The organism is Chryseobacterium sp. GTID13 (assembly GCF_056172655.1).
This window is the reverse complement of the sequence record NZ_JAOCMB010000005.1, coordinates 692058-807400: the sequence shown is the minus strand read 5'-3', so window position 1 is coordinate 807400 and position 115343 is coordinate 692058. Positions and strand designations below refer to the sequence as shown.

The following is a 115343-nucleotide window of genomic DNA, read 5'->3' as shown; positions in this document are numbered from 1 at the left end:
CCGGATTTGTACAGACCAATATTTCCATTAATGCAGTCACCGGTAATGGCTCCCTGCAGGGAACTATGGATGATGCTACCAAGAAAGGAATGCCTGCTGATGTTTTCGCCCGGAAAATGCTTTCTGCAATAGAGAAAAAGAAAAACCAGGTTTCCATAGGCGGACAGGAAGTACTGGGAACCTATCTTAAAAGATTTTTTCCCAATCTCCTGACCAAAATTGTACGTAAAGCAAAAGTAGTTTAGCCAAAATGATAAAACCTCCCGTAATGAGAGGTTTTTATATGAAAATAACTGACAGTAAATCAATTATGACTTACATCTTATGAGCCGGGAACCTGTGCCTTTTCATAAATCAGTCCTTCGGACTTTAATTCTTTCCAGAAGTCTGCAGGGATGCTGGCATTAAGCCCTTCCAGGTTATCTTTAACCTGTTCCGGTTTACTGGCTCCCGGAATAATTGAAGCAAACTCATCTGAAGCCAAAACAAAGTGAAGGGCGGCATGTACAATATCTGTATTGTATTTTTTGGCTATATCAGTTATTGCAGCTCGCTTTTCAGCCATTCCTTTTGGAATTACGTCTTTATAATTGTAGCGCTCTCTTCCGGCAATATATCCTGAATTGTATCCGGCACCGGAAACCAGTTTAACTCCGGCTTTTTTAACGGCAGGAAGAAGCCTGTCTACCGCATCTTCATGCTCCAGAATCGAATATTGGGTTGCAGAAAGGCAGATGTCTGGATCTGCAGAATCTATGCAGTCAAGGATAGGTTCAATTTTATTAACGCCCATTCCCCAGGCTTTGATCACCCGCTGGTCACGCAGTTCGGAAAGAACTTTAAATGCTCCTTTTCTTGCCTGTTCCAGGAAATAAGGATACCGGTCTCCTACCTGATCTTCGGACAGGTCATGAACATAAACAATATCGATATGACTCAGTCCTGTTCGCTCTAAACTGCTTTCAATTGATTTTTTGATGGCGTCTGCAGTATAATCGTGTTTAAAATCATAATTCAATGGTTTTTTCCACATCGTAGGGGGAACTTCAGATTCCGGCACTTCATGAAACAGTCTTCCTACCTTAGTAGAAAATACAAATTCATTTTTGTCCTTATCCTTTAGAAAATTCCCGAATCTTCTTTCGCTTTTGGTAAGACCGTACCATGGTGAGGTATCATAATAACGGATCCCGAGATCCCAGGCAGTTTGAAGTATTTCATAAGACTCTTCATCACTTATGTTTTCAAAGGCAGTTCCTATCGCTACTCCGCCAATTCCTAACCTGTGCTTTTCTTTTAAAATGTCTGTTTTCATATGGTGAATATTTAAGTGTTGGGTATAAGCAGATACAAACATCGTGCAGACTACCCCTTAAAAAACTGTGAAACATCTTTATATTATGTTAAATGTTTGTGATAGAGTTCATTTGGTCTTGTTATTGAATGAAAAAAGTAGAATTGATTGGTGTTTAAATGACAGGAAACACTTTGATGAATAAGATTGACCTGAAATCTTTTAAAATCCTTTCGGAAGAAATGGAACCATGCATCTTACCACATTTAAAAATATTAATATGAAAAATTCTAAAAAACCTTATTTCTTTGGAAAGACGGTGGTGATCACCGGAGCATCCAGCGGTATTGGAAAAGCTGCAGCAGAAGCTTTTGCTAAAGAAGGGGCAGATCTTGTCCTGGCTGCACGGGGCGAAGAAGCTTTGAATGAAACGGCAGAACTATGCAGAAAATCAGGGGTTGAAGTAATCGCAGTGCCCACCGACATGTCTGTCCCTGAAGAAGTATACCGTCTTGCAGAAGAAGCTGCTAAAATAAATGGCAGGATTGATTGCTGGGTAAATAACGCAGGAGTGCTCGCTTTCGGGAAATTCGAAGAAATACCTATTGAAGTGACCGACCAGATTATAAAAACAAACCTTTTAGGATATCTGCATGCTGCTCATGCAGTACTGCCGGTATTTAAAAGACAGAAAAAGGGAATTCTCATCAATAATATTTCAATCGGGGGATGGATGCCTGCTCCGTACGGAACAGCCTATACCGCTTCAAAATTTGGAATCCGGGGTATGGTGGAAACATTACAGGGCGAGGTGTCGGATTTTCCGGATATCCATATCTGCGCCATGTATCCCGGCTTCCAGAAATCTTCAGGGATAGAACACGCTGCCAATTATTCAGGAATCAAACTGAGCACTCCTCCTCCATCGTTTGATCCGCGTGAACTTGCTGCCTCCATGGTAAAAACAGCAAAAAATCCTGAACAGGCCGTTTATCCTGACTGGTCATCGGTTGTCTTTAAAAATCTGTATGAAATATTCCCCGGAGTCATCCGTTCCGTTTCATCTGCTGCATTGAGAATGTTGATGAAGAAAGCCGGCAATGAAGAAAACACTACAGGAAACATACTTGATCCTTCACAGGGTAATATGAAAATTAATGGGAAAACACTACTTCCTGCTCCTTCCAAGGCACTCAAGGTAGCCGGAGCCGGAGCGCTGGGCATACTTGCGGTTGGACTCCTGTCTTTCTCTTTAATAAAAGCGAGAAAATAATCTTTTACAAAACCTCAATAAAATAACCTCTCATCCGGAGGTTATTTTTGATTTCTAAATGAATTTCTTTTTCCATTTTGCGATGGTATTCCTGCTCAGCTTAAAATGCCGGGCGAGCTGGGCATTGCTGTAACCATGTTCCTTCTGGTAGTCCAGTATTAGAAGAATAGTCTGGCGGTCGAAACAACGGTGCTTTTGATTAAAGGCAAATGCATTCTTATCTTCTCCGTCTGTAAGGATAGTACTGCATTTCATAACATCAAACAGGGATAAATCCTTTTGGGATAGCATGGCTTTGAACGCTTCTTTTTTTCGGGATACCTTTCATTGATCAGGTCTGTATATATTCTTTTGTAATCAGGAATATTTCTCATTGTATTTTTATTTTTACATCATATTGTATTTATGCAGCCATTTGTAGAGGGTGCTTTTGGGAATTTTATATTCAGAAATAACACCTGATTTCGTCATTTCCCCTTTTCTGATTTTGTCCAGAACAAATTCTATAATTTCTTTGGTATAAAGGTTTTTACGGAAATCCGGCAATGAATCCGGTATATTTTTCTTCTGGATATAGTTCATGGAAGACTGAGGCGCATACAAGATCTGATGCTGTGAATAGAGCCTGAAGAAATCATACTGAAGGAGCTTGCACCAGCGTAATAGCACTTCTGTGTCAGAAGAAGGAGAATCGTACATTTTCATTACCTCTTCTTCCCTGCAGTTTAGGAATTTGCATATCCGGGGCATTCCTATACCGCTTTGAGCTACTTTTTCTTGAATTATTGATCCAATATTCAGGTTTTTTAGGTTCATATATTTCTGTTTGTGTTTTTATGGTTAATGGAATTTCATCACTGCTTGGATGAGTTCAATGGCTTTATTTTTTTGATTAAAATGAAGATTCCGTCTTTAAGATAACGTAATATTAAGGTTTTGGCTAGCCAAAGAAAAGGGTCAAATGAAATGATTTCTGAAAAAAGAACAGCTATTTTGAAATGTTTTATCGAACTTAAAAATCTTCAGGATTAAAGGCTGTTGATTGAATTTAAACAATTCAAATTCAGAGAGTTTAAAAAATTAACAAATCTTATAAATTCTGAAAAACTAACGCTATTATTAGACTGTAATTGTTAATATTATACTTAATTTGCCATTCAAAATTACACCTGATGAAAAATACCGTTTTACTCCTGTTCTGTTTTATTTTCGGATTTTCTTATGCTCAACTAGGTTCCGGGTCTCTAACAAACGCACAAATCGACGCCGGAATTATCCGCGCTGAAGAATTAGCTAAAAATAATATAGAAAAGTCCATCACCCTTTCCAATGAGATCTATCGTGCATCTAAAAAAACGGGTACAAAAAGGAATTCTTGAAAGCAGTTCTATCCTGATGGCCAAATATTATGATACAGGAAATTACAAAAAAGTAATTGAGCTCAGTACAGAAGCAGAAAAACTGGCTCTCGAAACAAAATCTGATGCGAAGCTGGCCAATACTTACAGGCTGAGAGCTTCCTCCTATACGGAATTGGGCTTTAACAATGAAAGTATTGCAGAGTTTAGAAAAGCTTTAAAAATAGCTGAAAAGGTATCATCTGATGATACTAAGAATTATCTGAAATCATTAATATATACAGGAATAGGAAGTTATTTGGCTCATGTGGAAGCACCTTTGGATTCGGTTATACACTATCAGGAAAAGTCTTTGGAAAGTGCGGTTCATATGGGAAATAACGAAAATTTCAAGTCGAAAAAATACTTTCTTTTGGTTTTGTGTTATATGAATCTGGGAATGACAAGCGTTGCTTCCAAACGGATCAACGATGCCGAAAATTATTTTGAAAAAGCATTAAAAATTGCCCGGAATAAGGAATATAAAGTCCCCAAAAACCTGGAATGTACAATTCTGAATGAATATGCATGGCTGTACTATGATCAGAAAAAATATGATCTGGCAGTACAGTACGGTAAAAAGGCTGAACAACTGGAAAAATCAATACATATTCCTTATATCAGGAGAGATATTTATGAAGTTAATTTCAAGTCATACGTAGAACTTGGAAATAATGAGGCTTCAAAAAAATACATGAACTTGTATACAAAACTCAATGACAGCCTGGTGAATGAAGAGAAGAAAACCATCAACACTCCCGTAAAAAATATAATGGACGAACAGGGAAAGGCTCATACAGGGAATATTCAGAAGATTCTGATCATCAGTCTTGCCATTATTATCCTTCTTGTGGCAGGCGGGATACTGTTTTGGAAGAGAAACCAGAAAAAACTCCATGAAAATTATGAGACAGTTATTAATAATCTAAAAAAAGCTAATGATTCTCCAGTACTCACCATACAGCAGGAAATACCTTCTGAGAAAGGGATTACCATTACAGACGAAACCGTAAAAATGATTCTGGCCAAGCTGGAAAAATTTGAAAAGTCACAAAAATTCATTAAAAAAGACCTCAGTCTCACTTCTCTTGCCACCGATCTGAATACCAATACGCGATACCTTTCTGAAATTATCAAGCAGTATAAAGAAAACAATTACAATAATTATATCAACGGACTCAGGATCAATTATATCATCAATAAACTTTATGAGAACCCTATCTACAGAGAATATAAGATCAGTTATCTGGCAGAAGCCTGCGGATTTTCGTCAAGGGAAGTTTTTGCGGTCATCTTCAAAAAAGAAACCGGCGTGAGTCCCTCCTATTTTATCAATAACCTGAAAAAAGACAGCCTGGATTCAGCATCTTAGTATCTATTTTGAAAACAAAATTTTTATTGAAAAATATTTACACCATTTCAAAGTGTTTAATTTCAGTACATTATAATAGAATTGAGCCCGTTTATTGCTGCAAAATACTAAATCCTTATAAAGATATTTCATAAATTTACGGAACCATCACAGTTTTAAAATTGGTTCTCAGGTGAAAATTCACAACAAAAAAAAGTATTTAAGCTTTCTAAAATTTAAAAGAGACTTTCAGGAATACGGGCTGGAAAAGGCGCGGAGCTACGAGCTGATCCTTCACTGGCTGAATAACAGGCTCAGCAGGAACCAGTTTCTGGTGCTCTCCGGGATTCTCGTAGGCTGTACTGCCGGGCTTGCCGGAGTGGTCCTGAAAACCCTTGTCCATACCATTCACAATTTTATTACCCATAAGGTTCATTTTGAATATCAGATTCTGTTTTATATAGTTTTTCCTTTTCTGGGGATTGTACTCACCACATCCATTGTGCTTACTTTATTCAAAGGACAGGACAGGAAAGGAATCGGTGCTATTTTATACGAAATTGCCCAGAATTCAAGCATTGTAGCTTCTGTAAAAATGTATTCCCAGATTATCCAGAGTGCTGTGACGGTTGGATTGGGTGGTTCTGCCGGATTGGAAAGTCCTATTGCCGTTACCGGAGCTGCCATCGGTTCCAATTATGCACAAACCTACAGGCTAAGTTACAAAGAACGGACACTCCTGCTGGCGGCAGGTGCTACGGCGGGGATTGCTTCGGCCTTTAACGCTCCGATTGCCGGGATTATGTTTGCTTTTGAAATCCTTTTGACGGGAGTGGTTTTTACAGATTTTATACCTTTGGTAGTAGCTGCAGTATGCGGAAGCCTTTTATCCAGAATTCTGCTTCAGGAAGATGTGCTTTTCAGATTTTATACCAGAGATCCTTTTAACTATAAGAATGTTCCCTATTATCTTATTCTGGGGATTGTAACGGGATTGTATGCCCGATATTTTGTGGTCATTTCCCAAAAGGTGGAGCATTTCATTAAAGAACTCAAGCTTTCAAGGATGCGTAAAGCGATGTTCGGCGGATTGGTATTGTCGCTGCTTTGTGTGCTCTTCCCTCCGTTATTCGGGGAAGGATATGAAACGGTGAAAGCTTTTACCAACGGGAGCACTCATGCTATTATCAGAAACAGCTTTTTCAGATACTTTGAGATTGGAGACTGGACCATCATTATATTCCTGGTTCTGGTATGTCTTTTAAAGGCTTTTGCTACGTCTTTTACCATATTCAGCGGGGGGAACGGCGGTAATTTTGCCCCTTCCCTTTTTGCCGGTGGTACGGTCGGGTATTTATTTGCCCTGGTTTGCCAGCATATCGGGTTTACTGACGTTCCGGTAACGAATCTTGTGCTTGTAGGTATGGCCGGAGCAATGAGCGGCGTACTGTACGCCCCTCTTACAGCTATATTTCTGATTGCGGAGTCCAGTTTTGGATATGATCTTTTTATTCCGCTGATGATTGTATCTATTATCTCGTACCTTATTGCGAAATGGTTCTCCCCGATCTCTCCCGAGCTTAAATCTTTGGCCGAACAGGGAAAAATACTGACCAAACAGCACGATACCAACCTGCTTTTTGCTTTAAAAACAGAAGATTTCATAGATAAATATTCAGAAACCATCAATGAGCATGCTTCAGTTACCGAATTATTTGAACAGGTAAAAAACGGGAATAAAAATATTTTTGCTGTCACAGATGAAGCAGGAAAACTGAAAGGTATCCTGACTTTGGATGATATCCGTCCTTACCTTTTCAATAAAGAAACGGACAGCTCTATGACGGTTTCCCAGATTATGAAAGCCCCGCCGGCAGTCATTTACCGGGAAAATAAGCCATTGGAAATCCTTCAGGTTTTTGATGATACCGGAGTATGGAACCTTCCGGTAACAACCGAAGGGAATGATTTTATCGGGTTTATCTCAAAATCATCTATCCTGATGAGCTACAGACAGCTTTTAAAGGAATATTCCGATTAAATTTTCTTTCAATCAAAGAGATTTTTTTGCCACGAATTTCACAGATTACACGAATGTTTAATATCCTATTCGAATCTTATAGAAATTATGGGCAATTATCCGTGTAATCTGTGAAATCCGTGGATAAATAAAAAATCAAAAAAATATCCGTTCAGCAAAACCGAACGGATATTTTTATTCTATAGCAAGAAATTATTTACTTGCCTCATTAAGCAGTTCAATATCTTCCTGATCCAAAGCCAGCTTCGGAGCCTTGAATATAGTATCAAGCTGAGAAGCGCTCGTCGCACTTACAATAGGTGCCGTAATCAGAGGATTGGCCAGAAGCCATGCCAGGGCAACTGTTCCCTGTGTGGTCTGATGCTTTTCACTCACCTGGTCCAGAGCTTTCAGTACCTCAAGACCTTTTGGGTTCAGATACTTTCTTACGCCTTCTCCTCTCTGGCTTTTACCCAAATCTTCCTCAGTCCGGTATTTTCCGGTAAGAAAACCTGCAGCTAATGACCAGTACGGAAATACACTGAGGTCAAATTCTTCCACAAGTGGAGCATAATTTTTTTCGAAACCTTCTCTTTCCATCAAATTATAATGGGGCTGCAAAGCAACATATTTTGGAAAACCATATTTTTCAGAGGCTTCGAATGAGGCTTTCAAACGTACGGGAGATAGATTGGAAGCAGCAATATACTTCACTTTTCCAGCTTTAATGATTTCATCATATGCAGAAAGTGTTTCTTCTACCGGCGTCGTGTCGTCGTCAAAATGAGTATAATAGAGATCAATATGATCGGTTTGGAGTCTTTGCAAAGATTCATCTACAGATTTCAGAATGTGTTTTTTGCTGATATCAAAACCGTGCTCTTTGGTCTGGGATCCTACTTTGGTGGCCAGCACAATATTCTCACGGTTGGAACGGCTTTTCATCCATTTTCCGATAATTTCCTCGGACTGACCTCCTTTCCCGTTAACCCACCATGAATAGGTATCCGCAGTATCTATAAAATTGAATCCAGCTTCCGTAAATTGATCCAATATATCAAAAGATTGTTTCTCGTCAAGCGTCCACCCAAAAACATTTCCTCCAAAATTGACAGGTGCTACCGCCAAATCGGTATTTTTTATCTTTCTTTTTTCCATAAAATAAATTGAATTAAAAATTTAAGAAGTCTCTAAGGTAGGAAATATCATGGAAGATTCCGGATTCAAAATAAGCATATCTTTTATAGGTATTATAAATAAAAACAGCCTTCATAACGAAAGCTGTTTATCTATCAATCTAAAAAATACCGTTACTTTTCAGCCTGAGGAATCTCAATGGCTGTAAGCATCAGTTTATATTCCTGCAGCTGCAGTTCTATGGTTTTCAATCCGCTTTTAAAGAAATCGGATGTTTGAAACAGGTTTTTATAATAATCAATTCCCTCAAGAACATTATTTTTGAAGGCATTCCATTTTTTGGTCTGGGCATTGGTAATCTGTACCGAAGAATTACCGATTTCTTTTTTAAGATAATCAACATACATTTTCAACTCGTTGATGAACATGTTCGGGCGTTGGTTATCAGGAAGAATGTTGGTATTTCCGTAGATATGCCTTACCATATCTGAAAGTGAAACTTCTTTGTCAAAGAAGGCCAGATTAGGTCCCGGACATATCACCACGCCTTGTTTTTCACCTTTTATCTCCAGGTTCTGCTCCATGTAGGCAGCGTTAACCAAACCTACGCACAGACAGGCTTTATCTGTAATCTCAGTTTTTCTTTTACTCAGTTCTTCAGGAGTAAGTCCATGATAAGTTTCCAGTTCTTTTAGCTTGATGTCCTGATACTTTTTAGAAGCTGTACACGTTCCCTGCGGTGAAAATTCTTTGCTCAGGGCCAGTAATTTTTTCGGGCAAGAGCTTCCGTATTTTCCGGCAGCTTCTTTCTGGTGTTTCAGGATTTCATTGGAAGTTCCCTTTACTGTATTGAAAGGAACTCCCAGGGGTGAGATATTACTCAGGTAAAAATCCTGTTCTTTCGATTTCAAAAGCAGGTTTCTGGTTTCGGTATCTACAGAGGTAGCTTCCGGAACCAAAAGGAACGGAGATCCCCATCCCACACTGTCTACATTATAGTTTTCGAGTAAAAATTCATGTTCCTCGGAAGTTCCTACGCCTCCCTGAACGGTAATTTTCATTTCAAGAGGCTTAGAAATCACATGTTTTCCTTTCTGTTCCAGTGCAGTCACCATTAAAGCATGGGCAGACTGGATAAGATCATTCTTTTTCTGCTTGAATTCTTCCATAATGGGACCCAGCAGCATTCCTTCCGTGGCAAATGCATGCCCTCCGCAGTTCAGTCCGGATTCAATTCTGTATTCTGAGATCCACAGCCCTTTTTTAGCTAAAAAGTTCCCCTGTATCATGGCTGAACGGAAATCGCTCACCTTAAGAATGATTTTCTTTTTCAGAATTCCGTTTTGGTCTGGAAAAAAATCATCAAATTCTTCGATATAGCTGTAAAGGCGCGGATTCATTCCCGCGGAAAGGACCATTGAAGAAGATAACTTGCTCTGTGCAAAACCACGCAACGAGGCATGCGCATCATTAAATATGACAGGAAGCTGCTCATCTTTTTTATAGTTGTCCTTATCAACTTTCGTCATGATATTGACATCGATGCTTCCGGGTTTGAGATTGTTTTCAATAAAGTTTTTGATGCCGGAACCTAAATTCTCCTTCTGATTCATCAGATGCTGCAATCCGTGTTTCAGGTCTGAAGTATTGGGCAGAATGGCCATGAAATTCTTTAATGCCTCCTTGTTTCTGATGATTTCCTGTTTGAAAGATTCAAATTTTTCATTCACGATATCATCTACCATATCCAGGTAAGCTGTAACTCTTTTCGCCCTATAATCCTCGGTTTTTGTTGAAATCCCTAAATAATCAAGATTGAATTTCCTGTTATAGAAATTTTTCATTTTTTCCAGGATTTCATCGTCAATGATGGAAATAACGGAAGAAATTCCATACTGGGCAACACGGATCGGGCTGTCTATGGTATAAGCCAGTCCCATTACCGGAATATGGAAATTGTGTAATGGTTTATGTGTCATTTTATTTTGATAAAAATTCTTTCGCAACGAATGAATTAAAACCCCGAATACCATCTATTTTATATAATAAGCAGTCGGTTTAAAATTTTAATTGACCTAAATTTATCATTTTAATATTAGCTATGTATCAAATAACACTTATAATATTGGAAATATGTTAAATGTCATTATTTTGACATTTTAAGTACTTAATTAAATTTATTCGAAATCAAGAAAACCGTCTGAAAGTTTTTTCCACTGTATTTTCGATAAGCCCATTATTCCTCCGACGGCTACCATAAGATTTCTGATGATGTCAATAAATCCGGCATTAAAATTAGGCCTCTCATTTCTTCCGTAAACTGCTGCTTTCAAATGAGTAGGTGTTCTGGAAATCATAAAGGAAGAGGATGCTTTGGAACTGTAAAAATGGGCAATATGCCTGCTCTTTTTATCTTGTGGATTTCTGGAAGGGTTACAGGTGATGATGATGCTTTCAGAAAAGTTATCTTCTTGAAAACAGATATCGGTGACTTCTACCCAATCATATCCTTTTGCTTCAGTATCTCCGGGTCCGGGAATATCAATTCTCATGAAATCTCCTTTTTGAGGGGCTCTTTCTGTCTTTGTTCCCTGGGAATCATAGAGTTTAAATGATGCAAATCCTTCACCACAATAGCTTTGCCATTTGCTGACAGAGAAAAATCTTTGTTTCAGTATATCAAATTTAAGAGGAAGAAGAGCCGGCTCAAACTCCTTCTGGCTTTCTGTGTCATGAAATCCGCCCGATTGCTGCTGTGGAACTCTGTTGATCTTCTTTGGTTTCATTGTAGATGATTTTAGACTAAGTTATAAAAACCGTGAAGATCTCTTTATGAGCGGGGTCATAAGATCAATAAAAACCTCTCGGTTGAGAGGCTAATGTTAAAACGTAATGTATTGATGGGGAATTATTTTCCTGCACCAAATGTAGGATGAACAGGTGATCTATTTTATGATTGGAGTCATGTTGATCAATATTTTATTGTGAATTTGTTCGAATTTTAATGTTTTATAGCTTTTTTTGAAGTAATAATTATTTTTGAATAAAAAATTAAAAATTGTAGAGATAAAACTAATTTAAATTTATTTTTGCACTTAAGAACAGTTGTAGATATGCTTATGGTAATAGATGAAGAACTTTTATTTTCCTCAGGTGCGGAACTGATGAATTATGCAGCCAATGATATTATTTTTAAAGAAAATGAATATCCCAAATATTATTTTCAGATCAGATCCGGAACTGTAAAGCTCAATAACTATCATGAAAATGGGCGTGAAATCATCCACAGTGTACCTTTTGACGGCCACTGTATCGTAGAAAGCTCTCTTTTTACAGATAAGCCATATGCCGTTAATGCAGTAGCAATGGGCAATTGCGAGATGATCAGATTAGATAAAATTAAATTCCTTGAACTTGTCGGAAATTCCCCTGACCTGCTTCTTAAGCTCTACAGCTATACTGCAGAAAGGATGTATTACAGGCATGTGATGCTGAACAATCTTGCTTCGCCCGATCCCGGAACCAAAGTAAAACGGGTAATGGAATGCCTGAAATCCTATAACCAGTTTACAGATAAATATTCTTACCAGTTTCCTTTTACCAGGCAGCACCTGGCTTCTCTTACCGGTTTATGCGTAGAAACTGTTATCAGGGTTGTAAAGAAAATGGAAAAAGAAAAAACGGTAAGAATCCAGAATGGTAAGATATTCTACTGATCCGGATTTTTTGAAGCAGTATTTCAAAACTAACGGAAGCTCTTCTCAGTAATATTTATACTTTTTAAATATATACACTTTTTTATCATTTTTTGATAATGTAGTGTCACAGGCAAATGTTAAAAATGAGAAGAAAAATACTATTGTCCGAAGTCTTATTTATAACTGGAATTAATAAATTTTTTAAAATTTGTACTTATAGAATGTTTTACATAATATAAATTTTGTTTATATTTGTGGATCGAAATAATTTTTTTCATCATTTGTGTTTTTTTAAGGTCTCCTCTAGGAGGCCTTTTTTGTGCTTCCATATGACCAGACCGTGTGGTAGGTAAAAATACGGAAAGCTGAATTTGGTACTTTCTACTCTAGCGTATATCTCTTTAAAGTGACAACTTTGTAATGTTAAACAACTTAAAAACATTACACCATGTCAACATTCAAAATCAACATCATTGCAGGACCACTTTGGAGCAATGACGAAGCACAAAAAATCGGAGGCCGTATTGCTGCGGCACATTTAGGAAAATTCACCGGACAATGGAGCACTATTGTCGAAGGTCAGATGAGCGTTATCGAAGTTGAGTACGATACACAGCCATCAGGAAGCACAGAGTATACACTGGACGTTTTGGCGGGACCTATCTGGAGCAACGAAGATGCTAAAGAAATATGTCCTTCTATCTGTGCTTCTTACGGAGGTACCTGGAACGGACAGTGGACAACAGTCGTAGAAGGCAAAATGAGCGTTTGCGGGTGCACATTCAAGTTCTAGGACTTATTTTAGATGAATACAGATCTCCGGGGAAACCTGGAGATTTTTTTGCCTTGATAATAATTCTTACTGAGTAGTTTTTATAAAATCCGTAGGCCTGGACTGCATCACAGACTGGAAACTTCTTGTAAAGGCCTGAACACTTTTATACCCTACTTCATACGCTGTTTCAGAAATAGTAAGATCTCCGGAACTCAGAAGTTCAAGGCTTTTTATAATTCTCAGAATCTGCTGATATTTACTTAAAGTCATGCCGGTTTCTTTTTTAAAGATCCGTTCCATAGTTCGTAAGGAAAGGTTTGACATTTCACTCAGATCTTCTATTTTCACTTCTTCATGATAGTGATTGTGCAGATAACCAATGGACTGGGACAAGCGTTTATCCGCAGGAAGGCTGATGTGAAGCTTCAGGGAATGTTCTACAAATTGAGGCAGCTCATTGAAAAGTGCTTTTAAAAACAACATTTCATCAGGATTATTCTCCATATTTTTTGACCATTTTTCCGAATACCTGATCATTTCCTTTAAAACAGGAGGCACTGAAAAAACATTGGTCTCAAGATGAAAAGAACTTTTTCCATCCACTTCTGCAAACATGATCATCAGCTTGATCTTCTCCGAATGTGAATTGGTTTTGTGCAGGGCACCGGGAGGAATCCATGCAGCATGATTCTGCGGAAGCAAATACATTTTCCCATCTACCGTAATGTACTGAAAACCGCTTTCCACATACACCAGCTGACCTTTTTCATGGGAATGAAGGATGTCGTCATGCCGCCAGTTTTCTTCAAACCATACAAAATAAGGCTTATCGAGGCTGTCCAGATCTATTGTATTGTGCGGATTCATGTCGTTTTAAGTTAAAACTTTGGCAAAATTAAACAAAACAGCTGAATTAATTTTGCCATAAATAAATTATATAATGAAGAATCAAACAAGAAAAAATGCTTCTTACGTTCTAATGCTGATTAATGTATTGGTAGTGATCCTGGTCTCCAGCAATCTGAGGTCCCCAATTATTGCTGTTTCTCCCGTCTTAGGTGATATACGCGAAGCTTTGAAACTGAGTAGTTTTCAGGTAAGCATGCTCACTTCTATTCCCCTGTTTATGTTTGCAACCTGCTCTGTTCTGGTCAGCAGGTTTTCGCATCGGTTCAGCATCAGCAGGTTTCTGATGTATTCCTTAATTATTCTGAGCTTTGGGTTGTTCCTGAGGATCACAGGATCTCTTTGGATGCTGTTTGCAGGTTCGGTTTTTATCGGTCTGGGAATCTGTATCGGAAATGTGGTAACTCCGGGATACATCAAAAATAATTTTCCCAAACAGATAGGGTTGATGACAGGAATTTTCGCTGTCTCCATGAATCTCACTGCCGCTCTGGCTTCAGGTTTCAGCGTAAGAATCGGGGAATGGACAGGTTTCGGATGGCGCGGTTCGCTGGGAATATGGCTGGTGATTGCCGGACTTGGATTATTTGTGCTTGTCCTTGAGCTGCTGTTTAATAAGAAGAATAAAAATCAGTCAAAAACAGCATTGAGCGTTTCTGATTTTAATATGTTCAGATCTGCACAGGCATGGAATATTAGCCTGTTTATGGGACTGCAGTCGTTGTTTTATTATTGTATGATGGCCTGGCTGCCCTCTTTTTTAACTGATTCTGATATGCAGGCCGAAAGCGCAGGCTGGGTTCTGTTTGCCATTCAGATCACGATGATTCCTATCGCTTTCTGTGCGCCGATTATCGCCAGTAAAATGAAGGATCAGCGGATACTTATCGTTTTCATCTGTACATTAATGTTTGGAAGTACCATGATGTTTATTACGCTGCAGACTCAATGGATCTACGTTAATGCTGTGATTATCGGCATCTCTAATGGCCTGTCTTTCAGTTTATCCATTCTTTTCTTTTCTACCAGGACCAAAAACAGCGCCAATGCTGTAAAAATATCCGGAATGGCGCAGTCTGTAGGTTATCTGATTGCCGCATTCGGTCCGCCGGTTTTTGGTAAACTGCATGATTGGGACATTTCGTGGAAAAGTTCTTTTGGCTTTTTAAGTGTTGCTGTAGTTTTTATGTTCTATTTTGGAATGAAAGCAGCCAGAAATAAATGTGTGGAGGATTAAATGATAAAGGCCGTATTTCAGCACAGCCTTTATGTTACTCTTTTTCTCTTGCTGGCTTCCACCCATTCATCTTTTTTACATTTCGGGCAGTTTCCGGCACTTCCTTCTGTCTTTGATTCTGTATGGCCACAGAAAGTACAGGAATAAAAACCTTCTTTCTGTATATTTTTCAAAGGATTTTTCAGTGAATCAGGCATGATAGGAAGCCCCGGCTTTACCTTTTCATCTTCATAATAAAATACGCTGATCTCGCCGGAAATCTCTTCAATAGCCATTTCTATCTGCCCCAGCTGTGAAACTCCCTTCAACCTGAGTTCTGCGAAAAATTCATCGCTGCCAAGATTTTCCTTTTTAAAATTATCAATGGAAAATTCCCCATCCTGTATAAGGCAGATGGAACTTCCTTCCACCAGCTTCTCAAATTTTTTACTTCTGCCGATGAAATAAGTAACGATGCTGTATAGAAGGATGATGATTATAAAAACAAGGATGGAGGAAATGATTCCCACATCTTTATTAAACATCGGATCGCCAGCAGCGGAACCCAGCCCTATGATCACCACCAGCTCAAAAATAGAAAGCTGCTTCACTCCCCTTTTTCCCAAAACCCTGAGCCCTATGATGATGGCGAGAAACATAATGGCGGTACGGAGAATGATTTCTAAAAGAAAGGACCATTCTTCGTGGCCCAGGAATAATTCTTTCCAGTTAAGTTCTAAAAGAAACAGAGACATCATAGACATTAATTTTCAAAAAAACATCCAAAAAATGCGCCATTTGAGAAGAAATCTTCTTTTTAGTTAAGAGAGCGGATTTCTCCGTCCTGTAAAATAAAACATCTGTCCTGAAGGTTATTTTCATTGATTTTATCCTGAATAAATGAGCGGTTTTCTTTACAATGGCTCACTGCCTCAAGGTGAGTTACCCAAACAGAGGCGTCCGGCGCATGTTTGCAAACCCTGATAATATCCGAAGCGGTCATTATTATAGGATCTCCCACCACAAAAGTTGCGGCACCTCCTGCCACTATGATATGTTGAGGCTGATGTTTGTCGATTTCGGCAGCAATACCCTCATACCAGATACTGTCTCCGACAACATATATGCTTTTTTCTTCCGTTTTAAACACAAATCCATTAACTACTCCCATCTTGTCTCCTATTTCTCCGGTTCCATGACGCCCTTCCGTTATAGAAATGTTGATGTTCTCCATGTAACAGCATCTTTAACAGGAATAATATTTGTAAAACCTGATTGTGAAATCTGATCTGCAATACTTTCCGGGCATATAAGCGGAATATTTTTATTTAAAAGTTCAATGGCTTTTTCGTCCCAATGATCAGGATGAAGGTGAGTAACTGCCACAGCGTCTATTCCGGACAGCTTTTCTTTCAATATCTCTTCAGTAAACGGAAGATCTACCAGTGGATTCAACAGTTCATTGTCCGTCATCGGGAACAGTCCCAGGGAACCTTTCTTTCCAAGCATAGGATCAATTAAAATGTTTTTCCCTCCGATCCGGAGTACCAATGTGGCATTACGCCATAATTCTAGTTTCATTTTGCTTAATTTTGTTCTGTAAAACTAAGACCCAATCATGGCTAAATAATAGACGGTTACCAAAAGGTTAACCATAAATATTTTGTAACGGATGAATTTTGAAGAATTTAAAAACTGTGGGCTCAGAAGAAGCCTGGATATTCTCTCCGGAAAATGGAAACCATTGATTTTTCAGAATCTTTTTGAAAAAGACGAGGTCCGCTTTATAGAATTGTGGCGCAATATGCCAAGGGTGTCCAAGAAAGTGCTTTCGGAACAGCTGAAACAACTGGAGGAAAATCATATGATCCAACGGATTGAAGTCTACAATTTCCCTCCGGAAGTTTATTACAAGCTTACGGATAAGGCCCGTGAATTGGGACCTATCCTTGATCAGCTGCACCAATGGGGAAATGAACTGGCCCGCTGAACAGGTTCAGAACCTCAAGAATAGCCTGGTAAATAAAATCCAGCTCTTCTGAAGTAATGCAGTATGGCGGAACCAGATAGATGATATTTCCCAGCGGACGCATGATAATTTCTCTTTGTAGAAATTCATCATAGAGAATTTTTCCGGTTTCATTAAAATAAGAGGTAGTTTGCTCTGTTTTATATTCAAAAGCGAGAATAGTTCCGGTCTGGCGGACATTCCCAACATTCGGATGCTGTTCCAGGACCTTGATAAAATCTGTATGCTGTCTGCTGATACGATCAATAGAAGCTAATGTTTCTTTCTTTAACAAAAGTTCCATACTCGCCAGTGCTGCGGTACAGGCCAGAGGATTCGCGGTAAAAGAATGCCCGTGGAACAAGGTTTTATATTTATCATCGGACAGGAAAGCATTGAAAATCATCTGTGAACAGGTAGTGATCCCCATAGGCATCGTTCCTCCGGTCAGTCCTTTTGAAAAACACATGATATCCGGAACTTCGGTAAGATGATCGGCAGCAAAAAGTTTTCCTGTTCTTCCAAAACCTGTAAAAACTTCATCCTGAATCATCAGTATTTCTTTGTTCCGGCAGAATTTCATGAGTTCGTCAAGGTATTCAGCCTCATACATCAGCATTCCGGCCGCTCCCTGTACCAGCGGTTCATAAATAAAACAGGCCGTTTCCTCTGCTATATCTCCGATTTCAACTTTCAGACGGTCAATATTTTCAACATTGGGAGTGTCAATAAAAATCACTTCAAAAAGCATACTTCCGAAAGGTTTTGTCCATACACTTCTTCCGCTCACAGACATTGCCCCAAAGGTGTCGCCATGATATGCTTCTTTGAAAGCCAGAATTTTTCTTTTCTTTTTTCCGAGATTATAAGCATACTGAATACTCATTTTCAAAGCTACTTCCACTGCTGTGGAGCCATTATCCGAGAAAAAACTTTTCTTTGATTGTCCGGAAGCAGTTTTAAAAGGTTTTCTGAAAGCTGAACAGCCGGTTCATGGGTAAAACCTGCAAAAATAACCTGCTCCAGCGTATTCAGCTGCTGAGATACGCGATCTGCAATATAAGGATGTGCATGCCCATGTATGGTTACCCACCATGATGAAACGGCATCAATATATTTTTTTCCTTCATCGTCATACAGGTAAACACCCTTTCCTTTCACAATGGGAATGGGATTTCCTGCCGTTTTCATCTGCGTGTAAGGATGCCAGTTGACGGCTTTGTCTCTTTCTGTAAGGCTGGGTTGTATTGAGGTATTCATTGGGGAATGTATTTATGATTTTTAGTGATGGTTATGTTGATGGGTTTGCTTGTTTTTTTACTACCCCGTCTTTTTGCTTTGCAAAAATCCACCCCTTCAGGGAAGGGGAATTTGGGTCGAGATAAGTTGGTCAGGATATCGTTCTATTCCAGAAACCAGCACCCCGGAACCCGAACCTCTAAACTAGCAACAAGTATTTTCCTTCATCTTCATAGGCTTAAGTCCCAGTTTTTCCAGCATCTGCATGTCTTCGGAAACTCCCGGGTTAGGAGTGACCAGTAAGGTTTCCCTTTCTCCTGTAAAAATAGAATTGGCTCCGGCCATAAAACACCAGGCCTGTTCTGTTTCATTCATTTCGATGCGTCCCGCACTGAGTCTTACCATTGAGGAAGGCATTACAATTCTGGCGGTAGCGATCATTCTTACCATTTCCCAAGTATCTACCTTCTCATTATCTTCAAGCGGTGTTCCTGCTACCCTCGCCAGGGCATTGATAGGAACGGATTCCGGATGTTTTGGCATCGTTGCAAGTGTTAAAAGCATTGAAATTCTGTCTTTATGCGTTTCCCCAAGTCCGATGATTCCTCCTGAACATACTGTAATTCCGGCTTTTCTGACGTTATTGATCGTATTGATCCTGTTGTCAAATGTTCGGGTTGAAATAATTTCTTCGTAATACTGTTCGGAAGTATCAAGATTGTGATTGTAAGCATAGAGACCAGCTTCCTGAAGACGGACAGCCTGTTCTTCAGTAAGCATTCCGAGGGTACAGCATACTTCCAGTCCAAGTTCATTCACGCCTTTTACCATATCGATTACCCTGTCGAAATCACGGTTGTTTCTTACTTCACGCCATGCAGCAGCCATACAGAAACGGGATGATCCGCTGTCTTTGGCTTTTTGGGCATGGGCAATAACGGTTTCTGTGGGAAGCAATGCCTGAACCTTAATGTTTGTATGATAACGGGCTGCCTGGCCGCAGTATGAGCAGTCTTCAGGGCATCCTCCCGTTTTGATGGATAATAATGTTGAGATCTGTACTTCCGAAGGATCATGCCACTCACGGTGAACGGTTGATGCCTTATAAATAAGTTCAAGAAGAGGCTGATGATAAATTTCTTCTATTTCTTCTTTTGTCCAGTTGTTTCTGATGGTTGTTTTTTTGTCCATTATCGTAAATTTGTTTTTGTTAAATATTCTGCGGCAGCTTTAATGCGGTCTTTTGCAGGTTGATCCATTTCAGGGATTCGGATAATCCTGGTTTCTTTTTTTATAAATCCCGTTATCACTCTTTCTGTATCCGGAGGAAAATTCCCGTTCAGAATGAGAAAGTCGAGCTTAATTTCTTTTTGATATAATGCCATGACAGAGAGCAATGTGTGATTAATACACCCTAAGTAATTCCGGACTACTAATCCAACGGGAAGTGCCAGTTTTTTAATCAGATCGATCATGAAAATATGGTCAGAAAGAGGCACCATAAGCCCTCCTGCTCCTTCTACAATAAGACTGTTATCTGTTTGGGGAAGCTTAAAATTTTCAATCTTAATTTCAATATTTTCTTCCCTTGCCGACTGGTGTGGGGATGCAGCGAGCTTAAGGCGATAGGTTTCGGGATGGCAGATGGTATTTTCTGTCCAGGATTCTATTTTATGACTGTCCGTATAGTCAAGGTCTCCGGATTGTACGGGTTTCCAGTAGTCGGCTTTAAAATACTCTGCCAAGACAGCTGAGCAGATGGTTTTTCCTACTTCGGTTCCTATGCCGGTGATGAATAGTTTGTTCATTAGTGTTACGGGTTTCGGGATACGGGATACGGGTTATTTAACTAAGTGCTTTTGTTATGGGTTTTATTTGTTCATTATCAATGGCAAAATTGCAAATCAGCTTATTCGCCCTCTTGGCTTTCTTTGCCATTTTACCCTTTTGCCTTTTCGCCCTCAACAAATCCCTTTATAATCCCCGCCATTTCAACAATTTCCTGCTCAGTATTGAAACTATGCAGACATATCCTGAGTCTTTCAGTTCCTGTTTTTACGGTTGGGCTGTAGACCGCATAGGTTAGAAATTCTCTGTCAGACAATGTTTCCTGTAATGCTTTCAGCTGATGATTGTCGGGAATGATTATGGCTTGTATCGGGCTTATTTCTGATGAAGGTGTTTCTATGTTTTGATTTCTGAAGATTTTTATGTTTTGAGAAAGTTTTTCCTGTAATTCTGGTTTTTGGTTTATAAATTCGTACCCTGTCTTTATACTCAGCCACAGGAAGTCCTGGGCGGATGTTGTATAAATAAACGGTGAGGCAAAATTCACTAAATAGGATTTTACGGTTTCATCACAAAGAATAGCTGCTCCGTGGGCTCCCAAAGCCTTTCCATAAGTTATTACAGTGGCAAAAACATCTTTTTGCAGCTGATATTTTTCAATCAGGCCATATCCGAAAACCCCGAAAGCATGCGCTTCATCTACAATTAAAAGAGCATCGTATTTCCGGGCTAAAGCTGCCATTTGCTGAAGCGGAGCAAGATCGCCATCCATTGAATAAAGACTTTCTATGGCTATAAAGCATTGTCCGGACTGTTTTTTCAGGATATTTTCCAGATCATCAGGGTCATTATGCCTGAACTTTATTTTTTTTGCGTGAGACATTCTGCAGGCATCATGGACCGACCGGTGGATCTGTTCATCCACAATAATGGTATCGTGACGGTCCGGCAATGTAGAAAACAAAGCCAGATTGGCATTATATCCGGAATAGAAAAGTAAAGCTTCAGGATATTCGTGCTGTTGGGCAATATAACTCTCCACTTCGGTTACCATCCTGCTGTTTCCACTGATCAGTCTAGATCCGGAACTTCCTGAGAGTAGCGCAGGATTTTCCTGAACATAGCTCAGCAATTGCCTTTGTAATTCTTCATCTTTAGCCAAACCGAGATAATCGTTGGAATAAAAATCAACACCTTTTAATTCAGGCTTTAATGTTCTCAGTATTCCCGTTTCTTTTCTCCGGTCAAGAGCTTCCTGAAACTTTTTAAGCATAATCCAATTGTGATACTTCCTCCGCTATAGCACTGATCCACTGATCATGCAGTTCTTTTTCTATGGCCAGAATATTTCCGGCATGCTGTTGCCATTCCACAGAAAACTCATTAAGCTGGTTGATCATTTCTTCAAGATGTCCCTCTTCTTCCAGAATAATAGATTTCACCATAATTTTTGAAGATTGTTTAGTCAGAATATCCTGATACACCGGATACAACTCGTCTGCCCGCACTTCAATAGCGTAGGTCACGAAAAGATAAGCTGCATATTTTAGCTCTTCTTTATTTAAATTAAAGACAGTCTGAAGATACCTGCATGCTTTTACATCCAGGGAATGAAGATATTGTCTGGTGGCAGTAGGGGCCAGAAGCTCATCAGCTTCATAGGTTTTGCATAATTCCGGATCTAATTTCCCGATTTGTTTTTTAAGGTAGTAAGCATGGCGATGTTCTTCTGCAGCATGCTTCAGCTGTATCAGCGTAACGGAAACCGGATGTTCGCACTTAGAAATTTTTCTGGCGCCGGCATTTTCCATAAACGAGAGGGTATTGAGCCATTTGGCGTGGGTTCCGTTGTCCTGTACAATTTTTTCAAGCAGTTGATGAAATTCCATAGGGTTAATTTTGTTGCGAGTTTCGTGATTAGGGTTCTGAGATTCCGGTTTTAAGTTAATTTTCTATTATCATTTCATATGACGTAACCCGAAACTCGTATCCCGTACCCGTTAATTTATTTCACCAAAAGTAGTATATTGCCGGACCATTAAAAGGTGCCAGTTTTAATATTATGGATAGTCCGGTTAAAATTCCTTATCAAAGTTTTATAGAAATTGACAGAAATTCAGAGACTTCGATCTATATGCAGATTGCGAATCAGCTTATCAATGCTATTCAAAGGGGATTTTTGCCTTATGGTACAAAATTGCCGGGAACCAGAACATTCAGTGAAGTTCTGGATATTCACCGGAATACTGCTGTTGCCGTTTATGATGAATTGTCTGCACAGGGCTGGGTGGAAAGTCTTCCGAACAAAGGAACTTTTATCATCGGAGAACATCAGGAGAAACCTGTGAAAGTGAAGAATTTTGAAAAGAACAGTCTTCAGAATTATCCTCAGGCAACAGGATTTTCATTTAAAAGTTCAAATATCTTAGATAATCCCTTTGAGCATTCGGATTGTGAATATATTTTTAATGATGGAGTTCCGGATATCAGACTGACACAGATCGGCCAGCACTCGAGGTTTTACAGCTCGATTCTTAAGCGGAAATCCAACCAGAAAATGCTGGGCCATTACAACCATGACGGTAGTGAATTTTTTAAAGAACATCTTTCCAGATATCTTAATCTGTCCCGTGGACTGCCTATTTCAAAGAATAATCTTCTTATTACCCGAAGTACGGAAATGAGTATTTATATTGTTTCCGAAATCTTGCTTTCTGAAGGAGATACGGTATTGGTAGGAGCTCTCAGTTATTTCTCTGTCAATATGATCTTTCAGAAAAAAGGAGTGAATATCTTATCAATGCCTATTGATGGAGAAGGAATTATCGTAGAAAATGTCCGGGAAATATGTAAAAAACAAAAAATCCGGATGCTTTACCTTACCCCGCACCACCACTATCCCACTACCGTTGCATTGAGCGCGCAGCGAAGGCTTGAGCTGCTGGATCTTGCCCATGAGTACGGCTTTGTAATCCTTGAAGATGATTACGATTACGAATTTCATTATGATAAAAGTCCGATTCTTCCTTTGGCAAGTGCAGATACCAACGGAATGGTGATTTACATTGGCTCTTTCGGGAAATCTCTGGCTCCGGGATTCAGAACAGGTTTTATTGTAGCTCCTGAAAATCTGATGGCTGAAATGCGGAAATATCTAGGCATTATAGACCGCCAGGGCGATATTTTAATGGAGAGGACTTTGGGAGAAATGATTGAAGAGGGCGAAATCCACCGTTATCTGAAAAAATCGCTGAAGGTTTATCAGGAAAGACGGGATTATTTTGCCGAACTCCTTGATAAGCATTTAGAAGAGTTAATCCAGTTTCAAAAGCCTTCAGGAGGACTTGCTTTCTGGCTGGAATGGAATGTTCCGATTAATCTGATGCAGCTGAGCAGAAACTGTGCAAAGGATAATCTTTTTATTCCGAAAACACTGCTTTATCAAACCAAAAATCTGACTGCGATGCGCCTGGGTTTCGGTAATTTCAATGCTGACGAAATGGAGAGAAGTATCGGAATTTTCGCGGAAAATGCCAGGAGATTGCTTTAAATGTGGATGTTATTTCCCGTAGATTTTGCAGATGGAGCAGATTTTTGAGTATGACGCAACCTTATAGGTTTTTAAAACCTATAAGGTTTAAATTAAAAGTAAATAGTTTCCCGCGGATCACATGAGTCCCACTGATGTTTATTATTTAAATCTGTGAAATCAGCGTGATCTGTGGGAGAAAAAGATTTATTTTGTAATTGTAAATAATTAATTTAAAAATTCCCACAGAATATACAGATTTCCACGAATGTTTATGTTTTTGTATGTACAGATATTGGGTATAAAAAAGTGCAACTGTTACGTTACACTTTTTTGAATTTTTGTTTTTTAATTTGATAAAGGTTTTGCTTTGACCTTCTTTCTCTTCGGTTTTTTCTTTTTTCTGTTCAGATAGATAATGAATCCCGTGATGGGAAGTGATGCTGCAATCATGCCTGCAAAAAGATACAGGATCCTGCCGGTCAGTCCAAAAATGCTACCCATGTGAAGGTCATAATTCCTTGCTCTTAATGCAGTTCCATATCCGATATTCTTGTCATTATACAACTGATGCTTTAAAATTATTCCCGAATATTGATCAAAATTGAACTGCTCATTCTGGTATTGCTTATTGCCGAAGGTCACCTCAGCATAATAAGTTCCTTCTTCTGTTTTGGGAAAGCTGATAAGGGCTGATTTTTTACCTGCCAGGCTTTTTTCAACTCTTTTCCCAACGATATCCAGAATATTTTTCTGGTCTGAAAACTCTTCCAAAGGAATAGTACTCTTGGCTTTTTGTTCGGTCTTTGCTTTTCCGTTCAGCGTTTTTTTAACCCATTTATCAAAGCCTTCAAAGTTCCAGACCAATGCTGCATAAATGATGAGAAACAAAGGAATAACAGCATAAAAACCTAAAACATTGTGTATGTCATAATTGACTCTTTTCCATTTTGCAGATGTTTTGATGAGAAACATTCCCTTCAAAGCTTTCTTACTCATTTTGCGGGGAAACCAGATTACCAATCCTGAAACCAGCATAATTGCCAAGATCAATGTAGAATATCCTGTAATGGTTTTACCGATTTTTTCGCCCAGTAGAAGCCTGCGGTGAAGATCCATCACAATCTCAAAAAAATCATTTTTAGCATTTTCAACCTCAAGAATTTTTCCGGTATAGGGATCTACATAAACCCTGTAATAATAAATATAAGTGCCCCAATACGTCAAAGCTTCATCATTCATTTTCAATGACCGGAATACATAGCTCCCGGCTGGATCTGAGGATATTTCTACCCTGCTCACTTTCAGACTGTCCGGCAATGCCTGTTCCGCTTTTAATTTGAGGACAGAGAACGGTAATTTTTCTCTTCGGATGGTTTTAACGAAATATTTTTCAGGGTGTATGGCGTGTTTCAGTTCTTTTTCGAAAGCCAGAATACATCCTGTCACGGCCATTATTATAACTATAAGCCCGGACGCCAGCCCGAGCCATAGATGTAATTGATAGGCTATCTTCCTTAGTGTAGAATTCATATTAAAATTTAAGGGTCACCTCCGCAACAAAATTACGCGGCATTTGGGCAACTATTACCCCTTGTCCTGCAAAATACTGCACATTTCCTAAATTATTCATTTTAAATCCTAATCTGTATCGTTCTTTTTCAAGGGACACGGAAGCATTGACTAAAGTATAAGCCGGGAATGTAAACTGTCCGGTAGTAGTATTATCTACAGTAACCTGCTCGCCTACACGGTTGACTCCAAAGCCTAAACCAAGACCGGAAAGTCCTTTGATCGGTAAAACGTAGCTCACCCATGAATTGAATACATTGGCAGGACCTGAAGATGAGGGACGGCGGCCTTCCACATTGGCAGCAGCTCTTACAAATTTACTGTCGTTATAAGAATATCCCGCCATAATGTTCAGACCCTGGATTGGGTTCAGAATGGTTTCAATTTCTATTCCTTTGCTTCTCTGTTCTCCGTCCTGGATCGTTACATTATAGTTTTTTCCGTCACGAACAATTGGTTCGATTCTTAACATATTATCGACCAGAATATCATAATATCCAACGGTGAAATTCACCCTGTTTCTCCAAAGGTTTCCCTTGAATCCCACTTCCCACTGGTTGGACCTCTGCGGTTTGAAATCTCCGCTGTAGTCTGCAAGCGGCTGAGCCACCGGAACCACATTACTGAAGCCATTCATATAGTTCGCATAGGCTGATAACTGATCTTTAAGAATCTGATAGGATAAACCGAATTTCGGAGACAATGCATTCTGATTGAATGTTCCCGTATTGATATTGGTGTTCAGGTCAAGCTGTCCGTTACTTTCATAATGATCAAAACGTAAGCTCAGCAATGCAACCAAACGGTCTGTAATATAAACCGCATCAGAAACGTAAGCACCATAAATATTACTTGATGCAGTATTTCTCACTAAAGCTCCCGAAGAAGTCTGAATTTTCTGCAATGCCAGATCTTTGGAAATATTACCGTATGTTCCCGTTACCGGTGCTACCACTGGTGCTGTAAGATTCTTCCCATCAATATAATCAAATACAACAATCGGAGAAAGGTTATTATTCTGAGACTGATTTAAATAATCTAACCCTACAAGAAGTTTATTTTTAATGGTTCCAATCTTAAATTCCCCGTTAAAGTTCTGCTGGATGCTGGTAGATGCACCTTCACCATTCTGCCATTGTACATTACGCTCCAGAAGGTTATCTGTAGCTCCTCTCATAAACTGGTACTGATACAAACCTTCCGTTTTTCTGTAGTTTCTTGAGATCAAAGTCTGGGAACTCCACTGATCTGAAATTTTGTAATTCACCTCAGCTTTTACATTGATGGAAGGTGCCTTCAGGCTCATATCGTTATTGGAGTAAGACTTTTTCCAGTCAAATCCGAGCTCGTCCGGAGTTCTCGCGATGAATTGCCTGTTTCTCGGTAAAAAGATAATCGGGGTATTGGTTCCTTCATAGGTGTAAATCTGGGCGCCAAGGCTGAACTTCAGTCTGTCATCCACCTGATAGCTGAATGTAGGAGCCACAAACATAGATTTTCTGAACTCAGAATCCCTGAATCCGTTCTGATACTGATAGGCTGCATTCAAACGGAACAGTGTCTTTCTTGAATCCGTAATAGGTCCGTATACATCGGCCGTCACACGGTTCAGGTTATAACTTCCCAAAAGATAGGAGACTTCTCCGCCAAAATAATCTTTCGGTTTTTTTGTAGTCACATTGATTAATCCTCCGAAAGAGTTTACCGCACCGCCATACAAAGTTCCGGAAGGTCCTTTAATGACATCGATACGTTCAATATCTGCAGGATCAATTTCTGAATTGGTTGTAGCAGGAACTCCGTCTACCATAGAAACCCTGGTAGGAAATCCTCTTAAATTATAATAAAAACTTCCGTCTCCTGCTCTTCCCGCACTTCCCTGCATTTTTACAATACCGGGAGCATTTTTCAGAGCGTCCGAAACATCATAGATAAGCTGCTCCTTCAGGATCTGTTGATTAATACTTGTATAGAACTGCGGATTTTCTATATTTTTCAATGGCATTTTTGAGATGGAAGTACTGTCCCTGTCCAGAAATTTGTTTCTGCTGAAGGCATATACCGTGATCCCTTCTATAACATTATTTTCCTGTGAAGTATAAATGACCGGAATTTCAAAGACATCTTTTTCAATGCGGATCTGCTCACGCATCAGTTCGATATCATTCAAAACCACCTGAAGCGTATATTCTCCCGGTGGCACATTATCAAAGTGATATTCTCCTGAATTATTGGTTTTGGCCTGATACGGTGTATTCACTAACCTTAAAAGTGCATTCTTCACAGGTGCTTTTTCAGACAGCATGATCTTCCCGTTAACACGTTCGCTCTGCTGGGCAGAAACAAAAAGCGGGAAGCTGACAAGTAATAAAAGTAATATAGGGGTTTTAAATTTTTTCATGCTGTAAATTTTGAAGCAGTGGATAGTTGATTTTGCCGTTCTGTGATAATGGGAATGATTCTATGTGTTCGGTGCTTACATACTGCGGATTGATGCGCAGTTTATTCTTAATAATTTCCTTAATGACCTGGGGATCTATTTCTTTGTTGTCATACAGAACAATGATTTTCTTATCATTGCCGTTCAGACAGACTACGGTATTTCCTTCCAGTTCATTTTTAAGAATAAACTCTACCTCATCCAGGTTAAGACGGATCCCGAAAAGCTTCATAATCCTTTTGATTCTTCCTGTGATGTAGTACAAACCGTTCTGCCCTCTTCTGCCTGTATCTCCGGTATGAAGAATTCCCGGCTGTTCGTAGGTAGAGAGATCTTCAAGCTTGTTGGCATAACCTCCGCTGATGCTTGAATGCAGGAATAACAATTCATCCGTATCAGGATCGATCCGGAAGCTTCCGCCGGGTACAGGTGTACCGATAGAAGTTTCTTCTTCAAGAAGCCCGTCTGTGGTAAGATAGGCCATTCTTCCGCCGGCTTCGGTTTGTCCGTACTGGGCAAAGAACTGTTTTTCAAATTCATGACAGTAGTTGAAGATGGTTTTTCTCAATTCGGCATTGATCACACCTCCTGTGTGGGTCATGTATCTCAGGCTGATGCTGTCTTTTCTGAAAAATCCGATTCTGTTCAGATTTTCGTACAGATACGGAACACCGCCAAGCGTGCTGTATCCGTACTCTTCCATTTCGTCCCAGAAAGCTTTTTGCATAATGTCCTTGTCCGTACATACGATTCTTCCCGCCCGCATACAGTTGGTGGTGAAAATAGAGAAACCGTACACGAAATTAATCGGGACGTTAAGCGGAACGACATCTGTTTCCAGGATTGGCATGTACTGAAGGATGCTGATGGCATTCTGATACAGGTTTTCATCGGAAAGCTTGACCAGTTTCGGAACTCCCGTGGTTCCGGAAGTACTCAGCAGTATCTTGATTTCAGGATGAATAACCACTTCGGGGCGATAGTCTTTTTTAGCAAAGATCTTCACCGTTTCAGAGAAATCCTTCAGTTCATACCCTTGAACCTCATCTCTTGAAGGGTCAAAGATATATTTCGGACGGTATTCCGCTTCTAGGCGCTCTTTAAACTCCGGATGCAGTTTCTGTCCCAGAACGGCAATGGCATGGGCCGTTCCATAAAAATTGAGAAGAACCTCAATACCGGGTAACTGGTTGTCATTGTACAAAAAGATCAATCCTTTTTCTACAGGATTGAGGCCCAAAGACCGGTACAGCGTTCCAACGGGCGTGGTGGCACCGCTGGAAGCATCTGTAAACAAGAGGTTCTTGTTGGCAATTACATTTTCTAAAATTTTCATATACTTAGTTTTCTACGAGTACATCGTATTTTTTCATTTTTTCACGGATCTTGCCGACAGTACCCATTTCTAGGATGTCGTTGAAATCAAACTTTACCTGGTAAAACTGTTCCAAGGCTTCCACAATAAGGAGATGTGACATAGAATCCCATTCCGGGATTTCCTGATAGGTAAGGTTTTCGTCTACCAGTTCTTTTTTTACAGCAATTGCTGATGCTATAATTTCGTAAAATTCGTCTGTTGTGTGCATTTTAAATTTTTATAGTTTTCCATTTACCATTTTTGAAGATCATTAAGAATAAAACAGCCAGTACGATTTCCGAGGAAACGATGGCGGTAAATATTCCTTTAAGTTCCCACTGAAGTCTTATCCCAAGCAGATAAGCCAGAGGAAGCTGAATCACGTAGAACATGATCATGTAAAGCAGCGTTACCTGCATAATATTGCCGGCAGCATTAAGCGCACGGCTGATTACCATTGTAAAGCCCAATAAAAGATAAGCCACAGACACCACGTGGATGTACTGTACAGCGTATCTTGCTACCTCGGCTTCTTTGGTGAAGAAAGTCACTACGTATTCTGCCGCAAATTGCCAGAATATGGCAACAATTATCAGATAGGTCATATTGATTCCTCCCGCTCTCCAAACCGTTTTTTCTGCACGATCAGGATTTCCGGCGCCTAAATTCTGTCCCGTTAAAACACCAGCAGCATTTCCAATTCCCCAGGCAGGCATTGTAGCGACGGAAGCAATTCTCTGGGCAATAATGTAACCTGCCAATGCAGTAGTACCGAAAGTGGCGATGATTTTAACCATAATCAGCCAGCTCGAAGCGGGAACAATATACTGTACCAGGCCTCCCAGAGCTATTTTCATGATTTTTTTAGCAAAGGCAGATCCATGCGGAATTTCATCAGGATATTGATGCTTGTTTTGCGGGTAAGGAGAATAAAGAACTGGTACAAAACCGCCAGTAAACGGGATAAAACCGTCGCGTAAGCCAGTCCCATCAATCCGTAAGCGGGAATAAAGCCTAATCCGAAAACAAGAATCACGGCAAATACCATACTTGAGATATGACAGAGCCAAAGTGATTTCATCGCAAGATCGGCATCTCCGGCACCTCTGAACAGTCCGTTGATGGACAGACGCAGAATCACCAGACCGATGCTTAAAAAGACCAGTTTGGAAAAAAGAAGCCCGTTCTCAACAATACCTGTATTAAACCCAAGAAAGCTGATGATCTCTCCTGCAAAAAGAAATGACAAACCACCAATCAGTAAAGCAAATGCAAAGGCCAGCAATATGATGTAGTGGGCAGTTCTTCCCATCCCTTCCCGATCTTTTTCTCCGGCTCTTCTTGCCGTAAGCGTTGCAGCAGCTATACCCAATCCAATGGCAATGGCATTGGCAAAATTGATGTAGTTGTCTGTAATCCCGACAAGTCCAAGCACCTTATCGCCCAGTTTTGCAATAATCAGAAGGTTGATGCTGACAAATACTGATTCCATCACCAGCTCCATCACCATAGGAATGGCAAGGCTGAAAATAGAACGGTTGATGCTGCCTGAAGTAAGCTCTATTTTTTCCCCGCCATTGCCCTATACGCAAATACAGAGCCTTCTTTTACAATATGCAGAAGATTTCTCATACTTCTGCTACAGAGTTTTTATTTGCAATCTGATGCAGAGGATTCGGCAGTGCACCGTCTTTTTCGGAATTGCAAATGCTTTATTCTCGCTGTAGCCGCCATTCTTCAGGCGTACACTATTGATGTAAAACCTTTTGAATGCAGGAACGTACAGATCATATTTTTCGTAACGTTCGTTCAGATGGGGATTTTGATTTTTGTAATTCTCAATACACTCGTGAACAAGGGTCCAGAATGTTTCTTCCTGAAAATTGAAATAGGTATGCAGAACATTCGATAAATATCTGAAGAACGCATCAAAAACACCTAAAAGAATAGACAACGGGACATTTTCCTTGTTGGAAGACTGGATCAGTCCGTCTGCCAGATGATCAGGAAGTTTTTCCCTTGCTTCCGGAGTCAGTACGATATCATCCACGAAATCTTTGATCACAATTCTCTGTGGCAATCCGTTTTTCAGAACAACCATAATGTTTTCCCCGTGTGGGGTTACACAAAGTGAATGGGTATAATAAATGTGAAGAAGCGGTGTAAGATAAGCATTCAGGTACTCTGTGATCCATTGCCTGATGGTGATTCCAGCTTTTTCCGCAAAGGCCTGTACCAAAGGAACGCCGTTCTGATCTACAAATAAAAGGGAAGCCATGGTGAACATTTCTTCGCCTTCTTTTAAATATTTGCAGGCACTTTCACGCCATAAAGCTCCCAGGAATTCATTATACTGATAAGGAACACCGGCAATTGCACTGTATTGAGGATGCAGATAGGCAATAGAAGCTTCTTCTCCTAAAAATATCGTTCCTTTTGTTTCTAAATAAGCATCGTCTTTGATCAATCCTTTTACCCAGTCTGTAATGGCCGGGGCAATTTTCATCTGCTTGGGAGAAAGACCTCTGATGTTTCCTGTGCTTAAAATAGAAACTGCCGTCTTCAGATATCTTTTTTCAGGATGATTGATATTGAATAGTGTACGGATACTCTGCTGCGGACTGTAAATATCATTTCCTTCTCCCAGAAGAATTAAAAAACCGGCTGCAAGATCTCCCGCAAAATGAATTTTCAGCTTATTTTCCCATTGCCACGGATGTACCGGAATTAAATTGTAATCATAGGCAGATCTTCCTGAATCGATCAGTTTCTGTTGAAATTCCTGATACAATTTGTCTCCCATTTCAGAACGGTAAAATTCTTCCCGATTTATATGTTCCAGCGACTGGAAAGCTGATCTGTCTTTATGGGCAGCCAGCCATAAAACTTTTAAATTTTGTCCGGCTTCCGGAGCAAATGTTTCAAGGTCAGCAGGAGAAAAACCTAACCTGCTTTTGTTTACAATCACCCACGGATGGCCGGTCATCTGGTGTTCTACCGTCTGATAGTTGCTTGATGCAAGCTCTTTTGAAGATTTCACCCCTCTGGATAAGATGAGCGCATCGCAATATAAAGTATAAAGTAATTCTTCAGTATATCTGGCTAAGGTATTGGCATCCAGATCCAATACAGTCTGCATTTCAAGAAAGAACTGTGTGATATTCAGCGATGAGGTTTTTACGCCGTTTTCTGTTTTTATGATACTGTCTTTATCAATATGCCAGTAATCCATCATTCTTTCCTGTCCACGGAAACTGTATTCTATATTTTCGATTCCGGTTTCAAGTCTGAAAACTGTAAATCCAGACTCATCCTGAAGTATTGGAACGGGTTTCAGCCGTTCTTCATGCATCAGTTCTGCAATCGTTTTGGCCATAAGGTCCCTGTTAGCCTGCAGCCAGATTTCCTGGCTGAATGTATTATTATTTAAATTGGTGTTCATTTCTGTTATATTTTCGCAGTTGGCATTGCAGCATGTTTTTCCACATCAAAATCCTGGAAAGCAATTTTCTTTTCGATTTTATAATATTCCCTTCCCAGAATGTCGTTGATGATGTAGGAATTACGGTAAGCCGCCATTCCAAGGTCGGTTGAAATGTAACTGTGAGTATGTACTTCTGCGTGAAGAACATAAATTTCACCGCCGTTGTGGTCTATGGAGTAATTCCTGTTCACATCAAACAAACCGCTTGAATCTCTTTTAATTCTGGACTGGATGTTCTTCAGGAATGCTGGCTCATGATAACGGTAGCCTGTTCCTATTACCAGATAATCTGCTGACTGTTCGTATGGAACCTCTTGCTCCAATTGGGTGAATTCAAGAATTAAATTCTCCGGGCTGCTGTTGTCTACCCTGTCCAGCTGGCTGTTCGGGATGATAGTCAGCTTCGGATCAGCATTATCGATATTCAGGTCGTAGATGAAGTCATAGATTTGGTTGATCAGATCGTAGTTGATTCCTTTAAATTGAGCCTGCTGCTTGCTCAGAATGGTTTTTCTTGCGGCTTCACTTCTGCTGTAAAAATAATCTACATAATCAGGAGAAGTCAGTTCTAAAGTCAGCTTTGAATATTCCATCGGGAAGAAACGGTCCGGACGTGAATACCAGCCTAGCTGGGTATCTTCATCACGGCTCTGTAATAAATCATAGAAAACCTCTGCCGCACTTTGTCCTGAACCGATCACAGCAATTTTTTTACCTTTTGTTAAAAGTTCTTCCTTGCGGTACAGATAAGAGCTTGTATGAAGAATACGTGTATCCTCTTTAGGAATAAATGAAGGAATATGTGGCTGGGTTCCTGTTCCCAAGATCAGTCTTTCTGTTCTGAAAACTTCTGTTTCCTTAGTTTTGGTATGAATGGTGGTTATTAAATACAGTTCGTCTTCATACACAATATCAACGACTTGTGTGGAGAAACGGCACTGTGTTAGCTGGCTCACCACCCATTGGCAGTAACGGTTATACTCTTTCCGCGGAATAAAAAAATCTTCCCTGATAAAAAATTTGTACAGCCTGTTGGTTTGTTTCAGATAGTTCAGTAGGCTTAAAGGATTGGTAGGATCTGCCATAGATACACAATCGCACAGGAAAGGCGTTTGCAGCGTTACATGGTCGATCATCAATCCCGGATGCCAGTCGAAGCCGTCTCTCTGGTCAAGGAAAAGTGTTTTTAATTCAGAAATCGGTTTGGATAAAGCAGCAAGACCAAGATTGAAAGGGCCAATACCGATGCCGATTACATTATATATCGTTTCGTTATTCATTTTCAGTAATTTTTACGGTGAATTCTACATCTTTGTTCTGAGGGAATTTTTCCCAGTACCATTCCCTGTAGCAAAAGTTCAGGTTGGCTTTTTTATGAGGCATTTCAATCACTTTATCTACTTTGAAACCTACATGGGCTTTATTCATCATAGAAGCCAGAGAATCTACCGAGCCTTCCCCTACCATTTTTCCCACTTCAGGCTGGGCAAATACATAATCCACCATAGACTGTGTAGATGGGGAAACAAACTTCTTCTTCGGATCGGTAGGCGCAATGAACTGATGTGTTCCATAGTCGGTGGGCAGCACATCATAGTAATCGCCTACAATATCCCTGCACGGCCAGTACACCTCAATATTACAGGTAGGTTCACCATTGCTCATCACAATATAGCTGTGGGCTTCATCACCCGGAAGCATCAGGCGGTAATAGGTTTCCAGCTCATCAATAGTCCAGTTCATCTGCCAGATTTTTACCGCATGTTCACGGTTAAACCATTCATGAAGCATTTCAAGGTCTTCATCAAGATCTATCGGTCTCATGGTGACTGTGACATCTTCTTTCTGAAAATAACGGCTGAAAAACACCTCTTTTCCTTTCGGCTGAATCAGCTGATCCGAGAAATAATGATAATGAAGAAGATTCGGAACTTTAGCATAAGAGATTGCTCCTGCGCTTGTGATTCCGTCAATTTCATTAGCCACTGCTTTAAAATTGGTTTTTGTACCCCAATGACGGTTTTTAAGCGCATAACGGGTAAAATCTGAAGGCATTTCCTGGTGAATTTTCTCAAATTCATCATGTAAAATATTGATGAGATCCCTTTCACGAGCCCATCCTGTCTTTCCTAAAGAGGCAATCAATGCTGAAAGATTGCTTACCAGGACATGATAAGAGATAATGTCCAGAAGACGTTCATCCCTGATAAAAAGATCTTCGATTTTAGGATATTGTTTTGAGAGCTCAGCATACTGTTCTCTTGCACTTTCTCTCAGTAAATAACCCTGTGCATCCCTTACAAAAAGGGTCTGTGGCATCAGCTGATCATCCAGTTTAATCAAAAGATTCTGCTGATGCGCTTCCGGAGCCATCCCGTATTGACTGTATAAATGGTTCAGAGGAGTAATTAATAGCTGAATATATTTTTCAAACCAGATTTTTACCGATTCTTCCGGGCTTTTTTCCAGTCTTTCTGAAACTTCTGTAAAGAATTTCTGACTAAAATTTTGTCCTTCCGCAGGCTCGTCCTGACAAAGTCTGGCCAAAAGAAGTATTTTGTCTTCCGGTAAAAACGGATTCTCACGGATCAGAAGGTTCAGGCTTTCAACATTTTTATCTTTATGATAAACCCCTAAGGTTACAGGCTCCAGAAGCAGCTTAAACCGATTGAAATCCTTTTCGAATGACGCACCCGCATGCTTACGCCACAATGCTGATGCATAACCTCTTGCCAGGTCTTTTTCCGTATTGATTCTTATAGATCCTGTTAAAAGGACATTTAAAGAAAATTTAGGCATCCACGGAATATCCGGGCTGTACATGCTTCTGATGGAAGAAGTGGAATAAAATTCTTCCCCTAAAGTCCCGATATGAATTAAAGTACGGTTGCTGACCATTTCTGCGCCTTCCTTCGTAGACAAAAGATAACCGGCTTCCCATGGATGACAAGGAACCGCATAAAAATCTGATATCTGCTCTCCTTCATTCAGGTATTTCTCTTCAAGGTTTTCCGGTAATGAAACCAGGCTTTTCAGAAATTCGTTGTATGAGATATCCATTACTGAATTTTCTTTCACACAGCTTTTGTGGACCAGAAAATATTCAAGCTGAATACCTGCATTGAATTCCGGGCCGTAAAGAAGCTGCTCTTCTCTGGAGAATCCCATCCTTGCTTTTGTAAAAGGGTGAAGATTGTGACCTACAGGAAGCTGCTGCTCAGATTCAAGGAAAGAATACGTTAATGCATCTTTATCTTTTAATCCATCAGTCATGATCATTTGCAGGTTATGGAAACTGCTTTGAATTCTTTTCGTAAACAATTCCAGCCCTTGTTGGGCAGGTCGTTCAGAAAGCTCCTGATAAACCAGAGCTGTCAGCTGATTAAGATCTGCTTCATCAACTGTCTGATTTTTATGGTCGACGATCCATAAGGGCATGCCATAATTATGAAAAGTACTTTCGGAACGATAAGAAACGGGTGCAAATAAAAACACGTTGCTTTTCTTCAGTTCAAACCTGATATGGAGCGGATAAGTGCTGTTTTCAAGGGCCTGAGCTGTCAATGTATCATACTTCGGAACTCCCTGGTAGAATCTTCCGTTTCCAAGTTCGCGGAGCATTCCGTTCAGCAGGATGCGGACTGTAATTTCCTGTGCCTGTTCTGTATATTTAGTTCTCTGTACCAAAGTTTTCTCCATGAGTTTTTATTTTGTTTAAAATTTGGTGTACGTCTTCTGTGGTTGTAATCGGGTTAAGGAAAGTAAATTTCAGATAGAAATTTCCGTCTACTTTTGTACTGGCTACCAGCACTTCCCCGCTGTAGAACAGCTTCATTTTGATGTATTGGTTCAAGGCATTCAAGTCTTGAATATCGGTTCTGATGTAACGGAAAACCAGAACGCTCAGATCTGTATCGGAGAGCAGTTCAAAATCAGCATTTTCCTGAATCATAGCTGCCACCTCTTTCGTCAGTTCGATTACAGTATCTGTGTATTCGGAAAGTTGTTCCCTGCCCATCATTCTTAAAGTGAACCATAGTTTCAAAGCATCAAATCTTCTTGTGCTCTGGATAATGGATTTGTTGATCTGTGCAGGAATTTCTTCTTCATCCATCTCGGCAGGGTTCAGATAATCTGCATGGTGTTTCAGAATTCTTAATTCCCTTTTGTTCTTCACGATGAAAGCACTGCTGCTGATCGGCTGGAAGAAAGATTTATGATAATCTATCGTCACAGAATCTGCTCTTTCTATGCCATTCAGAAGATGACGGTATTTTTCGCTTAGTAATAAAGCACATCCGTAAGCTGCATCTACATGCATCCAAATATTGTAGTGTTCTGCAATATTGGCAATATCCTCCAGAGGATCTACGTTTCCGAAGTCTGTGGTTCCTGCAGTAGCTACAATCCCGATAGGAATGTTTCCCAGCTGCTCTTCTCTTTTAATGTACTTTTTAAGCAAAGAAATATCCATACAGAATCTCTCATCCGTAGGAACTTTCACGATACATTTTTCGCCTAATCCCATGATGGAAGCATTTTTCAAATTGCTGAAGTGAGATTTGTCGGATACAAAGATTCTGAAGCGACCGGCCTCCTGTGGAAGACCATCCAGCTTAATGTTGTGATGGTATTTTTTCTGGGAAAAGCAGTCGCGCATCATGACCAGCCCCATCAGGTTGCTCTGCGATCCTCCGGCTGTGAAAACGCCGTCGCTGGTTTCTGGATTGTAGCCTAACTGTTCAGCCGTCCAGTCAATCAGTTTTCTTTCCATGAAGGTTCCTCCAGCACTCTGGTCATAGGTATCCTGGGAAGAATTGATGGCGCTGACCAGGATTTCTCCTGCCAATGCCGGAATTACGATAGGACAGTTAAGGTGTGCCACATATTGTGGTAAGTGAAAAGCTGTAGCATGCTTTACATATATAGTATCCACTTCCTGAAGAAGTTCCTGGTAAGAAGACAGTTTTTGGTTTAAATCGATCTGCTGTACCATGCTTTTCATTTCTTTGGCTTCTATTCCGCTGAAGGGCTTGTCGTTTCTATGAAGAAATGTTCCCACAAGGTCTAAAGTATCCTCGACGGCGGAACGATAGTGATCATAATTATCAGAATGAAAAATATTTCCAAAATTCCCCGAAATGTGAGGTAAGGGAGCGCTCAGGATCTCTCCGGCGGACATTTGAGTGTTGTTCATATATTGTATTGTAAGGTGATTTAAGAATTAATAAGTTGTGTGAAGGTATTTGATATATAGATGTATATATCTGACAATCAATATTTTAATTTTGACATTTTTTTGATTTTTATTTGGTGATTTGTAAATTATTCATAAATTTGAACTCGCAATTGTTATTTAGAATAATTAAAAACAAATATAGAAATTTAATTCACACACCAAATATTTTTTTAATGAATTCGCCAGAAATTTTAGATAACGACAGTATTACTGAGGTAAAACTGCTCCCCACAATCGTTGAGATCACCTCTCAGGAAAGAAGAATGATACAAGATGCAGCGGTGCATCTTGAGAGAAAATACGGCAGCTATGAAAACAGGGAGTTTATTACCCATGTTCACCAGCTGGCTTCTTATTTCTTACCAGAAAGAATCTTACATATAGCCGCTGATTTCGCCAGCGACTTTTCAAAAGATCAGTACGGAGCCATCGCATTCAGAGGGCTGATGGATATAGATCAGGAAAGTATCGGGACTACCCCGGCCAACTGGCAGTCTGCGGATTATTCAAAATTCAATATCTACGGATTTGCCTGCGCGTTGATGCATGGTGCGCTTCCATCGAAGCCGGTACAGTACTATTCTCAACGTAAAGGCGGTGGATTAATGCATGCAATCATCCCTGATGAAAAAATGCGTGAAACCCAGACCGGATCAGGATCCTCAACGGATCTTTATGTCCATACGGAAGATGCCTTTCTGAAACATCAGGCTGATTTTCTGAGCTTTATGTACATCAGGAATGAAGAGCAGGTACCTTCTACCCTGTATTCTATCCGTTCCCATGAATCTATCGGGGAGAAATTCAGACCTCTCTTTGAAAGGATGTACAAGATCCCGAAAGATGCCAACCTTGAAACAGGAACCGATGAAGAAGAAGTGCTGGACGCCATTTTGTACGGGAATTATGAACTACCTTTCATGAGATTTGATGCAGCGGAACAGTTATTCAATCCAAGCATTAAACAAAGTGATGATGCGCACCACCATCTGAATGAATTCTGGGAAGAGGCAAGAGACCTGATCTATTCAGGATTTACACCCCAGGCCGGAGATGTTATATTGGTCAATAATCATTTATGTGCCCATGGAAGATCAGCTTTTCGTGCCGGAGTGAGGAATATTGACGGGATAGAATACCAATGCCAGAGAAGAATTATGCTCCGTATGATGAGTAAAGTAAGTTTAATGGACATGAGAGCCCACACGCTTACCGAAGACCCGTTCTTTGTGATTGAAGAACATTTGGGTAAAAACTTTGAAAATATTTAATTATTCATACGTTATTAACCAATCATAAAAAATCCTTTTAAGCACTGGTCTTAAAAGGATTTTTTATTAAACTGTTTTAAACCATTAAGGCTATTGAAGGTTTTAAGGTTATTAAGGTAAGCTTCGCTTATTGAGTAACAAATTTTTTCTTATTTTAAACTTCATTTTCTTAATCTCCTTATTATTCTTTATGTTTCAAAAAATGAGCAGAAAATTATTTTTTTAATTACTTCAGGATTTTCTTCATCATCAGGTCAGTCTGTTCATCATCTCCCAACCTGAAGGTATGGTTTCCGAATACTTCAAAGCCGTTTTTCTCATAAAATCTGATAGCCCTTGGGTTCTTTTCCCAGACCCCAAGCCAGAGGTATTTTTTGTGAAGACTTTTTGCTGTTTCCAAAGCCTGATCATACAGCAGCTGCCCTACTTTCTGACCGTGGTGGCTTTTTTTACATAAATCCTTTCTATTTCCAAAGCAGTTTCATCCTGAAGCTCCGTCTGGGCAGATCCAGAATTTAATTTAAGATAGCCTACAGGGATGTCTTCTTCCCATGCGATATAGAAATGGGAATCCGGATTATTCAATTCTGATTTTACTTTTTCCGTACTGAAGCTTTTTTCGAGATAATTTTTCATGGCTTCCTCCGAATTGCTTTCTGCAAAGGTTTCGTAAAAAGTCTGCCTGCCAGTGTTCTGAATGGTTTCAAGATCGTTCATTCCAGCCTTAGATATCGTTATTGATGACATAATGAGTATTTATTGTTCTAATTTATTAATAAGATTTTTTATCTGGGGTATGCTCAGTTCTGTTTTTGTTCCTGTTTTTAAAATATTTTTCAAAATTTTAAGATGGGCTGTCTTTAATGCATCTTCGGCTTTCACTTCCTGATCAGGGGTTACCCCGATATGCTCCCAGTTTTTATGGCTTCTGGCAGAAGTAATTTTCCCTGCCGGAACGAGCAGTAAATACTGATTTTGAATGATGAAATGATCTACAGGATTAGCGGCTCCTTCGGTTTTTTCGCCTATCACTTCGGCTAATTGATGTTCCTTTAAGAAGTAAGCGACTGCCTCCCCTGCGGAAAAAGTTCTTTTACTGGTAAGGATATAAATATTTTTATGAAGATATTTCTGTCCGGAAACTTTAGGTTGTGTTATATTTTGTATCGTCTGATCCGTATGTCTTAAGTAAGTAGTGTAAAGATTTGTTTTTTTGTCAAAAAAGTAACTGCAGAATAGCATAAGCATTCCATTATCTCCGCCTCCGTTTTCTCTAAGGTCAATGATCAGGGAATGGGTATTGGCTACAAAATCCATTGCAGAGGCCAGCGTTTTTGCGCTGGATTCAGGGGAAGCAAAACCTCTGAAATCTATATAACCAATATTGCCCTGCAGCCGTTGAACACTTTCAAAACCAAAATTTTCAAGACTGTTGTGAAAATTATCCTGTTTTTCTCTTTCTTTTTCATCGATTGGTTTTTCGGGACTGTAGTTTTCAAGGTATTTAACAAAGAAATGTTTATCTTTTATGTCAGTCCGCAGCTTTTGGGTGAGCAGTGCTGCAAAATCTTTTTTACTCAGATCATTAAAAGTTCCTTTTCCGGATTCACTCTGAAATAAAGAATCCACTTTTTTGTAGGCATCTTTATCGATGTAATATTGCTTTACTTTTTCTGTGATGTCAGAAAGTACCGCTGTATTTTCGTTTCTCTGTGCGTAAGAGAATAAGGAGTGTAAAAATAAAACTCCGGCTATTATTTTTTTCATTGAAACAGGCATTATATTTCAGCAAAAGTATCTCAATGAAAATCATATAAATTGTAAAAATGGAAACTCAGATAAATAACCAGATATTATTCTGCTGCGTATCTACATTTTCAAAGAATTTTCCCGGACTTATTTTTGTAAGTTCCTTAAAATCTTTAATAAGATGAGACTGGTCATAAAAAGGTTTTCATACGAAAGTTCCGTAAGATTTCTGGATTTTTTATTTGAAATCAAGGCTTTGCGGAATCTCTGGATTTTCCTGAATTCTGATGCGGGTTTACCCAGATACCGGTTTGAAATTTTATTCAGATATTGTCTTGTGATTCCGTTTTTTCCAGCAATTTCTTCGATACTAAGCTCAGTATCAAAATCAGCCAGAATGTTGTAAGCTAAGGTTAAATTCTTCTCTTGGAATTTTGAAAGCCAGTAATTTTCCAGCAATTCAATTTGCTGCTTCCTATCGCTTTCTTTTAAAACAGTAGTCATGATTTCAATAAAATTTGAAAGATGAAGATGTTCCTTTAAAGCTGAACTTTCATCTGCTTCAAAAAAATGATACATTCCCAAGGGTTTAAAGTATACAGTCACTTCGTTTACAGACTGCCGGTAACAAATTTCAGTAGGAACAGAGCATCTGGAAACAAAGTCGATCACCAGGTTCTCCGATAATGATCTGTGAATTTCCACCCAACCTTTATCCTGAGTAATGGATACATCCTGGCAAGCTGATACAATAAAATAATTGTCCGGAAAAGTAAGATATCTGACGGGCTGGTGATGGTCATCCTTGTCTACAAAATAGTATCCTTCAATATATTTTTGAAGAACAGGATGCAGGGGCTGATAAAAGGTAACCTTCATGGGAACTTCAATCTCAGATTTCAAACAGAAATTATCCTATGAAAATAATATCTTTTTAAACGCTTCAGATGCCAGATGTACCTGAACGGACCAATCGTCCGCAGCATCACTTCCCGCATCATCTGAAATATACTTCAGGCATAAAAACGGAATATTTTCCTTTTGGGCAATAAGAGCCAGCGGATAAGCCTCCATATCTACAATATTGTAATCCGTTTCGGAATGGTTCATTTCAAAGCTGTCGCCACTTCCACAGATTCCCTGTTCCAGGCCATTCATTTCAAGACCGTATTCCAAAACGGGAGGAATTCCGGACAACGGCGTTTCATAAAGGCTGAAGCCAAGTCCTCTTACATCCATATCGCGCTGGATAAACTTTGTGCAGCAGACTACTTTGCCTTTACTGAAGCTTTTACTTCCGGCAGACCCAAGGTTAATGATCAGTTTCGGCTTTCTGGTATGAATTTCTTTTGTCAGTTCTATGGCTGCATTCACTTTCCCGATTCCTGTTACCAGTTTATTTTTTCCCTCAAATGCTTTTCCTGCTTCTGAATCCAGAGCAAAGACAAACAGGGTTTCTGAAACAGGATATTCAGATTCGGCATTTATTTTTATCATGGAGCTTAATTATTTGAACAAAAATAAGCATTGAACGGATAAAATAAACCTCTTTCTAACTTTATTATCTGTTTTTAGAAAATTTATTCTGGCGTAAAGTGTTATGAAAAAGATTTATACTTTGCGTTAGGCAAAGAAGGTGCTGGGCCAGTGATTAAGCAGACTTATTATCCAGCAGCTTCATGAAAATCAATCTCTGATTGATTCTCTTTGCTTCTCTTAAATTATTTCATTCTAAAATAAAACTTTGCGTTAAATAAATATGATATTGATAATCAATATATTAATTCAATAAAAAGGTAACTTTTTTAATTTTTATTCACATATAGAATGAAAAAAACACCCCGGGTTGAGGTGTTTATTATACTGAATAATATTTTTATTTAAACACTAATGCCACTATTTTTTTTTCACAAATTACACGAATTTAACATCGTTCAATGATAATATTTATGAATCCTTGATAATATTTGCCATCAGCTCTTAACCTGTTTACTCTTTAACTCTCAGACTCCCAAACTAAATACTGCAGCCATCCGCATCACATGAAGCTCCTCCCTGGGAAAGATCCTTAAACGGACTTACTGTTTCTTTATAGGTCTGCTGTAAAGCATCTGCAAAAACTTCTGCCGGCTGTGCTCCGGATACTGCATACTTTCCGTTCAACACGAAGAAAGGAACGCTGGAAATACCATTATTTCTTGCTTCCTGGATATCCTGATTGATTTCATAATCAAACTGGTCTGAAACTAAGGCCTGCCTTGCTTCATCCTTATCAATTCCCAAATCATCAGCAAGCGAAATGAGTTCCTCAATGTCTCCAACGTTTTTCCCATCAGTAAAGTGCGCTTTAAAAAGAGCTTCTTCCATTTCATTCGCCTTACCATATTTCTTGGCTAGATGAAGTAATTTATGGGCATTAAAAGTATTGATAATCAAAGCTTTTTCAAAGTTGAAATCAATTCCCGCACCTTTTCCCATCTGGGCCACCTGACCGATCATCTGGGCAGCCTGCTCTGCCGGAAGCCCTTTTTCTCTTTAAAATATTCGATTGTATTCTGAGATTGAACCGGGTCCAGGGTTGGGTCTAGCTGGAAACTCTTCCACTCTACTTCCACTTCATTTTTAAACGGAAGCTTTTCAAGGGCCTGTTCAAAATTATTCTTTCCGATATAGCAAAACGGACACATAACATCAGACCATATTTCTATTTTCATTTTCTTATTTAAATTTTTGATGAAACTATTTAAAGATCAAAGGTACTGCATTTTATTAATGTAACAAAATTTGTTACATTATAATTTAAGAACTCTGAATAATGATTTTTTCTTTTGCTTCTTTTTTCTCCAGAAAACTTCTCAGGATTATCATAAGAAAAGCCAGAATACCGAAAACAAAACCTATCCACGGATTGTATGATGCTCCTTTGGAAACAATTATCCATCCTCCCAGTGTAGTTCCTAAAGTTACCCCTAAATTCCCGAAAGATGTTGCCAGACTGTTTGCAAACTCCAGTGAGCCCGGAGCTGAAGAAATCATATAGGTGGATGCATTCTGAAAGCTGGGAGAATACAGAAAACCCCAAATAGCAATGCTGATGATATTCATCGTCAGATTGTTTCCTGAAAAATATAGCAGGAAAGGCATGATGACGGTACCGGAAAGAAACAAGGCTGTTGTTTTCGAAACATTCCAGCTCAGCATTTTTCCGGCAATCCAGTTTGAAAATACCCCAATGATCCCGAACAGGAAAAGCATATAGCTTACCATGGTACTGTCCATTCCTTTTGCTTTATTCAGATAATCCGCAAAATAGCTATAGGTAGAGAACCATGCAGTAATCATGAAAAAATTCATGGCAGTACTGATGATAAAGTTAGGCTGGGTTAAGATTTTCAGCTGGCTTTTATAGGTTTTCTTTTCTGCTACAGGCATAGCCGGAAGCAAGAAATAAATAATGCTGAGAGCCACGGTACTTACTATCGCCTGAACAATGAAAGATGATTCCCAGATCCACACACTGGCCAGCCACGTGGCAAAAGGAACCGTGGTAACCATAGCCAGTGCAACCCCGATAAATACAATTCCCATTAATTGATTAGCCTGTTTCTTCTCTGAACCGGATATTGCAACAGATAAGGCCGTTGCAATATACACAGGCTGTAAAAATGCCGGAAGTATCCGGACCAGCATCAGAAGCCAGAACGGCGGCGACATGGCAGAAATAACAGCTGTAAACAGAAAAATAGAAATAGCGGCCAGCATTACCTTTCTTCTGTCAAACCCTGACATTAAAAGAGTCATAAAAGGCCCTGTTACAGCAATAATCAGTGCAAAAGCACTAAGGAGCCATCCTGCTTTGTCGATCCCTATCTGGTAATGTTCCGCTATCTGGGGTAGAATTCCTATGACTCCAAATTCAGTAGTAATGACAGCAATAAACCCCAGACAACCGATGTATGCATATTTTTTCATCTTTATTTTATAATGGTTTTGAAATGTTGATGGGCAAAATCTGCCATTTCATGCACAGCCTGGTCTACTTCATCCAGCACCTCTCCCATGTGCATGAAGCCATGAACCATATCTTTATAAAAAATTGTATGTGTAGGAATTCCTGCTTCTTTCATATGGGCGGCCAGTTTTTCTCCTTCATCTCTTAAGGGATCATGCTCTGCAATAAGAACAAGTGTAGGTGGTGTATTTCTGAAATCTTTTATCAGTATAGGAACAGCTAAGGGATCAGGATTGTCTCTGCCTTCGGGATAATACCATTTCCAGGCCTGGATTCCGCCTTCTTTGTTAAGAACAGGGCCTTTCTCGTAAGTTTCCCATGATTTTGTATTGAGCTGATGATCTGCGGCAGGGTAAATCAGTACCTGAAATTTCAGCAGCTCTCCTGTCTGGATAGAAACACCGGTTGCAAGCGCGCCTCCGGCACTGTCTCCGATAATACCAATCTGACGGGCATCAATTCCAAAAATTCTGCATGATCTGCTATCCATTTTACAGAGCCGATACAGTCATTTAAGCCTGCAGGAAAAGGGTGTTCGGGAGCCAGGCGATAATCTACAAAGATTACAACTGACCCGGTTTTATTGGCAAGTTTACGGGCTACAACATCGTGAGTTTCAAAACTACCGGCAATAAACCATCCTCCGTGGATATAGATGATTGCTGATGAATTTTGAACTTCCTTTCCTTTTGGACGGTAAATCCGGACCGGAACCTGATGACTTTCCAGAGGAATATTCAGCTCTTCGATCATAGCGACAGGTTCTTTTTTACCGCTAAGCTGAAATGACATAGTTTCAAGGTATTTCCGGGTATCTTCTAATGGATTTTGGGCATTGAACGAATGTATTTTTTCTAAATGATTTAAAATCTGATTGATAGGTTCTGTTAACTGCATTACTCTTTATTTTTGTTTGAATACTTTTTTAGGAATGTTGAGCGCTCTTATTCCGGAACTGATGTTTATTTTCAGTTTCTGAGTACAAAATTAATTTTCAAACCTTACATTTGCACCGTATACAGCTAATTGTATGGTACTAACAAATTTGTAAGCTATGGGAAAAATAAAGGAAAATTCAACGAATAACATCAATAAAAAGTACATACAGGAATGTGATCTGTCTTATGCTGTATGCAAGATCGGAGGAAGATGGAAACTTTTGATTTTAAACAGGTTAAAGGACGGAAAGTTGCGTTTCAGCGAAGTACGGGACAGGATTAGCGGAATTACCGAAAGAATGCTCACTCTTCAGCTTCGTGAACTGGAAAAAGAAGGGCTGGTAAAAAGGACAGTACATGCGGAAGTTCCGCCAAGAGTAGATTATGAGCTTACGGAAATTGCCAGAGAACTGATCCCGATCTGGGAAGACCTTGAAAAATGGGGAACCAAGCACAGGGACTTAGTTCAGGGCAAAAGCTGAAATTAAGGCTGGGATGTGTTTACTTTATTGCTGAATACAATATGAGCTACAATGGCAAGCAATCCGAAAGAGGTTCCTACAAAGCAAACTCCTCCCCACTGTGCATATTGCCAGGCAAGAGATGCCAGCCATGTTCCCAGCGATCCGCCAATGAAATAGGAAACCATGTAAACTGTATTCAAACGGTTTACAGCATTGGATTTAATCAGGAAATAATTAGTCTGGTTCATAATATGGCTGGACTGTACGCCAAGATCAACCAAAATAACTCCAATGATCAGTCCCCAGTAAGTTTCACCGGCAAAATAGGTAAAAGCCCAGCTTCCCACAACAATGCACAACGAGTACAATATAATCCTGTTGATATCCAGATATTTCTGAAGTTTCCCTACTTTGGCAGCCGCCAATGCCCCTACAGCCCCGGCCAGTCCAAAGCTTCCTACCACTGATGATCCTGCATTAAACGGCGGCTTCTCCATATGAAAAACCAATGTTGTAAACAAGGCACACATCGACCCAAAAGCCATAGCTCCACGGAAAGAGGCCAGCTGCAATATAGGCTGTGTTTTTGCTAAGTGGGCAACAGACTGCATTAATTCCTTATAGGTTCCTTTAAAATTGGGTTGCATTTCGGGAAGCATTTTGTACACCGCTATCCAAACAATGACCATCAGGCCTGCTGCAATACCGAACATCGCTCTCCAACCCCACACATCACCTACTATTCCACCTATAAATCTGGATAAAAGGATCCCTAATAATAATCCTGACATCACCGTTCCGATATTGGAAGACTTTTCTTTGTCAGAAGACAATTCAGCGGCAATGGGTATAAATAACTGAGGAATTACAGAAGTTACCCCGATCAGTAAACTCGCAGCATACAGCATCCATAACTGAGTAGCGAAAGTCATCCACAATAATGAGCCAAAAACCAAAAACAGATCGATCAGAATTAATTTCTTACGCAAAAATTTATCTCCCAAAGGAACAATCAGTAATAACCCTAAGGCATATCCTATTTGTGTAAGCACCGAAATTTTGCCTGCTGCGCTTTCAGAAATATGAAGATCGTCAGAAATAAGGGCGAGTAAAGGCTGGTTATAATAATTATTGGCTACCACCAGGCCCGAAATAACAGCCATAAGCCAGATCACTGTTCTTGAAATACCGTTCGTATTGCTCGTCTGCATAGTTGGAATAAAAATTTAACTTCAAATCTAAGATAGAATTAAATGATTAGGACGTATCCTGAATCGGTAATCAAGAATGATCCCATGGATATTCTATCACCTATCATTTTGAAGAATTGCAAAGATAAGGAATTTAAAAAGAGGCCGTCTATTGCAAACGGCCTCTTTCAATCAACTATGGCATTTAATCTAAAAAAATAAATTCATGAAACAAGGGGAAGGAAATTTTTTCGTCAGTAATAGGCTTACAGAAGGTTAGCCTTGTGTTTTATGCTTACTTTAACGGAAAATAGCCGTTAATATTTTGCAATTCTATTATTTTATTCAAATTGTTTAGATTCTTTTGTTCTAAATCCCTTTATCTGAACGGATTTTAAACAGGAAGTCATTTTTTTTAGCAAATTTGTATAAAGACACATTCACACTAATTCCATGGATTCTAAACAACAGCTTTTACAGCAGTCAATTGAGGCAAAAGAGACTTTTCTGCCCCATATTTCAGCGGACCCGGTTATTTTTGGATTTGAACATAATGAGCTTAAAGTTCTGCTTCTGAAAACCAATTACAGAAAAATATGGCTTCTTCCCGGGGGCTATGTAGGTAAAGATGAGGATCTGGACGATGCTGTGAAGAGAATACTTAAGGAAAGATCGGGGATTACAGATATTTACCTCGAAGAATTTGGAGTATTTGGCAAGAAAAACAGAAGTGAATTTTATTTTGAGGATTTCGATGAGACGCTTTTCCAGAAACAGCGCTTCATTACTGTAGGATATTACGCCTTATACAGACCGTCCCTGTTCCGCCTGATCCCGGATGAATTCAGTGAGACCTGCGAGTGGGTTTTTGTAAGCAAGCTGCCGGAGATAGAATTCGGGATGGATCATTATGAGATTATTCAAAAGGCTTTGCTTACACTTAGAGAGAAAATTTCTACAAAACCTATCGGGAAAAACCTTCTGCCTGAAAAGTTTACCCTTCCCGAACTGCAAAAATTATATGAAGCTGTTTTGGGAAAAGAGCTGAACCGTGGGAATTTTTACAGGAAAATTAAAAACCTGGGAATTCTGAAAAAGCTTGACGAACAGAGACGTGGCGGTGCCCACAAAGCTCCCGACCTCTACTCTTTTGACGAGGAAAATTATGCCAAAGCTATGGAAAACGGTCTGAACAGCTGGTAAATTATTGTTTTTTCCAATGTATTTTATTGAAAAAAGGTTTTTACATTTTAGAAATATTAGGGAAATTTGCAGGATGAAAATTATTCCGCTTAAAGAAGGCAATTTTTCTGCCAGCAAAACGAAAGATTTCACTTTACTTACTGATGAAAATTTTGATACTGTTAAAGGGATTAAAATGTCTGTACAGCCATTCCTGATCGTTACAGAACAAGATTATATTCTTATTGATGCCGGTATCGGATGGAAAAATACTGAGGGGAAAACTGTGATTCTGGAATTACTGGAAAAAGAAAATATCAAGCCTGAGCAGATCACCAAGCTTCTCCTTTCTCATCTTCATAAAGACCATATTGACGGAAGTATCCGGGAGACTTCCAATGGTTTTGCACCCACATTTCCCAATGCAGCAATTTATATTCAAGAACGGGAATTGGCTTTTGCTATGGAAAACAAAGGAAATCCTTCTTTTGATTTTAATACACTGGAAAAACTGATCACCCTGCCGAATATTGTATGGATGAATGATGATCGGGGAAACATCAGTGAAGAGATCTCTTTTGAAGTTGCAGGCGGACATACTCCTTTCATGCAGGTATTCTGGATCAGAGAAAACGGGGAAACTGTTTTTTACGGAGCAGATGATCTTCCTCAGGAATCTTATCTGAAATATCACCTTGCGTATAAAAGTGATTTTGACGGAAGAAAAGCAATGGAATTAAGACTGAAATGGCAAAAAGAAGCTGCCGAAGAAAAATGGAAAATACTGCTTTATCATGATCTGGATAAAGCAGTGATCCAAATATAAACTGATACAAAAATTTAAAGGTCATTAAACCATTTGTAAATATCCAGGTCGGAAGGAATATTAAGCTTCTTCCGGATTCTGTTTTTCCTATTCTGAATGGCTTTTGGAGTTACAAAAGTGTAAGTCGCGATTTCCTTGGTGGTAAAGTTGAGTTTCAGGTAAATGCAAAAAATCAGTTCAGAATTTTTGAGTCCGGGATATACCTTAGCTATTTTATCAAAAAAATCAGGGTAAACTAATCTGAATTTATTCAGCAGGCGTGGCGAATTTTCCTTAGCTAATGCTATAATTTCGTCCTGCATTACATTTTTTGGTTTAAATCTTCTAAATTAGATTGTGGTTTTTCGTTTTTCATAATATTTTCTCATCTCTACTTATTTCTGGTACATTACAAAGTTGGGCACCAGTACAAATTCTTCTTCAATAGCTAAATGAATAGCTGCTTTATATGAAGGTTTCAGGTCGCATACATCAATTTCATATTTATCTGTGAATATCTTAAAGGCTTCAATCCTTAAAAACTTTCACCGGCTGTGATTCTTTCAGTGATTTTTAAACAAAACAAAGAAAGAAAAAATGATTAAAATTTTACAGAATTAAAATACCACATATGTACCACGCCATCCTATACCAATGTATCTACGCTATTTATACTATGCTTTGAAATTAATTCTTCATTGAATCTATTCTTAAGCAAATGTAGCAGATGTTGATTTCGCTTTTTATGATCTCAATCAATGTTTTTGAAGATTTTGGGAAGTATTTCAGGATTTTAAAATTAGAGATATCCAGGTTTCCGATATAAAAAGAAATTGCAAATGGATGAAATTATTAAAATCAGGGATTAAAGACAGAGTAAGCATACCCGTCACATGAAGACGGAAGAGCTTTATTAAAATATATTGATGAAAAGTTAATGTCTATCGTGAGCTTTCAGACTTCCAGAGCCGAATTTTATTATTGATCAAGCTGCTTCTGAAACTCCTCCAGATATCTCGCAATATGAATTCCATCCGCCAGCCCGTGGTGGGCCTCCACAGAAACCGGAAGAAACTTTTTACCGTCACGGATACTGAATTTTCCGAATGTAATTTTCGGGACAGATTCGGAATTATTATAACTGGTAGGATGAAGCAGTGCACTGAAAGAATTCCATGGAATTGTTGAATGCCTGATGAGATCTTTACCAAGCTCGCCGTTATTCATCCTGATTCCTGATGTGCGCTGTACATCCTTTATTTCCTCCTGCATAATCTTGTTGAATGTCTTAAAATCGTTTGAAAAAGGGATAAATGCAAAACCGAAAGTCCCGTCTGCCCTTCCTATCGTAGTTCCTGCATGAACAGCATCGTATAAAACCACCTGATCATCTACAATACGCATTTTCAGCTCGTCTACGGCATTTACGGCCACCATTGACCTGTGAAGATAGGTCGCGAAAAAGGAATATCCGTTTTCCTTTGCATAGGCATAAGCCTTGGTACAGTCTACTTCAGTAGTAAAACCAAAGTAAGGGCTGTCCATTTTTGAGAAAAATTCAAAATGCTCTTTCCTGTTCCATTTCTCGACGTCTATGATCTTCATTGATTTTTATTTGCTGTAAATTTCCGTAAGTTTTCCGGGTTTTAAAAGTTAATCAACAAAAAATATTGTAAAAATACAGCCTGTCTTTGGTCGGTTTTTTGATGCCAATAGAGAAGGCTTACATTATGAAATCCGTATTTTATAGTGTCATGATTTATATTTTGATTGAAAAGCCAATTGTTTAACCACAGTAATAAAATTAGCATGGAGAAAGAAAAAATAGGATTTATCGGATTAGGAAATATGGGCCATCCCATGGCAAAAAATCTTGAAAAAGCAGGATTTCCGCTTTCAGTGTACAACAGATCACCTGAAAAAGCTGAAGATTTTAAAGCAGAATCAACTGTTTACACCCAGATTTCAGATCTGGTGAAGAACAGCAGCATCATTTTTACAATGCTTACTGATGACCGTGCTGCCAAAGCAGTTTATGAAGAAATCCTTACATCGGATATTGCCGGAAAACTTTTTATAGACATGAGCACGATCTCTCCACAGGCCACTGCGGAGCTCAGCGGAGCTGTTAAAATAAAAGAAGCAGCCTTCATCGATGCGCCGGTAGCCGGAAGTACCGTTCCTGCTGCAGAAGGAACACTGATCATTATGGCAGGTGGTGAAGAAAAAGACCTTTCCCGGGCCATGCCTTATTTTGAAAAACTTGGAAAAGCAGTGAAGCATTTAGGAGAAAACGGAAAAGGAATCGCAGGGAAGCTTTCCATCAATTATTTTCTGTCTGCGATCTACCAGGGATTGGCCGAAACCGTTCTGTTTGCAGATAAATTAGGAATAGAGCGAACGGCCATGCTGGAAATCATCAACGAAAGTGCCAGCGGAAGTGGCGCTACCAAAGTAAAAACACCTATGCTGATCAAAAACCAATATGAGCCCGCTTTTGCTCTCGATCTCATGCTGAAAGATATTCTATTAGCTCAGAATGCCGGTGCTGATTTTCCTTTATCCAAAATTTTGAGTGAAACCTATCAGTCTGCCCATGATGAAGGTTTCGGGAAGGATGATGTGATCGGGATTATTAATTATTTGAAGAATCAGCCTGAAAAATAATACAATGATACACTTTTTTTATGCAGAAGATTATTCTTTGCTTTGAACAATTTCATTCTGAACCGTCGTTTTACTGAAAACAGTTGTTCCTATACTGGCCACAATGACGCAACCGATTGAAATCCATTGTAAAAAACTCAGTTCTTCTGCCAGAAATACCCAACCCGAAAGAGCTGCGAATGCAGGTTCCAGGCTCATCAGAATACTGAAGGTCTTTGCGGGAAGTCTTTTCAATGCCATTATTTCCAGTGAAAACGGCAGCGCACTGGACAAAATAGCCACTCCTAAACCTTTTACAAAAATAGAAGGCGTAAGATTGAATACAGCTCCGTCCCATATAGTAAAAGGGATGATGACCAGACTTGCGAATACCATTCCGGTGGTAACCGCATCTTTTCCATCCATAATTTTAGCCACTTTTCCACCCATGACGATGTATACCGCCCAAAACATTCCTGCAAGAAAAGCCAATCCAAGTCCAACCAGATCAACATGATCGCTCTGCCACGGAACAATGAGTAATATTCCGATACAGGCCAGCAATGCCCATACTACGTCCAGCAATTTCCGGGATAAAGCAATGGCCAGAAATAAAGGCCCTGCAAATTCTACCGTAACTGCCAGCCCCAACGGGATCCTTTGAATAGCCATGTAGAAAACGAGATTCATCGCTGCCAGACCAATCCCATACATGGCACAGTACTTCCATTTTTGTGCGGTAAACTGCAAAAACTTCGGACGGTTAATCAAAATGAGCAACACAGCAGAAAGCCCGATCCTCAAACTGACAGTACCAATAGGACCTATCAGAGGAAAGAGCTGTTTGGCAATGGAGGCCCCTCCCTGTACACAGATAATCGCTAAAAGTGTTGCTGAAATTGCCAGGTTTGAATTTTTCATTTCTAAATTTAATATTCGTAAACAATCTATAAGATGAATTTCAGGGTTAAACGAATTTTATTCTATAAGTTATAATCCGGATTTATCATCTAAGATAGTCACCCCAAATATATTAAAACTTTGTTTTCCGGACACTTGCAATTACAGGTTATAGTTTTAAACAGTTAACAAATAAAAGGAACAGCTGTTCACTGTTCCTTTGTTATACTGCTTGTATTTTTTTAATTTAAACTTCTGTGGTGGTAAGGCCGAATTTCTGCTTAAATGAATAATAGAAATGGGACAGATTTTCAAATCCCAGTTCGAGATAAATATCGGATGGCTTTTTGTTTTTATGCCGGATCTGGTAATATGCTTCTTCCAGCCTTTTTTCTTTAAGCCACTGTTTAGGCGTCATGTTGAAAGCTTTGCTGAAATCACGTTTAAACCCTGAAAGACTGCGGCCTGTAAGCTTTGCAAATGTTTCCACCGGCACATTGAATTTGAAATTCTTATTCATAAACTCCTTAAGATCGATCTTATATGGTTCTGAAAAATCAAAAAGCAGGTTCTTAAAATCAGGATTACTTTGCAGAATCAGCTCTATCGCCTCTTTAACCTTTAAAACAGCCAGCCTTGAAGTTGCTGTTTTTGTCTTGTCAATATACGGAAGCAGCGAGACAAAATATCCGTTGAAAAATTCATCCGGTTCAAAAAAGAGCTTTTCAGTGTCTGGAAATCTTTCAGATAGGCTTATTTTATTTTCTGCCGCAAACTGTTGGAGTGTTTCCTGGTCAAGGGTTATAGACAGAAACTGGTATTTATTATTCTTTGAAGGATACTTTACCGTTCGGATCAGCTGATTTTTTCTGACGATCACTACTGTATTCTCCTTTATAACAGTTTTGCCTTTGTCATGGAAAGCATGTGTTTCACCAGACAGCTGATAGCCCAGGAAATGATCGGGAATAAATTCCTCGTGTCCCCTGTACATTTCAAACGAACAGGAATAGACCAGTCTGTCGAATATGATTTCCGAAGTTTTTTCCATACCACAAATATCTGAAATTTAACCGATAACAGCAGCACCTGCCCCTGCAATCTCCTTATCCTGTTCAGGAGTTCCCCCCGACGATGCTATTGCCCCTATGATCTTTCCTTCAGTATCTTTGATCACAAGTCCGCCCGCAATAGTAAGAAGCCCCTCGTTGGAATTCAGCATACCATAGCCGTGAATTTCTGCTCCGGCAATAATTGTTCCCATCACATCACTGTCGACCCCAAACATTACTGCTGTTTTTGCTTTCTTAACAGCAAAATCGATAACCCCGTAAACACTGTCAAGCCTTGCTAAGGCAACAAGATGCCCTCCCGAATCTACAACGGCAATACTAACAGGAATATTGATGGAACTTGCTTTTTCTGTGGCTGCTTGGAGCGCTTTTGCAGCCTGTTTATACGTTATACTCATGGTTTAACTTTTTGCAGTCCACGCATCCGCTTGTAATTGCTTGACAAAATCTTCTGTTTCTTTAGGGTGTACATTCCGGAAATTGGAATTATCATCCAGCGCCACATTCACAATTACTTCTGCCATAGACTTCGGATCCAGCTGGTGGACAAGAGAATCGGCTGCCCCATCAAAAGCAGATTCCGGAGTAAAGTTTACTTCAGGACTATACCAACGGAAAATAGAATCTACTCCCCTGTCATTAAACCCTGTTCCAAAAACGCCCGGATTACACGTTGCGATTTTAATATTGAACGGTGCCAGTTCAGTTTTTAAACCTTCTGCAATAGCTTCCATAGCATGTTTTGAGGCACAATACGCTGCTACATACGGAACCGTCCATAATCCTCCCATTGACGTCGTGAATACAATCTTGCCCGGCTTCTTCTGTTCAATGAATTTTTTAACAAAGCCCTGTGCCAGTTGCAATCCGCCAAAAACATTCACATCGAACATGGAACGGATAAGCTCCAGTGGCTGCTCGGCAATAGGACCGCCCTCCATAATACCGGCATTGCTGATCAGAATATCAATATCATATTTTTTAAGGATATAATTGATGTCCTGTGAATTCGTTACATCCAGTTTATCAACCGTAAGTTCAATTCCCTGTTCACCTGCTTCCCTGATCAAATCGCTCATCTGCGGATATACCTGTGCTGTTGCAATAACTTTGTGGCCTTTTTTAGCCAGATCAAATGCGGCTATTTTTCCAAAACCGCTTGCTGCGCCTGTAATTAAAATTGTTTTGCTCATTTTGTTTTCTTTATTGTTACAGGACAAAGTTCATAGATTTCAGAAGGATATTTATTGCTGAAAAGTTCAATGTTTTATTGCTGGAAAGTCCATAAAGATTACACAGTATTATTTAAATCATTAAAAAAAACATGAGCAAAAAATTGAGCTTAAAGCTTGTAGGGAGATGTTCAGTAACGCTTGTCACTGATTGTAAGGGAATGTAGGTTTTTGTGTCTTAATGTTTGTGTAGTCTATGAATGCAGGTTTACTATTCAGACCTCTGCTTTTTTAATTCCCGTTTTTGTTTGTAAAAATTTTTATCAGCAATATAGATGGTTTTCTTTATCTCGCAGTAAAGGGTTTCTTTATTTTTATCTGTAAGCTGTGTTGTTTTTACAATAACAATTTCATTTTCGGTTTTTATCCGTTCTTCTATTTCCTTCAATTCTTCTTTAGTGTAAATAAACTCTGCATGAAGATCAGTATTAGCAGGACGTTTAAAATAGATTTCTGCAGATTTATCCCAGATGACATATTGATGGTTGGTAAGATAGATCAACTGTACCATTGGAATGGGATCTGCTGAAGAAAACATACTGCCGCCAAAAATGGTTCCCATGTAATTTTTGTTCTTATAACTGATCGGAAGTTTGATGCAGATCTTCGATAAGTCTTCGGATACAGACTGTATTCTGGCCGTGCTTCTGCGGTACATAGGAGACATGTTGAATGCCCATTTAAAGAGCTTCGGCAGTCCGATAATCTTTGCTCCGTATTTGCTTAGATTTTGATAAAAAGACATTTTTAAAGTTTTATATTATTAATAATTTCATCCATTAAAAGCTGAATTTCCTCTTTCGTATATAATCTTCCTATTTGTGCTAACCCAACCAGCAGAGAAAGAAGTTCCAAAGCCTTTAACCGGCAGTTCTTAATCATACGGAATTCTTTTTTTCAATTCCTGATTCCAGAATTACTGTTGTATGGAAAAGAATAGTTTCGTTGAACTCTTTTAGTTTTTCTGTGATTTTTTCATCCAGTGAATGGTAATCAGAGGCTAAAGTTCCGGTAAGGCAGATTTGCTGTTTATCAATAAGAAAAAGGTAATAATTAAAAAGTTTTTGCAATTTTTCTGTTGCCGAGAATGTATTCTGGGAATCTTTCAAACTCAGAATCCGGTGACGGTGAAGCTCAATAATAGCCAGACAAAGGTCTGCTTTGGAGGGAAAATGGTAATGAATGGAAGATGTTTTTATATGAATGCTATTCGCTATATCCGCATAGCTAAAGGCATTATAGCCTCTTTCAGTCAGCAGCTTATTTCCGGTTTCAATAATTTTATCTTTCGTATTCATATATCTATCTATTAGTAGGTAGATAAAAGTACAAAATAAAATTGATTTTAAAATTTTAATTTCAAACTCTTTAATATTTTCATACAAAATTCAGGATTGGTTAGATTTTTGAAGGCTAAAACATAACCAAGCTTCTATAAATACAGAACGTTTTATAGAAAATCAAAATATTTTCCATTGAAACTGATAACATTTACAAAAAAAGGCATTTACTGTCCTCAGGGTAAATTTTATATTGACCCCTGGAGGCCTGTAGATCTGGCAGTCATCACACACGGCCATGCAGACCATGCCCGCTGGGGAATGAAGAAATACCTTTGCCATCATTATACAAAACCCATTCTTTACCAGAGAATTGGCCCGGATATCGAATGTCAGGGTGTTGAATACGGTGAAACCATAATCATGAACGGAGTAAAAGTTTCGCTGCACCCTGCCGGACATATTATTGGTTCAGCCCAGATCAGATTAGAATATAAAGGATATGTTACTGTTATTTCCGGCGATTATAAAGTGCAGGAAGACGGTTTGAGCACTCCTTTTGAACTGGTGAAATGCAATGAATTTGTTACAGAAAGCACTTTTGGGTTACCCATTTACAACTGGCTGGAAGTTCCCGATCTCAATAAAAAACTCCAGACCTGGGTTCTCAAAAATCAAGAAAATGAAAAAACATCTGTATTCATAGGATATTCTTTAGGAAAAGCACAGCGTATTATGAAGGCGGTGGAAGGTTTGGGCAAAATTTACGTTCACTATTCTATCGGAAAACTTAATGAAGCCTTTGAATCTGTAGGAATTGATCTTCCTGACTATAAAATTGCCGATTTCAGAGAGAATCCAAAAGAAGTCCGACATGAGATCGTCATTGTTCCGCCGGCACTTTTAGACAGCAATATCATCAGGAAAATTCCGGATGCCGCAACAGCAATCTGCTCCGGCTGGATGCAGGTGCGCGGGGCAAGAAGATGGCGGAGTGCCGATGCCGGATTTGCAATGAGTGATCATGCCGACTGGAAAGGTCTGTTGCAGGCTATAAAGGCTACAGAAGCAGAAATGGTACATGTTACCCATGGCCAGACCGAGATTTTTTCAAAATATTTAAATGAAATCGGCATTAAAGCAGATGTGGTACAGACCCAGTTTGGAGAAGATGAGGAAGAAGCTGAAAAAGAAATCATTGAAAACCCCGAACCATGAAACATTTTGCCGATTTGATCAACGCCTTGGAAACCACCAATAAAACCAATGCCAGGATAGATGCCATTATTGATTATCTGGAACGTGCTCCTGATGAAGATAAAGTATGGTTTATTGCTCTGTTTACCGGTAAAAGGCCTAAAAGGAATGTGAATACCAATTACATGAAAGAATGGGCGCTCGAAATTGCGCAGCTGCCGTTCTGGCTGTTTCAGGAAAGCTATTCTTCGGTAGGAGATCTCGGGGAAACCATTTCGTTGATCCTTCCGCCTCCTTCAGAAAAAATTGACCGTACGCTTTCCCAGTGGATGGTGGATATTGTTAATTTAAAAGACAAATCGGAAGCCGAAAAAAAGAATTTGTTCTGAAATCCTGGAATGGTCTGGATTATACTGAACGCCTGTTATTCAACAAATTACTGGGAGGAAGCTTCCGCATAGGCGTATCGGATAAAACCCTCATCAATGCGCTGACCAGATTTTCATCCCAGGAATCCAGCACTCTTATGCATAGCCTGATGGGTAAATGGATGCCTGGCGAAGTTACGTTTCAGGAACTGATTTCGGCAGAAAACGTTAATCCTGATAATTCAAAACCCTATCCTTTCTGCCTGGCTTATCCGTTGGAAAAAGAGCTTGAAGAACTGGGAGATCCCGCAGACTGGCAGACAGAATACAAATGGGACGGAATCCGTGGACAGATTATCCGAAGAAACGATGAAGTCTTTATATGGTCAAGAGGTGAAGAACTCATCACAGACCAGTTCCCGGAAATAAAAGAGACCGTACAGGCTATGAAAGGCAACTTTGTTCTGGATGGAGAGATACTTGCGGTAAAGGATTCTAATGTTTTAAATTTTAATGAATTACAGAAAAGATTAAACAGAAAAACTTTAACTAAAAAAATGCTGGCAGATATTCCTATTGAAGTTTTTGTTTATGACCTGCTGGAACTTGAAGGAACAGATCTCCGTGAAAAATCTATGGCAGCCAGACGGGCCATGCTTGAAGAATTACTGCTGAATGAAGCTCCTCAAAACATTAAGCTTTCTCAGGTTATTGATTTTGAAAAATGGGATGACCTCAATACAATAAGAGAAGAATCAAGAGATATTAACAGCGAAGGCTTAATGCTGAAACAGAAAAATTCCCCCTATCATTCCGGCAGGAAAAAAGGTGACTGGTGGAAATGGAAAGTAAACCCGCTGACAATTGATGCTGTTTTGATTTATGCCCAGAAAGGAAGCGGAAGACGCAGCGCCTATTATACAGACTATACATTTGCCGTAAAAAACGGGGATTCCCTTGTCACCATTGCAAAAGCCTATTCCGGACTTACCGATAAAGAAATCATGGAAGTCAGCAAGTTTGTCAATAAGAACGCCATTGAAAAGTTCGGGCCTGTCCGTACAGTAAAAGCCGAGCTGGTCTTCGAAATCGCCTTTGAAGGTATAGGATTCAGCAGCAGGCATAAAAGCGGTGTTGCCTTAAGGTTTCCAAGAATTGTAAGGTGGCGTAAAGATAAAACCGTAGCGGAAATAGATGATCTCGAAGAAATAAAAAAACTGATCCAATAATTTGAAAGCATTTGAAAATACAGACGGGTTCAGGGTCATTCAGCAATGGATGGCTGATAAAGGCATTTCCCTTTCAAATTCCAAGTAGATACATGGCAGAAATTCGGGAACGGATACAGCGGAATGGTCGTTGCACCAACCGGGTTTGGAAAGACATTTTCTGTTTTCCTGGCTTTGATTTCAGATTTCATGAACCATCCTGAAAATTACAAAAAAGGGCTGAAAATGATCTGGATCACTCCCTGCGCTCCTTATCCAAAGACATTGCCAAAGCCATGCAGGAAGCCATGGACGAAATCGGGCTCGACTGGACCGTTGGTGTACGAAACGGTGACACAGATCCAAAAGTCAGACAGCAGCAGGTCCGCAATATGCCGGAAATTCTGGTCGTTACTCCCGAAAGTCTGCACCTCCTCTTAGGACAGAAAAATCATGACCGCTTCTTTCAAAACCTGAAATGCGTCGCAGTTGATGAATGGCATGAATTGCTGGGTTCAAAACGTGGCGTTATGGTTGAGCTGGCTATTTCACAATTGAGAAAATATGTCCCTAAAATAAAAATATGGGGCATCACAGCAACCATTGGAAACCTGGATGAAGCCATGGATGTCTTAATTCCTTACGACATTAAAAAAACAAAAATAACGGCCAAGGAACATAAAAAAATAGATATTCTTCCGGTTATTCCGGATGAGCTCGAAATACTTCCCTGGGCCGGGCATTTAGGTGCCAAATTAGCCGATAAAATAGTCCCGATCATCCTGGATTCCAAATCCACCATTGTTTTTACCAATACACGAAGCCAGAGCGAAATGTGGTACCAGCTCCTGTTGGATGCTTATCCGGATTTTGCAGGTCAGATTGCCATTCATCACAGCTCTATTGATGCCCATCTCCGGATCTGGATCGAAGAAAATTTAAGTGCCGGAAAACTCAAAGCCGTGGTATCAACCTCCTCTTTGGACCTCGGAATCGATTTTAAGCCTGTAGACACCGTTATTCAGATCGGTTCGGCAAAAGGGGTTGCCAGATTTCTTCAGCGCGCAGGACGAAGTGGGCACTCCCTTTTGAAACCTCTAAAATCTACTGTGTCCCAACCCATTCTCTCGAGCTGATCGAGGTAGCAGCGCTCAAGGAAGCAGTAAAACAAAAAGTGATAGAACCCCGTGAGCCTCAGGTTTTATGCTTTGATGTATTGGTGCAGTTTCTGATGACTTTAGCTGTGGGAGACGGATTTTACCCTGAAGAAACATTCGAAAGGATTAAAAAAGTATTTGCTTTTCAGGAAATGACCGTTGAAGAATGGAAAAGTATCCTTGATTTCCTCACCATTGGCGGAAGCGTTTTAAAAAGCTACGAGGAATTCCACAAGATCGTCATTATGGAAGATGGTCTTTATAAAGTAACATCAAGGAAAATCGCCATGCTTCACCGCATGAATATGGGAGTTATTGTGAGCGATGCCATGCTGAAAGTGAAGTTTATCTCCGGCGGCTATATCGGGATGGTGGAAGAATATTTTATTTCAAAATTAAAAAAAGAAGAAAAATTCATTCTGGCCGGACGAACTCTCGAAGTAGCCATGATCAAAGATATGACCGTGTATGTCCGGGCCGCGAAAGGAAAAGCAATGGCTCCAAGCTATCTGGGCGGAAGGCTGCCGTTAAGTTCAAATTTAGGCCATTTTTTAAGAGAAAAACTCTCCCATGCCTTAAATCCGAAAGCTTCAGAAAAAGAGCTTAAATTTTTACATCCGCTATTAGCCAGCCAGGAAAAAATTCCCATATTCCTAAAGAGGATGAATTTCTTGTGGAGCTGATCAAAAACCGTGAAGGCTATCACCTTTTCATGTACCCGTTTGAAGGCAGGCTGGTACATGAAGTAATGGCTGCACTGATTGCTTACCGCGTCTCAAAGCTGGCTCCGATTTCCTTTTCGATGGCCATGAACGATTATGGTTTTGAACTGTTCAGTGACAAGGAAATTCCCTTAAACGAAGATAATCTGGATAAAATTCTGACCCGGGAAAATCTGATGAATGATGTGATAGCCAGCATCAATTCGGCAGAAATGGCACGGAGAAAATTCCGGGATATTGCAGTAATTTCAGGAATGGTCATCCAGAATTATGCAGGAAAACAACGTTCCAACAAATCTCTTCAAAGTTCTGCAGGCCTTATTTTTAAAGTACTGGAAGATTATGATCCCAATCATTTCCTTGTCAGACAGGCTTATACCGAAGTTTTCAATATGCAACTTCAGGAACAGCGCCTTGTAGAAGCGTTCAAAAGGATAGAAAAATCAAAAATCATTTTAAAATATTCCCATACCTTTACACCCCTGAGTTTTCCGATCAAGGTAGACAGCTTAAGGCAAACCCTTTCAAGTGAAAGCCTGGATACAAGAATCAGGAAAATGGTAGAACAGGCAAGGAAAAATAGCTGAGAATTTTACTCTCTGCTTTCAAACTGGAAGTATATTCCAACCAATTTATCTCGATCCCATTCCCCTTCTCTGAAGGGGTGGATTTTTGCAAAGCAAAAAGACGGGGTAGTTAAACAAGTAAAATAAAAACCACATTACAAAAATTGAATATTGCTACTAAAAATATCACCCTCAACAGCGAAATTTTCACCCTAACCAATCAGCGTGCGGCCTTTTGGAAAAAAGAGAAAGCCTTGATTTTATCCGATCTTCATATAGGAAAAACTGCTCATTTCCGGAAAAACGGAATTGCACTCGCCAATCATATCATGAAAAGTGACCTGGAAAGGCTTTCGGTACTTATTGAATATTTTCAGCCCGAAAAATTTATCGTGGTTGGGGATCTGCTTCATGCAGGGGATAATTCTGATGTGGATGAATTCTGCAGCTGGAGAAATCAGTATCCGGACCTCCAGTTTTGCCTTATTAAAGGCAACCATGACCGTTTATCAGCAGCATTGGAAAAAAACTGTGCCTCAATTTTAAATCTGAATCTCTTACCATTGACGGCTTTACTTTTGTGCATGATTTTGATAAAAACCTTTCCGAATTTCAGATTACCGGGCATATTCATCCCGGTGTTGTCCTGAATTCTGCGGTAAAAAATATCAGGCTGCCATGTTTTGTTCAGACCAAAGATCAGCTGCTGCTTCCCGCGTTCAGTGAATTTACCGGTCTGGATACCAAAAACATTCCTAAAGGTGGGAAATTCTATGTTTTTACAGATTCTGAGATTCATGAAATATAAGCCGTATCAGTTTTAATTTAGAATAAAAAGGACCGCCATTAAAAAGACAGTCCTTGAACATCAATATACTAAAGTGAAAACTATTTTTAATTTTTACTTAGACGGATGCTGTATAAAGTAATCAGTACAGTCGCCAAAAGGAACAAAGCTCCGATCCACGGTGTACTTGCTAAACCTAAGGAAGATGTTACCACAATTCCGCCGGTATAAGATCCTATAGCAATTCCTATATTAAACGCTGCAATATTGATTCCTGATGCTACATCTTCAGTTCCCGGAAGTTCTTTTTCCGCAATCTGTACCACCAGAAGCTGAAGTCCCGGCACACTGGCAAAGGACAAACCTCCCAGAAGGAATAAGGTGATAATGCTTAATACCTGATTGCCTGAGGTGAAATAAAAGGCAAACAATACAATTCCTTGCGCTGCAAACATCCACAGAAGTGCTTTCAAAGGATTTTTATTCGCTGTTTTTCCGCCCAGAAGATTTCCTAAAGCAATGGCAATCCCGTAAATGAGCAGAATAAATGTCACTGTAGATTCCCGGAATCCTGTGATCTGCTGTAATATTGGTGACAGATAAGTAAAAACAACAAACGTGCCTCCATATCCCATGGCTGTCATTAAAAATGCGAAGATCATACGTCTGTTTCCAAACACTTTGGGAAGGCTTTTTAAAGAAGCGGTCTGATCACTTTTAAGGTTTCCGGGAACCAGAAGCATACTTGCCAGTAATCCGATGATCCCAAGGAGAGAAACGCCTATAAATGTAGCCCTCCAGCCGAAATGCTGTCCTATGAATGTTCCGAGAGGCACTCCGGTTACAATGGCAAGAGTAAGACCTGCAAACATAATGGAGATAGCCGTTGCCCTTTTTCTTCGGGAACCAGCGATGCTGCAATAGTAGAGCCAATGGAAAAGTAAACACCATGCGCAAACCCGGTTAAGATTCTGGCCATGACCAGAGTGATAAATCCCGGAGCGATAGACGCGAGCCCGTTTCCGATAACAAACAGGATCATGATTGAAATTAAAAGTGTTTTACGAGGTATTTTACCTGTTAGTGCCGTCAGTATCGGAGCCCCTATAGCTACCCCGATGGCATACAGGCTTACCAGAAGCCCGGCTGAAGGGATGCTTATTCCAAGATCTCCGGCCACCGTAGGAAGAAGTCCCACGATCACAAATTCTGTAGTTCCTATTCCAAATGCACTTATGGTTAACGCCCATAATGCTGCCGGAAGTCCTTTGCTTTTTACAGCAGAATTTATATTCATCTGTATTTCTTTTTGATTATTCATTGCGTTGTAATTTTGTTGAATTGACTATGCAAATTTCCGATGAATAATTGTATTATAAAAATTATTTAAATTCTAGTTTATTATCAGAATAATAATAGTTGTATTTTTTAAAATTTCCGTTCCTTTGCAGTAAAGCCAGCTTAAACAAATGAAAAAATCAGAAGCCACCCGATTGAACATTCTTCAGAAAGCCTTTGAACTGATCTATGTAAAAGGATATCAGACTACGAGCGTTGATGAGATCATTGCGACTACGCAAGTAACCAAAGGGGCTTTTTATTACCATTTCAAAACAAAGGATGAAATGGGACTGGCTATTATTAACGAACTTCTGATCAACAATTTCAAAAGCACTTTTATTGAACCTCTGAATAACACTGACCATCCGCTAGAAAGCATTTACCAGCTGATGTACGGAATTTTAATGGAAAATGATTTCCTGAAGGTTGAATACGGTTGCCCCGCATCTAATTTCACCCAGGAAATGGCTCCCTGGAATATAGAATTTACAAAAGCTTTGAACAACCTTTCTGCCCAGTGGGAAAATGCAATCATACAATGTATTAAAACCGGTAAAAAAAACGGAACCGTGAAAGCAGATGTGGAAGCAAAGGAAATTGCTGTTTTTGTGATGTCCGGCTATTGGGGAGTAAGAAATCTGGGGAAACTGGAAAACTCAAAATCAGTGTATCTTATTTATTTAAAAGGACTTAAGAATTATTTTAACAGCTTTCAATAATTTTTTATCAAAAAACATACTAATTAGTATGTTTTTGTCATATCTTTGGAATGTTCTAAAAAGTCATCATGTACCAGACGCTTACATTCCTCCATTCTCTGTTCCGATGGGTAGTTTTATTAAGTCTTTTTTATTCCGTATGGATTGCTTTCAGGGGCTATTATTTTCATAAGGTGTTTTCAGGAAGAGACGATTTGGTCCGTCACTGGACAGCCACCATTGCTCATGTCCAAGTGGTTTTAGGAATTATACTCTACTCGAAAAGCCCTATAGTGAAATACTTCTGGAAAAATGTCAATGAGGCCAAAGGTTCTTTGGATATTCTTTTTTCGGCGTTATTCATATTGCTCTTATGATCACTGCCATTGTACTGATCACTGTAGGCTCCGCCTTAGCCAAAAGAAAAGAAACGGACCGGGAGAAATTCAGAACAATGCTGATCTGGTATATCCTTGCTTTGGCCGTTATTTTTATAGCAATCCCGTGGCCTTTCTCCCCTCTTGCTAACAGACCTTATTTCAGATAATTATGATATATTTATTAAAAACAAAAACCGGACGCCTGAGAATTCTTGCCATTCTGGAAGGAATATCCCTGCTTATCCTTGTATTTATTGCTGTTCCTGTAAAATACTGGCTCGGAAACCCTTCTTTTGTGAGACTAATGGGACCGGTTCACGGAAGCCTGTTCCTGCTTTTCCTGTTTAATACTTTAAGCGTTGGTGTTGAACAGCAGTGGAAATTCCGGGAAACTACCTGGAAAGTTATTCTGGCGTGTTTTATCCCTTTCGGAACCTTTTATATTGACCATAAAATCCTAAGCAAACTATGAGAAATGTGCTGATTTTTGGTGGAATTATTCTTACGGTCTATATCATTTACAGGGTGTACAGATACCAGACGTTAGATCAAGGCCTTGATTCATTAATCCGGAAAGGAGCAATTATTCTGGACGTGAGAACTGAGAAAGAGTTTGAAACGGGACATATTGAAGGTTCTGTTAATATTTCCTTGGGAACCATCAGGGAAAGGTACACGGAACTTGACCGGGATAAAACTTATATCACGGTCTGTTCCCATGGCTTACGGAGTGTAAAAGCTGAAAAGATCTTAAAGGAAAGAGGCTTTAGGCATGTGCATAATGGCGGTGCCTGGAGTGATCTTCAGGAAATAATCAATAAATAGTTTTATAAAAACCTGTTTTATTTTTTGTCATCTTTCATCCACGCTACTTTCTGCTCCGGATGATGAGGCATTTGGGATAAAGATGAATGCTTAAGCAGTTTGATTTGCATGCTTAGAATATGATATCTGTATTTTATAAACTGATAGAAAAAAATTAATCAACAATACCACATTAAAATAATGTTTGGTCAGGTATTTGAATATTTAACGGATAAAAATAATTGATATTTCAGTTCCCGGACTATCAGTTTTACCCAGTTTTCAATACCAACCACTAAAATATATTATTATGTCAACACAAAACTTAACCCATCTTGAGGCCATTAAAAAGATCAAAGAACTGTCGGAAAAGGCAAGAATATGCATGTTCTGTACAGAACTTGAAACCATACCTGTAAATTCCCGCCCTATGACCCTTCAGGAAACGGATGACAGCGGAAATTTATGGTTTATCAGCAGCGGAACGAGCAATAAAAACTTTGAAATAAAGGAAGACCGCAGAGTACAGCTCTTCTTTATGAACAACAGTGATTCCCAATACCTTTCTGTATATGGTGAAGCATCTGTTTATAAAGACAAAGCCACCATTGAAGATAAATGGTCGCCTATGGCTAAAGCCTGGTTTGACGGAAAAGATGATCCTGACGTTACGATTATCCGCGTAGAGCCTAAGGAAACCTATTACTGGGATACAAAAGCAGGAAAACTTGTTAGTCTGTTCAGCTTTGTAACGGCCGCCATTACCGGAATTAAAACAAATAATTCTGACGGTGTGGAAGGCAATGCCGTTATTTAAAAGATGAAAGCAGCCTGGAATTTCAGGCTTTTACAATAAAAACTACTGGCAGCTCAAAATTGGGCTGCCAGTAGTTTTTTTAATCTTAAAATTGTTTAAACTTTACAAAACCTAAAAAGTCACAAAGTTTTCATTTAAAAACACTTTAGTTCACCTAAGTAAGTTTAAAATGATTCCGAAGAAAAGTTCACATAAGATGAAAATCAAAGATCTTCACAAAACTTAAGTGTACTTATTATACATAAAGCCTGGCTCTAAAAAAACTTAAGTGTAAACATTTTACGGTTAAAAATAATCAATATTAAAATTTAAACAATTTATTCCACCTCAAAAACAGCCTGAATTTCCACAGAAGAGTTCACCGGAATAGATGAAGCTCCCAGCGTGGCTCTCGCATGTTTTCCTTTTTCTCCAAAAATTTCCACGGTAAGATCTGAAGCAACGTTCATCAGATCCGCATGCTTTGTATAATCGTCTTTTGTATTGAAAATCCCTGTAAGCTGGACACATTGCCTTACTTTATTCAGATCACCGCCTACAGCTTCTTTCAAAACAGCTATAACGTTAAGCATGGTAGCTTTTGTCGCTTCTTTCACGTCATTTTCATTAACATTCACTCCTAATTTTCCGGGATTTAAGATTTTTCCGTCTTTTAAAGCAACCTGGTTAATAAATACCAGATTCCCTGAGCGCACAAACGGCTTATAATTACCGGCAGGCTGCGGAACCTGTGGAAGAATAATATTTTTCTGTTTCAGCAGGTCATTGATATCCTGATATTTTTCCAGAGACTCTGCTGTTACCTGTTTTCTGGAAAATGTCCCTTTCAGGGCCAAGGCCGTTTTAGCAAAATTCCTGCCCTGCAGTTCTGCCAGATTACGTTCGTCTTTTGTCGGCCTTTCAACATCTTTCAGAGATGCCATGCTTGTTACTCCTAATACGGTATTTCCCTGAGGAATGGTTTTGTTAATCGCCTCATTTCCTCTGATTCCATTGGATACGAGCACCATTCCGTGAACTGCAAGGCTGTTCCAGAAAGCATTAAGGGCAAGCTCCTTTCCTGCTCCACTGCCGGCAGACATAAAAACCGTTGCAGGCATACCTTCCAGGACATGATTAGTCCATAAATTAACCGTTTTGGATAAAAATTCACTCATTCCGGTGCTGATATTTCCAAAATAAACAGGAGATCCAAAAGCAATTCCATCATAGGAAGGCAGTTCATCCACTGAAGCTACGGGAATATTCTTCAGTTTTGGATTTTGGTTATCTTTAACCTGTTTGATAACGGCTGTTGCATTATTTCCGCTTTCTATTCCGGATGCTATCTCTTTAGCCAATTCATAGGTTCCGCCATTGTCTGAATGGATGAGAACCAGAATTTTCGCTTTGTTTTCCTGTGCCATAGCTGTTGTGATTTTCAGTAATAAGATGAATACAAAAACTGTACTTAGTTTTTTCATTTTTAACGGGATAAATAAATTACAATACAAAATTAGTATTGTCGTTTTCATTAAATTTGCCAAAAACTTTATGCAGAACGACACTATAAAATGCGGATTAACGGAACAGAACGACAGCAGATTTGTAGATACCATTGAAAAGGAAGCTTACGTTTGGTGCGAAACGGACTGGAAACATGACGATCATGAGCATGCCCACCAACGTGCACAGCTTACTTTTGTGGAGGAAGGCTATCAGTATTTCCATATCGACCGGAAGATCTATATTGTCCCGCAGCACCACGTAATGTGGATTCCTTCCGGAAAAGCGCACAGAATTACTTCAGAAGCCAAAACAGTTAATTTAATGGTCTTTTTGTTTAAAAGTGTTTTTTCAGATGATTTTTACAGGCATGTTCATGTTTTTGCAACTCCGCCGGTTTTGAAGGAAATGCTTCTGTATGCTTCCAAATGGAACCAGCTGACTGAAAAAGATGAGGAACAGGATTTATTTTTTAAAGCTATTTTAAAAAGTCTTCCCAACTTCTGCCGGGAAAGCAGCTATCTTGAAATTCCTGTCCCTTCTGATGAAAGACTTATTCCGGTTTGTACCTATATCAATTCCAATTTTAAATACAGCCTGAATACTGCTGACCTTGCAGAAAGAGCACAAATGTCTGTAAGAAGCTTACAGAGAATTTTTAAAAGTGAAACCGGAATAACCCTTCAGAAATATCTTCAGCTTGTAAGAATATTAAAAAGTATTGAGCTGATGGATGCAGGCCGGTATACCTTAAGCCAGATTGCCTATAAAGTCGGCTATCAAAGTCTTTCAGCTTTTACCTCTTCTTATTATTCGATTATGAAAAACAAGCCAAGAGTTAAAAAATAGATTAAGGTGTCTCATCATGAGCCATGTCCACAGGCTTAGATTCCGGTGAACCTTTTTCACGGAGCCAGATGGAGAGGATAACTATTGAAGCCACTGCTAAAAATTCGCTCTGCCAGTTCTGAAAAGATTCGAACCAGAACCTGGATTCTGAAATATACTCAACCGCAGTTGTCGGAGGCTCATTTTTCGCCCTCTGTTCTTCATTAAAATCTTTCATACTACCATAAAAATGCATTCCGAAACTTGCTAAAAACAGGATCGCAAAAGCGATGGACAGGGAATGCTTATAAAGGCTAAGCCATATTCCTCCTTTCTTTACCGGCCAGGGCGCTTTTGGATGGGCTTCAGGTTCTTTATCCACTTCTTCTTCTCCTTCAAGAGATTTGGATTCACTGGAACCTTTCTGCCTCAGGGAAACTGTCAGCAGAATATAAAGCATCATCTGCAGAAATTCGCTTTCCCAGTTTTCAAAAGTAGCCTGTATAAAATGCCCGCTGTGAACATAGGTTCCCAGGCTGAGTTGTGGACTTCCCTCTTCCGCAAGCTCCTTATTCAGGGTGGTCCAGCCGGTAAAGAACTGTCCCGCAAGGCAGGAAAGCATTAATACAATTAAAACAATACTTAAACTATTACGGTAAAAGAAACTTTTTTAGACATAAAACCACAAGTTTAAAATGTAAGACTTAAGACTCTTAATCTAATGCTTGAACGGCTTGTTATGAAATCTACCCGTTAACCACGAGACCGCCGTTCGGATGGATCACCTGTCCGGTAATCTGAGCGGCTCCGCTTCCTGCGAGAAATAAAAAGCTGGCTGCCACTTCTTCGGGGGTAGCATTTCTTTCGAAAGGCGGTTTGTTGGGGTCTTCTTCCTCTTCCCCGAAAGTTTCTTTGGTAAGCGGTGTGGCAACGGGCCCCGGTGCTACGGCATTAATGCGTATTCCTTTGGGTTTTGCCTGCAATGCCAGGGAACGGGTAAAAGATACAATAGCTCCTTTTGTGGCAGAATAATCCAGCAATTCAGGGTGTCCCTGATAAGCAGTGGCAGAAGTCGTATTGATGACGGAACTCCCCTCTTTCAGATAAGGGAAAACGACTTTTGTAAGCAGGATCATCCCTATGATATTGGAATCAAAGGTTTTTCTGATGTTTTTTTCTTCCAGTTCCCTTATATTTTCTGCTGGAAACTGTACCCCCGCATTGTTGATCAGGATATCAATGCCTCCAAACGTTGAAACAACCTTTTTTACAGTCTCTTCACAGAAATCATAATCATTGATATCTCCTCCAAAAGTAATGCATTTTCTTCCCAGTTTTTCAATTTCTTTTTTTACTTTTTCCGCATCAGCATCGTCTGTATGATAGATAATGGCAATATCAGCTCCTTCCTGTGCAAAAAGTAACGCTGTTGCCTTACCTATTCCGCTGTCTGCTCCTGTAATAAGAACTGATTTGTCTTTTAAATCATTCATATGAAAATTATTTTAAGATTAAAAGCTGGTTAATTTCACTTTTAAAGCACCCAAGGATAAATTCCGTATAATACAGCTGGGCATTCAAAGCCTGTGTTTTGGGATGCAGCTCAAGCTTTTTGGTGAGGATAATCTCACCTTTATAAGAAAAGGCAAAATAGGCAAAGATCTTATAAGATGAATTTCTGATGGGTGTACAATAACCCGTGGTGGCAATAGACCAATCTGAATTAAACAATTTTGCCACGTTAAGGGCCATGGTTTTGGCAATATTTTCTGATACGCAATCACATTCTTCCGCTTCTTCCCTGTCTACATTCAGCAGTTTTACTTTTTGAGGCAGTGTATAGGCCGTAAGGCCTCCGTTGTAAAACAGGGAGGCATTCGGCATCTGGGAAAAAGCCAGCTGAAGACATCCGGAAGTAACGCTTTCTGCAATAGAAATGGTTTCATCTGCTGTCATAAGCGACTGACTTATATATTCTAAAAGACTTTTTTGAAATTCCATAATTTTAAATATTTAGTGTGTGAAGGGGTGTGTGATGATCTATCTGTTTCTTTCCTGCTCCAGTTCCCAAACTCTGTGCGCAGCAACCGCTTTGATAAACTGCTCATCGGAACCGCCATCTTTTTCGATAACTACAGCGGGATCTTCATGCTGTTTCATGGCAATATTGCTGTTGTCATAAAGAATGTCTGTACCATTCCCGAAATAAATGGCTTTGCAATGCTTATAAGCCTCATTAATAAAACGAAGGGAAAGATGTTTGTTTTCCGGTCCCATGAGCTCCTGTGCAGATTTTTCTCCGGCGCTGATATATAAAGCATCAAAACATACGCTGGCTGTACTGGTAAGGGAATGTTTCGGAATTAATGATCCGTCTGTAGTTTTAATAGGGGCTAAGCTTGGTGCTATCAGTTCTACTTTGGCACCTTCCGCTTCCAGTTTTGTTTTTAAGGCATTAAGGGCAGTACCATCTGCACCATTGGCTGCAATAAAGCCAATTTTTCTGCTTTTGATAGTATCCTTAACGGTATTTTTCATGCTCAGGGCTTCAGAAGCTTTGGTTTTAGGCTCTCTTTCTTCACTCTGAAGTTCAGCAGGATCAGCATCTGCAGGAATACTTTGGTTAGGCTGTTTCAGCTTTTTGACTTTTACTCCTAATTTTTCAGCTACTTTATTAGCCAAGGTATCATCGATGAAGGCCAGCTGACCAACCATTCTTTCCCTGATCTCAGGAATGGTGACTTTTGAAAGTTCAAAAACAAGAGCATTCTGAAGATGGGTTTGTTCCGGAGCCGACTGGCTGTTGTAAAACAGTTTCGCCTGGGAATAATGATCTACAAAGCTCTGACTTCTTTTTCTGACTTTTTCACCTGAAACTCTTTCTTCCTGGGAAGTAAACCCACCTTCCGACATCATAGCCTGGAACGGACATCCTCCGCCGATGGAATTGGGTTCATAGCTTACCTTTCCTTTGGCAATCTGCTGTCTCATATGGCCATCACGCTGATTGTTATGAACCGTATTCACCGATCTGTTGATAGGTATTTCATGGAAATTGGGTGATCCTAATCTTGACAGCTGAGTATCGGTATAGGAAAATAATCTTCCCTGAAGCAGCGGATCGTTGGTAAAATCAATGCCGGGAACAATATGTCCGGGATGAAAAGCTACCTGCTCTGTTTCAGCAAAGAAATTCTCAGGGTTTTTGTTAAGGGTCAAAGTTCCGACAAGCTGTACGGGAACTTCTTCTTCGGGAATAATTTTGGTAGGGTCCAGAAGGTCGAAATCAAACTTGTGTTCGTCTTCTTCAGGAACCAGCTGTACTCCGAAATCCCATTCCGGAAAAGCTCCGCTTTCGATGGCTTCCCATAAATCTCTTTTATGAAAATCGGGATCTACCCCTGAAATTCTCTGAGCTTCATCCCAGGCAACTGAATGTACTCCCAACTTAGGCTTAAAATGAAATTTAACGAAATGGACTTTCCCTTCTTCATTAATGAATTTAAAGGAATGTACACCGAATCCTTCCATCATTCTCAGGCTTCTCGGAATGGCTCTGTCGCTCATGAGCCACATAATCATGTGTGAACTTTCCGGCATCAGAGAGATAAAGTCCCAGAACGTGTCGTGGGCAGAAGCTGCCTGCGGAATTTCATTGTCCGGTTCCGGTTTTACGGCATGAACAAGATCCGGGAATTTAATAGCATCCTGAATGAAAAAAACAGGCATGTTATTCGCTACAAGGTCATAATTTCCTTCTTCGGTGTAAAATTTTACGGCAAAACCTCTTACATCCCTTGCCAGATCGGTACTTCCCTTACTTCCTGCAACGGTTGAAAATCTTACGAAAACAGGAGTTTCCGTTCCAACTTTTGACAGGAATTTTGCTTTGGTGTAAGCACTAAGACTTTTGTTTAATTTAAAAACACCGTGGGCCCCTGAACCTCGTGCATGAACGACTCTTTCAGGAATTCTTTCATGATCGAAATGGGTAATTTTTTCCCTTAAAATAAAGTCTTCCAGCAGCGTGGGTCCTCTGTCGCCGGCCTTTAATGAATCCTGGTTATTGTTGATTCTTACCCCTGGTTGGTTGTCAGTTTTTCGTTTTCATTGGAGGTACTGTACGCATCCAGCTGGTCTAACTTTTTGTTGTTTTGAGTGTCGTTTTTCATATCGCTTTATCTTTTAGTGTGTGGTGTGAAGGTTAAAAAGTCAAACTAAATCTTTTGCAGATCATTCCGCTCCTGTCCTGTCTTTTCCAGGGTACTTAGCAGTTTATTGAGATATTCTTCTTCTTTTAATACTTTGTAATAGGCCGTTTTGGCATATAGAGTAAAGGAAGAATTTTCAATGCTTATTTCGGTATCTCTGTTTTCGGGAGAGATCGTTTTTTCGCTGTGATATTGCCGGATATTCAGAATATATTCGTTAATATAAGTGTCGATTACATTTTTCAGAATATCGCACTTGGCATTATTTTTTATCTTTTCCAATGATTTGATCAGAAAAGCGGTAACTCCGTAAGAATTGATCACACTTGGAAACAGGGATTCATTCTCTATCATATTGTTTTTATCATTCAATCCGGAATATTTTAAAGTGTCGTTTTCAAAAATCATATTCGCAACGGTTATTAGTTATCAGAAATTTTTAAATATTTCTCAAAATAATGAAGGTCTTCTTTGTTTTTTATGGAAAGATAAAACATGATCTGTTCCGGTTCTTTCAGCCCTATACTGCCGAAGCAGTCGAAATGTGCAATTAATGCCCGGATATTCTCAATCTCAATATCTTTCAGAATAACAAATAATAAAAAAATATTATCCTTTATTTCCTTGGCATACACGGCGGCACCATCCTCAAACCAGTCTCCTTTGTTGGAAACCTTAATAAAGTCTTTATGCTGCAGGTCCTTTATGATCTTTTGACAATCCATATTATTGAGTGCTTGTGGTTTATATAAAAATCCTTCCGGAGAAGTTTAATTATTTTATTTCAACATCAATTTCTATGAACTGCTGTTATTTTCAGTATCTGCTACTGAATTGTATAAATTTACATGAATAGCATATTCTGCTGTTCAATGTTATACAGCAAAATTTGGAATAGAGTAATTTTATCTAAAAGCCAAAAGCTTTTAACTGCCCTTACTGGGGTCTTAAGAATTGTGTTGAAACTTGCTATCTCAAATATACGCCCGAATAATTCACTTTTTTATGACCTTAATCATATAAAATGTAGCTAATAGATAATTTTCCTGTTTTCCAGAGTAATTTTACCCTCTTTTTCCATTTTTTTCAAAACCCTGATCACCGTTTCTACCCGAAGACCTACCAGATTGGCGATCTGCTGCCTTGTAAGTTCCACATGGAAACAGCTGCTACAGTCTTCTTCGTGGTAACTCTTAAGATAATCGAGCAGTCCGGTAAGCCTTGCGACAGGGTTCAACGATGCCATACTTTGCAGCATGATCGCTTTAAAATAAAGCCTTTGAGAAAGACACGCGTTCATTTCCAAAGAAAGCTGGGGATCCGCTTTTATTAATTTCAGAAACTGGTCTTTCGGAACTCTTATAATTTCTGAAGGGCTGATGCACACTGCATTCGTCGGATAAAATTTATCCAAAAAGAGCAATGAATCCCCAAAGCTCTGTTTTCCTGCAAAAATATTATGTATGAATTCTTTTCCTTCATCATCATAATTATTAAGTTTCACTTTTCCTTCCCTGATCTGGAAATAATAAAGGGCATGGTCCCCTTCCCTGTATACGAGTTCACCTTTTTTATATTGTTTGATCTCTCCTCCGTATGAATATAACACTTCTTCGTCTATATTCATGCAGCTTATTGTTCTCATAAGTACCTCTTTAAATTTTCAATAAAAAATAGTGAAATTAATTATTGAAAACAGCTTTTTAATATAAAATTTTTCGATCCTTGATCTGAACAATTTTATTCTTCTCCATATCCTTAATGGTTCTTATCGCTGTTTCTACCCGTAAGCCCGTAAGACTGGCCATTTGCTGCCTTGTAAAAGGAACCAGAAACGAATACGGTCTTTCGTCTTCATGAAAGCTTTTAAGATAATCCATTAATCCCTTAAGCCTTACCATAGGGCTTTGGGACGAGATATTCTGCATCATGACAAATTTGTAATAGAGTCTTTGTGATAAAAATCCACTGATCTCCATGCACAATTCTGCAGATGAATTTAATAAGTTAAAAAAAGCAGACTTATGAAGTCTTAAAATAACACACTGAGTGAGTGCCTGAGCATTCATAGGGTAAGGCTTGTTGATAAAAAGAATAGCCTCTCCGCAACTGTGACCTTCAGAGAGAATATTCTGTATAAACTCTTTTCCCTCCTCATTATAATTATTCAGCTTCACCTTTCCTTGGGTGATCTGGTAATAATACATCGGGGACTCCCCTTCATTGAACAGATATTCCGAGGGTTTGTAATGTCTGATTTCCGCCCCCGCTGAATACAGAATGTCTTCGTCAATAACCATAATAGTTTTTTTATTGTTTTTTATCTTCTGTCAAACCTATCTTAGTAAAAATATATTGGGACGATTGCCTAATGCCATGCAAAAATCGAGCCTTTTATATTGTAAATAAGGTTAAAAAAACTTAAAAAATTCAATAATAATAACTAATTATTTAATTATTAATGTGATATCCGTTCAATAATAGACAATATTCAGCCAATAATGCAAACAGAGTAAATGTATAAGTTATTGATCCTGTCAGAAATCTGAAGGATATAAAAACCCGTTCCTGAAAACGGGTTAAATCTATGGCGGTAAAACTTATTTTTTAGTTGCTCTCGCGGAATCCATTTTTTAACACTTGCTGTATCTCCTGTTCTCATGGTGTCCGCAGGCATAGGATTGGCTGGAGCAGTCATTGTGTCTGAAGGTACGGTATCAATAACTGCACTGTCGGCTGTCGTTGTATTATCCACTTTGGTTTCCTTTTTACAACTTAATACGGTTAAGCCTAAAAGCATTAATAATAGGGTAAATTTCATAATTTTATTTTTTGGTGTGGTCCAAAGGTAACCTATTCCAATTTGTAAAAATTATGATTTGAATCATAATCCATTATTTTTAATTATTTCGCAAATTTTTTAGTTCCCGCAACACATAAGATCACTCCAATGGTAACCCCCAGCATCCCTATACTCACCTGTTCATGAAGAAAGTAAGCTGCGAGGCCCAGTCCGAAAAAAGGCTGCAACAGCTGCAGCTGCCCTACCGTGGCAATACCACCCTGAGCCAAACCTTTATACCAGAAGATAAAACCGATGAACATGCTGAAAAGTGAAATATAAGCCATCCCAAACCATCCCTGGAAGCTTACCGTTTCAATATGATCCGGAAAGTAAATAAAAAACAAAGGAATCATAACAGGCAAAGCCAATACTAAAGCCCAGGAAATAACCTGCCAGCCGCCTAACGTCTTGGACAATTTCGCTCCTTCCGCGTATCCCATACCACATAAAATCACTGCAAGCAGCATCAGAACATCTCCGACCGGCGAAGCAGATATCCCTTGTGACACAGCATAGCCGATCACTAAAAGACTTCCTACTACCGAAAAGAACCAAAATATAGGATGAGGCCTTTCTCCACCCCTAAAAACCCCGAATACAGCAGTTGCCAGAGGAAGCATACCCAGAAATACAATGGAATGCGCAGAAGTTAAATACTGGAGGGCCAGTGCAGAAAGAAGTGGAAAACCAACCACACAGCCCAAAGAAACCAAAACTAAAGGAACCAGCTGTTCCCTGACAGGACGTTTTTCTTTACCTATCCATAAAACTATAAAAGCAAGTATCCCTGCAATAGCTGCACGTACTATGGTGACAAAGATCGGGCTCATTTCCATTACCGCTAATTTGGTAGCAGGTAATCCGCCACTAAATAATACTACACCAATAAAGCCGTTGATCCAGCCGCTTATATTCTCATCTTTGGATATTTTTTCAGTCAGCATTTTTATATTTTTTAATTATTCAAAATTATAAAGCTGAAATGGATAAACACAGTCCCAGTTTTGTATATTTGCATGAGCACAGTTTAAAAAAAATGAGTAAAGAATTTATCTATACAGAAATTGCCGAAGGCATTGCTTCCCAGATCAGAAATGGTGTATTGAAGGCCGGCGACAGGCTTCCTTCCGTAAGAATGATGTGCCAGGAACATCAGGTAAGCATGAATACGGCAAAGCGGGTTTTCCTGGAGCTTGAATCCCAGTCTTTAATTGAATCCAAGCCCCAGTCCGGGTATTTTGTCAGCAGGCTGATGTCTGTAAAACTTCCCCTTCCTGAAATAAGCCGCCCTTCGCTGATTGCCAATAATGATGAACCGGACGAGCTGATCAGCAAAGTGTATGAAAATATGGGAAAGAAAGGAATTACGTTTTTCTCTATAGGAATTCCTTCAGGAGATCTTTTGCCACAAGCCCAATTAAAAAAGAGATCATTAATGCCACCCGTGAATTAAAAGAAGGCGGAACTGAATATGAGGAACTTCAGGGTAACTTAAAACTGCGAAGAATGATAGCCGTGAGATCTTTACAATGGGGAGGAAACCTCAGTGAAAATGATTTGGTTACTACAAACGGCGGTATGAATGCACTTTCCTTCTGTCTTATGGCTTTAGGAAAACCGGGTGATACGATTGCTATTGAAAGCCCATGTTATCCGGGTATTTTGCAGCTTGCCAATGGACTAGGTCTGAATGTACTCGAGCTTCCCACCCACCCGACTACAGGAATTGAAATCGATGCTTTAAGAAAAGTAATTCCCCAAATTAACCTCTGTCTTCTGATACCTAATTTTAACTCACCATTGGGAAGCTGTATGCCGGATGAGAACAAAAAGGAAATTGTGAAAATTCTTTCTGAAAATAATATTCCCCTGATAGAAGATGATGTTTACGGGGATCTTTATTTCGGTTCCAGCCGCCCGAAATGCTGTAAATCTTTTGATAAGGACGGAAATGTACTGTACTGCAGCTCAATTTCGAAAACTCTGGCCCCGGGATACCGTGTTGGATGGATTGCTCCGGGAAAATACAAGGATAAGGTGATGAAACTTAAGCTGCTTCATTCCACTTCATCCATTTCTATCGTAAATGAAGCCGTTGCGAATTTTCTTAAGTCCGGACGATATGAAAAGCACCTTCACCAGATGCGCAGGGCACTGCAGAATAATTACCGGAATTATGTGCAGACCATCGCAGACTACTTTCCCGAAGGCACGAAAACCAGCCGCCCGCAGGGAGGTCTTTCCCTTTGGGTAGAATTTGATAAAGGCATCCGTACTACTGAGCTTTACGATCTGGCCATCAAACAGAATATCAGTATAGCACCCGGCAGGATGTTTACCCTTCAGAACCAGTTTGAAAACTGTATGCGCTTATGTATCGGTCTTCCCTGGACGGAAGAAACAAAATTGTGTCTGGAGCAGATCGGAAATCTGGCCAAAAAGATCTGATCTTATCTGTCCGGAACGAAGTTCTTGCGGGCCAGCTCTTTTCTTACCCTGCTCAGGCTTTCCGGGGTGATCCCGAGATAAGAGGCTATCATCCATTGCGGAACTCTCAAAAGCAGGTCAGGATACATTTTGATGAATTTCATATACCTTTCTTCTGCCGTTTCGCCCAGTAAGGAATTGATCCTGTTTTGAAGGCTTCTGATATGCTTCTGTAAAAGGAAATCACTTCTTTCAATGCTGTTCGGGAACTGCTCTACCAGTTTATTGAAGAAGTCAGGATGAAGAAACAGAACTTCCGTATCTTCCACCGCTTCTATATAGTAAATAGACTTTTCGTTAAAATAAAGACTGCTTCTGTCAGAAATAAGCCAGCTTTCAGGCGCAAACTGTATGATATGTTCTTTTCCGTTCTTATCAATGGAGTACATTTTCAGCAGTCCTTTTTCTACAAAGAATATATATCTGCAGATTTCACCATACTGTAAAAGAAACTGATTTTTAGGAATTTTCTTTACTTCATAGTGTAAGCTGCACATGTTCACTTTTTCGATAGGAACATTAAGTACTTTAGCTAAATAAGTGTTTATATTCTTCATTTTAAGATCTGGCTTGATATATCTTCATGTGATGCGCTGTTGATGACTTTTCCGTCTTCTATTACAATCAGCTGCGGGCTCTCATGCCTGATTCCAAGATTTTCAGATATTTTATTTGAAACCAGTCTGTGTCTTAGCAAATCTAAGTAATATAATTCCACTTTATGATCTAAATTATCTATTTCTTTTTCAAAATTTCTCAATACAGTTTTGCTGATGAAGCATCTTGTTGAATGTTTGAAAATAGCAATTTTATGGTGATAGGAGCTTTCAATCGCCTTAGCCAGATCTTCTTCAGTTTCAAGATTTTTCCAGAAAGATTCACGCTCAGGGTTTTGATTTTCTTTTCCTCCGAATATTTTATCAAAAAAACTCATAAATTAAATTGTTTTAAATGGTGATCCAGATGTTTATACTCTAAAAATCCCCAGTCTTTTTCAGTCATTTTGCCAAATAACCTGTGACGCTCCGGAAGATTCTGATTTTCAGATGCCGTCCGGAAAGCCTTCATTGTATTCAGCAGATTGATTTTTGATTCATTAAAATCACATTCAAAATTAACGATTAGTTTTTGAAAAGTAGGCATTTTTGGGGAATTCCATTATTAAAAATCCGCATTTCCCTTTTAGTTAACGCTCCTATTGTCCTGAAAAGGATATTTATTTCCGGAAGTTCTACCTGCCTTAAAGCCACCTGCAGCACAAGATCACAATGTTTCAGCATCTGTGAAGCCGTCATTTTCCCCCATCTTGGAGGAGTATTTTCAGTGAGCAGGGAAATTCTGTGAATAATTTCCTCAAAATAAACCGGATTATGCAGGCTTTTCCTTACCACCCCTTTTCTTTCTTCAAATTTTCAATATGAGCAAAATGATGATTACAATGCCAGACATACATCGCGAGGTAGCTTCTCAGGTCGTAATCGCGGTTTTGTTCAGGATGATGAAAAGTTCTTTCAAATTGTTTATTGGTAAGGCTTTTAAGCAGGGCAGCCCATCTTTGATGAGTCCCTTTTATCATTCTCATAGCAGGTTTTATCGGCATGCTGACACTGTCCTGAAGCTCTGCCCATTTGGCTTCGTCATAAGGTCTTATGGTAGGATTTTCCTCCGTTAATGCCAGTTTGAGACGAATAAAACTGTTGATGTGGCTGTCTGCAATGTGATTCACCAGCTGCCGTACCGTCCATCCTCCTTCTCTGTACGGGGTATCCAGCTGATCATCCGAAAAGTCTTCTATCAGATTTTTAAGTTTTTCCGGAAAGTTCTTGATGACTTTAATATATTCATCAAGTTTGATATCACAAATAGTATCGGGTTGCTGGTATTCACCGATGGGAAATCTTTTCTGTTCTAAGTTGCTCATTGGAATAGGTTTAATTTTTTGGACAGTTTTTAAATGATCGGGCTCGTAAATTTATCAAAAATTCAAGAATTTAAAATGAAGAAAGCATTAATTGTAAAGTTTTACAAACCGGGAATTTACATTGAAAAAGCTTCAATCCTGAAATTGAAGCTCTTATTGTTTTATGTATCGGCTAATAACCATGTAAATTAATGCCTTCCGTTCTCTGAAGTGTTACTTTTTTACCCATTTTCTTCTGAATTACCCTGAAATGCTGCAGCTCATCATCCGTCAGGATACTGATAGCCGTCCCTTTTTCGTTGGCACGGCCTGTTCTTCCGATACGGTGAATATAGTCCAAAGGAGAACGCGGCAGTTCGTAATTGATGACACAAGGTAAAGATTCAATATGGATTCCACGGCCAATCAAGTCTGTTGCCACTAAAATCTGGGCTCCGTTGACTTTAAATTCTTCTAAATTATTCCTTCGGGCACCCTGGGATTTCTGGCTGTGAATGGCTACTGCTTTTATTTTATTCTTCTTAAGCTTTTCTACCAGATTATCTGCCGATCTTGTAGATGAAACAAATATCAGGGCTTTTTCAACTTTCTTTTCTTTGATCAGATAACGCAGAAACGGACCTTTATTTTCAGGAGAGACATGGTAGGCCAGCTGTTCGATATTGTCAATCTCAACTTCTTCTTTTTTAATTTCAATGATGACAGGATTGATGGCCAACCGCTCCTTCATTTCGGCCACCTTATCATTCAAAGTCGCTGAAAACAGAGTCGTCTGCTTTACAACAGGCATCAGAGCGAAAAGCTTATTCATTTCTTCCCCAAAGCCTAATTGAAACATTTTATCCGCCTCGTCAATAACCAGATGTTGAATTCCTGAAATACTCAATGCATTATGACCAATTAAATCCAACAAACGGCCGGGCGTTGCAATAAGAACTTCTACCCCGAACATTCCTTTCATCTGCGGATTGATAGAAACACCGCCATAAACTGCCATTGTACGGATCTCACGTTTTAAATTTCCTGTGAAAGCTTTGAAAACTTCATCAATCTGAATGGCTAATTCACGGGTTGGAACCAATATTAGTACCTGGACATTCCTATCTTTTTTAACTTCCGAATTTTGTAGTTTTTCCAAAATAGGCATCACAAAACAGGCTGTTTTTCCGGAACCCGTCTGCGCAATTCCCATCAGATCTTTTCCCTGCAGAATAACAGGAACAGCCTGCTCCTGAATAGGAAATGGTTTCAGATAGCCTAATTTGTTGACAGAACGGATAATATGATGTGATAATCCTAAAGATTCAAATGACATAAAAAATATTTATTTACTGCAAAGATAAGCTATTGTATCTGGTAAAGCTTTACTAATTGCTGTAAACGGGCTTTAATGATTCAATCTTATATTCAGTTTAAAAAAATTATTGCCGATTTGTCCGATAATTCAGTTTTGGAGAGTTTTTTGAGTAATTTTATCAAAATTCGAGAAATCTAAATATGAAAAAAGCGTTAATAATCGTAGATGTACAGAATGATTTCTGTGAAGGCGGCGCATTAGCAGTTCCGGAAGCCAACGAGGTCATTCCTTACATTAATCTTCTGATGGAAGAAAATGAATACGATCAGATCGTTCTCACCCAGGACTGGCACCCGGCCGACCATAAAAGCTTTGCCAGCAATAACAACAGAAAAGTAGGCGAAAGTATCATCCTTAACGGGGTTCCACAGTTTATGTGGCCGGATCATTGTGTACAGGGAACTTTCGGGGCAGAGTTCCATAAAGACCTGAACAGGGATAAGGTAACCCATATTATTCAGAAAGGAAAAAATACAGAGATCGACAGCTACAGCGGATTTCAGGATAATAACCACTTTATGAAAACCGGACTGGATGATTTTTTAAAATATCACGATATCCAGCTTGTTGAAGTAGTGGGCCTTGCTTTAGATTACTGTGTGAAATTTACCTGCCAGGATGCAGTGGCCAACGGTTATATCACTTGTCTTCATTTCAACGGAACAAAAGCAGTGAATGTAAAACCCGATAATGGCAGAGATGCTATTTATGAGCTGATCCAGAAAGGAGTTACAGTGCTAGGGTAAAAGATAAAAGTTTGATGAAATTTTAATTTAAAAGTATATTCATTCGATAAACAAAAAGGCGCAGAAATAAATTTCTGCGCCTTTTTATATTATACTTTCTTAAGCGAATAAATTGAGTTTATTAAAGCATCTTAAGATTATTAACTTCCAGTTCTGTAAGGATTCTCCAGTGTCCACGTTTGATATTCTTCTTGGTAAGACCGGCAAACATTACTCTGTCAAGAGCTTCCACCTCATATCCAAGTCTTTGGAAAATTCTTCTGATCACACGGTTCCATCCGATATGAATTTCAATTCCGACTTCATTTTTTGGTTTTCCTTCAATGAAAGAAATCTGGTCTACAACGGCTACCCCTTCATCCAGACGAATTCCTTCCGCAATCAGTTTCATGTCTTCATGGGTAAGTTTTTTATCCAGTGTTACATGGTAGATCTTTTTGGCATCAAAAGAAGGATGCGTAAGTTTTTTCGTCATATGCCCGTCATTCGTTAAAAGAATAACCCCTGTGGTAGAACGGTCCAGTCTTCCTACAGGAAACAGACGGTATGGTGATGCATTGGCCACCAGATCCATTACGGTTTTTCTGGCTTTATCATCCTTGGTTGTAGAAATATATCCTTTAGGCTTATTCAAAAGTACATATACCGGCTTTTCAGGAGTAATGCCCTGTCCGTCGAATACAACTTTATCGGTCTTCTGAACCTGGTACCCCATTTCTGTTACTACCTGTCCGTTTACCTCTACCAGCCCTTGTGTAATCAGTTCGTCAGCTTCTCTTCTGCTGCAGATTCCGGAATTGGCGATATACTTATTAAGACGGATGGTATCTTTATGAACATCCTTGTCAATCTTGTTCAATCTTCTTTTCTGTACAAAAGATCTTGCCTTGTCATCATTTCTGTCATCCCCGCTGGATGGTCTTCGTCCATATTTTAGGCTGCCTCTTTCATACTTGTCTCTGGTATCAAAATTTTTACCGCCTCTTTTAGAAGCTGGTTTCCCGAAGGTTTTTCTCTCACGTCCTTCACTGGAATTGGTGATATAGGCCCTGCTTTCGTTTTTTGCATCGTCATCTTTGTCTCCGCTTCTTTTGAAAGGTTTGGATTCAAACCTGGAATTGCTTCCTTTATGGTCAGAATTTCTTTCACCTGCTTTTGGGAAGGACTTCTTAAAAGGTTTTGATCCTGAAGAATTTCCAGATCTGGAAGCACGAGAATCATCAGAATTGTTTCTTGTTGAAGTTCTTGGTCTTTTGGGTCTTTCTGAATTATTATTATCTCTGCTCATTCTAAAAATTTCTGCAAAGATAGTAATTTAGTTACGAGTTAAAAATTAAGAATCATAACTTTGCAGAATAGTTCTATTTTAAATTTAAAGAAACTCCAATAATGATAACAATATTAAACGATGATTTTTCTCAATTAAATAACTTCCTTCACGAAAAATCTTTCAGTAAGATCTTTATTTTGGTTGATGAAAACACCCATGAATATTGTCTTCCGGTTCTTTTAGGCAACATGGAAACAGATTTAGGCTTCGAAATTCTGGAAATTGAAGCCGGTGAAGAAATGAAAAATATCCAGACGGCCAACCAGCTTTGGGAGATTCTTACCGAAATGCAGGCAGACAGAAAAGCGCTTGTCATCAATCTTGGCGGCGGTGTTATTACAGATATGGGCGGATTTGTGGCTTCTACCTATAAAAGAGGTATTCAGTTTATCAATATCCCTACTACCCTTTTGTCCATGTGTGATGCCTCCATCGGAGGGAAAACCGGGATAGACCTTATGCATTACAAAAATATGGTGGGAACCTTTGCCTTTCCCGAGCAGATCTTTATCTACCCTAAATTCCTGGAAACCCTTCCTTTCAAAGAACTACGAAGCGGTTTTGCAGAAATGCTGAAACATGGTCTTATCGCTGACAAGGCTCACTGGGACAGCCTTATTCAGATTCATAAGCTTGATGTGGATGCAGTAGTGCCTCATATCCAGTCTTCAATGGATATTAAGCAGGATGTGGTGGAAAAAGATTTCCATGAAAAAAACATAAGAAAAACTTTAAATTTCGGACACACGATCGGACATTCTTTAGAAAGCCTTTGCCTTAGTCAGGGAAATCCTATTCTTCACGGTGAAGCAGTAGCTATGGGAATGATCTGTGAAGCACACCTGGCCTATCTTGAAGGTCTTATTCTGAAAGAAGATGCAGCGAGCATTATCGATCATATCCAGAGGTATTATCCTTACCTTGATATAAGTGACTTTACAGATGAAAGCATAACTGCCCTTCTGCTGAACGATAAAAAAAATACGGACAGTAAGATCAATTTCTCTCTTCTTACGGGAATAGGCTCATGTACCTATGATCACCAGTGCAGCCGAGAAAACATTTTGAAGTCTCTGGATTTTTACAGAAATATCAATAATGCGTAAATTGTTATTCAAAATCAACATCTTTTCTGTATAATTTTAATGAAGCAAATAATTTAGACTTCCTCTAAACAAATGTTTAGTTGAATTTTTAATTTTATGAATATCAATATTTTACAGTTTTATTAATTTAAAAATCGAGCCAATTAATCACTGACATTTGTCATGTTTTCTGTTTTTGGCAAGCAATTTGAAAGATACTCTCCGTCAAACTCAGTAGTAAGGTTTGACAGTAGTAAAATTTAAAATTAGAAAATAGTAAAATATTAAAAAATTAAAGTTATGAAAAAGTTAATTTTAGGATTAGCAGTAACTGCAAGTTCACTAGCTTTCGCTCAGCAGACTCCATCATCTTCTTCTAACCCGGTAACATTCGGTGTGAAAGGTGGAATGAACGTATCTTCTCTTTCTAAAGACGAAGGTCTTGATGATCAGAAGTCTAAAATCGGTTTTAACGCAGGTGTATTTGCAAACATTCCAATCGCTGAATCTTTCAGTGTTCAGCCAGAGGTTTTATACTCTCAGTATGGATCAAAAGCAGATCAGACAATTTTTGGAACTAAATATTCTACATCTACTAAACTAGATTATATTGCTGTACCGGTAATGTTCCAGTATAACTTAATTCCAAATCTTTATGTAGAAGCTGGACCAGAGTTCGGGTTTTTAGTAAGTGCTAAAAACAAATTGAAAAATGAAAATAACGGAAACTCTACCACTTCTGATAATTACAAAGACCAACTACAAACTTTCAACTTTGGTATCGGTCTTGGTGCAGGATATTACTTTACTCCTAACTTAGGAATTACAGCAAGATATGTAGCTGGGGTAACTGATATTTTCAAAGATAATTCTGGTGATGCTATTAGAAACAATACATTCCAGGTAGGATTAGCTTATAAATTCAAATAATAAGCTTTTACATTCAGAAAACAAATTTTATATTCAATAAGAAAACCGGATTATTTATTAATCCGGTTTTTTTATGATGTTTATTTTTAATTTGATGTCTTTGGCAAGGAGTTTGCCTATAATGAGGTAAGCTGGAAAACCTGATTTCATCTGTGTTGTACAGCAAAGTTTCTTCATATATAAATTGATTTCAATAGAAAAGGTCAGGTTTATTCATTTAAGCCTGACTTTTTCGCCTTAAACATGACTTTTGTCATTTTAATCCCTTTGGCGGGAATTTTGATAGTGGTGAGAAGATCAATTAAAATTTAATAATCATGAAAAAACTAATTTTAGGTGTAGCATTTGCAGGAAGTCTTTTGGTGAATGCGCAGGAAAAAACCAAATCTTCTTCACCTGTTACATTAGGAGTAAAAGCAGGACTTAATGCTTCCACACTTAGTAAGGCAGATCAATATGACAATGATCAGAGGATAAAACCGGGTTTTAATGCAGGAGTGTTTGCTAATATTCCGGTAGCGGAAAAATTCAGTGTTCAGCCTGAGGTTCTTTTTAACCAGGTAGGTTCAAAAACAGAAGAAAGAGATGAATTCTACATTAATTCGGACAGATACAGAAGAGAGGTAAACTACAAAAAAACTTTGAACTATCTTACTATTCCTGTTATGGTACAATATAATATCCTTCCTCAGCTTTATGTAGAAGCAGGACCTGAATTCGGTTTTCTTTTGGGAGGAAAAGATAAAGGAGATATTACAACGATCAGAAATTCCGGTAATACCACTGTTACAGAAACATCAAACTTCTCAGGCAAGATCGTTAAAGATTTGTACAATACATTCAATTTTGGAATTGGTATCGGAGCAGGATATTATTTTACTCATAATTTTGGTGTAACTGCCAGATTTACAGCAGGCATTACGGATATTTACAAACACAACGGTGGAGACGCTATCAGAAATAATGTATTCCAGGTTGGTGTAGCCTATAAATTCAAATAATAATATATATATTTTCAACAGATGCCGGGCTCTCAGGAGTCTGGCATTTTTTATTCTATCATGTTTGTAATCCTGAACTTTACAGCAAACAAAAATGGACTTTTTAACAAACTGATTCATTCTTTCATTACAGAAATTTGTACCATAAAATTTTAATAATGAAAAATAAAGAAACAGTTTTGGTAACAGGCGGTTCCGGTTTTATAGCCTCGTATTGTATAATTACCCTGCTTAATAAAGGGTACAAAGTAAAAGCAACACTTCGCTCACTGAAAAAAGCAGACCTTGTAAAACAGATGCTGAAAGAAGGAGGCATTACTTCTTTTGATGACTTATCATTCGCGGAAGCTGATCTTCAGAACGAATCAAGCTGGGAAAAAGCCGTTGAAGGTTGCCAGTATGTCATCCATGTAGCCTCCCCGACTCCCCATACCGATGCCAGAACAGAAGATGATTTTGTAATTCCTGCAAAAAACGGGGTCCTTTTTGTTCTAAAAGCCGCAAAACGTGCTGGTGTAAAAAGAGTCGTTCTTACATCGGCTTTCGGAGCGGTAGGATTTGGAACGTCAAAAACAACGCCTTATACCGAAGAAGACTGGACGGTGCTTAATGACAGTGTATTTCCATACCAAAAATCAAAAACAATTTCTGAAAAAGCGGCCTGGGATTTTATAAAAAATGAAGGAGCAGGAATGGAACTTGCCGTGGTGAACCCTACCGGAGTGCTGGGGCCTGTTCTGGCAGACGATTTTTCACATTCTATCCAGAATATCAGTCAAATGCTGAATGGCAATATGAAGGCCTGTCCTAAAATTGTTTCAGGATATGTTGATGTACGCGATGTTGCCGATCTTCATTATAAGGCTATGACACTGCCACAGGCAAACGGCCAGCGGTTTATCGCCGTTGCCGGAGGAGGCTACTCATTATTGGATATTGCCGATATTCTCAGAAAAAATCTGGGTAGCAAAGCGGCCAGAGTACCTTCTAAAGAATTACCCAATTGGTTTATCAAATTATTAGCTATATTTATTCCTAAACTGAAAGCCGTTAAACCTTATCTGGGTATGGTAAAAAAAGCAAGCAGTGAAAAAGCGATCACCATGCTGGGATGGAAGCCCCGTCCCATTGAAGAAGCTGTTTTAGCTACAGCAAACAGCCTGATCAAGATGGATTTAATAAAATAAACACAATGAAAACAGAAACTATCGGCACTACACCATTGGCCGAACAAGAAGTAATTTTGGTAAGCCCGGAAAATCCGGCTATATTATCTGTCAGCAGAAAATCATTAACTTTTCCCAAAACAGGTCTTAGTACAATCAGTTATGTATCTAATGGATATAGAAGGTTAATTCCGGAAGTAAAAGATATAAAACTGCAGGCACAATAATGAAACGGTCTCTGAAAATATTCAAAATAACAATGGTTACTTTGCTGTGCATTATTGCTATCCTGACTATTGCCACCTATTTTTATCTAAAACAACCTCAGTTCGGGGCATTGCCTGAAGGTAAAAGGATGGAACTGATAAAAAAATCGCCCCATTATAAAGACGAAAAATTTAGAAATTTCGTGGAGAAGCCTACTATTTCCGAAGGTTACAGCTTCACCGGGGAAATATGGAAAGCATTGACAAAAGAATATCCTCACACGGAACCCCAGGAAGCACTACCTTCAATAAAGACAAATCTGAAAGCGATTCCGGCGGACAGGAACTTTATTGTATGGTTCGGACATTCTTCCTTCTTTTTACAGCTGGATGGTGTGAAAATCCTGGTTGATCCCGTATTTAGCGGAAATGCATCGCCATTGCCGGGAAGTGTGAAAGCCTATAAAGGGACTGACATTTATGCTGCTGCCGATATGCCGGAGATAGATTATATGCTGCTTTCGCACGACCATTATGATCACCTGGATTATGAAACGGCAAAAGCAATGCAGCCTAAGGTAAAACATGTGATCTGCGGCCTGGGAGCCGGCGCTCATTACGAAAAATGGGGCTATACTTCCCAGCAGATCCTTGAAAAAGACTGGGGCGATAAAACACAGGTAAAACCGGGCTTTATCATCTATGCTGAAAGTACGCACCACGACGGAGGAAGGAATTTCACCAGTTCACAGGCTTTATGGCTGTCTTTTTATATACAGTCTTCGGCTATGAATATCTATTACAGTGGTGATGGAGGCTATACCGGCCGTTTTAAGGAAATTGCAGAAAAATATCCGCCTATCGACTGGGCTGTCATGGAGTGCGGACAATATAATAAAGCGTGGCAGTCCGTACATGAACTGCCGGAAGAAGTTGCACTGGCAACTGTGGAATTAAAGGCTAAAAATCTATTACCTGTTCATCACTCCAAATTTACTTTAGCCAAACACCCCTGGAATGAACCTCTGAAACAGATCACCACACTGTCAAAATCAAAGCCTTATCGCCTTGCCACCCCGATGATCGGAGAACTGGTAGATCTGGATGACAGTTCACAGGTATTTAAACAATGGTGGAACGATATAAAGTAACAGGCCATGAAAATAACTGAAATAAAATCCTGCTTTGTAGGCCCTTTGATTTCACCTGAACAATTTATAGCAGAACATTTCTTCCTGTTTCTGGCAAAAGGTGAAATGAACGGCTATGACGGCAACAAACATTACAAGCTTAAACCCGGGGAAAGCTGTATGATCCATAAAAACAGACTGGCCCGCTACAACAAAGTAAAGGATAATAATGAGTTTGAGAAGGTGATTTTTATTTTTGATGAAGCTTTTCTCAAGAATTTTCAGAAAAAACACAATATTCTTTTTCAGAATTATGATTCAAATGATGCTTTTATCAGGCTCGAAAAAGACCAGCTTATAGATCGTTTTCTGCTTTCTCTGGAACCTTATTACCAAGGTTCAGGAAATATCGATAAAACATTTTCCGATGTAAAAAGAGAAGAATTATTACTGATCCTGTTACAACTCCATCCGGAACTGTCGGATATCCTTTTTGATTTTGGTATTCCGGGGCGCCTGGATCTGGAGAAGTTTATGCAGCAAAATTATAAATTCAATGTAAGTATAGAAAGGTTCGCATTTCTTACTGGACGTAGTTTGTCTGCTTTTAAAAGAGATTTTAAAACCATTTTCAATGAAACCCCGAATCGCTGGCTTGTAAAACGCAGGCTACAGGAGGCAAGATTTCTGATTGAAGAAAAAAACAGAGGCCAACGGATATTTACGTGGATCTGGGTTTTGAAGATTTGTCTCACTTTTCATTTGCTTTTAAGAAAGAATTTGGCATTACAACAACTGAAATTTCAGGCAAAGCTTATTAAAATCTTTAAGTATTTGTTCATTTTTTCACGGGTTTTAATTCCATATCGAATTGTCAACATAAAATCAATTTAGTTTAAAATCATGATTAAAAATCAGATTTTCATAATATAATTTTTCATAAAAAACAGTTAAAAGTACTATTAAAGCAATACTAAAAACCACCAAAAAACTCCTTACAGTAAGGGTTTTCAGAGTTTGGCAAGCATTTTGCAAAATAAATCAAGTCTGATTGAAAAATCGGATGAGAAGTAAAATAGTAAAATTAAAAAATAAAATTATGAAGAAGTTATTTCTAGGGTTGGCAGTTGCTGCTGGCATGATGACGTTTGCTCAGGAAACACAAACACAAGAAACAAAAACAGTGAATCCGGAACCAATTAAAAAAGAAAAACAACCTATCAGATTCGGTATTAAAGCAGGAGGAAACTCTTCTTACTTCAGTGAGCAGAAATTAAGCCTTAATAACCAGAAAATCGGATTTCATGCAGGGGTTTTAGTTAATATTCCACTTTCTCAGAAATTCAGCTTACAGCCGGAAGTTTTGTATAACCAGTTAGGAGCAAGAAATGTAATTTCCTCTACAGATGTAACCACTGGTGATACGAACATTAAGACTAAAAGCGATTACAAAACAACCATGAACTATATTTCTGTTCCTTTAATGGTACAGATGAGACCTACAGAAAGGTTTTATGTAGAAGCCGGACCTGAATTCAGTTATTTCATCAACGGGAAAAACTCAGGAAACAGCACTGTTTCTACAACGACAGGAGGAGTTACAACTACTCAGTCTGTAACTAATTCTGAGGATATCAATAAGGACGATATTAACAAGTTCAATTTAGGTCTTGGCTTAGGTCTTGGATATGATATCACTGATAATATCGGTATCAATGCAAGATATATCAACAGTCTTACTGATATGAGAAATCATAAGCCTGAAGGTACTGAACCTCTTAACCACAGAACGTTTCAGTTAGGCCTGAATTATAAATTCTAAAAAATACCAACCAATTTTTTAACCGAAATGCAGATTTACTGCATGGTATAAAATAGCCGGAAGAAAATCTTCCGGCTATTTATATTGATCAGGACAGGTATTATTCAAATATTCTCGGATCATCACTAATGACACCGTCTATCCCTATATCCTTTAATTCTTTCAATCGCTCTTTGGTATTCACTGTCCATGGTATAACTTTCATTCCCAATGCATGACATTCTTTTACAAGTTCCGGAGTAACCAGCATATGGTCCGGACTGTAAATAGTTGGAATAAAGCTCAGGAATTTTAAATCTCTGGGTACACCATTCAGATGGTCCGGATATTCCCTGAATTTAGCTACAGGTATATTTTCGAAATGGTTCCGCTGCTGGGCAAGCTTTTTATCATCCACCTTTTCTACCAGTAAAGCAGTCATGATCCGCGGATATTCCTTATGAATAATTTCCAGTGTTCTGGGATCAAAAGACTGGATAATGACGCGTTCCTGAATTCCTTTTTCAACAATAATCTTCATCATCAGATCTACAAATTCTTTGGGTTCGGGATGAAATATATTATCTGAAAACGGGCGTGTTTTTGTTTCTATATTATAAAAAGGCAAAGGTCTTTTCAGTTCGCGGGCGTAAGCTTCACATGCATCGATTACTTCTGAAAAGAGAGGTTTTTGTGCCTTCATTTTCTTTTGGTCAGGATAGTTGTTAAGCTTCTTTAAACCTACATCAAATGTCCAGATCTTTGCATAAGGCATATCATAAATCTTATAATAGAACCCTGAATCTTTAGGAATATAGGTTCCATCCGGCTTCGTTACCAGTTCAGGGGAAAGAAAGGCATCATGAGAAAGGATCACTTTTTTATCCTTTGTGATGGCCAGGTCCATTTCCAGTGTTGTAACATTCATTTTTAATGCATTCTTCATGGCCGGGATCGTATTTTCCGGGTATAAGGATTTTCCTCCACGGTGTGCCTGCTTATCGAAAGACTGGGAAGAATATAATTGGGCAAATATCAGAAAAACACCTGTTAAAAAAACTTTTTTCATATCCTGAAGTTATTTGGTGCAAAATTAGAATTTGCTCTTCTGTTGTATGATACAGGAATGTTAAGCTTTTGATATATTTATGATAAGTGAAGCTGGAAGAGGGAGGATGGAAGATGCTACTTGACGGTTAATTATCTGTGAATGAGCCCTTCATGGATAAGATTATCTTGAATCTTAAGGATCTCAATAACTTCCCTCTTCCAGCTTCAGGCTTCCCAAAGTTTATAAAAACAAAAAGAGCCGGTTATAAGCCCGGCTCTTTTATTTTATGTCAGTGAATTATTAATTGAACAATTCTATCTCCTCTCCTTTTCCTACAGGATATTCTTCTGTAAAACATCCGAAGCAGTGGTTGGAAGACCCTAAAATTTCTTTCAGGTTGTCTGTGCTTAAAAATTCCAATGAATCTACCCCCAGATAATCTCTAAGCTGTTCCGTAGTCATATTTGCCGAAATAAGATCATCCTTTGAAGGCGTATCAATACCTAAATAGCAAGGCGCAATGATAGGTGGAGAAACACTTCTGAAATGGATCTCTTTTACGCCCGCATCTTTCAGAATTTTCACCAATCGCTTGGAAGTGGTTCCTCTTACGATAGAGTCATCGATGATCACTACTCTTTTGTCTTTGATCTCGGAAATAATAGGGTTAAGCTTAAGATTTACTACTCTTTCTCTCATTTCCTGTGTAGGAACAATGAAGCTTCTCCCGATATACCTGTTTTTGATCAGAACCGGACGGAAAGGGATTCCTGAAGCTTTAGAGAAGCCTATGGCAGCCGGAACTCCTGAATCAGGGACACCAATTACCACATCGGCATCTACAGGAGCCTGTTCCCAGATCTTTTCACCGGATTTCTCCCTGATCTCATATACATTGATGTTTTCTAAGGTAGAGTCCGGTCTGGCAAAATAAATATATTCGAAAGAACAGATCCTCTGCTTTCCTTTTTCTTCATTCACCATATAGGAATTAAGTTTTCCGGGTTCGTTTTCATTGGTATAAATGATCTCTCCCGGAAGGATGTCGCGAACATACTGAGCTCCTACAGCATCAAGGGCAACAGATTCGGAGGCCACAACGTAAGAATTCTCGTTGATTGCTCCCAAAACTAAAGGTCTGATTCCGTTGAAATCTCTGAATGCAAAGAATTTATTTCTCGTCATTCCCACCACTGAATAGGCTCCTTCAATTTTCTCCATTGTTGCTTTGATTGCTCCACGAAGACCCAAATCAAGATTTTTCTGGATTAATCTTAAAATAACCTCAGAATCGGAAGTAGCTCTGAAAACTACGCCTTCAGCTTCCAATTCGGCTTTTAATTCTTTTGCATTGGTAAGGTTACCGTTATGCGCTATAGAAAGGATAATCTGGTCATATTCGTTTTTCGCGAAAAATGGCTGGAAATTATACTTCTTTTTGTCTCCTGCAGTGGTATATCGGGTATGCCCGATTGCAGAATTTCCCATAAAAGTTTCAGGATCAGAGATCTCTTTATAAACATCCAAAACCAAACCTTCATCTTTCATATTGGTGATTTTCCCGTTCTTTAAAACAGAAATACCACATGCTTCCTGGCCTCTGTGCTGTAACGCAAAAAGCCCGAACTGCGAAAGAGAAAACGTATCCAGATCATCATCAGAGTACATTCCGAAGATACCGCACTCTTCATTCGGAGCGTCCAGTCTCTCTTCTTCCTGCGTTCTGAAAAGGTTTCTTCCGTAGGTTTGAGTTTCAAATTGTTTTAAATATTCACTTTTATGAATGTCTAAACTTTTCATTTCTATTTTTTCTAATCTAGATTTTATTTTGATAGATTTTTAAATTAGATGAAAAATTAAATATTATGTTAAATACAAAAACTTAACATCTAATTTTTTATCTAAAAATCTTACTTCTGAAGAAGCGCTTTAAGACGGTTATAGATTTCCACATAAGCCTCGGTAACTTCACCCAAGTCTCTTCTGAATCTGTCTTTATCAAGCTTTTTCATGGTATCTTTATCCCAAAGTCTGCAGGTATCAGGAGAAATTTCGTCGGCAAGGATAATTTCGCCGTCTGCCGTTTTTCCTAATTCAATTTTGAAATCAACAAGGATGATATTCATTTTATCAAAAAGATCGATAAGGATTTCGTTGATATCAGAGGTAAGCTCATACATTTCATCAAGCTCTTCATAAGTGGCTGCTCCTAAGAAAACAGCATGGTGATCATTGATAAGCGGATCTCCCAACTCGTCTTTTTTGTAGCAGATATCGAAGATGGTAACCGGAGATTTAATTCCTTCCTCCACTCCTAGTCTTTGAGCCATACTTCCTGCAGAATAGTTTCTTACAACCATTTCCAGTGGAATGATGGATACTTTTTTACCAGTTGCTCTCTTTCGTTCAATTGTTTAATGAAATGAGTTTTAATCCCTTTTCCATTTAAATATTCGAAAATAAGAGTGGTGATGGCGTTGTTCATTTCACCTTTCAGATCCACAGATCCTCTTTTCTGAGCATTAAATGCTGTAGCGTCGTCTTTGAAACGTACCACCACTTCGTTAGGATTATCGGTAGCAAATACCTGTTTTGCCTTACCTTCGTACAACATTTCTTTCTTTTCCATTTCTAAATTCGTATTAGTTAGATTTATTTTATAATTACTTAATTAAAATTCCTGTTAAAACCGCCAATCCGAAACTCAGGAGCGTACCGATCAGTACATATTCCGTCAGTTTCCGCTGTTTGGCCTGTGCCAGATCACTGAATCTGAAAACCGATTTGGCAGCCACCATAAAGCCTACCCCTTCCCAGTGATTCACCATAATAAAAGTGAAAACAAGAAGGCGTTCCAAAATTCCTATATATTTTCCGGCACTCGAAAGAGATTCGGTCTGTAAACTGCTTTGGGTCTCCGGAACCGGAGTCCATGAAGACAATAGTATCCTGATGAAAATTGAAGCCGGCGTCGTAAGGAACAATGCAGCCATCACTACTTTTAAAACTTCCTGATTCTGCAGGAATTCAAAACTGAATTCCTTGTAATAGAATGAAATTCCGGCAATCACAAGAATATGCAGCAGCTGATCAATAAAAAACCATCTTTTTTTATTTTTTACAGTCTGGAAGATCAGTTTTGAAGCATCAATAATAAAATGAGTGCCCCCGACAAGCAATGCAACCCACCACAGATCTATATTCCATAGAAAAATGAAACTTAAAACAGTATGGATCAGAACGTGAAGGTATAAATACGGGCTTTTCAGTTTACGGCGCTCCTTATCTGCAACCCATGAATTTGGCTGAAGAATAAAATCTCCGAGTAAATGTGCCAATATGAGTTTAATAAAGATCATGCTTACAGTTCTGAGATTTTCTTTTTAAAATACTGGTTGGTTTCTACGATAAGGTCGTAGTTGGCGCGTTTCAGTCTCTGGCTTACAGAGGACTGTGAAATAGCAAATTTCTTGGCGAGATCTTCCTGTGTGATATCCCGGTTCATGATCATTTCATGGATGATTTCTGCGGTAGCTACCGTCCAGCTGTCAAAATCCTTTGAAGACCATTTCAGAAGGATATTCAAATCCCGGTCTACAGCTTCATTTGAGGTTTTTATCGAAACGGTGTGGCCGTCACTTTTCAAGTCATTCAGCAACCTTCCGGAATACACGTAAGCTGTTCCGTTGGATTCGGTAATTTTTTCAGAGGAAAAATTTTCCTCCCCGATGCCTATGGCAATTCTCACATCTAAATTTTCCTGACTTCTTATAAGTGACTTAATGGCTAGAAAACGCCAGAATACTTCATCTATATTACATTTGAACTGAAATTCGTCTCCTCTGTAGATTTCCCATGCGAGCGGTGAACTTCCCCAGTTTTCCAGGAGATTCTTGAGTCTGGTGATCCAAACTTCTGTGTCTGCATGCTGTGAATTTATAATATCACCGGTGATAACCGCTATCATTGTGCAAATATAAGCATAATTACTTATAAATAAAAAATATAAGCAGAAACACTTATAGATATTGATTATTAGTGAATCTGCTTATATCAATGATGCGTTGTTCAGGCGAAAATGCTGACAAAAACGACTTTTTCTTTTATGTCATTGTGAGCGCAGCGAAGCAATCCCAAACACTTCTTTACATTAAGCAAGTAAAGATTGCTTCGCTGCGCTCGCAATGACGGCTGGTATATTTTTATTTCTTGATAAACTGATAGGTTTTATCATCAAGATTTAGAAGATATACGCCAGATGAAAGGTCCTGTACCGAAATATTATTCTTGTTTTTAAAAGGATTCTGTTCAGAATAGATCAATTTTCCGGAAAAGTCTAAAACCTGAGCTGATTTTATACTTTCAGCTTTACCACTCACAAAAATATTGTCATAAGCTGGATTGGGATAAATTTTAATATCATTTCCTGCTAAAATAATATCTGTGGCAGAAAGAGTTCCTAAATTCTGACAGTAATTAACTCCGTACGAATCCCACTCACCAATACTAAATGTTGCATTAGGCTGTGTAACGGTATTTTTTCTGTAAAGGGAAACATCTCCGTACGAATTGCTGACAAACTTACTTCCTACAGCATCCACCGTCGCTGACTTATAGATCAGCTCTACGTACTGCGTCCCTGAAAAAGTCAGAGCATCACCTGCTGTAAGGAAACGTGCATCATTATTCGTATAACATGATAAGGCTGCTTTAGGATTCAGGACGACAAAATTTTCATTGTTCGGTATTTTCCCTTCAAGCTCAAAACTGTTTCCATAATAATAGGAATTGCTTGAACTGTTGTAATACTGAACTCTTACGCTGTAATTGTTCAGATCCACCTCATGCCCTGTCTTGTTTACAATTTCCAAAGCCTTATTATTTCCTGTCCCTTCAATATACTTAATGATAAAAAGATCTTTAGAGTTTGTATCTGTGGCTAACGTGGTCACTGTAACGGTATTACTGTCAGCCGACTGCAGATAACCCTGGTCATATGCTTTCACTGTAAATGAATAAGAGGTGGAAGGCTGCAGATGATCGATAACTACAGATGTAGATTTTGTTGTAGCTATAAGAATTCCATTCTGGTAAATATTATACCCGATAACATCTGAACTTGTGCTTGGCGACCATGCCAGATTGGTATAATAAGCTCCGGATTGGGTAGAATTTAAGTTTAAAGGAACCTGTGGTGCTACAGCATCAGGCGTCTGCACCCAGATAGCATTCACCCATTGAGGATTGTCAATAAAAGGGTTCCTGTTGTTTTGAATGGCATATATGGCATTATTCCGGTCAATTTCCCTTTGAGATACAGGATCCTGAAGATGCCATTGCAGGAGCATCGAAATATAAGCCGGATCAAAAGCGCGTTCTGCGGTTCCGTCAAGTGGAGACCGGTCTATCGCAGGATTAATATTTGTGGAGTAATTAAAAGAAGGCAATTTACCTTCATATCTTACCGCAAAATAGAGCAGCATCCTCGCGATATCTCCTTTAAATTCATTAACAGGCTCATAAACCCTGTTGGTATAAACATAATTAGGAATAGCACTATTGGCAATTTTAGATGAGTTTGTAAAAGTATAATGAACCGTGGAATTCCCAACACCGTAAGGATAATTATTTCTAAGCTGGTTGATTCTGGCATCCGTAGGAATCACAAAATGCAGATCTGAATACATGGGATAATCACTGTTAAAAGTACTCTGCGGTACAGCATGTTCCCTGTTGTATCCCAGACCTTCAGCTCCCGAAGTACTTATTAAATTAGCCGATGTATATTCATAAGCATCAGCCCCGCTAGGAATTTCCGAATAAATATCAAGTAATATTGTTGTATTACCCGGCCCATGATCATAATATTTATCTAAATCCGTCTGGTTATAAAGATTAGGCAGATCACCATAATTCCAGTTAATGTTCTTTTCTGAAATAATATCATGCAATTTCGATTTCAGTGCATAGCCTGTAAGTCCGGTCGTTCCGTCATAGTATCCCGCAGGAGCCTGGGCCGAAACAAAAGATGCAATTAAAATAATAGGCAGTAAAAATTTTTTCATTCCTTAAAAATTGGGTGGCTAAAATAGTAAATTAAAACACTTAAAGTTCTGAAATTTTTATTAAAAAATCATTAATTGTTAAAATATAAAAAATTGATTATTAAAATCTTGCGTAATCGGTACCATAAGCTGAATAATTATTTTTGGCTTTCCATCAATTTAATTATCTTTGGGAACTAACTATTTTATCTATATGAACACAGAGACTATTGACAACATTAAAATGATAGCTGAAACAGCAAGAGAATTTGCTGAAAAAAACATCAGACCGAATATTATGGAGTGGGACGAAAGCCAGACGTTTCCAAAAGATCTTTTTCACCAACTGGGGAAATGGGATTTATGGGAATTGTAGTTCCTGAGCAGTACGGAGGTTCCGGTTTAGGCTATCATGAATATGTTACTATTCTGGACGAAATATCTCAGGTAGATCCGTCTATTGGTCTTTCTGTAGCTGCACACAATTCACTGTGCACCAACCATATTTACGAGTTTGGAAATGAAGACCAGAGAAATAAATGGCTTCCGCAGCTTGCTTCAGGAAAAGTGATCGGAGCGTGGGGTCTTACAGAGCACAATACAGGTTCCGATTCGGGAGGTATGTCTACCACTGCCGTTAAAGACGGTGACGAATGGGTTATTAACGGTGCTAAAAACTTCATTACTCATGCTATTTCAGGAGATATTGCCGTGGTAATGACAAGAACAGGCGAAATAGGAGCTAAAAATAATTCAACTGCTTTCGTTCTGGAAAAAGGAATGCCAGGCTTTACTTCCGGAAAGAAAGAAAACAAACTGGGAATGCGTGCTTCCGAAACTGCCGAACTTATTTTCGATAATGTTCGTGTACCGGATTCACACCGTTTAGGGGAAGTAGGAGAAGGTTTCAAGCAGGCAATGAAAATCCTGGACGGAGGAAGAATTTCTATCGCAGCTTTAAGTTTAGGTACTGCAAGAGGAGCTTACAAAGCTGCTTTAAAATATGCTAAGGAAAGACACCAGTTCGGAAAAGCAATCGCTGAATTCCAGGCTATCAACTTTATGCTTGCTGATATGGCCACTGAAATTGATGCCGCTGAACTTCTGATCCAGAGAGCTTCAACTCTGAAAAACGCCAAGCAAAAAATGACTAAAGAAGGCGCAATGGCAAAATTGTACGCTTCTGAAGCATGTGTAAGAATTTCCAACAATGCCGTTCAGATCTTCGGAGGCTACGGATATACCAAAGACTTCCCTGCTGAGAAATTCTACAGAGACTCCAAATTATGTACGATCGGTGAAGGAACTTCAGAAATCCAGAGACTGGTAATAGGAAGAGACATTACAAAATAATTTAAATACACACAAATGATTAAACAGGCCCTCTTAGGTGAATTTCTGCATGAAGCAGAAAGCACAAGAAAACTTTTAAAAGCAATCCCGGATAATGCTTTAAACTGGAAACCCTCTGAAAAAAACTGGACTACCGGACAATTGGCTTCTCATATTGCAGAAGTATATAATTGGTATAACCCTACTTTCAATCAGGATGTTTTCGATATGGGAACGTACCAGTATGATAAAGGTGATATTTCCAAAGCTGAAAATATTGTAGCAAAATTTGAAGAAAATGTAGCCAAGGCACAGAAAGTTATAGAAAATTCAAATGAAGACCACTATTTTAACGAATGGAAAATGGAAATGGGTGGAAATTCACTTTTCCCTCCTATGCCGAAGATCCAGGTGATCCGTTCTTTTTTATACAATCACTTATACCACCACAGAGGTGAGTTGATTGTTTATCTGAGAGCAACAGGTAATACAGTACCCGGTTTATACGGACCTACTGCTGACGACCAGATGTAAATTAGACTTATATTCAGATAAGTGAATAGCATACGTATTTTGCGTATGCTATTTTCTTTTTTGAGATAATACATTTTAAATTATATGCAATGCATTATATAATAAACTGAACGAATGTTCTAAAATTTTCTTAAAAAATTTTGTTTTTCGTAATAATTTTTTTATTAGCTTTGATATTCCACAATCAAAATAAAATTTCATATGAAGAAACAATTATCCATGATTGGGATGCTTCTTATTACAGGCATTTCTTTCGCGCAGACTGACCGTCTCTGGAGTGAAGGTTCAAAAAAGCACCTTCAAACGTTTTTGAAAACAAAACCCAAATCAACAATCCGAAAATCTTCAGCTTAGATTTCGAAGGACTGAAAAACGCTCTCGCCAAGGCTCCGAAAAGACTTGCTCCGGGAGAAAAATCAGAAATCATCATTTCTTTTCCTAATTCTGAAGGAAAGATGGAAAACTTTAAAGTAAGAGAAAATTCAAACTTTGATCCTCAGCTTGCCGCAAAGTATCCGGATATCAAATCTTACGTAGGCGAAGGCCTTACCGACTCTAATTCAACCGTTTATTTCAGTATCTCCTCACTTGGCCTTTCCTCTATGGAAATCTATGGAGATAAATCTGCTGTTTTTATTGAGCCTTACACCAAGGATCTCTCTTCTTATGTAGTATACAGAAAATCCGACAAGAAAGACAATCTTAATAAATTCGAATGTACGGTTATCGATGTAGCCCAAAAAGGGGTACCCAATAACACCCTTGCTGCCAGACCCAATGCAGACGATGCCAAGCTGAGAACATTCAGACTCGCTCTTTCAACTACCGGAGAATATACAACGTATTTTGGAGGCACTAAAGCAAATGCTCTTGCTGCCATCAACAATACAATGACCCGTGTAAATGGTGTTTTTGAAAAAGATTTTGCAGCAAGAATGGTTCTTATCTCCAATAATGATGCTGTAATTTATACCGACTCCTCTACAGATCCATATTCTCCAGCTTCAGGAATGAGCAACTGGAACTCACAGCTTCAAAGTACGCTTACTTCCGTAATCGGAGAAGCCAATTATGATATAGGACACTTATTCGGAGCTTCAGGAGGTGGTGGAAACGCAGGATGCATCGGATGTGTTTGTACAAACGGCTCAAAAGGAAGCGGATATACTTCACCGGCAGATGCTATTCCTTCGGGAGATAACTTCGATATCGATTATGTTGCCCACGAAATGGGGCATCAATTTGGAGGAAACCACACCTTCTCTATGAATAACGAGGGAACCGGCGCTAATATGGAACCGGGCTCAGGATCAACCATTATGGGGTATGCAGGGATTACTTCTCAGGATATCCAGCCTCATTCCGATGCGTTTTTCCATGCGATAAGCATCCAGCAGATCACCAATAATATTAAAGCTAAAACATGCCCGGTAAGCACTTCTACAGGAAATGCCATTCCTACAGCCAATGCCGGCCTTGATTATACGATTCCTAAAGGCACACCTTTCATGCTTACAGGAACAGGAACCGATGCCAACGGAGATTCATTAACCTACATCTGGGAGCAGATGGACAACGCTTCATCATCCCAAACCGGAGCAAGCTCGGCAGCCAGTGCTACCAAAGCATCAGGTCCAACTTTCAGATCATGGACTCCTACAACTTCTCCTACAAGATATTTCCCGAGAATGGCATCTATCCTGGCAGGAGCTACAACTACAGCGGGATCAGAGATCACAGTTGAAGCACTTTCCAACGTAGCCAGATCATTAAATTTCAGATTTACAGTACGTGATAACAGAGCCGGAGGTTCAGGAAATAATTCCGACGATGCTTTAATTACAGTAAACGGAACAGCAGGACCTTTCAGTGTTTCTTCACAAAACTCTGCAACTACCTACACGGGAGGAACCTCACAAACCGTAACATGGAATGTGGCCGGAACAACCGCCAATGGTGTGAATGCTGCCAATGTAGACATTTTATGGTCAACTGACGGTGGAAATACATGGACTACCCTTCTTGCAGGAACTCCAAACGATGGAACACAGGCTGTAACCATTCCAAATTCATCCACAACAACAGGAAGAATTATGGTAAAAGGCTCAAACCACATCTTCTTTGATGTAAATAATGCCAATATCACAGTAAATGCAGGCAGCGGAGGTACAGATACCGTAGCACCTACAGCCCCTACCCTTGCAGCTTCCGGAACTACAGCCACCAGCACTAACCTTTCCTGGAGCGGAGCTACAGACAACGTAGGCGTTACAGGATATGATGTATACATGAACGGATCCGTGATTGGAAGTACAGCATCAACTACTTATACCGTAACAAGTTTAACTCCTGCAACCACTTACAGCTTCACTGTGAAGTCTAAAGATGCAGCAGGAAACGTTTCTCCTTCAAGCAATACAGTAAGCGTTACCACTCTTTCAGGAGGTACGGTAACTTACTGCTCTTCTTCTGCAAGCAATACAGCAGATGAAAGAATCGGAAATGTGAAATTCGGAACCATCAATAACACTTCAACAGGAACAGCAGGTTATGAGAACTTCACTTCGATTTCTACCAACGTAACAAAAGGAAGCGCTTACACCATCTCCATAACTCCAACATGGACTTCAACGGTTTACAGCGAAGCTTATGCGGTATATATTGATTATAACGGTGACGGTGACTTTGCAGACAGCGGAGAACTAGCATGGTCTAAAGCAGGTTCCACCACTACCCCTGTAACAGGAAGCATCACTATCCCTGCGACTGCTACTACAGGCTCTACAAGAATGAGAGTCATGATGAAGTACAGCTCTGTTCCTACTTCTTCATGTGAAGCCTACACTTATGGACAGGTTGAGGATTATACCCTGAATATTGTTTCTTCAGGAAGAGGAGAACTTACGGATACCAAGGATCTGATCACTGATATCAAGTTATTCCCAAATCCGGCAAGAGATGTATTACATATTTCAAACGCAACATCAGAAGATTATAAAATCTTCGATATGGGTGGAAAACTAATCAATTCAGGAAAACTTGAAAGAGGCAGCGTTAATGTAAGCGGACTTATCAAAGGAGCTTATATGATCCAGGTTGGAGAAACTGCCAAGAGATTTATTAAAAATTAATAACCATTTAGTCAACACTTTGGAAGACTGCCTTCGGGCAGTCTTTTTTATGCCAATGATTTTAAGATTGTCATATATATCAATAATATAAATTAGCTTTTAAAACCATCTCATTAATGTTTAAAATTTAATCATAATTAATTATTTAAATAAAATCAACTAAAATTTGAAATTTTTAATTTAAATTTATCATTCAAATATTTTTGTACTGTTACCCGATCAGGCTTGATGCATTCTGATACCAGATCTTCAACTCACACACTCATACATATAAGCCTCTCTTTTTAATTTTTATTTCTTAAAAAATTCTGCAATGATCATTGTTGAGATAAGCCTATTTCATAAACCAAAAAAACAGCTTAAAAAAATAACCATAAAAACTTTTACCATGAAACATTTATTGAAGTACCTCTTTTTACTGACAACCGTATTCTTTTCAGTTGGCTGTAGTTCAGACAATGAAGAAACCGAAAACCCCACGGGAGTCGTTACCCATGTATTCTATAAAAACGCAGATGAATTCGCTTTAACCTATGATCCGGCCGGAACGGTTAGCCAGGCTATCAGAAATCAGGCGTTTGATTTATACAAACAGGGAAAATGGAGCGAGCTTGAAGCGCTTTTTAATGCCAATAATCTCAATGGCGGCTGGCCTCCTGCCAATGGCGGATACAATATCGTTGATGATGTTCCGTTTCAGGCAGGACAAAAATTCGACAGGTATAGCGGGGCTGTTGGCAGCTATGACGGAACGGGTGTCCCTACGTTAGGCGGTAGCTTTACAAGCCCGATCATCAATGGATATGTGTACACTTTCTCCCAAAGAGCACTAAACCAGCCCGAGAACAAATATGATTTCTATTACGAAATAGATGTTTTGAATAATTTACTACCTTTCAAATCTCAAACGGCAGATGTGATTCCCTGGTTTAACCAGATTGGCGGAGGAAAACAGACGATGTGGAAAATCCCGATTGATGTGACAACAGGTTATCAGAAAACATGGAATAAACTGGCACAGGAAGGATATGTAAAGATTACCATCAAAAAGAGCCCGAGCGGAAAATACAATAACCAGGTAGGCACAGTGATTCAGCAATAAATAAACTCAGATGTATTCTATATCAAAAAAATAAAACTCATCAGGCAGGCAGCCCTTGCCCAAAACCATTTCAGCAATGATGAAATCATCCCGGCAGCTGTAACCCAATTCGTATGTTGTGATTGCGGTCAGGAGAATTCCATTGAAATCTTTCCTTATCAATCAGGGTTCCCTATTTTTCAGATTTACAATAATGATCAGGTATTGTCAAAAAAACAATTACTGGAAAACAAAATCGTTACTGAAACCTCCCGTAGAATATCATATCTCGGAGAGTTAACCGTAAAAGATTTACCTACGTTATATTTTGGAACAGACTGTCAGAATTGTCACTCAAAATACTTCTGCGTATTCAGTTACGGGGAATGGCAGCCGGGATTGACTCTTTTAAACATTTCCGGTGTCTGGAAATATGAAGAATTGGAATAACTGCTTATATTTATTCTTAAACCATTAAGAGAAGTGAAGGGATTAAGGTAAATTAAGAAAAATCAAGATGGTCTTTCAAGTGCATCCTTAAAATAGCGAAGCTCATCTTAATATCCTTAAAAACTTAATAATCCTTAATGGTTCAAATTAAAGGTTCAAAATTATCATTATTATCATTTCAGAATTTTAAAATATAATCCACGGTTCAAGCTGTGGATTTTTCGTAGAAAGCTTTTTTTAAAAAGCATTATTTAATTTTTATCGGGACAGATATGTAAGTGCATGACAAAATTTTCAAATTCGTTTTCTATCTTTGCTGTAAATAATAAAATTCATGGATAAAATTGATAGTCTGAACCAGGTAGCAGAATTCCACACCACTTTTAAAGCCCCTATTTTAGATACCCCACAAATCCCTTCCCAGGAAAGATGCAACCTGAGAGTTGAACTTTTACAGGAAGAATTAAACGAACTAAAGCAAGCCATTGCCGATAATGATATTGTAGAAATTGCCGATGCACTGTGTGATCTTCAGTATGTTTTAAGCGGAGCCGTGCTGGAATTCGGACTTGGCAATAAATTTGTAGAGCTATTTAACGAAGTACAGCGTTCCAATATGTCTAAAGCTTGTGATAATGCAGAGCAGGCAGAGGAAACTGTAGCATTTTATAAAGAAAAAGAAGTAGAATCTTTTTATGAAAAATCGGGAGAGAAATTTAACGTCTACAGAAAAGCAGACCATAAAGTTCTTAAAAACAAGTACTATTCTCCTGCAGATTTAAAAACAATTATCGAAAAATAATATGAAGAAATTTATTACCAATATTGTTGCCGTTTCAAGCTTTGTCCTGGTGTCCCAGCAGTTCAGTGCCCAAAAAGTAGTGATGAACCGTGAGGTAGAGACTCAGAATGACGGTAAAATGCTTTTAGGAAACCAATTCAAAGAACAGTTCTTAAAAGCTCCGTATGCAGACTGGTATGTAAAAGAACATGACGAATACGCCATTGACCAGAAAGCCATCGGTGAACTGAAAAAAGCTAAGTTTAACACCTATTCCCTGGTTGTTTTTATGGGAACATGGTGTGAAGACAGCCACAGGGATTTCCCGAGACTGATGAAAATCCTGGAAGAGCTGAAATTTCCTGATAATAAATTGACGATCATTGCCGTAAACCGCAAAAAGAATCCCCTACCGGAGATGAGGTACGCTATAACATCCAGAAAGTCCCTACCATTATTGTTGAAAAATACGGTAAAGAGATCGGAAGGATCATAGAAATGCCTACCACCGGGTATATCGAAAGGGATCTGGTTGAAATCATGAAAAAAGACGACAGTTCTGTAATCAAAGAAATTTTTAACAAATAAAATTGAGAAATTACAAAGTAATCATATCATTTGCGGCGGGAATTCTCGTTATGCTCATCGTGTTCTTCGGGCTTAAATCATGTTTAAATCCTGGCAGAAAGACGGAAAAGTCAGACTATTATATCCTGACCAACCAGATTTCTAAAATGAATAAAATGGTCGTTATGGAGCAGGATATTTCCAGCATGCAGAAAACCAAGATGGGCTATGAGGTGTTTGGAAAAGAAGTTTCAAACAACAGCATTATTACCTACACCAAAACCAATGCTCAGGTTTCCTATGATCTTAATAAAATGAAGATAGAGGTTGATTCCATCAACAAAAAGTTAAGAATCACCGAACTGCCTGATGCGGAAATAAGAATTACACCCAGCGTTGAGATCCAGTCACTGGACGACTCATTTTTCAACAGGATTTCTGAAAAAGACATTAAAAATGTAACCCAGAAGGCCAAGGAAACTGCGATACAATCCGTCAATCAGAACCAGCTGAGAACGGAAGGCCACAAACAATTACTTGAAAATCTCAATAATATTTTCGTTTTGGCAAAAGCTTTGGATTATACCATAGAAGATGAAACCGGCAAGCTCGGTGTTTTAGGACTCTAAAAATATACGCTATGGATTCAAAAGACAACAAAAAGAAAGAATCTGCCAACAGTGCAGAAACAAAAAAGCAGAACCAGGATTTTCAAAATATTCCTGCTTCATCAGAAAAAAGTAATCCCCCTGATATTGATAAGGAAGATGTTCAGAAATCTTCAAAAAACAAATCGGGAAAAACGGATAATACTAAGAAATAAACAAAAGGTTCTGTCTAAAATAAGACGGAACCTTTTTTATTGACAACTTTTTAAATGTTTAAACCATTAAGGTTTATTAAGTTATTAAGAATATTAAGAAGAGCTTCGCTTTAAGCACAAGTCTTAAGAAAATCATTTGATTTTCCCTTAACTTCCCTTAAACACTTAATTTTTCTTAATGGTTCAAAAAATAATTATTATTAATTTTTAAGTTTCAAACAGCATAAAAACGAAAGATTCCGCCCCAATGGGACAGAACCTTTCTAACTAATCTATTATTTATGTGAACTTTTGTTTAAAAACTATACGATTGTAGATTTTCCAATCTTAATATTTTCAAAATTGTAATAAGACTTCTCGGAATATTTAATGTAATCTGCAATAAAACTTCCTACTTCACTCGTGGAATAATGCTGCTCCGAATTAAGATCCACAGTAACATATCTGTTCTCGATAGCATGCTCCACTGCCCTTCTCAATTTATCTGCTGCTTCGGGAAGTTCAAGATAATCAAGCATCATCGCTGTACTGAGGATGGATGCAACAGGATTGGCAATTCCCTTTCCTTTTGCCTGAGGATAGGAACCATGAATAGGTTCAAACAAAGCATTTTCCTCACCTATCGATGCCGATGGTAAAAGCCCGATAGAACCTCCGATAACACTCGCTTCATCAGAAATAATATCCCCGAACATATTTTCGGTCAGGATCACATCAAACTGTTTTGGATTCAGAACCAGCTGCATGGCTGCATTATCTACAAATATATAATCCAGCTGCACATCAGGGTATTGCGGGGCAATTTTCTGGCAGGTCTTTCTCCAGAGCCTTGACGTATCCAGAACATTAGCTTTATCGATCAAAGTAAGCTTCTTTTTTCTTTTCTGTGCTTCCTTAAAAGCCATATGGGCAATGGGAATAATCTCTTCTGTGCTGTATTTACAGATATCATAGGCATATTTACCATCCGGATCTGTAAATTTCTCACCAAAATAAATACCGCTTACCAGCTCACGGAAGATCTGGATATCCGTTCCTTCAATGATTTCTCTTTTCAGCGGACTTTTATCAATGAGTGAAGCATAGGTTTTCAAAGGTCTGATATTGGCATATAGCCCCAACTCTTTCCGGAGTTTCAGCAATCCCTGTTCAGGTCTCACCTTAGCCTCGGGATTATTGTCGAAAACAGGATCTCCGATCGCTCCGAAAAGTACGGCATCCGAATCTTTACAGATCTTTAAGGTTTCTTCCGGAAGAGGATCGCCGGTTTTAAAAATAGCTTCAGCCCCCATTAATCCGTAGGAAAACTTGAACTGGCATTGAAAAACTTCTGCCACAGCATCCAAAACTTTGACACTTTCACCAACCACTTCGGGCCCGATCCCGTCTCCGGGCAAAACTGCTATTTTAAAATAACTGTTGCTCATATTTTTGTGTTTTTTGTTCAAATTGTTGTATTGCCTGTTTCTTGCTGATCAAATAGTCGATATCGTCATAGCCGTTCAGCAGGCATATTTTTTTATAGGAATCAAGCTCAAAGGTCTCGGTTGTATCTTTAAAGCTTACCGATTGTAATTCCACATCAATAGCGATTTCATTATCAGGATTTTCGTGAATGCCTTCCAGAATTTCTTTTAAAAAGCCTTCGGAAACTTTTACAGGCAGAAGTCCGTTATTCAAAGCATTTCCTTTAAAAATATCAGCAAAATAGCTTGATATGATGACTTTAAAACCATAATCCGTTAAAGACCAGGCGGCATGTTCACGGCTGCTTCCACAACCGAAATTGTTTCCTGCAACAAGGATTTCACCACTGAATTTAGGATTGTTCAAAACAAAATCCGGATTCGGTTCCCCTGTATGGATATTGAATCTCCAGTCCCTGAACAGATTCTCTCCAAAACCTTTTCTGTCAATACTTTTAAGAAATCTTGCCGGGATAATCTGGTCTGTATCTATATTTTCTGCCGGCAGAGGCACTGCGCGGGATTTTAAAACAACTAATTTTTGCATGTACTTTTTAATAGATTTAGTTTAAACTTTCAAAAGCAGATATCTTACCTTCTATCGCTGCTTTTGCTGCCGTAAGCGGACTTGCAAGAATTGTCCTCGCACCCTGCCCCTGCCTGCCTTCAAAATTTCTGTTGGATGTGGAAACACAATATTCTCCTTCAGGAATTTTATCGTCATTCATGGCCAGACACGCTGAACATCCGGGCTGGCGGATCTGGAATCCTGCATCGCTGAATATTTTATCCAGGCCTTCCTCATAAATCTGTTTTACGACCTGCTGGGAACCCGGAACAATTAAGGCTTTTACCTTCTCCGATTTATTTTTTCCTTTAATATACTGTGCTGCAGAACGGAAATCTTCTATCCTGGCATTGGTACAGCTTCCGATGAAAACATGATTCACTTCGATACCTGAAACCTCCTGTCCGGCCTTAAGTCCCATATATTGCAGGGCTTTTTCTTCAGACTCATTTTGCGGAGCAGGAATTACTTCATTCACTGAAATTCCCATTCCAGGGTTGGTTCCGTAAGTAATCATAGGAAAGATCTGTGATGCATCAAACGTAAGTTCTTTATCAAAAACAGCTCCTTCATCCGTTTTAAGGGTTTGCCAATAGGCTTGTTTTTCTGTCCATTCTTCACCTTTAGGGGCAAATGTTCTTCCTTTTACATAATCAAAAGTAGTCTGGTCAGGTGCGATCATCCCACCTCTGGCTCCCATTTCGATACTCATATTGCAGACTGTCATTCTACCTTCCATAGACATTTCTTCAAAAACATTTCCGGCATATTCACAGAAGTAGCCAGTTCCGCCATCGGTTCCTATTTTGGAAATAATGTATAGAATGACATCTTTCGGCTGAACATTTTCATTCAGTTTTCCGTTAACTGTTATCCTCATGGATTTAGGTTTGTCCAGCAGAAGACACTGGCTTGCAAAAACCTGCGCTACCTGGCTGGTTCCAATCCCAAAAGCAATAGCCCCGAAAGCACCGTGGGTAGAAGTATGGCTGTCTCCGCATACGATACTCATTCCGGGCTGGGTAATTCCCAGTTCAGGAGCGATAATATGTACAATTCCCTGATAAGGATGTCCCAGGCCGAATAATTCAATATTATTTTTTCTGCAGTTTACCGTGAGCTGCTCCACCTGATTTCTCGAAAGCTCGTCCCGGATCGGTTTTTCCTGGTCAAGCGTCGGAACATTATGATCTGCAGTCGCTACGATCCGGTTGGGTCTGAAAACTTCAAGATTCCTTGCTTCAAGTTCTGCAAAAGCCTGAGGACTGGTAACCTCATGGATCAGATGTTTGTCTATATAAACGATTTGAGGTCCGTCCGGAACCGTTTCTACTACGTGGGCATCCCAGACTTTATCAAAAAGTGTCTTTTTTATGTTGTCCATATTCAATTTTACCTGATTTTTAATCTATACTACCCTATTTTTCTGCTGCATGTTTCCATGATCATATAGAGATCGTCGTTTTTCACTTCTTTCTTCCGGTCGGCAATCTTTAAAAACTCCTGATACAGGAAATCAAGCTCATTTTTAGTGATGTCGTAACCGATATGCTTGAACCTATAGGCCAAAGCCGAACGTCCGCTTCTCGCAGTAAGAATAATGGAAGAAGCATTAACTCCGACTTCCGCAGGGTCAATGATTTCGTAAGTTTCCCTGTTCTTGATCACCCCATCCTGATGAATTCCCGAGCTGTGCGCAAAGGCATTGGCTCCCACAATAGCTTTGTTGGGCTGTACCGGCATTCCCATCAGGTCTGAAACCATAAGGCTCATTTCATTAAGCATCTTTGAATTGATATCCGTATGAAAATTCAGGCCTTTATGCTGTTTCAAAATCATTACCACTTCTTCTAAAGCTGTATTTCCGGCTCTTTCTCCTAACCCGTTGATCGTGCATTCGATCTGACGGGCTCCGTTGATGGCTCCGGCAATTGAATTGGCTGTAGCCAACCCCAGATCGTTGTGACAGTGGCATGAAAGAACTGCTTTTTCAATACCCTTTACATTTTCTTTCAGGTATTTTATTTTCTGGCCGTACTCTTCAGGTAAGCAATAGCCCGTTGTATCAGGGATATTCAAAACTGTAGCTCCAGCTTTAATGACTTCTTCACAAACTTTTGCCAGGTAGGCATTATCCGTTCTTCCGGCATCTTCAGCATAAAATTCAACATCTTCCACATAACTTTTTGCATACCTTACAGCTTCTGTTGCCCGTTCAATAATATCTTCCCGTGTTGAATTGAATTTATACCGGATATGGGAATCGGAAGTGCCTATTCCCGTATGGATACGTGGTCTTTTTGCATATTTAAGGGCTTCCGCAGCCGTATCAATGTCTTTTTTATTCGCCCTTGTTAATCCGCATACTTTTGCATTCTTTACCAGCTTGGAAATCTCTGAAACAGATTCAAAGTCTCCCGGGCTTGAAATTGGAAAACCGGCTTCAATTACGTCAATCCCTAGACTATCAAGCTTCTCAGCGATAATCAGTTTTTGTTTTGTATTCAGTTTACATCCGGGAACCTGTTCCCCATCCCTCAGCGTAGTATCAAAAATTTCAATTTTTTCGGAATTCATAATGAACTTTTTTACTTAATTTTGATCAAAACTACCGCTTACAATATTTTTGCATTTCCATTTTGGCTGAAAATTACAATATTCAACAACCGGAAAATCAATTTTATTTATCTGATAATCAAAATATTATATTTTATAAATTTACAATGGCAGAATTGCAGAAAGATTTTTTGTTTGTACTGATCAAGTCATTAACCACTTCTGAAAAACGTCAGTTCAAGCTGTACGTCAATCGACTGGGAATTAATGTGGATGCTAAATTCCTGCTCCTTTTTTCGGAGCTCGACAAAATGAAAGAATATGATGAACATATCATCATTGAGAAAAAAATTTCAACCAAACAGCAGCTTTCCAACCTGAAGGCCCACCTTTATAAGCAGATCCTGGTGAGCCTCCGCATGAATCCCAGCCATCAGAATTACAGAATACAGCTTCGCGAACAGCTTGATTTTGCGAACATTCTATATCAGAAAGGGCTTTATAAACAGGCTTTGAAGATACTGGATAAAACAAAGCAGTCTGCCCTGGAACTGGATGAAAAAAGTATAGCTTCCGAAATTATAGACCTTGAAAAAGTAATTGAATCCCAGTTCATTACACGAAGTATAAAAGGAAGAGCTGATGAACTGATCCTGCAATCTACAGAAATCAGCAAACAGAATCATTATGCCACTGAACTTTCTAACCTTTCCCTGAAATTGTACAGTGAAATGCTGATGCATGGCTATGTGAATAATGATGCGGACCGGGAAAAGGTTTTGGAACTGTTTAATGATCAGATTCAAAAAATAAAGCTGGAAAAGCTTAATTTCACGGAGAAGCTATGGTACTTTAAAGCTCATGTCTGGAAAAACCAGCTGCTTCAGGATTATAAGTATACGCTGAAATACGCCTATCAATGGGTAGATCTTTTTCATAAAAAACCTGAAATGATCCTTAGCCATCCGGTATGGTATATCAAGGGAAATACTTACCTGCTGAAGATCTTGTTCCTATATGGGAATATTGATATTCTGGAAGAGCATTTTGAAAATTTCAACACGATGGTGAATTCCCAGAATTTTGCCCAGAATGAAAACCTCCAGGCTTTGATTTTCCTTACCCATTACAATACTCTGATGAACATCCATTTTGTGAAAGGTGAATTCTTTACCGGCACAAAGCTTATTCCTGAAATTGAAATGAAGATGGAAAAACTCAGGGAAAGAATTGATGAACACCACTTTATGATCCTTTATCTGAAAGTGGCTGCCATGTTTTTTGGAAGTAAAATGTTTGATAAATCCATTGAATATTCCATGAAAGTGGTTGAATGCAAAGGGAATGTTCAGGAGGATCTTCTCTTCCATACCCGTATCCTGATTTTAATGGCCAAATATGAGTCAGGTAATGATGAAGATTATGATGAATTCATCAATTCAACGCTGAAATTTGCCCGCAAAATGAAAAAGCCTGAAGCTTTCCATTTTGAAAGTATTCAATTCTTTAAAAATATTAACAACCTGGTTTTAAGCCGTCAGCAGGAATCATTTAAAGCATTTGATAAAATACTGGAAGAGTTTTCAAAAAATGAATATTACAGAAGATCCTTACTGTATATTGATATTCACGGCTGGGTAAAATCCAAGATCAGAAATGTGGATGTCATTGAGATTATCAAGCAGAAAGTACGGTATAAAAGGAAGAAATAAATCGTCTGGTGGCTGAGGCTCCCGAAGCCACCAGACCTTAAATCGAAATTCTTTCCAGAAACTTCAAGGCATTTCCATGACTGATCTTCTCCATCAATTCGGTTGAAAAATCCTTTTCAAGCCTTCTGTTGATCGTATTAAATGCTGAAGCATCATCATATCCTTCAAAGAAAAAAGGGTAACGGGATTGGTCCGGATGGGCTTTATCATGAAAAAATCCAGGCCGTACGCAATGGCATCTTCCCCACCCAGATCAAGCCCGTGCTGGATATGTTCATATAATCTTTCAGGGCTGTTGTCATCCAGCCAGTCCTTTATAAGATTGAGACCTATCAAGCCTTTTCTTTTAATCACTTCCTGGGCAAGCTCGTCCGGAAGGTTTCTTTTCTTATGCTGAATGCTCCGGTAATTGGAATGGCTTGCCAGAATGGGAATGCTGTAGTTTTTCTGATCTATATAATTCAAAATATCATAAGCCAGCTGATCGCTTGTATGAGCCAGATCTATAGCAATTTTTCTGTCTGCAATATAATCTATCAGGACTTTTCCATCGTCTTTCAGTCCGGCTTCGGAATTATTTCCGCCTCCAAAACGGTTTTCTGTGTGATGAGTGATTCCCAGGTAAAGAATTTTCTTCGTGTTCCCAATAATGGTTTCCAGGTTTTTAAAGCCTGATTCCAGGGTATCATCTTCGCTGCAAAATCCTGAGGCATTTTCAATGGAAGCGATAACCCCTACTTTATCGATATTTTCAGTGTTTTTATAATTCTCTCCTTCAAATAAGAAAAAGTTTTCGCTTTTTATCAGTTCGGAAAATATTTGACTCTGCTTTATCCCATTCACAGAACTGTTTCCCCCTGTACCGGAATATATGGCCATTACCTGAAGCTTCACGTTTCCCTGTTTTAAAAAAGGAAGCGAACAACCCAATTCCCTATCACCAATTGCCGAACCTTCTTCAAGTAAATAGCATAATAAATCGCAGTGTAAATCAATATTAAAATTCATGTGATTAATTGGTAAATTATTTATTGTTTTTTTTCTAATGCATTAAAAATTATTTAAAAAAAGAGCTTCAATATTTCAGTTGTAAAAGCCTGAATCCTGATCTATTTTCGGGTAAAAGGCAAAGTGAAAAAATCAAGAGACCCGAAACTGCAGCAATCTTTTTCATATTTGATATTAATTCTTATTCTAAATGCAGGCTAATATAGTATTTTATCTAAAAAATGCGTATTTTTGCATCTTAAAATTTTTTAGTAAACAATGATAAAAATTACACTTCCAGACAATAGTGTCAAAGAATTCGAAGGAGCAGTTACTCCTTTAGATGTGGCAAAATCTATAAGCGAGGGATTGGCTAGAAATACCATTTCCGCAGTTGTAAACGGCAAACAAGTAGAAACGACCACACCTATAACCACGGATTCAACGGTACAGTTGTTAACATGGAATGATGATCTAGGTAAGAAAGCATTCTGGCATTCTTCTGCCCACTTGTTGGCGCAGGCTATCCTTGAATTTTATCCTGATGCTAAATTAACGATCGGACCTGCCATTGAAAACGGATTCTATTATGACGTAGATTTTGGGGACGAGAGTTTATCCGAAAAGGATTTTGAGAAGATTGAAAAGAGAGTTTTGGAAAATGCCAAAAAAGGTTCAACATTCTCTTTATACCCTGTTTCTAAAGAAGAAGCATTAAAAACCTATGCAGATAATCCTTACAAAGTGGAGCTTATCTCTAATCTTAATGATGGAGAGATCACTTTTGTAACTCATGATAATTTCACAGATTTATGCCGTGGAGGCCACATTCCAAATACAGGAATTGTGAAAGCCGTGAAAATTTTAAATGCAGCCGGAGCTTACTGGAGAGGAAATGAAAAGAATCCTCAGCTGACAAGAGTATACGGTATTTCTTTCCCTAAACAAAAAGAGCTTACTGAATATCTTGAAAGACTTGAAGAAGCCAAAAGAAGAGACCACAGAAAACTGGGTAAGGAGCTTGGAATTTTTGCCTTCTCTGAAAAAGTGGGTGCAGGTCTTCCTTTATGGCTTCCAAAAGGAACCGCTTTAAGAAAGAAATTGGAAAATTTCCTTAGTGATGCTCAGAAAAAAGGAGGTTATGAATTTGTAATGTCGCCACACATCGGGGCAAAAGAACTATATGTAACATCAGGACACTGGGACAAATACGGTGCAGAC

Annotated in this window: 115 protein-coding genes and 8 pseudogenes (2 of these 123 cut by a window edge); 49 read left to right on the top strand and 74 right to left on the bottom strand. The window is 39.0% G+C overall.

Features of this window, described 5'->3' with window-relative positions; all coding sequences use genetic code 11:
- On the top strand, positions 1 to 245 hold the 3' end of the coding sequence (locus N4G44_RS09900; protein WP_474926409.1) for an SDR family oxidoreductase. 559 nt of this gene lie to the left of the window's left edge; the window shows 245 of its 804 coding nt (coding positions 560-804); the start codon falls outside the window, past its left edge; its stop codon occupies positions 243 to 245.
- Between the two features lie 77 nt (positions 246 to 322).
- On the opposite strand, the gene N4G44_RS09895 is transcribed toward N4G44_RS09900, so the two are convergent.
- Positions 323 to 1315 carry an aldo/keto reductase gene (locus tag N4G44_RS09895; protein ID WP_474926406.1) on the bottom strand — a complete coding sequence of 331 codons (993 nt, stop codon included), beginning with the start codon at positions 1313 to 1315 and terminating at the stop codon, positions 323 to 325.
- A gap of 259 nt (positions 1316 to 1574) precedes the next feature.
- Between N4G44_RS09895 and N4G44_RS09890 the strand changes: the two genes are divergently transcribed.
- On the top strand, positions 1575 to 2567 hold the full coding sequence (locus N4G44_RS09890; RefSeq protein ID WP_474926403.1) for an SDR family oxidoreductase: 993 nt from the start codon (positions 1575 to 1577) through the stop codon (positions 2565 to 2567).
- 54 nt (positions 2568 to 2621) lie between these two features.
- Here N4G44_RS09890 and N4G44_RS09885 read toward each other — a convergent pair whose 3' ends face one another.
- Positions 2622 to 2858, bottom strand: coding sequence for a helix-turn-helix domain-containing protein (locus tag N4G44_RS09885; RefSeq protein WP_474926402.1), 237 nt, complete (start codon positions 2856 to 2858; stop codon positions 2622 to 2624).
- Between the two features lie 96 nt (positions 2859 to 2954).
- The gene (locus tag N4G44_RS09880; RefSeq protein WP_474926399.1) at positions 2955 to 3383 is read right to left on the bottom strand and encodes a transposase; all 429 of its coding nucleotides are present in this window, start codon (positions 3381 to 3383) and stop codon (positions 2955 to 2957) included.
- 356 nt (positions 3384 to 3739) lie between these two features.
- Between N4G44_RS09880 and N4G44_RS09875 the strand changes: the two genes are divergently transcribed.
- The 3 genes from N4G44_RS09875 to N4G44_RS09865 all read left to right on the top strand — a co-directional run bounded on the left by N4G44_RS09875 (position 3740) and on the right by N4G44_RS09865 (position 7356).
- Positions 3740 to 3946 (top strand): hypothetical protein, encoded by a 207-nt coding sequence (locus N4G44_RS09875; RefSeq protein ID WP_474926398.1) that lies wholly within the window; start codon positions 3740 to 3742, stop codon positions 3944 to 3946.
- Entirely contained in the window at positions 3909 to 5336 is a 1428-nt protein-coding gene (locus tag N4G44_RS09870) for a tetratricopeptide repeat protein (protein ID WP_474926395.1), read from the top strand. Before N4G44_RS09875 ends, N4G44_RS09870 begins: the two co-directional genes overlap by 38 nt.
- A gap of 172 nt (positions 5337 to 5508) precedes the next feature.
- Entirely contained in the window at positions 5509 to 7356 is a 1848-nt protein-coding gene (locus tag N4G44_RS09865) for a chloride channel protein (protein WP_474926394.1), read from the top strand.
- Positions 7357 to 7548: 192 nt separating this feature from the next.
- Here the strand turns inward: N4G44_RS09865 and N4G44_RS09860 are convergent, their stop codons facing one another.
- The 3 genes from N4G44_RS09860 to N4G44_RS09850 form a co-directional block, all read right to left on the bottom strand.
- The gene (locus tag N4G44_RS09860; RefSeq protein ID WP_474926393.1) at positions 7549 to 8493 is read right to left on the bottom strand and encodes an aldo/keto reductase; all 945 of its coding nucleotides are present in this window, start codon (positions 8491 to 8493) and stop codon (positions 7549 to 7551) included.
- Between the two features lie 152 nt (positions 8494 to 8645).
- Positions 8646 to 10451 (bottom strand): hypothetical protein, encoded by a 1806-nt coding sequence (locus N4G44_RS09855; protein ID WP_474926392.1) that lies wholly within the window; start codon positions 10449 to 10451, stop codon positions 8646 to 8648.
- Positions 10452 to 10649: 198 nt separating this feature from the next.
- Complete coding sequence (locus N4G44_RS09850; RefSeq protein ID WP_474926391.1) at positions 10650 to 11258, bottom strand: hypothetical protein; 609 nt, start codon at positions 11256 to 11258, stop codon at positions 10650 to 10652.
- A 303-nt stretch (positions 11259 to 11561) separates the two neighbouring features.
- Between N4G44_RS09850 and N4G44_RS09845 the strand changes: the two genes are divergently transcribed.
- Positions 11562 to 12188: a Crp/Fnr family transcriptional regulator gene (locus N4G44_RS09845; protein WP_474926390.1), complete on the top strand. Its 627-nt coding sequence runs from the start codon at positions 11562 to 11564 to the stop codon at positions 12186 to 12188.
- A 430-nt stretch (positions 12189 to 12618) separates the two neighbouring features.
- Entirely contained in the window at positions 12619 to 12963 is a 345-nt protein-coding gene (locus N4G44_RS09840) for a mannan-binding lectin (RefSeq protein ID WP_048504170.1), read from the top strand.
- Between the two features lie 66 nt (positions 12964 to 13029).
- Here the strand turns inward: N4G44_RS09840 and N4G44_RS09835 are convergent, their stop codons facing one another.
- Complete coding sequence (locus tag N4G44_RS09835; protein WP_474926388.1) at positions 13030 to 13812, bottom strand: helix-turn-helix domain-containing protein; 783 nt, start codon at positions 13810 to 13812, stop codon at positions 13030 to 13032.
- 73 nt (positions 13813 to 13885) lie between these two features.
- On the opposite strand from N4G44_RS09835, the gene N4G44_RS09830 reads away from it, so the two are divergent.
- Positions 13886 to 15088 (top strand): CynX/NimT family MFS transporter, encoded by a 1203-nt coding sequence (locus N4G44_RS09830; protein WP_474926387.1) that lies wholly within the window; start codon positions 13886 to 13888, stop codon positions 15086 to 15088.
- A 29-nt stretch (positions 15089 to 15117) separates the two neighbouring features.
- Here the strand turns inward: N4G44_RS09830 and N4G44_RS09825 are convergent, their stop codons facing one another.
- From N4G44_RS09825 to N4G44_RS09815, 3 genes are read right to left on the bottom strand one after another with little or no spacing between them, the layout of a single operon-like run.
- On the bottom strand, positions 15118 to 15825 hold the full coding sequence (locus N4G44_RS09825; protein WP_474926386.1) for a DUF421 domain-containing protein: 708 nt from the start codon (positions 15823 to 15825) through the stop codon (positions 15118 to 15120).
- 59 nt (positions 15826 to 15884) lie between these two features.
- On the bottom strand, positions 15885 to 16301 hold the full coding sequence (locus N4G44_RS09820) for an MBL fold metallo-hydrolase (protein ID WP_474926385.1): 417 nt from the start codon (positions 16299 to 16301) through the stop codon (positions 15885 to 15887).
- On the bottom strand, positions 16277 to 16648 hold the full coding sequence (locus tag N4G44_RS09815; protein WP_474926383.1) for an MBL fold metallo-hydrolase: 372 nt from the start codon (positions 16646 to 16648) through the stop codon (positions 16277 to 16279). The genes N4G44_RS09820 and N4G44_RS09815 overlap by 25 nt, the downstream gene beginning before the upstream one ends.
- 91 nt (positions 16649 to 16739) lie before the next feature.
- On the opposite strand from N4G44_RS09815, the gene N4G44_RS09810 reads away from it, so the two are divergent.
- On the top strand, positions 16740 to 17057 hold the full coding sequence (locus N4G44_RS09810) for a winged helix-turn-helix transcriptional regulator (RefSeq protein ID WP_474926380.1): 318 nt from the start codon (positions 16740 to 16742) through the stop codon (positions 17055 to 17057).
- Here the strand turns inward: N4G44_RS09810 and bioA are convergent.
- The 5 genes and pseudogenes from bioA to N4G44_RS09785 all read right to left on the bottom strand — a co-directional run bounded on the left by bioA (position 17011) and on the right by N4G44_RS09785 (position 21991).
- Positions 17011 to 18335: pseudogene (bioA, locus tag N4G44_RS09805) on the bottom strand (adenosylmethionine--8-amino-7-oxononanoate transaminase). The gene N4G44_RS09810 and the pseudogene bioA overlap by 47 nt on opposite strands.
- A 183-nt stretch (positions 18336 to 18518) precedes the next feature.
- The gene (gene bioB, locus N4G44_RS09800; protein WP_474926377.1) at positions 18519 to 19505 is read right to left on the bottom strand and encodes a biotin synthase BioB; all 987 of its coding nucleotides are present in this window, start codon (positions 19503 to 19505) and stop codon (positions 18519 to 18521) included.
- The gene (gene bioD / locus N4G44_RS09795; protein WP_474926376.1) at positions 19505 to 20122 is read right to left on the bottom strand and encodes a dethiobiotin synthase; all 618 of its coding nucleotides are present in this window, start codon (positions 20120 to 20122) and stop codon (positions 19505 to 19507) included. The genes bioB and bioD overlap by 1 nt, the downstream gene beginning before the upstream one ends.
- Positions 20123 to 20253: 131 nt before the next feature.
- The gene (locus N4G44_RS09790) at positions 20254 to 21375 is read right to left on the bottom strand and encodes an aminotransferase class I/II-fold pyridoxal phosphate-dependent enzyme (protein WP_474926373.1); all 1122 of its coding nucleotides are present in this window, start codon (positions 21373 to 21375) and stop codon (positions 20254 to 20256) included.
- Complete coding sequence (locus N4G44_RS09785) at positions 21368 to 21991, bottom strand: hypothetical protein (RefSeq protein WP_474926371.1); 624 nt, start codon at positions 21989 to 21991, stop codon at positions 21368 to 21370. The genes N4G44_RS09790 and N4G44_RS09785 overlap by 8 nt, the downstream gene beginning before the upstream one ends.
- A gap of 173 nt (positions 21992 to 22164) precedes the next feature.
- On the opposite strand from N4G44_RS09785, the gene N4G44_RS09780 reads away from it, so the two are divergent.
- On the top strand, positions 22165 to 23652 hold the full coding sequence (locus N4G44_RS09780; protein ID WP_474926370.1) for an aminotransferase-like domain-containing protein: 1488 nt from the start codon (positions 22165 to 22167) through the stop codon (positions 23650 to 23652).
- Positions 23653 to 23979: 327 nt separating this feature from the next.
- On the opposite strand, the gene N4G44_RS09775 is transcribed toward N4G44_RS09780, so the two are convergent.
- The 10 genes from N4G44_RS09775 to N4G44_RS09730 form a co-directional block, all read right to left on the bottom strand.
- Positions 23980 to 25164: a PepSY-associated TM helix domain-containing protein gene (locus N4G44_RS09775; RefSeq protein WP_474926369.1), complete on the bottom strand. Its 1185-nt coding sequence runs from the start codon at positions 25162 to 25164 to the stop codon at positions 23980 to 23982.
- 1 nt (position 25165) lies between these two features.
- The gene (locus tag N4G44_RS09770; RefSeq protein WP_474926368.1) at positions 25166 to 27604 is read right to left on the bottom strand and encodes a TonB-dependent siderophore receptor; all 2439 of its coding nucleotides are present in this window, start codon (positions 27602 to 27604) and stop codon (positions 25166 to 25168) included.
- Positions 27591 to 28979: an AMP-binding protein gene (locus N4G44_RS09765; protein ID WP_474926366.1), complete on the bottom strand. Its 1389-nt coding sequence runs from the start codon at positions 28977 to 28979 to the stop codon at positions 27591 to 27593. Before N4G44_RS09765 ends, N4G44_RS09770 begins: the two co-directional genes overlap by 14 nt.
- Positions 28980 to 28983: 4 nt before the next feature.
- Positions 28984 to 29229, bottom strand: a complete 246-nt coding sequence (locus N4G44_RS09760; protein ID WP_048504159.1) for an acyl carrier protein — start codon at positions 29227 to 29229, stop codon at positions 28984 to 28986.
- Position 29230: 1 nt separating this feature from the next.
- Entirely contained in the window at positions 29231 to 29857 is a 627-nt protein-coding gene (locus tag N4G44_RS09755) for an MATE family efflux transporter (RefSeq protein ID WP_474926363.1), read from the bottom strand.
- A complete protein-coding gene (locus tag N4G44_RS09750; RefSeq protein WP_474926362.1) occupies positions 29854 to 30492 on the bottom strand; it encodes an MATE family efflux transporter in 639 nt (212 codons plus the stop codon). The genes N4G44_RS09755 and N4G44_RS09750 overlap by 4 nt, the downstream gene beginning before the upstream one ends.
- Positions 30493 to 30639: 147 nt before the next feature.
- Positions 30640 to 32442: an IucA/IucC family protein gene (locus N4G44_RS09745; RefSeq protein WP_474926360.1), complete on the bottom strand. Its 1803-nt coding sequence runs from the start codon at positions 32440 to 32442 to the stop codon at positions 30640 to 30642.
- A gap of 5 nt (positions 32443 to 32447) precedes the next feature.
- Positions 32448 to 33764: a lysine N(6)-hydroxylase/L-ornithine N(5)-oxygenase family protein gene (locus tag N4G44_RS09740; protein ID WP_474926359.1), complete on the bottom strand. Its 1317-nt coding sequence runs from the start codon at positions 33762 to 33764 to the stop codon at positions 32448 to 32450.
- Positions 33757 to 36183 (bottom strand): GNAT family N-acetyltransferase, encoded by a 2427-nt coding sequence (locus tag N4G44_RS09735; protein ID WP_474926358.1) that lies wholly within the window; start codon positions 36181 to 36183, stop codon positions 33757 to 33759. The genes N4G44_RS09740 and N4G44_RS09735 overlap by 8 nt, the downstream gene beginning before the upstream one ends.
- A complete protein-coding gene (locus N4G44_RS09730; protein ID WP_474926357.1) occupies positions 36155 to 37681 on the bottom strand; it encodes a pyridoxal phosphate-dependent decarboxylase family protein in 1527 nt (508 codons plus the stop codon). Before N4G44_RS09730 ends, N4G44_RS09735 begins: the two co-directional genes overlap by 29 nt.
- 215 nt (positions 37682 to 37896) lie before the next feature.
- Between N4G44_RS09730 and N4G44_RS09725 the strand changes: the two genes are divergently transcribed.
- Positions 37897 to 38994 carry a TauD/TfdA family dioxygenase gene (locus N4G44_RS09725; RefSeq protein ID WP_474926355.1) on the top strand — a complete coding sequence of 366 codons (1098 nt, stop codon included), beginning with the start codon at positions 37897 to 37899 and terminating at the stop codon, positions 38992 to 38994.
- A 226-nt stretch (positions 38995 to 39220) separates the two neighbouring features.
- On the opposite strand, the pseudogene N4G44_RS09720 reads toward N4G44_RS09725, so the two are convergent.
- The 8 genes and pseudogenes from N4G44_RS09720 to N4G44_RS09685 all read right to left on the bottom strand — a co-directional run.
- Positions 39221 to 39741: pseudogene (locus N4G44_RS09720) on the bottom strand (GNAT family N-acetyltransferase).
- Positions 39742 to 39750: 9 nt separating this feature from the next.
- Entirely contained in the window at positions 39751 to 40761 is a 1011-nt protein-coding gene (locus N4G44_RS09715) for a S41 family peptidase (RefSeq protein ID WP_474926354.1), read from the bottom strand.
- Positions 40762 to 40890: 129 nt separating this feature from the next.
- Positions 40891 to 41646: a helix-turn-helix domain-containing protein gene (locus tag N4G44_RS09710; RefSeq protein WP_474926353.1), complete on the bottom strand. Its 756-nt coding sequence runs from the start codon at positions 41644 to 41646 to the stop codon at positions 40891 to 40893.
- A gap of 12 nt (positions 41647 to 41658) precedes the next feature.
- Positions 41659 to 42240, bottom strand: a complete 582-nt coding sequence (locus N4G44_RS09705; protein WP_474926351.1) for a 5'-methylthioadenosine/S-adenosylhomocysteine nucleosidase family protein — start codon at positions 42238 to 42240, stop codon at positions 41659 to 41661.
- Between the two features lie 519 nt (positions 42241 to 42759).
- Positions 42760 to 43242, bottom strand: a complete 483-nt coding sequence (locus N4G44_RS09700; RefSeq protein ID WP_474926350.1) for a DsbA family oxidoreductase — start codon at positions 43240 to 43242, stop codon at positions 42760 to 42762.
- Positions 43239 to 43457: a DsbA family protein gene (locus tag N4G44_RS09695; RefSeq protein ID WP_474926346.1), complete on the bottom strand. Its 219-nt coding sequence runs from the start codon at positions 43455 to 43457 to the stop codon at positions 43239 to 43241. The genes N4G44_RS09700 and N4G44_RS09695 overlap by 4 nt, the downstream gene beginning before the upstream one ends.
- An 85-nt stretch (positions 43458 to 43542) precedes the next feature.
- Positions 43543 to 44715 (bottom strand): MFS transporter, encoded by a 1173-nt coding sequence (locus N4G44_RS09690; protein ID WP_474926343.1) that lies wholly within the window; start codon positions 44713 to 44715, stop codon positions 43543 to 43545.
- A 5-nt stretch (positions 44716 to 44720) separates the two neighbouring features.
- Positions 44721 to 45422: pseudogene (locus N4G44_RS09685) on the bottom strand (alpha/beta hydrolase fold domain-containing protein); the annotation flags it as partial.
- A 387-nt stretch (positions 45423 to 45809) separates the two neighbouring features.
- Here N4G44_RS09685 and N4G44_RS09680 point away from each other — a divergent pair.
- Entirely contained in the window at positions 45810 to 46175 is a 366-nt protein-coding gene (locus N4G44_RS09680; RefSeq protein ID WP_474926342.1) for a winged helix-turn-helix transcriptional regulator, read from the top strand.
- Between the two features lie 2 nt (positions 46176 to 46177).
- Here N4G44_RS09680 and N4G44_RS09675 read toward each other — a convergent pair whose 3' ends face one another.
- Complete coding sequence (locus N4G44_RS09675) at positions 46178 to 47368, bottom strand: MFS transporter (protein ID WP_474926340.1); 1191 nt, start codon at positions 47366 to 47368, stop codon at positions 46178 to 46180.
- A 432-nt stretch (positions 47369 to 47800) separates the two neighbouring features.
- Between N4G44_RS09675 and N4G44_RS09670 the strand changes: the two genes are divergently transcribed.
- Positions 47801 to 48550 carry an NUDIX hydrolase gene (locus tag N4G44_RS09670; RefSeq protein ID WP_474926337.1) on the top strand — a complete coding sequence of 250 codons (750 nt, stop codon included), beginning with the start codon at positions 47801 to 47803 and terminating at the stop codon, positions 48548 to 48550.
- 73 nt (positions 48551 to 48623) lie between these two features.
- Positions 48624 to 49355: an MBL fold metallo-hydrolase gene (locus N4G44_RS09665; RefSeq protein WP_474926335.1), complete on the top strand. Its 732-nt coding sequence runs from the start codon at positions 48624 to 48626 to the stop codon at positions 49353 to 49355.
- Between the two features lie 14 nt (positions 49356 to 49369).
- Here N4G44_RS09665 and N4G44_RS09660 read toward each other — a convergent pair whose 3' ends face one another.
- Together N4G44_RS09660 and N4G44_RS09655 are read right to left on the bottom strand one after the other, a co-directional pair.
- Positions 49370 to 49657 carry a helix-turn-helix transcriptional regulator gene (locus N4G44_RS09660; RefSeq protein ID WP_474926332.1) on the bottom strand — a complete coding sequence of 96 codons (288 nt, stop codon included), beginning with the start codon at positions 49655 to 49657 and terminating at the stop codon, positions 49370 to 49372.
- Positions 49658 to 50312: 655 nt separating this feature from the next.
- On the bottom strand, positions 50313 to 50939 hold the full coding sequence (locus tag N4G44_RS09655; RefSeq protein ID WP_474926331.1) for a CatA-like O-acetyltransferase: 627 nt from the start codon (positions 50937 to 50939) through the stop codon (positions 50313 to 50315).
- A gap of 204 nt (positions 50940 to 51143) precedes the next feature.
- Here N4G44_RS09655 and N4G44_RS09650 point away from each other — a divergent pair, with 204 nt between their 5' ends.
- On the top strand, positions 51144 to 52001 hold the full coding sequence (locus N4G44_RS09650; protein ID WP_474926329.1) for an NAD(P)-dependent oxidoreductase: 858 nt from the start codon (positions 51144 to 51146) through the stop codon (positions 51999 to 52001).
- 30 nt (positions 52002 to 52031) lie between these two features.
- Here N4G44_RS09650 and N4G44_RS09645 read toward each other — a convergent pair whose 3' ends face one another.
- The 6 genes from N4G44_RS09645 to N4G44_RS09620 all read right to left on the bottom strand — a co-directional run bounded on the left by N4G44_RS09645 (position 52032) and on the right by N4G44_RS09620 (position 56483).
- Positions 52032 to 52901, bottom strand: coding sequence for an EamA family transporter (locus tag N4G44_RS09645; protein ID WP_474926327.1), 870 nt, complete (start codon positions 52899 to 52901; stop codon positions 52032 to 52034).
- 226 nt (positions 52902 to 53127) lie between these two features.
- Positions 53128 to 53931: an AraC family transcriptional regulator gene (locus tag N4G44_RS09640; protein ID WP_474926325.1), complete on the bottom strand. Its 804-nt coding sequence runs from the start codon at positions 53929 to 53931 to the stop codon at positions 53128 to 53130.
- An 18-nt stretch (positions 53932 to 53949) separates the two neighbouring features.
- Complete coding sequence (locus N4G44_RS09635; RefSeq protein ID WP_474926323.1) at positions 53950 to 54351, bottom strand: GlcG/HbpS family heme-binding protein; 402 nt, start codon at positions 54349 to 54351, stop codon at positions 53950 to 53952.
- Between the two features lie 3 nt (positions 54352 to 54354).
- Complete coding sequence (locus N4G44_RS09630) at positions 54355 to 55146, bottom strand: SDR family oxidoreductase (protein ID WP_474926321.1); 792 nt, start codon at positions 55144 to 55146, stop codon at positions 54355 to 54357.
- Positions 55147 to 55396: 250 nt separating this feature from the next.
- Complete coding sequence (locus N4G44_RS09625; protein WP_474926319.1) at positions 55397 to 55930, bottom strand: DUF4442 domain-containing protein; 534 nt, start codon at positions 55928 to 55930, stop codon at positions 55397 to 55399.
- A 133-nt stretch (positions 55931 to 56063) separates the two neighbouring features.
- Positions 56064 to 56483 (bottom strand): TetR/AcrR family transcriptional regulator, encoded by a 420-nt coding sequence (locus N4G44_RS09620; RefSeq protein WP_474926317.1) that lies wholly within the window; start codon positions 56481 to 56483, stop codon positions 56064 to 56066.
- A gap of 177 nt (positions 56484 to 56660) precedes the next feature.
- Here N4G44_RS09620 and N4G44_RS09615 point away from each other — a divergent pair, with 177 nt between their 5' ends.
- Positions 56661 to 57683 (top strand): ligase-associated DNA damage response exonuclease, encoded by a 1023-nt coding sequence (locus N4G44_RS09615; RefSeq protein ID WP_474926314.1) that lies wholly within the window; start codon positions 56661 to 56663, stop codon positions 57681 to 57683.
- A pseudogene (locus N4G44_RS09610) lies at positions 57680 to 59259 on the top strand (ATP-dependent DNA ligase). Before N4G44_RS09615 ends, N4G44_RS09610 begins: the two are co-directional and overlap by 4 nt.
- A 35-nt stretch (positions 59260 to 59294) precedes the next feature.
- Here N4G44_RS09610 and N4G44_RS09605 read toward each other — a convergent pair.
- Positions 59295 to 59450 carry a hypothetical protein gene (locus N4G44_RS09605; RefSeq protein WP_474926312.1) on the bottom strand — a complete coding sequence of 52 codons (156 nt, stop codon included), beginning with the start codon at positions 59448 to 59450 and terminating at the stop codon, positions 59295 to 59297.
- An 84-nt stretch (positions 59451 to 59534) separates the two neighbouring features.
- Between N4G44_RS09605 and N4G44_RS09600 the strand changes: the two genes are divergently transcribed.
- The 5 genes from N4G44_RS09600 to N4G44_RS09580 all read left to right on the top strand — a co-directional run bounded on the left by N4G44_RS09600 (position 59535) and on the right by N4G44_RS09580 (position 62491).
- A complete protein-coding gene (locus N4G44_RS09600) occupies positions 59535 to 60374 on the top strand; it encodes a helicase-related protein (protein WP_474926309.1) in 840 nt (279 codons plus the stop codon).
- Positions 60375 to 60412: 38 nt separating this feature from the next.
- Positions 60413 to 61078 (top strand): hypothetical protein, encoded by a 666-nt coding sequence (locus N4G44_RS09595; protein WP_474926308.1) that lies wholly within the window; start codon positions 60413 to 60415, stop codon positions 61076 to 61078.
- Entirely contained in the window at positions 61069 to 61704 is a 636-nt protein-coding gene (locus N4G44_RS09590; protein ID WP_474926305.1) for a hypothetical protein, read from the top strand. The genes N4G44_RS09595 and N4G44_RS09590 overlap by 10 nt, the downstream gene beginning before the upstream one ends.
- Before the next feature lie 143 nt (positions 61705 to 61847).
- Positions 61848 to 62333 carry a metallophosphoesterase gene (locus N4G44_RS09585; protein ID WP_474926304.1) on the top strand — a complete coding sequence of 162 codons (486 nt, stop codon included), beginning with the start codon at positions 61848 to 61850 and terminating at the stop codon, positions 62331 to 62333.
- Complete coding sequence (locus N4G44_RS09580; protein WP_474928356.1) at positions 62264 to 62491, top strand: metallophosphoesterase family protein; 228 nt, start codon at positions 62264 to 62266, stop codon at positions 62489 to 62491. The genes N4G44_RS09585 and N4G44_RS09580 overlap by 70 nt, the downstream gene beginning before the upstream one ends.
- An 86-nt stretch (positions 62492 to 62577) precedes the next feature.
- On the opposite strand, the gene N4G44_RS09575 is transcribed toward N4G44_RS09580, so the two are convergent.
- Both N4G44_RS09575 and N4G44_RS09570 read right to left on the bottom strand, forming a co-directional pair.
- The gene (locus N4G44_RS09575) at positions 62578 to 63342 is read right to left on the bottom strand and encodes an MFS transporter (RefSeq protein ID WP_474926302.1); all 765 of its coding nucleotides are present in this window, start codon (positions 63340 to 63342) and stop codon (positions 62578 to 62580) included.
- On the bottom strand, positions 63312 to 63767 hold the full coding sequence (locus N4G44_RS09570) for an MFS transporter (protein ID WP_474926299.1): 456 nt from the start codon (positions 63765 to 63767) through the stop codon (positions 63312 to 63314). The genes N4G44_RS09575 and N4G44_RS09570 overlap by 31 nt, the downstream gene beginning before the upstream one ends.
- Before the next feature lie 172 nt (positions 63768 to 63939).
- On the opposite strand from N4G44_RS09570, the gene N4G44_RS09565 reads away from it, so the two are divergent.
- From N4G44_RS09565 to N4G44_RS09540, 6 genes are all read left to right on the top strand, one after another.
- A complete protein-coding gene (locus tag N4G44_RS09565) occupies positions 63940 to 64530 on the top strand; it encodes a TetR/AcrR family transcriptional regulator (protein WP_474926298.1) in 591 nt (196 codons plus the stop codon).
- Between the two features lie 68 nt (positions 64531 to 64598).
- Entirely contained in the window at positions 64599 to 64886 is a 288-nt protein-coding gene (locus N4G44_RS09560; RefSeq protein WP_474926297.1) for a hypothetical protein, read from the top strand.
- On the top strand, positions 64883 to 65056 hold the full coding sequence (locus tag N4G44_RS09555; RefSeq protein ID WP_474926295.1) for a hypothetical protein: 174 nt from the start codon (positions 64883 to 64885) through the stop codon (positions 65054 to 65056). Before N4G44_RS09560 ends, N4G44_RS09555 begins: the two co-directional genes overlap by 4 nt.
- Before the next feature lie 2 nt (positions 65057 to 65058).
- On the top strand, positions 65059 to 65361 hold the full coding sequence (locus tag N4G44_RS09550; RefSeq protein ID WP_474926293.1) for a DUF3817 domain-containing protein: 303 nt from the start codon (positions 65059 to 65061) through the stop codon (positions 65359 to 65361).
- On the top strand, positions 65358 to 65714 hold the full coding sequence (locus N4G44_RS09545) for a rhodanese-like domain-containing protein (RefSeq protein ID WP_474926290.1): 357 nt from the start codon (positions 65358 to 65360) through the stop codon (positions 65712 to 65714). Before N4G44_RS09550 ends, N4G44_RS09545 begins: the two co-directional genes overlap by 4 nt.
- Positions 65715 to 66003: 289 nt before the next feature.
- Positions 66004 to 66510 (top strand): pyridoxamine 5'-phosphate oxidase family protein, encoded by a 507-nt coding sequence (locus N4G44_RS09540; RefSeq protein WP_474926287.1) that lies wholly within the window; start codon positions 66004 to 66006, stop codon positions 66508 to 66510.
- Positions 66511 to 66827: 317 nt separating this feature from the next.
- On the opposite strand, the gene N4G44_RS09535 is transcribed toward N4G44_RS09540, so the two are convergent.
- Positions 66828 to 67973, bottom strand: coding sequence for an Atu1372/SO_1960 family protein (locus N4G44_RS09535; protein WP_474926284.1), 1146 nt, complete (start codon positions 67971 to 67973; stop codon positions 66828 to 66830).
- A 70-nt stretch (positions 67974 to 68043) separates the two neighbouring features.
- On the opposite strand from N4G44_RS09535, the gene N4G44_RS09530 reads away from it, so the two are divergent.
- Complete coding sequence (locus tag N4G44_RS09530) at positions 68044 to 68844, top strand: helix-turn-helix domain-containing protein (protein WP_474926282.1); 801 nt, start codon at positions 68044 to 68046, stop codon at positions 68842 to 68844.
- 1 nt (position 68845) lies between these two features.
- On the opposite strand, the pseudogene N4G44_RS09525 reads toward N4G44_RS09530, so the two are convergent.
- From N4G44_RS09525 to N4G44_RS09480, 10 genes and pseudogenes are all read right to left on the bottom strand, one after another.
- A pseudogene (locus tag N4G44_RS09525) lies at positions 68846 to 69481 on the bottom strand (DUF6766 family protein); the annotation flags it as partial.
- An 88-nt stretch (positions 69482 to 69569) separates the two neighbouring features.
- Positions 69570 to 70316: an SDR family oxidoreductase gene (locus tag N4G44_RS09520; RefSeq protein WP_474926281.1), complete on the bottom strand. Its 747-nt coding sequence runs from the start codon at positions 70314 to 70316 to the stop codon at positions 69570 to 69572.
- A gap of 7 nt (positions 70317 to 70323) precedes the next feature.
- The gene (locus tag N4G44_RS09515; protein ID WP_474926279.1) at positions 70324 to 70824 is read right to left on the bottom strand and encodes a CinA family protein; all 501 of its coding nucleotides are present in this window, start codon (positions 70822 to 70824) and stop codon (positions 70324 to 70326) included.
- Between the two features lie 39 nt (positions 70825 to 70863).
- Positions 70864 to 72897: a catalase gene (locus N4G44_RS09510; RefSeq protein ID WP_474928318.1), complete on the bottom strand. Its 2034-nt coding sequence runs from the start codon at positions 72895 to 72897 to the stop codon at positions 70864 to 70866.
- A 143-nt stretch (positions 72898 to 73040) separates the two neighbouring features.
- Positions 73041 to 73442 carry a hypothetical protein gene (locus tag N4G44_RS09505; RefSeq protein ID WP_474926276.1) on the bottom strand — a complete coding sequence of 134 codons (402 nt, stop codon included), beginning with the start codon at positions 73440 to 73442 and terminating at the stop codon, positions 73041 to 73043.
- Positions 73443 to 73456: 14 nt separating this feature from the next.
- Positions 73457 to 73759 carry a hypothetical protein gene (locus N4G44_RS09500; RefSeq protein WP_474926275.1) on the bottom strand — a complete coding sequence of 101 codons (303 nt, stop codon included), beginning with the start codon at positions 73757 to 73759 and terminating at the stop codon, positions 73457 to 73459.
- 305 nt (positions 73760 to 74064) lie between these two features.
- Positions 74065 to 74679: a Crp/Fnr family transcriptional regulator gene (locus N4G44_RS09495; RefSeq protein ID WP_474926272.1), complete on the bottom strand. Its 615-nt coding sequence runs from the start codon at positions 74677 to 74679 to the stop codon at positions 74065 to 74067.
- 58 nt (positions 74680 to 74737) lie between these two features.
- Positions 74738 to 75334, bottom strand: coding sequence for a Crp/Fnr family transcriptional regulator (locus tag N4G44_RS09490; RefSeq protein WP_474926269.1), 597 nt, complete (start codon positions 75332 to 75334; stop codon positions 74738 to 74740).
- Between the two features lie 191 nt (positions 75335 to 75525).
- Positions 75526 to 75855 carry a hypothetical protein gene (locus N4G44_RS09485; protein ID WP_474926268.1) on the bottom strand — a complete coding sequence of 110 codons (330 nt, stop codon included), beginning with the start codon at positions 75853 to 75855 and terminating at the stop codon, positions 75526 to 75528.
- Positions 75856 to 75938: 83 nt separating this feature from the next.
- Complete coding sequence (locus N4G44_RS09480; protein ID WP_474926266.1) at positions 75939 to 76823, bottom strand: DMT family transporter; 885 nt, start codon at positions 76821 to 76823, stop codon at positions 75939 to 75941.
- 92 nt (positions 76824 to 76915) lie between these two features.
- On the opposite strand from N4G44_RS09480, the pseudogene N4G44_RS09475 reads away from it, so the two are divergent.
- A pseudogene (locus tag N4G44_RS09475) lies at positions 76916 to 78327 on the top strand (aminotransferase-like domain-containing protein).
- 2 nt (positions 78328 to 78329) lie between these two features.
- On the opposite strand, the gene N4G44_RS09470 reads toward N4G44_RS09475, so the two are convergent.
- The 5 genes from N4G44_RS09470 to N4G44_RS09450 form a co-directional block, all read right to left on the bottom strand.
- Complete coding sequence (locus N4G44_RS09470; RefSeq protein ID WP_048504108.1) at positions 78330 to 78923, bottom strand: Crp/Fnr family transcriptional regulator; 594 nt, start codon at positions 78921 to 78923, stop codon at positions 78330 to 78332.
- The gene (ytxJ, locus tag N4G44_RS09465) at positions 78920 to 79300 is read right to left on the bottom strand and encodes a bacillithiol system redox-active protein YtxJ (RefSeq protein WP_474926265.1); all 381 of its coding nucleotides are present in this window, start codon (positions 79298 to 79300) and stop codon (positions 78920 to 78922) included. Before ytxJ ends, N4G44_RS09470 begins: the two co-directional genes overlap by 4 nt.
- Before the next feature lie 187 nt (positions 79301 to 79487).
- Complete coding sequence (locus N4G44_RS09460; RefSeq protein WP_474926262.1) at positions 79488 to 79757, bottom strand: hypothetical protein; 270 nt, start codon at positions 79755 to 79757, stop codon at positions 79488 to 79490.
- Complete coding sequence (locus N4G44_RS09455; RefSeq protein WP_474926259.1) at positions 79751 to 80287, bottom strand: YfiT family bacillithiol transferase; 537 nt, start codon at positions 80285 to 80287, stop codon at positions 79751 to 79753. Before N4G44_RS09455 ends, N4G44_RS09460 begins: the two co-directional genes overlap by 7 nt.
- A gap of 172 nt (positions 80288 to 80459) precedes the next feature.
- Positions 80460 to 81602, bottom strand: coding sequence for a DEAD/DEAH box helicase (locus N4G44_RS09450; RefSeq protein WP_474926257.1), 1143 nt, complete (start codon positions 81600 to 81602; stop codon positions 80460 to 80462).
- 182 nt (positions 81603 to 81784) lie between these two features.
- Between N4G44_RS09450 and pncA the strand changes: the two genes are divergently transcribed.
- Positions 81785 to 82390 (top strand): bifunctional nicotinamidase/pyrazinamidase, encoded by a 606-nt coding sequence (gene pncA, locus N4G44_RS09445; RefSeq protein WP_048504104.1) that lies wholly within the window; start codon positions 81785 to 81787, stop codon positions 82388 to 82390.
- A 121-nt stretch (positions 82391 to 82511) separates the two neighbouring features.
- Here the strand turns inward: pncA and N4G44_RS09440 are convergent, their stop codons facing one another.
- Positions 82512 to 83678, bottom strand: coding sequence for a pseudouridine synthase (locus tag N4G44_RS09440; protein ID WP_474926254.1), 1167 nt, complete (start codon positions 83676 to 83678; stop codon positions 82512 to 82514).
- Positions 83679 to 83779: 101 nt separating this feature from the next.
- On the opposite strand from N4G44_RS09440, the gene aroB reads away from it, so the two are divergent.
- The 8 genes from aroB to N4G44_RS09400 all read left to right on the top strand — a co-directional run bounded on the left by aroB (position 83780) and on the right by N4G44_RS09400 (position 91060).
- Positions 83780 to 84826, top strand: coding sequence for a 3-dehydroquinate synthase (aroB, locus tag N4G44_RS09435; protein ID WP_474926252.1), 1047 nt, complete (start codon positions 83780 to 83782; stop codon positions 84824 to 84826).
- A gap of 279 nt (positions 84827 to 85105) precedes the next feature.
- Complete coding sequence (locus N4G44_RS09430) at positions 85106 to 85735, top strand: porin family protein (protein WP_474926250.1); 630 nt, start codon at positions 85106 to 85108, stop codon at positions 85733 to 85735.
- 317 nt (positions 85736 to 86052) lie between these two features.
- The gene (locus tag N4G44_RS09425) at positions 86053 to 86736 is read left to right on the top strand and encodes a porin family protein (protein WP_474926248.1); all 684 of its coding nucleotides are present in this window, start codon (positions 86053 to 86055) and stop codon (positions 86734 to 86736) included.
- A 158-nt stretch (positions 86737 to 86894) separates the two neighbouring features.
- Positions 86895 to 87923, top strand: a complete 1029-nt coding sequence (locus N4G44_RS09420) for an SDR family oxidoreductase (protein WP_474926247.1) — start codon at positions 86895 to 86897, stop codon at positions 87921 to 87923.
- 5 nt (positions 87924 to 87928) lie between these two features.
- Positions 87929 to 88129 carry a hypothetical protein gene (locus N4G44_RS09415; protein WP_474926245.1) on the top strand — a complete coding sequence of 67 codons (201 nt, stop codon included), beginning with the start codon at positions 87929 to 87931 and terminating at the stop codon, positions 88127 to 88129.
- Positions 88129 to 89259, top strand: coding sequence for an MBL fold metallo-hydrolase (locus tag N4G44_RS09410; RefSeq protein ID WP_474926243.1), 1131 nt, complete (start codon positions 88129 to 88131; stop codon positions 89257 to 89259). Before N4G44_RS09415 ends, N4G44_RS09410 begins: the two co-directional genes overlap by 1 nt.
- A gap of 6 nt (positions 89260 to 89265) precedes the next feature.
- Positions 89266 to 90132 carry a helix-turn-helix transcriptional regulator gene (locus N4G44_RS09405; RefSeq protein ID WP_474926240.1) on the top strand — a complete coding sequence of 289 codons (867 nt, stop codon included), beginning with the start codon at positions 89266 to 89268 and terminating at the stop codon, positions 90130 to 90132.
- A 205-nt stretch (positions 90133 to 90337) separates the two neighbouring features.
- Positions 90338 to 91060: a porin family protein gene (locus tag N4G44_RS09400; protein WP_474926238.1), complete on the top strand. Its 723-nt coding sequence runs from the start codon at positions 90338 to 90340 to the stop codon at positions 91058 to 91060.
- Between the two features lie 100 nt (positions 91061 to 91160).
- Here the strand turns inward: N4G44_RS09400 and N4G44_RS09395 are convergent, their stop codons facing one another.
- The 6 genes and pseudogenes from N4G44_RS09395 to N4G44_RS09370 form a co-directional block, all read right to left on the bottom strand.
- Complete coding sequence (locus tag N4G44_RS09395) at positions 91161 to 92108, bottom strand: glycerophosphodiester phosphodiesterase family protein (RefSeq protein ID WP_474926236.1); 948 nt, start codon at positions 92106 to 92108, stop codon at positions 91161 to 91163.
- 282 nt (positions 92109 to 92390) lie between these two features.
- Positions 92391 to 93890, bottom strand: a complete 1500-nt coding sequence (gene purF, locus N4G44_RS09390; protein ID WP_474926233.1) for an amidophosphoribosyltransferase — start codon at positions 93888 to 93890, stop codon at positions 92391 to 92393.
- Positions 93891 to 94000: 110 nt separating this feature from the next.
- Positions 94001 to 94704, bottom strand: a pseudogene (gene purC, locus N4G44_RS09385) (phosphoribosylaminoimidazolesuccinocarboxamide synthase).
- 49 nt (positions 94705 to 94753) lie between these two features.
- Positions 94754 to 95449, bottom strand: coding sequence for a DUF3307 domain-containing protein (locus tag N4G44_RS09380; protein ID WP_474926232.1), 696 nt, complete (start codon positions 95447 to 95449; stop codon positions 94754 to 94756).
- A gap of 2 nt (positions 95450 to 95451) precedes the next feature.
- Positions 95452 to 96057, bottom strand: a complete 606-nt coding sequence (locus N4G44_RS09375; RefSeq protein ID WP_040995238.1) for a SatD family protein — start codon at positions 96055 to 96057, stop codon at positions 95452 to 95454.
- A 235-nt stretch (positions 96058 to 96292) separates the two neighbouring features.
- Entirely contained in the window at positions 96293 to 98155 is a 1863-nt protein-coding gene (locus N4G44_RS09370; RefSeq protein WP_474926228.1) for an endonuclease, read from the bottom strand.
- A gap of 193 nt (positions 98156 to 98348) precedes the next feature.
- On the opposite strand from N4G44_RS09370, the pseudogene N4G44_RS09365 reads away from it, so the two are divergent.
- Both N4G44_RS09365 and N4G44_RS09360 read left to right on the top strand, forming a co-directional pair.
- A pseudogene (locus N4G44_RS09365) lies at positions 98349 to 99487 on the top strand (acyl-CoA dehydrogenase family protein).
- 15 nt (positions 99488 to 99502) lie between these two features.
- Entirely contained in the window at positions 99503 to 100000 is a 498-nt protein-coding gene (locus N4G44_RS09360; protein ID WP_474926226.1) for a DinB family protein, read from the top strand.
- A 238-nt stretch (positions 100001 to 100238) separates the two neighbouring features.
- Here N4G44_RS09360 and N4G44_RS09355 read toward each other — a convergent pair whose 3' ends face one another.
- Positions 100239 to 100430, bottom strand: a complete 192-nt coding sequence (locus N4G44_RS09355) for a hypothetical protein (protein ID WP_474926223.1) — start codon at positions 100428 to 100430, stop codon at positions 100239 to 100241.
- Positions 100431 to 100455: 25 nt separating this feature from the next.
- On the opposite strand from N4G44_RS09355, the gene N4G44_RS09350 reads away from it, so the two are divergent.
- The 6 genes from N4G44_RS09350 (at position 100456) to N4G44_RS09325 (ending at position 106833) form a co-directional block, all read left to right on the top strand.
- On the top strand, positions 100456 to 103131 hold the full coding sequence (locus N4G44_RS09350; protein ID WP_474926220.1) for a reprolysin-like metallopeptidase: 2676 nt from the start codon (positions 100456 to 100458) through the stop codon (positions 103129 to 103131).
- 388 nt (positions 103132 to 103519) lie between these two features.
- Complete coding sequence (locus tag N4G44_RS09345; protein WP_474926217.1) at positions 103520 to 104233, top strand: hypothetical protein; 714 nt, start codon at positions 103520 to 103522, stop codon at positions 104231 to 104233.
- Positions 104234 to 104996: 763 nt separating this feature from the next.
- Positions 104997 to 105464 carry a pyrophosphohydrolase domain-containing protein gene (locus tag N4G44_RS09340; RefSeq protein WP_073063272.1) on the top strand — a complete coding sequence of 156 codons (468 nt, stop codon included), beginning with the start codon at positions 104997 to 104999 and terminating at the stop codon, positions 105462 to 105464.
- A 1-nt stretch (position 105465) separates the two neighbouring features.
- Positions 105466 to 105939, top strand: a complete 474-nt coding sequence (locus tag N4G44_RS09335; RefSeq protein ID WP_474926215.1) for a thioredoxin — start codon at positions 105466 to 105468, stop codon at positions 105937 to 105939.
- Positions 105940 to 106033: 94 nt separating this feature from the next.
- Positions 106034 to 106639: a DUF4230 domain-containing protein gene (locus N4G44_RS09330; protein ID WP_474926214.1), complete on the top strand. Its 606-nt coding sequence runs from the start codon at positions 106034 to 106036 to the stop codon at positions 106637 to 106639.
- A gap of 11 nt (positions 106640 to 106650) precedes the next feature.
- Entirely contained in the window at positions 106651 to 106833 is a 183-nt protein-coding gene (locus N4G44_RS09325; RefSeq protein ID WP_048504084.1) for a hypothetical protein, read from the top strand.
- 302 nt (positions 106834 to 107135) lie between these two features.
- On the opposite strand, the gene leuB is transcribed toward N4G44_RS09325, so the two are convergent.
- Genes leuB through N4G44_RS09305 form a run of 4 tightly spaced genes read right to left on the bottom strand, consistent with a single transcriptional unit; the run spans position 107136 to position 111444 of the window.
- Positions 107136 to 108260 carry a 3-isopropylmalate dehydrogenase gene (leuB, locus tag N4G44_RS09320; RefSeq protein ID WP_474926212.1) on the bottom strand — a complete coding sequence of 375 codons (1125 nt, stop codon included), beginning with the start codon at positions 108258 to 108260 and terminating at the stop codon, positions 107136 to 107138.
- Positions 108241 to 108846, bottom strand: a complete 606-nt coding sequence (leuD, locus tag N4G44_RS09315) for a 3-isopropylmalate dehydratase small subunit (protein WP_474926211.1) — start codon at positions 108844 to 108846, stop codon at positions 108241 to 108243. Before leuD ends, leuB begins: the two co-directional genes overlap by 20 nt.
- A 16-nt stretch (positions 108847 to 108862) precedes the next feature.
- A complete protein-coding gene (leuC, locus tag N4G44_RS09310; protein WP_474926210.1) occupies positions 108863 to 110251 on the bottom strand; it encodes a 3-isopropylmalate dehydratase large subunit in 1389 nt (462 codons plus the stop codon).
- A 29-nt stretch (positions 110252 to 110280) separates the two neighbouring features.
- Positions 110281 to 111444, bottom strand: coding sequence for a 2-isopropylmalate synthase (locus N4G44_RS09305; RefSeq protein ID WP_474926209.1), 1164 nt, complete (start codon positions 111442 to 111444; stop codon positions 110281 to 110283).
- A 146-nt stretch (positions 111445 to 111590) separates the two neighbouring features.
- Between N4G44_RS09305 and N4G44_RS09300 the strand changes: the two genes are divergently transcribed.
- Complete coding sequence (locus tag N4G44_RS09300; RefSeq protein WP_474926206.1) at positions 111591 to 113135, top strand: hypothetical protein; 1545 nt, start codon at positions 111591 to 111593, stop codon at positions 113133 to 113135.
- Positions 113136 to 113228: 93 nt separating this feature from the next.
- On the opposite strand, the gene N4G44_RS09295 is transcribed toward N4G44_RS09300, so the two are convergent.
- Positions 113229 to 114143 (bottom strand): dipeptidase, encoded by a 915-nt coding sequence (locus N4G44_RS09295; protein WP_474926203.1) that lies wholly within the window; start codon positions 114141 to 114143, stop codon positions 113229 to 113231.
- 258 nt (positions 114144 to 114401) lie between these two features.
- Here N4G44_RS09295 and thrS point away from each other — a divergent pair, with 258 nt between their 5' ends.
- Positions 114402 to 115343, top strand: partial view of a threonine--tRNA ligase gene (gene thrS, locus N4G44_RS09290; protein WP_474926201.1) — the 5' end (the start) only. The gene runs 978 nt beyond the window's last position; 942 of the gene's 1920 nt are visible here — the first part of the coding sequence; its start codon is at positions 114402 to 114404; the stop codon falls past the right edge of the window.

Coding starts and splice junctions, on each gene's coding strand:
- N4G44_RS09895 (WP_474926406.1), bottom strand. CDS start 1,315: ATGAAAACAGACATTTTAAAAGAAAAGCACAGGTTAGGAATTGGCGGA.
- N4G44_RS09890 (WP_474926403.1), top strand. CDS start 1,575: ATGAAAAATTCTAAAAAACCTTATTTCTTTGGAAAGACGGTGGTGATC.
- N4G44_RS09885 (WP_474926402.1), bottom strand. CDS start 2,858: ATGCTATCCCAAAAGGATTTATCCCTGTTTGATGTTATGAAATGCAGT.
- N4G44_RS09880 (WP_474926399.1), bottom strand. CDS start 3,383: ATGAACCTAAAAAACCTGAATATTGGATCAATAATTCAAGAAAAAGTA.
- N4G44_RS09875 (WP_474926398.1), top strand. CDS start 3,740: ATGAAAAATACCGTTTTACTCCTGTTCTGTTTTATTTTCGGATTTTCT.
- N4G44_RS09860 (WP_474926393.1), bottom strand. CDS start 8,493: ATGGAAAAAAGAAAGATAAAAAATACCGATTTGGCGGTAGCACCTGTC.
- N4G44_RS09855 (WP_474926392.1), bottom strand. CDS start 10,451: ATGACACATAAACCATTACACAATTTCCATATTCCGGTAATGGGACTG.
- N4G44_RS09850 (WP_474926391.1), bottom strand. CDS start 11,258: ATGAAACCAAAGAAGATCAACAGAGTTCCACAGCAGCAATCGGGCGGA.
- N4G44_RS09840 (WP_048504170.1), top strand. CDS start 12,619: ATGTCAACATTCAAAATCAACATCATTGCAGGACCACTTTGGAGCAAT.
- N4G44_RS09835 (WP_474926388.1), bottom strand. CDS start 13,812: ATGAATCCGCACAATACAATAGATCTGGACAGCCTCGATAAGCCTTAT.
- N4G44_RS09830 (WP_474926387.1), top strand. CDS start 13,886: ATGAAGAATCAAACAAGAAAAAATGCTTCTTACGTTCTAATGCTGATT.
- N4G44_RS09825 (WP_474926386.1), bottom strand. CDS start 15,825: ATGATGTCTCTGTTTCTTTTAGAACTTAACTGGAAAGAATTATTCCTG.
- N4G44_RS09820 (WP_474926385.1), bottom strand. CDS start 16,301: ATGGAGAACATCAACATTTCTATAACGGAAGGGCGTCATGGAACCGGA.
- N4G44_RS09815 (WP_474926383.1), bottom strand. CDS start 16,648: ATGAAACTAGAATTATGGCGTAATGCCACATTGGTACTCCGGATCGGA.
- N4G44_RS09810 (WP_474926380.1), top strand. CDS start 16,740: ATGAATTTTGAAGAATTTAAAAACTGTGGGCTCAGAAGAAGCCTGGAT.
- bioB (WP_474926377.1), bottom strand. CDS start 19,505: ATGGACAAAAAAACAACCATCAGAAACAACTGGACAAAAGAAGAAATA.
- bioD (WP_474926376.1), bottom strand. CDS start 20,122: ATGAACAAACTATTCATCACCGGCATAGGAACCGAAGTAGGAAAAACC.
- N4G44_RS09790 (WP_474926373.1), bottom strand. CDS start 21,375: ATGCTTAAAAAGTTTCAGGAAGCTCTTGACCGGAGAAAAGAAACGGGA.
- N4G44_RS09785 (WP_474926371.1), bottom strand. CDS start 21,991: ATGGAATTTCATCAACTGCTTGAAAAAATTGTACAGGACAACGGAACC.
- N4G44_RS09780 (WP_474926370.1), top strand. CDS start 22,165: ATGGATAGTCCGGTTAAAATTCCTTATCAAAGTTTTATAGAAATTGAC.
- N4G44_RS09775 (WP_474926369.1), bottom strand. CDS start 25,164: ATGAATTCTACACTAAGGAAGATAGCCTATCAATTACATCTATGGCTC.
- N4G44_RS09770 (WP_474926368.1), bottom strand. CDS start 27,604: ATGAAAAAATTTAAAACCCCTATATTACTTTTATTACTTGTCAGCTTC.
- N4G44_RS09765 (WP_474926366.1), bottom strand. CDS start 28,979: ATGAAAATTTTAGAAAATGTAATTGCCAACAAGAACCTCTTGTTTACA.
- N4G44_RS09760 (WP_048504159.1), bottom strand. CDS start 29,229: ATGCACACAACAGACGAATTTTACGAAATTATAGCATCAGCAATTGCT.
- N4G44_RS09755 (WP_474926363.1), bottom strand. CDS start 29,857: ATGAAAATAGCTCTGGGAGGCCTGGTACAGTATATTGTTCCCGCTTCG.
- N4G44_RS09750 (WP_474926362.1), bottom strand. CDS start 30,492: ATGGAATCAGTATTTGTCAGCATCAACCTTCTGATTATTGCAAAACTG.
- N4G44_RS09745 (WP_474926360.1), bottom strand. CDS start 32,442: ATGAACACCAATTTAAATAATAATACATTCAGCCAGGAAATCTGGCTG.
- N4G44_RS09740 (WP_474926359.1), bottom strand. CDS start 33,764: ATGAATAACGAAACGATATATAATGTAATCGGCATCGGTATTGGCCCT.
- N4G44_RS09735 (WP_474926358.1), bottom strand. CDS start 36,183: ATGGAGAAAACTTTGGTACAGAGAACTAAATATACAGAACAGGCACAG.
- N4G44_RS09730 (WP_474926357.1), bottom strand. CDS start 37,681: ATGAACAACACTCAAATGTCCGCCGGAGAGATCCTGAGCGCTCCCTTA.
- N4G44_RS09725 (WP_474926355.1), top strand. CDS start 37,897: ATGAATTCGCCAGAAATTTTAGATAACGACAGTATTACTGAGGTAAAA.
- N4G44_RS09715 (WP_474926354.1), bottom strand. CDS start 40,761: ATGAAAAAAATAATAGCCGGAGTTTTATTTTTACACTCCTTATTCTCT.
- N4G44_RS09705 (WP_474926351.1), bottom strand. CDS start 42,240: ATGATAAAAATAAATGCCGAATCTGAATATCCTGTTTCAGAAACCCTG.
- N4G44_RS09700 (WP_474926350.1), bottom strand. CDS start 43,242: ATGATCGGTCAGGTGGCCCAGATGGGAAAAGGTGCGGGAATTGATTTC.
- N4G44_RS09695 (WP_474926346.1), bottom strand. CDS start 43,457: ATGAAAATAGAAATATGGTCTGATGTTATGTGTCCGTTTTGCTATATC.
- N4G44_RS09690 (WP_474926343.1), bottom strand. CDS start 44,715: ATGAAAAAATATGCATACATCGGTTGTCTGGGGTTTATTGCTGTCATT.
- N4G44_RS09680 (WP_474926342.1), top strand. CDS start 45,810: ATGGGAAAAATAAAGGAAAATTCAACGAATAACATCAATAAAAAGTAC.
- N4G44_RS09675 (WP_474926340.1), bottom strand. CDS start 47,368: ATGCAGACGAGCAATACGAACGGTATTTCAAGAACAGTGATCTGGCTT.
- N4G44_RS09670 (WP_474926337.1), top strand. CDS start 47,801: ATGGATTCTAAACAACAGCTTTTACAGCAGTCAATTGAGGCAAAAGAG.
- N4G44_RS09665 (WP_474926335.1), top strand. CDS start 48,624: ATGAAAATTATTCCGCTTAAAGAAGGCAATTTTTCTGCCAGCAAAACG.
- N4G44_RS09660 (WP_474926332.1), bottom strand. CDS start 49,657: ATGCAGGACGAAATTATAGCATTAGCTAAGGAAAATTCGCCACGCCTG.
- N4G44_RS09655 (WP_474926331.1), bottom strand. CDS start 50,939: ATGAAGATCATAGACGTCGAGAAATGGAACAGGAAAGAGCATTTTGAA.
- N4G44_RS09650 (WP_474926329.1), top strand. CDS start 51,144: ATGGAGAAAGAAAAAATAGGATTTATCGGATTAGGAAATATGGGCCAT.
- N4G44_RS09645 (WP_474926327.1), bottom strand. CDS start 52,901: ATGAAAAATTCAAACCTGGCAATTTCAGCAACACTTTTAGCGATTATC.
- N4G44_RS09640 (WP_474926325.1), bottom strand. CDS start 53,931: ATGGAAAAAACTTCGGAAATCATATTCGACAGACTGGTCTATTCCTGT.
- N4G44_RS09635 (WP_474926323.1), bottom strand. CDS start 54,351: ATGAGTATAACGTATAAACAGGCTGCAAAAGCGCTCCAAGCAGCCACA.
- N4G44_RS09630 (WP_474926321.1), bottom strand. CDS start 55,146: ATGAGCAAAACAATTTTAATTACAGGCGCAGCAAGCGGTTTTGGAAAA.
- N4G44_RS09625 (WP_474926319.1), bottom strand. CDS start 55,930: ATGTCTTTTTATCAAAATCTAAGCAAATACGGAGCAAAGATTATCGGA.
- N4G44_RS09620 (WP_474926317.1), bottom strand. CDS start 56,483: ATGAATACGAAAGATAAAATTATTGAAACCGGAAATAAGCTGCTGACT.
- N4G44_RS09605 (WP_474926312.1), bottom strand. CDS start 59,450: ATGAAATCTGAAATCAAAGCCAGGAAAACAGAAAATGTCTTTCCAAAC.
- N4G44_RS09600 (WP_474926309.1), top strand. CDS start 59,535: ATGCAGGAAGCCATGGACGAAATCGGGCTCGACTGGACCGTTGGTGTA.
- N4G44_RS09575 (WP_474926302.1), bottom strand. CDS start 63,342: ATGTTTGCAGGTCTTACTCTTGCCATTGTAACCGGAGTGCCTCTCGGA.
- N4G44_RS09570 (WP_474926299.1), bottom strand. CDS start 63,767: ATGAATATAAATTCTGCTGTAAAAAGCAAAGGACTTCCGGCAGCATTA.
- N4G44_RS09565 (WP_474926298.1), top strand. CDS start 63,940: ATGAAAAAATCAGAAGCCACCCGATTGAACATTCTTCAGAAAGCCTTT.
- N4G44_RS09560 (WP_474926297.1), top strand. CDS start 64,599: ATGTACCAGACGCTTACATTCCTCCATTCTCTGTTCCGATGGGTAGTT.
- N4G44_RS09555 (WP_474926295.1), top strand. CDS start 64,883: ATGATCACTGCCATTGTACTGATCACTGTAGGCTCCGCCTTAGCCAAA.
- N4G44_RS09550 (WP_474926293.1), top strand. CDS start 65,059: ATGATATATTTATTAAAAACAAAAACCGGACGCCTGAGAATTCTTGCC.
- N4G44_RS09545 (WP_474926290.1), top strand. CDS start 65,358: ATGAGAAATGTGCTGATTTTTGGTGGAATTATTCTTACGGTCTATATC.
- N4G44_RS09540 (WP_474926287.1), top strand. CDS start 66,004: ATGTCAACACAAAACTTAACCCATCTTGAGGCCATTAAAAAGATCAAA.
- N4G44_RS09535 (WP_474926284.1), bottom strand. CDS start 67,973: ATGAAAAAACTAAGTACAGTTTTTGTATTCATCTTATTACTGAAAATC.
- N4G44_RS09530 (WP_474926282.1), top strand. CDS start 68,044: ATGCAGAACGACACTATAAAATGCGGATTAACGGAACAGAACGACAGC.
- N4G44_RS09520 (WP_474926281.1), bottom strand. CDS start 70,316: ATGAATGATTTAAAAGACAAATCAGTTCTTATTACAGGAGCAGACAGC.
- N4G44_RS09515 (WP_474926279.1), bottom strand. CDS start 70,824: ATGGAATTTCAAAAAAGTCTTTTAGAATATATAAGTCAGTCGCTTATG.
- N4G44_RS09505 (WP_474926276.1), bottom strand. CDS start 73,442: ATGATTTTTGAAAACGACACTTTAAAATATTCCGGATTGAATGATAAA.
- N4G44_RS09500 (WP_474926275.1), bottom strand. CDS start 73,759: ATGGATTGTCAAAAGATCATAAAGGACCTGCAGCATAAAGACTTTATT.
- N4G44_RS09495 (WP_474926272.1), bottom strand. CDS start 74,679: ATGAGAACAATAAGCTGCATGAATATAGACGAAGAAGTGTTATATTCA.
- N4G44_RS09490 (WP_474926269.1), bottom strand. CDS start 75,334: ATGGTTATTGACGAAGACATTCTGTATTCAGCGGGGGCGGAAATCAGA.
- N4G44_RS09485 (WP_474926268.1), bottom strand. CDS start 75,855: ATGAAATTTACCCTATTATTAATGCTTTTAGGCTTAACCGTATTAAGT.
- N4G44_RS09480 (WP_474926266.1), bottom strand. CDS start 76,823: ATGCTGACTGAAAAAATATCCAAAGATGAGAATATAAGCGGCTGGATC.
- N4G44_RS09470 (WP_048504108.1), bottom strand. CDS start 78,923: ATGAAGAATATAAACACTTATTTAGCTAAAGTACTTAATGTTCCTATC.
- ytxJ (WP_474926265.1), bottom strand. CDS start 79,300: ATGAGTTTTTTTGATAAAATATTCGGAGGAAAAGAAAATCAAAACCCT.
- N4G44_RS09455 (WP_474926259.1), bottom strand. CDS start 80,287: ATGAGCAACTTAGAACAGAAAAGATTTCCCATCGGTGAATACCAGCAA.
- N4G44_RS09450 (WP_474926257.1), bottom strand. CDS start 81,602: ATGTCATTTGAATCTTTAGGATTATCACATCATATTATCCGTTCTGTC.
- pncA (WP_048504104.1), top strand. CDS start 81,785: ATGAAAAAAGCGTTAATAATCGTAGATGTACAGAATGATTTCTGTGAA.
- N4G44_RS09440 (WP_474926254.1), bottom strand. CDS start 83,678: ATGAGCAGAGATAATAATAATTCAGAAAGACCCAAAAGACCAAGAACT.
- aroB (WP_474926252.1), top strand. CDS start 83,780: ATGATAACAATATTAAACGATGATTTTTCTCAATTAAATAACTTCCTT.
- N4G44_RS09430 (WP_474926250.1), top strand. CDS start 85,106: ATGAAAAAGTTAATTTTAGGATTAGCAGTAACTGCAAGTTCACTAGCT.
- N4G44_RS09425 (WP_474926248.1), top strand. CDS start 86,053: ATGAAAAAACTAATTTTAGGTGTAGCATTTGCAGGAAGTCTTTTGGTG.
- N4G44_RS09420 (WP_474926247.1), top strand. CDS start 86,895: ATGAAAAATAAAGAAACAGTTTTGGTAACAGGCGGTTCCGGTTTTATA.
- N4G44_RS09415 (WP_474926245.1), top strand. CDS start 87,929: ATGAAAACAGAAACTATCGGCACTACACCATTGGCCGAACAAGAAGTA.
- N4G44_RS09410 (WP_474926243.1), top strand. CDS start 88,129: ATGAAACGGTCTCTGAAAATATTCAAAATAACAATGGTTACTTTGCTG.
- N4G44_RS09405 (WP_474926240.1), top strand. CDS start 89,266: ATGAAAATAACTGAAATAAAATCCTGCTTTGTAGGCCCTTTGATTTCA.
- N4G44_RS09400 (WP_474926238.1), top strand. CDS start 90,338: ATGAAGAAGTTATTTCTAGGGTTGGCAGTTGCTGCTGGCATGATGACG.
- N4G44_RS09395 (WP_474926236.1), bottom strand. CDS start 92,108: ATGAAAAAAGTTTTTTTAACAGGTGTTTTTCTGATATTTGCCCAATTA.
- purF (WP_474926233.1), bottom strand. CDS start 93,890: ATGAAAAGTTTAGACATTCATAAAAGTGAATATTTAAAACAATTTGAA.
- N4G44_RS09380 (WP_474926232.1), bottom strand. CDS start 95,449: ATGATCTTTATTAAACTCATATTGGCACATTTACTCGGAGATTTTATT.
- N4G44_RS09375 (WP_040995238.1), bottom strand. CDS start 96,057: ATGATAGCGGTTATCACCGGTGATATTATAAATTCACAGCATGCAGAC.
- N4G44_RS09370 (WP_474926228.1), bottom strand. CDS start 98,155: ATGAAAAAATTTTTACTGCCTATTATTTTAATTGCATCTTTTGTTTCG.
- N4G44_RS09360 (WP_474926226.1), top strand. CDS start 99,503: ATGATTAAACAGGCCCTCTTAGGTGAATTTCTGCATGAAGCAGAAAGC.
- N4G44_RS09355 (WP_474926223.1), bottom strand. CDS start 100,430: ATGATGATTTCTGATTTTTCTCCCGGAGCAAGTCTTTTCGGAGCCTTG.
- N4G44_RS09350 (WP_474926220.1), top strand. CDS start 100,456: ATGGAAAACTTTAAAGTAAGAGAAAATTCAAACTTTGATCCTCAGCTT.
- N4G44_RS09345 (WP_474926217.1), top strand. CDS start 103,520: ATGAAACATTTATTGAAGTACCTCTTTTTACTGACAACCGTATTCTTT.
- N4G44_RS09340 (WP_073063272.1), top strand. CDS start 104,997: ATGGATAAAATTGATAGTCTGAACCAGGTAGCAGAATTCCACACCACT.
- N4G44_RS09335 (WP_474926215.1), top strand. CDS start 105,466: ATGAAGAAATTTATTACCAATATTGTTGCCGTTTCAAGCTTTGTCCTG.
- N4G44_RS09325 (WP_048504084.1), top strand. CDS start 106,651: ATGGATTCAAAAGACAACAAAAAGAAAGAATCTGCCAACAGTGCAGAA.
- leuB (WP_474926212.1), bottom strand. CDS start 108,260: ATGAGCAACAGTTATTTTAAAATAGCAGTTTTGCCCGGAGACGGGATC.
- leuD (WP_474926211.1), bottom strand. CDS start 108,846: ATGCAAAAATTAGTTGTTTTAAAATCCCGCGCAGTGCCTCTGCCGGCA.
- leuC (WP_474926210.1), bottom strand. CDS start 110,251: ATGGACAACATAAAAAAGACACTTTTTGATAAAGTCTGGGATGCCCAC.
- N4G44_RS09305 (WP_474926209.1), bottom strand. CDS start 111,444: ATGAATTCCGAAAAAATTGAAATTTTTGATACTACGCTGAGGGATGGG.
- N4G44_RS09300 (WP_474926206.1), top strand. CDS start 111,591: ATGGCAGAATTGCAGAAAGATTTTTTGTTTGTACTGATCAAGTCATTA.
- N4G44_RS09295 (WP_474926203.1), bottom strand. CDS start 114,143: ATGAATTTTAATATTGATTTACACTGCGATTTATTATGCTATTTACTT.